The organism is Nonomuraea sp. NPDC049378, assembly GCF_055586745.1.
In genome coordinates, this window is record NZ_JBVJHP010000001.1 from 265,032 (window position 1) to 378,780 (window position 113,749).

Annotated in this window: 102 protein-coding genes; 42 read left to right on the forward strand and 60 right to left on the reverse strand. The window is 72.4% G+C overall.

Translation table 11 applies throughout. From position 1 onward, the window contains the following. Positions 1–300: 300 nt before the first annotated feature. The 7 genes from egtD to ACZ6SA_RS01185 form a co-directional block, all read right to left on the reverse strand. Positions 301–1,281 carry an L-histidine N(alpha)-methyltransferase gene (gene egtD / locus ACZ6SA_RS01155; RefSeq protein WP_465825937.1) on the reverse strand — a complete coding sequence of 327 codons (981 nt, stop codon included), beginning with the start codon at positions 1,279–1,281 and terminating at the stop codon, positions 301–303. Between the two features lie 21 nt (positions 1,282–1,302). After that, positions 1,303–2,010, reverse strand: a complete 708-nt coding sequence (gene egtC / locus ACZ6SA_RS01160; protein WP_347642043.1) for an ergothioneine biosynthesis protein EgtC — start codon at positions 2,008–2,010, stop codon at positions 1,303–1,305. Continuing rightward, positions 2,010–3,305: an ergothioneine biosynthesis protein EgtB gene (egtB, locus tag ACZ6SA_RS01165; protein ID WP_347642042.1), complete on the reverse strand. Its 1,296-nt coding sequence runs from the start codon at positions 3,303–3,305 to the stop codon at positions 2,010–2,012. The genes egtC and egtB overlap by 1 nt, the downstream gene beginning before the upstream one ends. Further along, on the reverse strand, positions 3,302–4,576 hold the full coding sequence (egtA, locus tag ACZ6SA_RS01170; protein ID WP_347642041.1) for an ergothioneine biosynthesis glutamate--cysteine ligase EgtA: 1,275 nt from the start codon (positions 4,574–4,576) through the stop codon (positions 3,302–3,304). The genes egtB and egtA overlap by 4 nt, the downstream gene beginning before the upstream one ends. A gap of 67 nt (positions 4,577–4,643) precedes the next feature. Beyond that, on the reverse strand, positions 4,644–4,883 hold the full coding sequence (locus ACZ6SA_RS01175; protein ID WP_347642040.1) for an anti-sigma factor family protein: 240 nt from the start codon (positions 4,881–4,883) through the stop codon (positions 4,644–4,646). A 41-nt stretch (positions 4,884–4,924) separates the two neighbouring features. Then, positions 4,925–5,575, reverse strand: a complete 651-nt coding sequence (locus ACZ6SA_RS01180; RefSeq protein WP_347642039.1) for an RNA polymerase sigma factor — start codon at positions 5,573–5,575, stop codon at positions 4,925–4,927. 230 nt (positions 5,576–5,805) lie between these two features. Next, positions 5,806–7,698, reverse strand: coding sequence for a glycoside hydrolase family 127 protein (locus ACZ6SA_RS01185; protein WP_465825939.1), 1,893 nt, complete (start codon positions 7,696–7,698; stop codon positions 5,806–5,808). A gap of 138 nt (positions 7,699–7,836) precedes the next feature. Here ACZ6SA_RS01185 and ACZ6SA_RS01190 point away from each other — a divergent pair, with 138 nt between their 5' ends. Genes ACZ6SA_RS01190 through ACZ6SA_RS01200 form a run of 3 tightly spaced genes read left to right on the forward strand, consistent with a single transcriptional unit; the run spans position 7,837 to position 13,429 of the window. Next, positions 7,837–9,555: a glycoside hydrolase family protein gene (locus ACZ6SA_RS01190; protein WP_465825941.1), complete on the forward strand. Its 1,719-nt coding sequence runs from the start codon at positions 7,837–7,839 to the stop codon at positions 9,553–9,555. An 8-nt stretch (positions 9,556–9,563) separates the two neighbouring features. After that, positions 9,564–12,272 (forward strand): alpha-L-rhamnosidase, encoded by a 2,709-nt coding sequence (locus ACZ6SA_RS01195; protein WP_465825942.1) that lies wholly within the window; start codon positions 9,564–9,566, stop codon positions 12,270–12,272. Between the two features lie 11 nt (positions 12,273–12,283). Next, on the forward strand, positions 12,284–13,429 hold the full coding sequence (locus ACZ6SA_RS01200) for a GDSL-type esterase/lipase family protein (protein ID WP_465825944.1): 1,146 nt from the start codon (positions 12,284–12,286) through the stop codon (positions 13,427–13,429). A 129-nt stretch (positions 13,430–13,558) separates the two neighbouring features. On the opposite strand, the gene ACZ6SA_RS01205 is transcribed toward ACZ6SA_RS01200, so the two are convergent. The 3 genes from ACZ6SA_RS01205 to ACZ6SA_RS01215 all read right to left on the reverse strand — a co-directional run bounded on the left by ACZ6SA_RS01205 (position 13,559) and on the right by ACZ6SA_RS01215 (position 16,071). Beyond that, on the reverse strand, positions 13,559–14,026 hold the full coding sequence (locus ACZ6SA_RS01205; protein ID WP_465825946.1) for a hypothetical protein: 468 nt from the start codon (positions 14,024–14,026) through the stop codon (positions 13,559–13,561). A 578-nt stretch (positions 14,027–14,604) separates the two neighbouring features. After that, on the reverse strand, positions 14,605–15,132 hold the full coding sequence (locus ACZ6SA_RS01210) for a hypothetical protein (RefSeq protein ID WP_347642032.1): 528 nt from the start codon (positions 15,130–15,132) through the stop codon (positions 14,605–14,607). Between the two features lie 303 nt (positions 15,133–15,435). After that, entirely contained in the window at positions 15,436–16,071 is a 636-nt protein-coding gene (locus ACZ6SA_RS01215; RefSeq protein WP_465825947.1) for a TetR/AcrR family transcriptional regulator, read from the reverse strand. Between the two features lie 112 nt (positions 16,072–16,183). On the opposite strand from ACZ6SA_RS01215, the gene ACZ6SA_RS01220 reads away from it, so the two are divergent. Continuing rightward, positions 16,184–16,792 carry an NADPH-dependent FMN reductase gene (locus ACZ6SA_RS01220; protein ID WP_443150555.1) on the forward strand — a complete coding sequence of 203 codons (609 nt, stop codon included), beginning with the start codon at positions 16,184–16,186 and terminating at the stop codon, positions 16,790–16,792. A gap of 196 nt (positions 16,793–16,988) precedes the next feature. Next, positions 16,989–17,126 (forward strand): hypothetical protein, encoded by a 138-nt coding sequence (locus ACZ6SA_RS01225; protein WP_465825949.1) that lies wholly within the window; start codon positions 16,989–16,991, stop codon positions 17,124–17,126. Between the two features lie 29 nt (positions 17,127–17,155). On the opposite strand, the gene ACZ6SA_RS01230 is transcribed toward ACZ6SA_RS01225, so the two are convergent. Both ACZ6SA_RS01230 and ACZ6SA_RS01235 read right to left on the reverse strand, forming a co-directional pair. Beyond that, complete coding sequence (locus ACZ6SA_RS01230) at positions 17,156–18,835, reverse strand: acyltransferase (RefSeq protein ID WP_465825951.1); 1,680 nt, start codon at positions 18,833–18,835, stop codon at positions 17,156–17,158. Next, on the reverse strand, positions 18,832–21,822 hold the full coding sequence (locus tag ACZ6SA_RS01235; protein ID WP_465825952.1) for a glycoside hydrolase family 2 TIM barrel-domain containing protein: 2,991 nt from the start codon (positions 21,820–21,822) through the stop codon (positions 18,832–18,834). Before ACZ6SA_RS01235 ends, ACZ6SA_RS01230 begins: the two co-directional genes overlap by 4 nt. A 222-nt stretch (positions 21,823–22,044) precedes the next feature. Here ACZ6SA_RS01235 and ACZ6SA_RS01240 point away from each other — a divergent pair, with 222 nt between their 5' ends. From ACZ6SA_RS01240 to ACZ6SA_RS01260, 5 genes are read left to right on the forward strand one after another with little or no spacing between them, the layout of a single operon-like run. After that, positions 22,045–24,120, forward strand: a complete 2,076-nt coding sequence (locus tag ACZ6SA_RS01240; protein WP_465825954.1) for a beta-galactosidase — start codon at positions 22,045–22,047, stop codon at positions 24,118–24,120. Further along, on the forward strand, positions 24,117–25,628 hold the full coding sequence (locus ACZ6SA_RS01245; protein WP_465825956.1) for an alpha-L-fucosidase: 1,512 nt from the start codon (positions 24,117–24,119) through the stop codon (positions 25,626–25,628). Before ACZ6SA_RS01240 ends, ACZ6SA_RS01245 begins: the two co-directional genes overlap by 4 nt. Positions 25,629–25,643: 15 nt before the next feature. Next, on the forward strand, positions 25,644–28,196 hold the full coding sequence (locus ACZ6SA_RS01250) for a family 78 glycoside hydrolase catalytic domain (protein WP_465825957.1): 2,553 nt from the start codon (positions 25,644–25,646) through the stop codon (positions 28,194–28,196). Between the two features lie 8 nt (positions 28,197–28,204). Continuing rightward, positions 28,205–29,221 (forward strand): glycoside hydrolase family protein, encoded by a 1,017-nt coding sequence (locus tag ACZ6SA_RS01255; RefSeq protein ID WP_465825958.1) that lies wholly within the window; start codon positions 28,205–28,207, stop codon positions 29,219–29,221. Between the two features lie 34 nt (positions 29,222–29,255). Next, the gene (locus tag ACZ6SA_RS01260) at positions 29,256–30,656 is read left to right on the forward strand and encodes a glycoside hydrolase family 28 protein (protein ID WP_347642022.1); all 1,401 of its coding nucleotides are present in this window, start codon (positions 29,256–29,258) and stop codon (positions 30,654–30,656) included. A 35-nt stretch (positions 30,657–30,691) separates the two neighbouring features. On the opposite strand, the gene ACZ6SA_RS01265 is transcribed toward ACZ6SA_RS01260, so the two are convergent. The 3 genes from ACZ6SA_RS01265 to ACZ6SA_RS01275 form a co-directional block, all read right to left on the reverse strand. After that, on the reverse strand, positions 30,692–31,375 hold the full coding sequence (locus tag ACZ6SA_RS01265; protein WP_465825960.1) for a hypothetical protein: 684 nt from the start codon (positions 31,373–31,375) through the stop codon (positions 30,692–30,694). Positions 31,376–31,458: 83 nt separating this feature from the next. Continuing rightward, positions 31,459–32,745, reverse strand: a complete 1,287-nt coding sequence (locus ACZ6SA_RS01270) for an ArsB/NhaD family transporter (protein WP_347642020.1) — start codon at positions 32,743–32,745, stop codon at positions 31,459–31,461. Positions 32,746–32,973: 228 nt separating this feature from the next. Then, the gene (locus tag ACZ6SA_RS01275) at positions 32,974–33,432 is read right to left on the reverse strand and encodes a CBS domain-containing protein (protein ID WP_347642019.1); all 459 of its coding nucleotides are present in this window, start codon (positions 33,430–33,432) and stop codon (positions 32,974–32,976) included. A gap of 290 nt (positions 33,433–33,722) precedes the next feature. Here ACZ6SA_RS01275 and ACZ6SA_RS01280 point away from each other — a divergent pair, with 290 nt between their 5' ends. Then, positions 33,723–34,736: a sensor histidine kinase gene (locus tag ACZ6SA_RS01280; protein ID WP_347642018.1), complete on the forward strand. Its 1,014-nt coding sequence runs from the start codon at positions 33,723–33,725 to the stop codon at positions 34,734–34,736. Then, positions 34,733–35,383: a response regulator transcription factor gene (locus ACZ6SA_RS01285; RefSeq protein WP_347642017.1), complete on the forward strand. Its 651-nt coding sequence runs from the start codon at positions 34,733–34,735 to the stop codon at positions 35,381–35,383. Before ACZ6SA_RS01280 ends, ACZ6SA_RS01285 begins: the two co-directional genes overlap by 4 nt. Before the next feature lie 41 nt (positions 35,384–35,424). On the opposite strand, the gene ACZ6SA_RS01290 is transcribed toward ACZ6SA_RS01285, so the two are convergent. Continuing rightward, the gene (locus ACZ6SA_RS01290; protein WP_465825961.1) at positions 35,425–36,531 is read right to left on the reverse strand and encodes an NAD(P)/FAD-dependent oxidoreductase; all 1,107 of its coding nucleotides are present in this window, start codon (positions 36,529–36,531) and stop codon (positions 35,425–35,427) included. A gap of 101 nt (positions 36,532–36,632) precedes the next feature. On the opposite strand from ACZ6SA_RS01290, the gene ACZ6SA_RS01295 reads away from it, so the two are divergent. After that, complete coding sequence (locus tag ACZ6SA_RS01295) at positions 36,633–36,983, forward strand: winged helix-turn-helix transcriptional regulator (protein ID WP_347642015.1); 351 nt, start codon at positions 36,633–36,635, stop codon at positions 36,981–36,983. Between the two features lie 53 nt (positions 36,984–37,036). Continuing rightward, complete coding sequence (locus tag ACZ6SA_RS01300; protein WP_347643118.1) at positions 37,037–37,588, forward strand: hypothetical protein; 552 nt, start codon at positions 37,037–37,039, stop codon at positions 37,586–37,588. Between the two features lie 19 nt (positions 37,589–37,607). Here ACZ6SA_RS01300 and ACZ6SA_RS01305 read toward each other — a convergent pair whose 3' ends face one another. Beyond that, positions 37,608–38,492, reverse strand: coding sequence for a MurR/RpiR family transcriptional regulator (locus tag ACZ6SA_RS01305; RefSeq protein ID WP_347642014.1), 885 nt, complete (start codon positions 38,490–38,492; stop codon positions 37,608–37,610). A gap of 181 nt (positions 38,493–38,673) precedes the next feature. Between ACZ6SA_RS01305 and ACZ6SA_RS01310 the strand changes: the two genes are divergently transcribed. From ACZ6SA_RS01310 to ACZ6SA_RS01325, 4 genes are read left to right on the forward strand one after another with little or no spacing between them, the layout of a single operon-like run. After that, entirely contained in the window at positions 38,674–40,047 is a 1,374-nt protein-coding gene (locus ACZ6SA_RS01310) for an MFS transporter (RefSeq protein ID WP_347642013.1), read from the forward strand. Then, positions 40,044–40,484, forward strand: a complete 441-nt coding sequence (locus ACZ6SA_RS01315; RefSeq protein ID WP_347642012.1) for a GAF domain-containing protein — start codon at positions 40,044–40,046, stop codon at positions 40,482–40,484. Before ACZ6SA_RS01310 ends, ACZ6SA_RS01315 begins: the two co-directional genes overlap by 4 nt. Then, positions 40,481–41,686, forward strand: coding sequence for a metal-dependent hydrolase family protein (locus tag ACZ6SA_RS01320; RefSeq protein ID WP_465825964.1), 1,206 nt, complete (start codon positions 40,481–40,483; stop codon positions 41,684–41,686). Before ACZ6SA_RS01315 ends, ACZ6SA_RS01320 begins: the two co-directional genes overlap by 4 nt. 38 nt (positions 41,687–41,724) lie before the next feature. After that, positions 41,725–42,516 (forward strand): alpha/beta hydrolase, encoded by a 792-nt coding sequence (locus tag ACZ6SA_RS01325; RefSeq protein ID WP_465826629.1) that lies wholly within the window; start codon positions 41,725–41,727, stop codon positions 42,514–42,516. Between the two features lie 27 nt (positions 42,517–42,543). On the opposite strand, the gene ACZ6SA_RS01330 is transcribed toward ACZ6SA_RS01325, so the two are convergent. Beyond that, complete coding sequence (locus ACZ6SA_RS01330; RefSeq protein ID WP_465825965.1) at positions 42,544–44,544, reverse strand: glycoside hydrolase family 71 protein; 2,001 nt, start codon at positions 44,542–44,544, stop codon at positions 42,544–42,546. A 245-nt stretch (positions 44,545–44,789) separates the two neighbouring features. Between ACZ6SA_RS01330 and ACZ6SA_RS01335 the strand changes: the two genes are divergently transcribed. From ACZ6SA_RS01335 to ACZ6SA_RS01345, 3 genes are all read left to right on the forward strand, one after another. Next, positions 44,790–46,598, forward strand: coding sequence for an ABC transporter ATP-binding protein (locus tag ACZ6SA_RS01335; RefSeq protein WP_347642009.1), 1,809 nt, complete (start codon positions 44,790–44,792; stop codon positions 46,596–46,598). Beyond that, on the forward strand, positions 46,595–48,340 hold the full coding sequence (locus ACZ6SA_RS01340; protein ID WP_465825967.1) for an ABC transporter ATP-binding protein: 1,746 nt from the start codon (positions 46,595–46,597) through the stop codon (positions 48,338–48,340). Before ACZ6SA_RS01335 ends, ACZ6SA_RS01340 begins: the two co-directional genes overlap by 4 nt. Positions 48,341–48,412: 72 nt before the next feature. Then, the gene (locus ACZ6SA_RS01345; RefSeq protein WP_347642007.1) at positions 48,413–49,096 is read left to right on the forward strand and encodes a TetR/AcrR family transcriptional regulator; all 684 of its coding nucleotides are present in this window, start codon (positions 48,413–48,415) and stop codon (positions 49,094–49,096) included. A 50-nt stretch (positions 49,097–49,146) separates the two neighbouring features. On the opposite strand, the gene ACZ6SA_RS01350 is transcribed toward ACZ6SA_RS01345, so the two are convergent. Continuing rightward, the gene (locus ACZ6SA_RS01350; RefSeq protein ID WP_347642006.1) at positions 49,147–49,716 is read right to left on the reverse strand and encodes a TetR/AcrR family transcriptional regulator; all 570 of its coding nucleotides are present in this window, start codon (positions 49,714–49,716) and stop codon (positions 49,147–49,149) included. 69 nt (positions 49,717–49,785) lie between these two features. On the opposite strand from ACZ6SA_RS01350, the gene ACZ6SA_RS01355 reads away from it, so the two are divergent. Further along, the gene (locus ACZ6SA_RS01355; RefSeq protein WP_347642005.1) at positions 49,786–50,247 is read left to right on the forward strand and encodes a DoxX family protein; all 462 of its coding nucleotides are present in this window, start codon (positions 49,786–49,788) and stop codon (positions 50,245–50,247) included. 61 nt (positions 50,248–50,308) lie between these two features. Beyond that, positions 50,309–51,196, forward strand: coding sequence for a VOC family protein (locus ACZ6SA_RS01360; RefSeq protein WP_347642004.1), 888 nt, complete (start codon positions 50,309–50,311; stop codon positions 51,194–51,196). Between the two features lie 168 nt (positions 51,197–51,364). On the opposite strand, the gene ACZ6SA_RS01365 is transcribed toward ACZ6SA_RS01360, so the two are convergent. Together ACZ6SA_RS01365 and ACZ6SA_RS01370 are read right to left on the reverse strand one after the other, a co-directional pair. Continuing rightward, complete coding sequence (locus tag ACZ6SA_RS01365; protein WP_347642003.1) at positions 51,365–52,033, reverse strand: GntR family transcriptional regulator; 669 nt, start codon at positions 52,031–52,033, stop codon at positions 51,365–51,367. Beyond that, positions 52,030–53,277, reverse strand: a complete 1,248-nt coding sequence (locus ACZ6SA_RS01370) for a CaiB/BaiF CoA transferase family protein (protein WP_347642002.1) — start codon at positions 53,275–53,277, stop codon at positions 52,030–52,032. The genes ACZ6SA_RS01365 and ACZ6SA_RS01370 overlap by 4 nt, the downstream gene beginning before the upstream one ends. 143 nt (positions 53,278–53,420) lie before the next feature. On the opposite strand from ACZ6SA_RS01370, the gene ACZ6SA_RS01375 reads away from it, so the two are divergent. After that, complete coding sequence (locus tag ACZ6SA_RS01375) at positions 53,421–54,584, forward strand: acyl-CoA dehydrogenase family protein (RefSeq protein WP_347642001.1); 1,164 nt, start codon at positions 53,421–53,423, stop codon at positions 54,582–54,584. 11 nt (positions 54,585–54,595) lie between these two features. Here the strand turns inward: ACZ6SA_RS01375 and ACZ6SA_RS01380 are convergent, their stop codons facing one another. From ACZ6SA_RS01380 to ACZ6SA_RS01400, 5 genes are all read right to left on the reverse strand, one after another. Further along, positions 54,596–55,663 (reverse strand): C45 family peptidase, encoded by a 1,068-nt coding sequence (locus ACZ6SA_RS01380; RefSeq protein ID WP_347642000.1) that lies wholly within the window; start codon positions 55,661–55,663, stop codon positions 54,596–54,598. A gap of 301 nt (positions 55,664–55,964) precedes the next feature. Next, positions 55,965–56,642: a lytic polysaccharide monooxygenase auxiliary activity family 9 protein gene (locus tag ACZ6SA_RS01385; RefSeq protein ID WP_347641999.1), complete on the reverse strand. Its 678-nt coding sequence runs from the start codon at positions 56,640–56,642 to the stop codon at positions 55,965–55,967. Between the two features lie 295 nt (positions 56,643–56,937). After that, entirely contained in the window at positions 56,938–57,621 is a 684-nt protein-coding gene (locus tag ACZ6SA_RS01390) for a response regulator (RefSeq protein WP_465825969.1), read from the reverse strand. Continuing rightward, positions 57,618–58,736, reverse strand: a complete 1,119-nt coding sequence (locus ACZ6SA_RS01395; RefSeq protein ID WP_347641997.1) for a hypothetical protein — start codon at positions 58,734–58,736, stop codon at positions 57,618–57,620. The genes ACZ6SA_RS01390 and ACZ6SA_RS01395 overlap by 4 nt, the downstream gene beginning before the upstream one ends. After that, positions 58,733–59,887, reverse strand: a complete 1,155-nt coding sequence (locus tag ACZ6SA_RS01400; protein ID WP_347641996.1) for a sensor histidine kinase — start codon at positions 59,885–59,887, stop codon at positions 58,733–58,735. Before ACZ6SA_RS01400 ends, ACZ6SA_RS01395 begins: the two co-directional genes overlap by 4 nt. 306 nt (positions 59,888–60,193) lie before the next feature. Here ACZ6SA_RS01400 and ACZ6SA_RS01405 point away from each other — a divergent pair, with 306 nt between their 5' ends. After that, positions 60,194–61,006: a SpoIIE family protein phosphatase gene (locus ACZ6SA_RS01405; RefSeq protein WP_465825971.1), complete on the forward strand. Its 813-nt coding sequence runs from the start codon at positions 60,194–60,196 to the stop codon at positions 61,004–61,006. A 10-nt stretch (positions 61,007–61,016) separates the two neighbouring features. Here ACZ6SA_RS01405 and ACZ6SA_RS01410 read toward each other — a convergent pair whose 3' ends face one another. Then, positions 61,017–61,460 carry a hypothetical protein gene (locus tag ACZ6SA_RS01410; RefSeq protein WP_465825972.1) on the reverse strand — a complete coding sequence of 148 codons (444 nt, stop codon included), beginning with the start codon at positions 61,458–61,460 and terminating at the stop codon, positions 61,017–61,019. A 314-nt stretch (positions 61,461–61,774) separates the two neighbouring features. Between ACZ6SA_RS01410 and ACZ6SA_RS01415 the strand changes: the two genes are divergently transcribed. Next, entirely contained in the window at positions 61,775–62,767 is a 993-nt protein-coding gene (locus ACZ6SA_RS01415) for an endonuclease/exonuclease/phosphatase family protein (RefSeq protein WP_347641993.1), read from the forward strand. Between the two features lie 107 nt (positions 62,768–62,874). On the opposite strand, the gene ACZ6SA_RS01420 is transcribed toward ACZ6SA_RS01415, so the two are convergent. Next, positions 62,875–63,063, reverse strand: a complete 189-nt coding sequence (locus ACZ6SA_RS01420) for a hypothetical protein (RefSeq protein WP_347641992.1) — start codon at positions 63,061–63,063, stop codon at positions 62,875–62,877. 321 nt (positions 63,064–63,384) lie between these two features. Here ACZ6SA_RS01420 and ACZ6SA_RS01425 point away from each other — a divergent pair, with 321 nt between their 5' ends. The 4 genes from ACZ6SA_RS01425 (at position 63,385) to ACZ6SA_RS01440 (ending at position 67,010) form a co-directional block, all read left to right on the forward strand. Continuing rightward, positions 63,385–64,317, forward strand: a complete 933-nt coding sequence (locus tag ACZ6SA_RS01425) for a helix-turn-helix domain-containing protein (RefSeq protein WP_347641991.1) — start codon at positions 63,385–63,387, stop codon at positions 64,315–64,317. A 301-nt stretch (positions 64,318–64,618) separates the two neighbouring features. Next, a complete protein-coding gene (locus tag ACZ6SA_RS01430) occupies positions 64,619–65,620 on the forward strand; it encodes an ArsR/SmtB family transcription factor (RefSeq protein ID WP_347641990.1) in 1,002 nt (333 codons plus the stop codon). Positions 65,621–65,640: 20 nt separating this feature from the next. Further along, the gene (locus ACZ6SA_RS01435; protein ID WP_347641989.1) at positions 65,641–65,919 is read left to right on the forward strand and encodes a hypothetical protein; all 279 of its coding nucleotides are present in this window, start codon (positions 65,641–65,643) and stop codon (positions 65,917–65,919) included. Next, positions 65,916–67,010, forward strand: coding sequence for a transglycosylase SLT domain-containing protein (locus tag ACZ6SA_RS01440; RefSeq protein ID WP_347641988.1), 1,095 nt, complete (start codon positions 65,916–65,918; stop codon positions 67,008–67,010). The genes ACZ6SA_RS01435 and ACZ6SA_RS01440 overlap by 4 nt, the downstream gene beginning before the upstream one ends. Here the strand turns inward: ACZ6SA_RS01440 and eccB are convergent. Continuing rightward, a complete protein-coding gene (gene eccB, locus ACZ6SA_RS01445) occupies positions 67,004–68,404 on the reverse strand; it encodes a type VII secretion protein EccB (protein WP_465825974.1) in 1,401 nt (466 codons plus the stop codon). The genes ACZ6SA_RS01440 and eccB overlap by 7 nt on opposite strands. A gap of 149 nt (positions 68,405–68,553) precedes the next feature. Here eccB and ACZ6SA_RS01450 point away from each other — a divergent pair, with 149 nt between their 5' ends. After that, positions 68,554–68,871, forward strand: coding sequence for a hypothetical protein (locus ACZ6SA_RS01450; protein WP_347641986.1), 318 nt, complete (start codon positions 68,554–68,556; stop codon positions 68,869–68,871). Then, positions 68,868–69,710, forward strand: a complete 843-nt coding sequence (locus ACZ6SA_RS01455) for a hypothetical protein (protein ID WP_465825976.1) — start codon at positions 68,868–68,870, stop codon at positions 69,708–69,710. The genes ACZ6SA_RS01450 and ACZ6SA_RS01455 overlap by 4 nt, the downstream gene beginning before the upstream one ends. On the opposite strand, the gene eccD is transcribed toward ACZ6SA_RS01455, so the two are convergent. Beyond that, positions 69,707–71,092 carry a type VII secretion integral membrane protein EccD gene (gene eccD, locus ACZ6SA_RS01460; RefSeq protein ID WP_465825978.1) on the reverse strand — a complete coding sequence of 462 codons (1,386 nt, stop codon included), beginning with the start codon at positions 71,090–71,092 and terminating at the stop codon, positions 69,707–69,709. The two genes, ACZ6SA_RS01455 and eccD, sit on opposite strands and share 4 nt — an antisense overlap. A gap of 104 nt (positions 71,093–71,196) precedes the next feature. Between eccD and eccCa the strand changes: the two genes are divergently transcribed. Then, entirely contained in the window at positions 71,197–75,192 is a 3,996-nt protein-coding gene (eccCa, locus tag ACZ6SA_RS01465) for a type VII secretion protein EccCa (RefSeq protein WP_465825980.1), read from the forward strand. 41 nt (positions 75,193–75,233) lie between these two features. On the opposite strand, the gene ACZ6SA_RS01470 is transcribed toward eccCa, so the two are convergent. The 8 genes from ACZ6SA_RS01470 to mycP form a co-directional block, all read right to left on the reverse strand. Beyond that, positions 75,234–75,662 carry a YbaB/EbfC family nucleoid-associated protein gene (locus tag ACZ6SA_RS01470; protein WP_465825981.1) on the reverse strand — a complete coding sequence of 143 codons (429 nt, stop codon included), beginning with the start codon at positions 75,660–75,662 and terminating at the stop codon, positions 75,234–75,236. A gap of 25 nt (positions 75,663–75,687) precedes the next feature. Beyond that, positions 75,688–76,515, reverse strand: a complete 828-nt coding sequence (locus ACZ6SA_RS01475; protein WP_465825983.1) for a hypothetical protein — start codon at positions 76,513–76,515, stop codon at positions 75,688–75,690. Between the two features lie 12 nt (positions 76,516–76,527). Then, positions 76,528–76,887, reverse strand: coding sequence for a hypothetical protein (locus tag ACZ6SA_RS01480; protein WP_465825985.1), 360 nt, complete (start codon positions 76,885–76,887; stop codon positions 76,528–76,530). 4 nt (positions 76,888–76,891) lie between these two features. Next, entirely contained in the window at positions 76,892–78,124 is a 1,233-nt protein-coding gene (locus ACZ6SA_RS01485; protein ID WP_465825986.1) for a hypothetical protein, read from the reverse strand. Positions 78,125–78,134: 10 nt separating this feature from the next. Then, entirely contained in the window at positions 78,135–78,470 is a 336-nt protein-coding gene (locus tag ACZ6SA_RS01490) for a hypothetical protein (protein ID WP_347641978.1), read from the reverse strand. Between the two features lie 6 nt (positions 78,471–78,476). Then, positions 78,477–78,776 (reverse strand): WXG100 family type VII secretion target, encoded by a 300-nt coding sequence (locus ACZ6SA_RS01495; protein WP_347622416.1) that lies wholly within the window; start codon positions 78,774–78,776, stop codon positions 78,477–78,479. A 16-nt stretch (positions 78,777–78,792) separates the two neighbouring features. Beyond that, entirely contained in the window at positions 78,793–79,116 is a 324-nt protein-coding gene (locus tag ACZ6SA_RS01500; RefSeq protein WP_347641977.1) for a WXG100 family type VII secretion target, read from the reverse strand. A 109-nt stretch (positions 79,117–79,225) separates the two neighbouring features. Further along, entirely contained in the window at positions 79,226–80,386 is a 1,161-nt protein-coding gene (gene mycP, locus ACZ6SA_RS01505; protein ID WP_465825989.1) for a type VII secretion-associated serine protease mycosin, read from the reverse strand. A 126-nt stretch (positions 80,387–80,512) separates the two neighbouring features. Here mycP and ACZ6SA_RS01510 point away from each other — a divergent pair, with 126 nt between their 5' ends. The 3 genes from ACZ6SA_RS01510 to ACZ6SA_RS01520 are packed head-to-tail and all read left to right on the forward strand — an operon-like array spanning position 80,513 to position 84,155. Further along, on the forward strand, positions 80,513–81,130 hold the full coding sequence (locus tag ACZ6SA_RS01510) for a hypothetical protein (RefSeq protein ID WP_465825991.1): 618 nt from the start codon (positions 80,513–80,515) through the stop codon (positions 81,128–81,130). 23 nt (positions 81,131–81,153) lie between these two features. Then, on the forward strand, positions 81,154–82,362 hold the full coding sequence (locus tag ACZ6SA_RS01515; protein WP_465825993.1) for a hypothetical protein: 1,209 nt from the start codon (positions 81,154–81,156) through the stop codon (positions 82,360–82,362). Then, positions 82,359–84,155 carry a protein kinase domain-containing protein gene (locus ACZ6SA_RS01520; RefSeq protein ID WP_465825995.1) on the forward strand — a complete coding sequence of 599 codons (1,797 nt, stop codon included), beginning with the start codon at positions 82,359–82,361 and terminating at the stop codon, positions 84,153–84,155. The genes ACZ6SA_RS01515 and ACZ6SA_RS01520 overlap by 4 nt, the downstream gene beginning before the upstream one ends. Positions 84,156–84,182: 27 nt before the next feature. Here the strand turns inward: ACZ6SA_RS01520 and ACZ6SA_RS01525 are convergent, their stop codons facing one another. From ACZ6SA_RS01525 to ACZ6SA_RS01540, 4 genes are all read right to left on the reverse strand, one after another. Continuing rightward, a complete protein-coding gene (locus ACZ6SA_RS01525; RefSeq protein ID WP_465825996.1) occupies positions 84,183–86,390 on the reverse strand; it encodes a transglutaminase TgpA family protein in 2,208 nt (735 codons plus the stop codon). After that, positions 86,378–87,502, reverse strand: coding sequence for a DUF58 domain-containing protein (locus tag ACZ6SA_RS01530; RefSeq protein WP_465825998.1), 1,125 nt, complete (start codon positions 87,500–87,502; stop codon positions 86,378–86,380). The genes ACZ6SA_RS01525 and ACZ6SA_RS01530 overlap by 13 nt, the downstream gene beginning before the upstream one ends. Continuing rightward, positions 87,499–89,670, reverse strand: coding sequence for a hypothetical protein (locus tag ACZ6SA_RS01535; protein ID WP_465826000.1), 2,172 nt, complete (start codon positions 89,668–89,670; stop codon positions 87,499–87,501). The genes ACZ6SA_RS01530 and ACZ6SA_RS01535 overlap by 4 nt, the downstream gene beginning before the upstream one ends. A gap of 106 nt (positions 89,671–89,776) precedes the next feature. Then, on the reverse strand, positions 89,777–90,178 hold the full coding sequence (locus ACZ6SA_RS01540) for a YbaB/EbfC family nucleoid-associated protein (RefSeq protein ID WP_347641969.1): 402 nt from the start codon (positions 90,176–90,178) through the stop codon (positions 89,777–89,779). Between the two features lie 187 nt (positions 90,179–90,365). Here ACZ6SA_RS01540 and ACZ6SA_RS01545 point away from each other — a divergent pair, with 187 nt between their 5' ends. After that, positions 90,366–92,387 (forward strand): LysM peptidoglycan-binding domain-containing protein, encoded by a 2,022-nt coding sequence (locus ACZ6SA_RS01545; protein ID WP_465826002.1) that lies wholly within the window; start codon positions 90,366–90,368, stop codon positions 92,385–92,387. A gap of 154 nt (positions 92,388–92,541) precedes the next feature. Further along, positions 92,542–93,279, forward strand: a complete 738-nt coding sequence (locus ACZ6SA_RS01550; RefSeq protein ID WP_465826003.1) for a hypothetical protein — start codon at positions 92,542–92,544, stop codon at positions 93,277–93,279. A gap of 6 nt (positions 93,280–93,285) precedes the next feature. Here ACZ6SA_RS01550 and ACZ6SA_RS01555 read toward each other — a convergent pair whose 3' ends face one another. The 3 genes from ACZ6SA_RS01555 to ACZ6SA_RS01565 all read right to left on the reverse strand — a co-directional run bounded on the left by ACZ6SA_RS01555 (position 93,286) and on the right by ACZ6SA_RS01565 (position 96,917). Next, positions 93,286–94,488: a type II toxin-antitoxin system HipA family toxin gene (locus tag ACZ6SA_RS01555; RefSeq protein WP_465826005.1), complete on the reverse strand. Its 1,203-nt coding sequence runs from the start codon at positions 94,486–94,488 to the stop codon at positions 93,286–93,288. Then, a complete protein-coding gene (locus ACZ6SA_RS01560) occupies positions 94,481–96,070 on the reverse strand; it encodes a DUF262 domain-containing protein (RefSeq protein WP_465826006.1) in 1,590 nt (529 codons plus the stop codon). Before ACZ6SA_RS01560 ends, ACZ6SA_RS01555 begins: the two co-directional genes overlap by 8 nt. Before the next feature lie 97 nt (positions 96,071–96,167). Further along, positions 96,168–96,917: a class I SAM-dependent methyltransferase gene (locus ACZ6SA_RS01565; RefSeq protein ID WP_465826008.1), complete on the reverse strand. Its 750-nt coding sequence runs from the start codon at positions 96,915–96,917 to the stop codon at positions 96,168–96,170. 150 nt (positions 96,918–97,067) lie between these two features. On the opposite strand from ACZ6SA_RS01565, the gene ACZ6SA_RS01570 reads away from it, so the two are divergent. Beyond that, entirely contained in the window at positions 97,068–98,324 is a 1,257-nt protein-coding gene (locus ACZ6SA_RS01570) for a serine hydrolase domain-containing protein (RefSeq protein WP_465826009.1), read from the forward strand. A 211-nt stretch (positions 98,325–98,535) separates the two neighbouring features. After that, positions 98,536–98,985, forward strand: coding sequence for a hypothetical protein (locus ACZ6SA_RS01575; RefSeq protein WP_465826011.1), 450 nt, complete (start codon positions 98,536–98,538; stop codon positions 98,983–98,985). 57 nt (positions 98,986–99,042) lie between these two features. On the opposite strand, the gene ACZ6SA_RS01580 is transcribed toward ACZ6SA_RS01575, so the two are convergent. The 8 genes from ACZ6SA_RS01580 to ACZ6SA_RS01615 form a co-directional block, all read right to left on the reverse strand. Then, entirely contained in the window at positions 99,043–99,813 is a 771-nt protein-coding gene (locus ACZ6SA_RS01580; protein ID WP_347641963.1) for an alpha/beta fold hydrolase, read from the reverse strand. A 5-nt stretch (positions 99,814–99,818) separates the two neighbouring features. Further along, the gene (locus ACZ6SA_RS01585) at positions 99,819–101,096 is read right to left on the reverse strand and encodes an RNA polymerase sigma factor (RefSeq protein WP_465826014.1); all 1,278 of its coding nucleotides are present in this window, start codon (positions 101,094–101,096) and stop codon (positions 99,819–99,821) included. Further along, positions 101,093–101,425 carry a YciI family protein gene (locus ACZ6SA_RS01590; protein WP_443150499.1) on the reverse strand — a complete coding sequence of 111 codons (333 nt, stop codon included), beginning with the start codon at positions 101,423–101,425 and terminating at the stop codon, positions 101,093–101,095. Before ACZ6SA_RS01590 ends, ACZ6SA_RS01585 begins: the two co-directional genes overlap by 4 nt. A 530-nt stretch (positions 101,426–101,955) precedes the next feature. Continuing rightward, on the reverse strand, positions 101,956–102,414 hold the full coding sequence (locus tag ACZ6SA_RS01595) for a DUF6355 family natural product biosynthesis protein (protein WP_465826016.1): 459 nt from the start codon (positions 102,412–102,414) through the stop codon (positions 101,956–101,958). A gap of 130 nt (positions 102,415–102,544) precedes the next feature. After that, complete coding sequence (locus ACZ6SA_RS01600; RefSeq protein WP_465826017.1) at positions 102,545–102,751, reverse strand: basic helix-loop-helix domain-containing protein; 207 nt, start codon at positions 102,749–102,751, stop codon at positions 102,545–102,547. A gap of 206 nt (positions 102,752–102,957) precedes the next feature. Then, positions 102,958–103,503: an NADPH-dependent FMN reductase gene (locus ACZ6SA_RS01605; protein WP_465826019.1), complete on the reverse strand. Its 546-nt coding sequence runs from the start codon at positions 103,501–103,503 to the stop codon at positions 102,958–102,960. After that, positions 103,500–104,825, reverse strand: coding sequence for an LLM class flavin-dependent oxidoreductase (locus ACZ6SA_RS01610; RefSeq protein ID WP_465826020.1), 1,326 nt, complete (start codon positions 104,823–104,825; stop codon positions 103,500–103,502). Before ACZ6SA_RS01610 ends, ACZ6SA_RS01605 begins: the two co-directional genes overlap by 4 nt. Next, positions 104,822–105,076 (reverse strand): hypothetical protein, encoded by a 255-nt coding sequence (locus ACZ6SA_RS01615; RefSeq protein WP_465826022.1) that lies wholly within the window; start codon positions 105,074–105,076, stop codon positions 104,822–104,824. The genes ACZ6SA_RS01610 and ACZ6SA_RS01615 overlap by 4 nt, the downstream gene beginning before the upstream one ends. 232 nt (positions 105,077–105,308) lie before the next feature. Here ACZ6SA_RS01615 and ACZ6SA_RS01620 point away from each other — a divergent pair, with 232 nt between their 5' ends. Further along, positions 105,309–105,641: a putative quinol monooxygenase gene (locus ACZ6SA_RS01620; RefSeq protein ID WP_443150495.1), complete on the forward strand. Its 333-nt coding sequence runs from the start codon at positions 105,309–105,311 to the stop codon at positions 105,639–105,641. A 138-nt stretch (positions 105,642–105,779) separates the two neighbouring features. Here the strand turns inward: ACZ6SA_RS01620 and ACZ6SA_RS01625 are convergent, their stop codons facing one another. The 5 genes from ACZ6SA_RS01625 to ACZ6SA_RS01645 form a co-directional block, all read right to left on the reverse strand. Beyond that, positions 105,780–107,099: an MFS transporter gene (locus ACZ6SA_RS01625; protein WP_465826023.1), complete on the reverse strand. Its 1,320-nt coding sequence runs from the start codon at positions 107,097–107,099 to the stop codon at positions 105,780–105,782. Positions 107,100–107,209: 110 nt separating this feature from the next. Next, positions 107,210–108,061 carry an SDR family NAD(P)-dependent oxidoreductase gene (locus ACZ6SA_RS01630; protein WP_465826025.1) on the reverse strand — a complete coding sequence of 284 codons (852 nt, stop codon included), beginning with the start codon at positions 108,059–108,061 and terminating at the stop codon, positions 107,210–107,212. A 7-nt stretch (positions 108,062–108,068) separates the two neighbouring features. Next, positions 108,069–109,160, reverse strand: coding sequence for a hypothetical protein (locus ACZ6SA_RS01635; RefSeq protein ID WP_347641953.1), 1,092 nt, complete (start codon positions 109,158–109,160; stop codon positions 108,069–108,071). Further along, complete coding sequence (locus ACZ6SA_RS01640) at positions 109,157–109,696, reverse strand: UGSC family (seleno)protein (RefSeq protein WP_347641952.1); 540 nt, start codon at positions 109,694–109,696, stop codon at positions 109,157–109,159. Before ACZ6SA_RS01640 ends, ACZ6SA_RS01635 begins: the two co-directional genes overlap by 4 nt. A 52-nt stretch (positions 109,697–109,748) precedes the next feature. Beyond that, positions 109,749–109,982 carry a hypothetical protein gene (locus tag ACZ6SA_RS01645; RefSeq protein ID WP_347641951.1) on the reverse strand — a complete coding sequence of 78 codons (234 nt, stop codon included), beginning with the start codon at positions 109,980–109,982 and terminating at the stop codon, positions 109,749–109,751. A gap of 304 nt (positions 109,983–110,286) precedes the next feature. Here ACZ6SA_RS01645 and ACZ6SA_RS01650 point away from each other — a divergent pair, with 304 nt between their 5' ends. Beyond that, positions 110,287–111,141: an IclR family transcriptional regulator gene (locus ACZ6SA_RS01650; RefSeq protein ID WP_465826026.1), complete on the forward strand. Its 855-nt coding sequence runs from the start codon at positions 110,287–110,289 to the stop codon at positions 111,139–111,141. Between the two features lie 108 nt (positions 111,142–111,249). On the opposite strand, the gene ACZ6SA_RS01655 is transcribed toward ACZ6SA_RS01650, so the two are convergent. Then, positions 111,250–112,089 carry an SDR family NAD(P)-dependent oxidoreductase gene (locus ACZ6SA_RS01655; RefSeq protein WP_465826028.1) on the reverse strand — a complete coding sequence of 280 codons (840 nt, stop codon included), beginning with the start codon at positions 112,087–112,089 and terminating at the stop codon, positions 111,250–111,252. 78 nt (positions 112,090–112,167) lie between these two features. Then, positions 112,168–113,457 carry a phenylacetate--CoA ligase family protein gene (locus tag ACZ6SA_RS01660; RefSeq protein ID WP_347641948.1) on the reverse strand — a complete coding sequence of 430 codons (1,290 nt, stop codon included), beginning with the start codon at positions 113,455–113,457 and terminating at the stop codon, positions 112,168–112,170. Between the last annotated feature and the right edge of the window lie 292 nt (positions 113,458–113,749).

The following is a 113,749-nucleotide window of genomic DNA, read 5'->3' on the forward strand; positions in this document are numbered from 1 at the left end:
AAGAGGGGACTAGTTAGTGGTTGTGCCTCCCCCCAATCGCCCCACAGACCGAACCCCCCCCCCCCCCCCCCCCCCCCCTCCTCCCCCTCCTCCCCCCCCCCTCCCCCCCCCCCCCCCCCCTCCCCCCCGCCCCCCCCCCCCCCCCCCCCCCCCCCCCCCCGCCCGCGTTCGAGCCGCAGGTGCCCGACGACCGCGTCGAACACCTGGTCGCTGGGCACGTTGCAGCCGGCCGCGTCGAGGTGGCCGGGCGGCACGACGGATCGTGCCGCCCGCCACGTCTTGCCGATCACGTCTTGCCGATCATGCCTGGGCCAGCACCAGGCCGAAGTCGTCCGCGGGGTCGGTGAACCAGCGGATGACGGTGAAGCCGGCCGCGGTCAGCTCGGCGCGCAGCCCGTCGGGGCGGAACTTGGCGCTGATCTCCGTACGCGTCTCCTCCCCCTCGGCGAAGTCCACGTCGAGGTCGAGCGCCGCGACGTGCACCCGCATGGCCCGGGACGCCCGTAGCCGCATCTCGATCCAGTCGTGCTCCTCGTCGTAGCGGGCGACGTGGTCGAACGCGTCCGGCTCGAAGTCGGCGTCCAGCTCCCGGTTGATGACGTGCAGCACGTTGCGGTTGAAGGCGGCCGTCACGCCGGCCGCGTCGTCGTAGGCGGCGACCAGCCGCTTCCTGTCCTTCACCAGGTCGGCCCCGAGCAGGAACGTGTCCCCGGGACGGAGCGTGCCGCGCAGCTCCTTCATGAAGACCCGGCGGGCGTCGGGTTCGAGGTTGCCGATCGTGCCGCCGAGGAAGGCCACCATGCGCCGGCCGGTGCGGGGCAGCAGCCGCAGGTGGCGTTCGAAGTCGGCGCACACCGCGCGTACGGCGAGCCCGGGGTGGCGTTCGGCCAGCCGCTGCGCCGCCGCGGCGAGCGTGACCGCGTCGACGTCGACCGGCGTGTAGCCGCGCAACGTCCCGGCCTCGGTGAGGGCGTCGAGCAGCAGCACGGTCTTCTCGCTGGTGCCCGATCCCAGCTCGACCAGCGTGTCGGCGCCGCTGGCGGCGGCGAGCTCGGCGGCTCGTGCCCGCAGGATGGCCAGCTCGCGCCGGGTCGGGTAGTACTCGGGCAGCCTGGTGATCTGCGAGAACAGGTCACTGCCTGTCTCGTCGTAGAACCATTTGGGCGGCAGGGACTTCGGCATCGATGTCAGGCCGATCCTGACATCGTTTTCGAGGGAGGAGCGCAGGTAGTCGAGGTCGAGGTGGTTGATCAGACGCACGGTCGAATGGCTGACGGGCACGGTGCCTCCTCAAGGAAAGGGTCACATGGGCTGGACGCGCACGCCTTCCGACGAGGCGAGCAGCAGGCTGCGGTCCGGCACGGCCCGCCAGCCGGGCAGGTCGTCGAGCGGTTCGCTCGCCACGACCACGCCGTCCTGGTGACGGTGGACGAAGAGCGTGTCGCCCCAGGCGGTCGCGGCGATGGACGCGCCGTCGCAGGCGAGCAGGTTCAGGCGGGCGCCGGGGTCCTTCTCCCCGGCGTGGGCGACGACCTCCGCGAGGGCCTCCCCGAGGTCGGGCCCGGCGCGCAGCCGCTGGAAGACGGCGGCGGCGAGCCAGGCGGAGTCGCAGGCGCTCTCGGCGCCGTCCGCGAGCGCCCTGACCGCGTCCCGTTCGACGCGGCCGTTGTGGCTGAGCATCCACCGGCCGTCGGTGAACGGCGCGGTGGCGCTCTCCTCGACCGGCATGCCGACGGTGGCGCACCGTACCGCTCCCAGCAGGCAGCCCGAGCGGGCGACCTGGGCGAGCGCGGGCAAATTGGCGTCGGCCCACATCGGGATGGCGCGCCGGTAGCGGACGGGCTCGGCGCGGGCGGGGTCGTACCAGCCCATGCCGAAGCCGTCGGCGTTGACCGTGCCGTGCCGCTGCCGCCGGGGCGCGTACGACTGGGCGAGCAGGCCGTGCTCGGGCTCCTGGATCAGCGTGGCCAGGGCACGGGGTGCGCCGAGCCAGGCCGCGTGCCGGCACACTAGGGCCGCTCCGCGTCACGGGCGCAGCGGAAGCCGGTGAAGATCTGCCGGCGGATCGGGTAGTCCCAGTTCCTGAACGTGGTGCGGATCGCCGCCGGGTCGGCCGCCCACGAGCCGCCGCGCAGCACGCGGTACTCCTGGCCGAAGAAGACCTCGCTGTACTCCCGGTAGGGGAAGCTGCGGAACCCCGGGTAGCCGTCGAACCACGTGCCGGTCCACTCCCACACGTCGCCGATCATCTGCTCGGTCCCGTACGCGCCGGCGCCGGCCGGGTAGGCGCCGAGCGGGGCGGGCCGGGCGGCGCGGTGGCCGAGGTTGGCCAGGGCGGGGGTGGGCTCGTGGTCGCCCCACGGGTATTTCCGCGCCCGGCCCGCCTCGGGGTCCCAGCCGCAGGCCTTCTCCCACTCGGCCTCGGTGGGCAGCCGCTTGCCGGCCCAGCGGGCGTAGGCGTCGGCCTCGTACCAGGACACGTGCTGCACCGGCTCGTCCATGGGCACGGGCTCGGTGCGGCCGAAGCGGATGCGGTGCCAGGCGCCGCCGTCCCTGGTCCAGAACAGCGGGGCGAAGACGCCTTGCCGCTGCCGCCACTCCCAGCCTTCCCTGGTCCACCAGCGGGGGTCGTGGTAGCCGCCGTCCTCGATGAACGCGGTGTAGGCGCCGTTGCCGACGGGCAGCCGGTCGATCCAGTAGCCGGGCAGGTCGACGCGGTGGGCGGGGCGCTCGTTGTCGTAGGCCCACGGCTGGGTGTCGGTGCCCATGAGGAAGGGGCCGGCGGGCACGTACACCTCGTCCTGTCCGGTGGTGCGGGCCGGCGGCAGGTCCCCGTCGCGTACCACGCCGGGCTCCTTCGACAGTTGCAGCGTGGCCAGCATGGTCTCGTCGTGCTGGTGCTCGTGCTGGATGACCAGGCCGAAGACGAAGCCGTCGCGGCGCAGCGGCGCGGGGTCGTCGAAGTCGACGGCGTCCAGGACGTCGAGGACGCGGCCGCGCACGCCCTCGATGTAGCGGCGGGCCTCCGCCGGTCCGAGGATGGGCAGGCTGGGGCGGTCCTTGCGCGGGGTCTTGAAGGCGTCGTAGATGTCGTCGATCTCGGGCCTGAGCGGGGTGATGCCGCCGGCCTCGCGCAGCACCCACAGCTCCTCGTAGTTGCCGACGTGCGCCAGATCCCACACCAGGGGCGACATCAGCGGTGAGTGCTGGCGTACGAGCAGGTCGTCGTCGGCCTCCGTGTAGGCCAGGGACCGGCTGCGCACCGCGAGCAGATCGTTCGCGATGCGTTCCTTGAAGTCGCTCATCCTCGTCCCTCTTCGGTCAGCCAGGCCGGCAGGCGCCGCCCCGGTTCTCTCACCAGATCCATCAGGTCGGCCGCCGGGGAGCGGCCGGTCGTCACGTACCGGTCGGCGAAGGCCGCCACCTCGCCGATCAGGGCGGGGGTGGCGCCCAGGCGGGGCAGCGCCTCGATGGCGGCTCGGAAGCAGGCGTCCGCGGCGCGGGCGAGCCGGGGGTCGGACAGGCCGCGGCGCGCGGCCGCCGCCCACGTCGCGCGCTCCGGTCCGGCCCCCTGCCGCCACCGGGGTCCCAAGCAGGACTCGACGGCGGCGAGCGCGGCGTCGGCGGCGCGGTCGTCGCTGATCAGGGCGTGGGTGACGGCCACGCACACCGGCCAGTCCGCCGGACGCTGCGCGTCCAGGAAGCGGATCTCCAGCCAGCCCCTGGGCCGCACGGGCGGGAACACCGTGGTGGCGTGGTAGGCCAGGTCCTCGGCGGTGGGCGGGCGCTCGCGCGAGCCCAGCCAGTCGCGGAAGGTCGAGCCGTCGCGGACCGTGCGGCAGCGTTCCTCGCCCTCCCGAACGAGCATGACGCGGGCGTCGAGCAGGTAGCGGGCCCAATCGTCAGCCGGGTCGTCCGCCGGGTCGGCGGACGCGGGTACGGGCGCCGTCCTGGTGGGGTCGAGGTGCTCCCACACGGCCTGGCGGCCCGACATCCATCCGCACGGACGGCCCCGGCTGAGCGGCGAGTTGGCGAAGGCGGCGGTCAGCACCGGGCCGAGCAGGTGTGCCCGCTCCCACCGCGTGCGGGGTTGCTCTCCCAGGTCCAGGTTGACCTGGATGGACGCCGTGCAGCACATCATCAGCGCGCCGTACGGCCGGCCGAGGAACTCCGCCATCGCGTCGTAGCGTGGCTGCTGTAACTGCCGCACCGCCGGGCGCATCGGGTCGAGGCCCACGCCCGCCAGCACCATGCCGTCGCGCGCCAGGGCCTGGCGGGCGGCGGCCACGTCGGCGGTGAGGCCGGCGATCGCGCCGGTCAGCGAGCCGGCCGGGCCGGACAGCTCCAGCTGGCCCCCCGGTTCGAAGGTGACCCGGCTCCCGCCGGGCAGTGGCGGCAGCGCCCGCTCGACCCGGTCCATCGGGACGTGGCGGGTGGCCGACCTGCGGTCGAAGACGAGGAACTCCAGCTCCACGCCCACCCGGTCGTCACCGGTGGAGCGGAAGCACCGGCGCGCGTAGTCTCCGACCTCCGAGGCGTCTCTCAGCGGCGAGCCCTCGGCCGTGAGCCCGATCATCGTCTTGCCCTCGCGTGGCACATAGCTCTATAGAGCCGCCGGCCGCGCGAGCGTTACGGGGGAATTGTCAGGATTGTCGGCGCTGCTTGAAGGCGGACATCAGCCGCTCGCGCGTGCGGCCCGACAGCTTCTCCGGGGGCTGGTCGCCGACCGCCCGGATGGTGACGCGGAACTGGTGGACGTAGCGCCGGCAGTCGTCGCAGCAGGCCGCGTGGGCCTCGAATGCGGCGCGAGCGGGCGGGTCGAGGGCGTCGTCGAGGTAAGCGGTGATGGATTCAACCAGTTCGCCGCACGTGAACCGCTTCACGACGTTAACCGCCTTACCTTCTGCGTATTGAACCGTTTCACCTATTCTGGCTGCTTCACCGACTCGAAGTAACTCTCCAACAACTCGCGAACCGCCGTACGGGCTCGATGCAACAGCACCCGCTGGTTGACGGCGGAGATCTCCAGGATCTCGCACACCTCCTCGGAGGTGCATCCCTCCACGTCGCGCAGCGTGATCACGATGCGCTGCCGCGGGGGCAACGTCGCCAGCGCCTCGCCGATCAGGCCCCGCACCTCCGCGGCGAGCGCCTGCCCTTCGGGCGTCGGCCAGACCGCGGGTGCCTCCTTCCAGCTGCCCGGCAGGGCCGCGTCGATCCCGTTGAACCGGGCGGGATCGACGGCCGGGCCGGCGTCCCGCTCGAAGGCGCTCCACGGCAGTGTACGGCTCTCGCGCACGCTGCGCCTCTTCGCCGTGTTCACGAGGATGCGGTAGACCCAGGTCTTCACGGACGAGCGGCCCTCGAAACCGTCGATGGCGCCGATCACCGCCAGCCACGTGTCCTGCACGACCTCTTCCGCGGAGTCGTCGGTGGAGACGTAGGAGCGGGCCACCCGCAACATGCCCCGCGCCCAGGTGTCGAGCAGTGTCGCGAACATCTCCTCGTCGCCCGCCCGCAGAGCGGAGACGACGACGTCATCCGGGGGCAGCCCGCTGCCCGCGAGGGACCCCACGATCGCTTCCTCCCCGTAGCGTTGGGGACATCATCACATCCCGCCGTCCACCGCTTCCACCGGGGCCGCCTCCGCTCTCGGGCTCTGCGTCGGGCGCACACGGAAGTCATCGCGAACAGCCGCTACGACATACCCGTTTTCCACCTGTGATCACAGATCATGACGTTTCCTTTGCCTGAGCCGGCCGTGCGAGCGAGCGCGTCCGGCAGGACGCGCTCGCGGCACGCGGGTCAGGCCCGGTGCATGGGTGTCCAGACCGTCATCGGCCCGGCGCCGCGGTTGGCCCACGCGTAGTACGGGACGAACGTCAGATCGGCCGGGCCCGCGTGCTCCGGCTCCTGGGGGGCGGCGGCGGTGCGGTAGGGGAAACCGCCGTCGTCCTCCCGGTGCACGTGGGCCCGGCCGCGCGCGGTGACCGGCACCACGTCGGCGGGCAGCCCGGCGACCGCGCTCGCGTCGCGGAGGTCCGCCGCGGCCAGGCACAGGTCGTCGACGATCACCCCCGGGTGGTCGGCCTGCTCCAGGCAGTAGACCAGCGGCCCGCGCTCGACCGCGACCTGGCCGCGGGCGACGTCGAGCCGGGGCACGGCGGCCGTCAGCCGGGGCCGGATCCCGAGGTCGAGCACCACCCGGTCGCCCGGCCGCCACGCCCTGCGCACGCGGTGGTAGCCGCCCGGCTCGGCCGGCCGCCCGTCCATCCCGGCCGCGTCGGCCCAGGCGGGGACGCGGGCCGACAGGGTCCACGGCTGGTCGGGGGTCTCCCTGACCACGATCTCGACGCGGCCGGTCCACGGGTAGCCGGTCTCCACCTCGAGCAGCACGCCGCCGGCGCGCACGGTGCCGGGCGCGTACAGGTGGAGCTGGACGCCGTCGCCGTCGCCGGTGGCCAGGTAGTGGTCGAGGGAGGAGAACAGGCGCATCACGTTCGGCGGGCAGCAGGCGGTGCCGTACCATCCCTGCCGGCCCCGGGCGGGGGCGCGCAGGTCGTCGGGGTCGGCGCCCGCGCGCACGCGCAGCGCGTTGACGTAGAAGAAGTGCTCGCCGTCGAGCGAGACGCCGGGCAGCACGGCGTTGTAGAGGGTGCGCTCGATGAGGTCGGCGAACGCGGCGTCGCCGGTCGCCAGCAACATCCGCCACGACCACTGGATGCTGCCGATCGCCGCGCAGGTCTCGCAGTACGCGGTGTCGGGCGCCAGCTCGTGGTGGCCGCCGAACGCCTCGCCGTACCAGTTGGAGCCGAGACCGCCGGTCAGGTAGGTCTTGGTGGCCACCATGTCGCGCCACTGCCGGTGGAGGGCGGCGAGCAGGTCGAGGTCGGAGGTCTCGACGGCGACGTCGGTCGCCCCCGCGGCGAGGTACATCGCGCGCACCGCGTGCCCCTCGACCGTGGTGGCCTCGGCTACCGGCACGCGGTCCTGCCGGTAGCCGGGGCCGTGGTGGCCCTTCAGCTGGATGAGCGAGCGGCCCCTCGCGGCCACCTGGCGGGCGGCGAGATCGAGGTACGCGGGCACGCCGGTCTCGCGGTGCAGCTCGGCCAGGCCCATCTCGACCTCGGGATGCCCGTCGAGCGCGTCGGCGGGGAGGTCCTTGGCCAGGTGGTCGGCGAAGCGGGCGGCCACCCGGAGCAACGTCTCGTCGCCGGTGGCGCGCCGGCCCGCGACGGCGGCCTGCATGAGGTGGCCCGCGCAGTAGAGCTCATGGCTGGAGGCCAGGTCGGAATAGCGTCGCCGGCCGGTGAGCTGGGTGTGCGTGTGGAGGTAGCCGTCGGCGCACTGCGCGGCGGCGACCAGCTCCGACGCCTGCGCGTACGACCGGGCGAGGCCGTCGTCCTCGCGTCTGCCCCGCTCCCAGGCCAGCGCCTCCAGCCACTTGTAGACGTCGGAGTCGGCGAAGATCTTCCCCCTGTGTTCGGCGGGGTGCTCCCCTCCGCCACCGCGGGCGGCCTGCCGCAGGTTGTCGAAGGCGCCGGACTCGTGCACCCGCTCGCCGCCCAGCGGGATCGTCACCTCGCGGTTGACCCGCTGCCGCGCCCCCCAGAACCCGTCCCGCAGGCGGGCTCCCGTCACGGGCCGCAGGGTCACCGCCGCACCAGCACCTGGCCGCACCACCGGATCAACGCTCATGCCACCATCCTCTCCCAGCGCTACATATCCAACAAGATACGAATATTTATGCACGCCTTGACGCGAGTCAACCGGCGAAGCAGGCTGAATGCGACATCTATGCACAGTTGAATATTTATGTGCGACGAAGGGATGGCCATGCCAGAGATCCCCGACACCGTGCTGCTCGAAGAGCGGGCCGAGCTGGCGATGAACGCGGTGGCCGGACTGCCCGACACCGACCCAGACACGGGCATGGACGGCATTCCGTACTTCAGCGCCGACCTGCTCGCCCGCCCCGCGGCGCTGCGGCACGGCGACTGGGACTACGGCTCCAGCCACGGCCGGCTGCTCGACGCGTGCCTGCTCGCCCGGCACATGACCGGCAAGGACACCTGGCGGGAGGTCGAGGACGGCTTCCGGCGCCGGCTGACGAGCTTCTTCGGCCCCGACGGGCTGAGCTACCGGCGGGCCCGCCCCGAGGCCGGCTGGGCCCCGAACGCCAACCTCATCGACCAGCGGGCCGTGCTCCTGTCGCTCACCACGTGGTACGTCTCCGACGGCGACCCCAGGGCCAAGGAACTGGCCGACCGGCACGTGGCCGCCCTCAAACGGATCGCGATCAAGGAGCGGGACGTCTGGTTCTACCCCGCCTCCGAGTACACCCCCGACGGCTGGCCCTCCCCCAACGCCATCGCGCTGCACCTGGCCCCCGACCCGGCGTCGTTCAGCGGCCGGCTGATCATGCCGCTGCTCCGCTACCACCAGGCGACCGGCAACGAGGACGCGCTGGAGTTGTGCGGCTGGTTCGCCCGGCTGATCGTGCACAAGAGCGGCGTCTACCACGAGGACGGCAGCTTCAACGCCGCCCGCGCCTACCGCAGCGGCCACTTCCACACCCGCCTCGGCACCCTCGAAGGGCTGGCCCGCTACGCCCGCCACACCGGCGACCACGAGCTGACCGCGTTCGTACGCCGCTCCTACGACTGGGCGCTCACCCAGGCCACCAGGTTCGGCTGGACGCCCGGCGACCTCGAAGGCCAGCGCTACGAGCATGAGAGCTGCTCACTGGTCGACCTGATCGGCACCGGCGTCACGCTCGCCCGGTCAGGGCACACCGCCTACTGGGGCGTGGTGGAGCGGTTCCTGCGCAACCACCTCGTCGAGTCCCAGCTGCTCGACCTGAGCTGGGTCGAGTCGGCCCTCGACACCTCGGGCGACGAGCCCGGCTGGGTGACGCACGTGCGGGTGGGCGAGCGGGTGCGCGGCGCCTTCGCCGGGTACGGCGCGCCCAACGACTACGTCTGCGACATCGAGCTGGGCCGCGGGCACACCGCCGACGTGCAGGCCTGCTGCGTCGGCTCCGGCCTGCGCGGGCTGTTCTGGGGGTGGAACTCCATCGTCACCGGCGACGACCGTGACGTGCGGATCAACCTGCTGCTCACCCGGGCCACCGAGCGGGTCACCGTGCTCAGCCACCTCCCCCACGAGGGCCGCGTCGACCTCGACGTGCACCAGGACCTGCGCGAGCTGCGGATGCGGGTGCCCGAATGGGCCGGGTACGCCAAGGTGCGCGTGACCCGCGACGGCGACGGGTTCGGCGGGACCGAGACGGGGGCGTGGGCGCCCGACGGCTACCTGTCCGTCCGCGCGCCCAGGCGGGGCGAGCGGATCACCGTCACGTTCCCCGTACCCGAGTCGACGAGCACGGAAGTCGCCTCCGGCCGGGAGTTCCAGGTGCGCTGGCGCGGCGACGACGTGATCGGCATCAGCCCCGAGGGCACCGCCCGGCCGATGTACAGCGGGCGCAAGATCCACCCCACCGCGCCACGGCGCGACTACACGCTGGCCCGGCCGGCCACGGAATGGGCCTGGTGAGCACCCTGATGAGCACCGTGAACGGATGGACTCTCCCCGCGGTTCCCGCCGGCGCCGCGCTGCACCCGTACGACCTGCGCTGCGAGCACCTCGCCACCCCGCAGGGCATCGCCACCCGCGCGCCCAGGCTGAGCTGGCGGCTGGCATCCGACCGGCGCGGCGACGCGCAGGCCGCGTACCGGATCACGGTCCGCGCCGGCGGCGCTCCCGCCTGGGACAGCGGCTGGATCGACGGCGAGGACACCAGCGCCTGCTACGGAGGCGCGCCACTGGCGTCGTTCGCCCGCTACACCTGGCAGGTCCAGGTCCGCTCCGCGGATGGCGGGACGGCGGCGGCCGAGTCGTGGTTCGGCACCGGCGTGCTGCACCCGGACGAGTGGGCGGCCGCCTGGATCGGCCACGACCCGGAGACCCTGCCGCCGTTCGAACCGCCCGCCGACGACCGTGAGCCCCGCAGCGTACGCACCGGGTCGCTGCCCGCGCCCCGCTACTTCCGGCGCGTCGTCGACCTGTCGCCGGTGACCGCCGTACGCGTCGCGTGCACCGCCCGCGGCCTGTACGAGCTGCGCGTCAACGGCCACCGGGTGGGCGACGGCGAGCTGACCCCCGGCTGGACCGACTACCGCTACCGCGTCCCGTACCAGGTGTACGACGTCACCGACCTGATCGGCGACGGCCCCGCCTGCGTGGGGGCGGTGCTCGCGGACGGCTGGTGGTCGGGCAGCCTCGGCTGGGACGGCCGGCAGCAGGCCCAGCGCTACGGCAGACGTCCCGAACTGCTCGTCCAGCTCGTGGCCGACCACGCCGACGGCTCGCGCACGGTCGTCGGCACCGACGGGAGCTGGCGGGAGAGCACCGGGCCGCTGCGCTACGCCGACCTGCTGATGGGCGAGTGGTACGACGCCCGCCTGGAGCAGCCCGGCTGGGACCTGCCCGGCTTCGACGACTCGTCGTGGGCCCCCGCCCGCGTCGTCGACACCCGCCACGACGTCCTCGTGCCCGCCGCGGCCGAGCCCGTCCGCGTCACCGAGGACCTCGTGCCCGTCGAGACCCGGCGGGACGGTGACGGCCGCACCATCGTCGACCTGGGGCAGAACATCGCCGGCCGGGTGCGGCTGACGCTGCGCGGCGCCCCGGCCGGCACCCGCGTCACGCTGCGCCACGGCGAGACGCTCGACGACGGCGGCGGCCTCTACACCGCCAACCTGCGCTCGGCCGAGGCGACCGACCACTACGTGGCCGCGGGACGGCCGGAGGAGACGTTCGAGCCGCGCTTCACCGTCCACGGCTTCCGGTACGTGGAGGTCACCGGGCACGCCGACGTCGACCTGGTCGGCCGGGCCATGCACTCGGACACGCCGGTCGCCGGCGAGTTCTCCTGCTCCGACGACATGGTGCGGCGGCTCACGAGCAACATCCGGTGGAGCCAGCGGGGCAACTTCGTGTCCGTGCCGACCGACTGCCCGCAGCGGGACGAGCGGCTCGGCTGGACCGCCGACGCGCAGGTGTTCCTGCCCACCGCCTGCTACAACGCCGACGTGGCCGCGTTCTTCACCGGCTGGCTGGCCGACCTGCGCTGCGCGCAGACCGCCGAGGGCGCGGTGCCCGACGTGGTGCCGCACGTGATGACGGAGCGGCACGGCGCCCCCGGCTGGGGCGACGCCGCCACCGTCGTGCCGTGGCACCTCTACCGGGTCTACGGCGACGAGCGGATCCTGCGCGACAGCCTGCCCAGCATGCGCCGGTGGGTCGACCACGTCGAACGCCACAACCCCGGCCTGATCTGGCGCGACCGGGTGGGCAGCCACTACGGCGACTGGCTGCAGGCGGGCGTGCGGACCTCCCGCGACGTGATGGCCACCGCGTACTTCGCGCTGAGCGCCGGCCTCACCGCCCGGGCCGCCTCCGTGCTGGGTCACGCGGACGTCGCCGAACGGTACGCGGGGCTGCGGGCGCGGATCGGGGAGGCGTTCGCAGGCGAGTTCGTCTCCGCCGACGGGCGGGTCTCGGGCGACACGCAGACGGGATACCTGCTCGCGCTCGCGCACGGGCTCGTCCCCGACGAGCTGGTGCCCGCCGCCGTGGGACACCTGGTGGCCGACCTGGAGCGGCGGGGGCGGCGGCTGACCACCGGGTTCGCCGGCGTGGGGCTGCTGGGGCCCGTCCTGTCCGCGTACGGGCACCACGACCTCGCCTACGACCTGCTGCACGACGACCGCTACCCGTCCTGGGGCTACTCGATCAAGCGCGGGGCCACCACGATCTGGGAGCGGTGGGACGGCTGGACGGAGGAGAACGGCTTCGGGCCCGTCGCCATGAACTCCTTCAACCACTACGCGCTCGGCTCGGTGGGCGAGTGGCTGTACAGCGGGGTGGCGGGGATCGGGCAGGAGGAGGACTCGGTGGGATACCGGCGGCCGCTCGTCCGGCCGCTGCCCGGCGGCCGGCTGCGGTGGGCCGCGGCGGCGTACGACACGCCGCTGGGGCGGCTGAGCAGCCGGTGGGAGATCTCCGGCGGCGAGCTGACGCTGGAGGTGCGCGTCCCGCCGGGCGCGCTCGCCACCGTCCACGTGCCCACCACGGACCCGTCGTCGGTCCGCGAGTCCGGCGCGCCGCTTGCCGCCGCGGGCATCGACGTGATCGAGTCGACCGAAGCCGCTTCGGTGTGCCGGGTCGGCTCCGGCCGGTACACGTTCACCGCGTCGTGGGGACGGTGACGCACCGGCCGGTGACCACGTGGGCCGCCGCCGCGGAACGCCTCGGCGGCGGCCTGCGTGACCTGACCGTGCGCAACGTCGTGCGGACCACCGTGGGCGGGAGCGGCCTGCGCGTCCGGCTGACCAACGCCTTCGGGGACCGGCCCGTGACGTTCGGGCACGTCCACGTGGGCGTCCCGCTGGCCGGGGCGGCGCTGGAGCCGGGGTCGAACCGGATGCTGGCGTTCGGCGGGAGCCCCGAGGTGACGGTGGCACCGGGCGCGACGACCCTCAGCGACCCGCTCCCCGTACGGGTGCGCCCGCGCCGCCGCCTCGCCATCAGCCTGCACGTCCGCGGCGAGGCCGGCGTCCTGACCGGGCGCAACCGCGCCACCGCCCCCGCCTACCCGCCGCCCGGCACCGGCATGGAGCGGCCGCCGGAACCCGCCACCGCGCCGGCTTACCGGTCGATCCCCGGTGATCACGCCGCCGACGAGGGCTCGGAGGCGTTCACCGAGGAGGTGGCGGTCTGGCACTGGCTGGACGCGCTGACGGTCACCGCGCCCGCCCCCGTGTCGACCGTGGCGGTGCTGGGAGACTCGATCGCCACCGGTGTCGGCTCCGAGACCGGCCACGGCTGGGTGGACCTCCTCGCCGACCCGGCCGTACGCGGGTCTCCCCCGCTGGCCGTGGTCAACGAGGGCGTCTCCGGCGGCCGCGTGCTGGCGGCGGGCACCGGACGCTCCGCCGAGGCCCGCCTGGCCGCCGAGGTGCTGACCAAGCCGGGCATCGGCACCGTGATCCTGCTGGCCGGGCTCAACGACCTCGGCGCGGGCGCGCGGGCCGAGGACCTCGTCGCCGCGTACGCCCGCATCGCAGCGACAGCCCGCGCCGCCGGGGTCCGCGTGGTCGGCGGCACGCTCACCCCGTTCGCGGGCGCGGAATACCACACCGAGCAGGGGGAACGGGCCCGGCAGCAGGTCAACGCGTACGTCCGGCGCGGGGGCGCGTTCGACGGCGTGGCCGACTTCGACGCCGCCCTCCGCGACCCCGCCGACCCTGCCCGCCTGCTCCCCTGCCACGACTGCGGCGACCACCTCCACCCGAGCGCGGCCGGCCACCGGGCGATGGCCGCCGCCGTCGAGACGGGTGCACCGATCAGGGGCGGGGCCGCCTGACCTGTTCACTCGCCCACCCAGAACCCTCCGGGAGGGTTGTCTAACCTGTTCCCGAATGACGTCGGCGAGGCGTTCCCCAACGTGGAGGCGTCCGCGATACCGACGTGGGGCAGGTGCGGCGCTTGTGGATCAGGGCTGATGTGCCGAGCCCGTCAGCGCCTGCTCGGCGACCGCAGCCGGTCGAGCCGACGTGCTCGTGGTCACCTCCTGCGGCTTGAACAGCAGCGATCCCGGACGATGCCCGATCGGATCGCTGACTACCAGACCTCCTCGCCAGCGTCCGGCCTCGTTCTTGTACCTGTGTTGGAGGTTCTGCAGCCTGCCTCCGAAGTGGTCGCTGGCAGCGAAGAGAGGTATTTCGCGAAGGGCGGGGTAGGGATCGCCGCCAGTGCGCCACTTCTGCGTGAAGATTGAATGGGCCACAGTGCGGTTGGCGTGATGATTTCGTCCATCCGCGATGACGATGCCGACACTGTTCTGCGCCGCCAGTAATTGGGCGAAGTGTGCGCTTATATCTTGGATGGCATAACAGTAGCTCCTTCTGGTCTCATGACCTTTCCTGGCTCTTTGATCCAGATTCTCCCTATAAGGCGGCATCTATGTTCTTCGACTAGGTCCAAGAGTTCCGATCGGAAGCGATGAGCCTGGCGGCGTTTATTCCGCGACTGCGCTCTCGTCATCTGCAGGATCTCGCTGCCCTAAACCTCTATCAAGATGTGGTCCTGGGCACGCCCAGCAGCTAAGCGGCCTGGGAAGTGCAACCGTTTCAGCGCAAGGAAGTCTCGCGTGAGAGCGGGGATCGAGGCGGCATCCACGACAAGCCCGGAGATCACCATGACGGGTGTTGCTGAGCTGTTTCTATCAGGTGCCTCGCAGCCGCCCGCTTCGTCGAGGTAGCAGATCTGCATGGGGCACCATAGCGTTAAGGCCGCCCCATGGGGACGGCCTTAGGATGTGGTGTTCGGAGCCAAGCCCCTAGGCACCTGTAGAGGATTTCTGCCCACAGTTAAGCACGACAATCCGTTGTGGGCAAAGGGACTGACGTTTTGCCTACTTTAGTTCCCTTGGTGCTCATTTGACGTTCCAGACCAGACGCCCCGGGCGGGCGGCGGGAGTGCTCACCCCGGCGGCTGCCAGGCACAGAGCCGCCCGAACGACGGACCCGGCAGCTCCCATCAGGCGGCGGGCATGACGCCGAGGGCGGTCAGGAGCATCGGCACGGCCAGCAGGAGCAGCCCCAGCGCAACGGGCCCGCCCACGACGCCGAGGGCGATGACGCCCTTGCGGATCTCGAAGCGCCGCGAGTAGGAGATCGCCAGGGCGCCGAATCCGATCGCCATCAGCGTGAAGAACAGCACGTAACCGACTCCGGCCAGGGTGATCTGATCGGCCGAGCCCATCAGGCCCAGCGCCATGCCGAACGCCTGAACGACGGCGCCCAGAGCGTAGATGGACAGCAGGGCGAACGCGCTCCACAACACCACGCCCAGAACCGCCGGGGGAAGGATCGTGGGACGGTTGGCGATCGACGACAGCGCCGCACCCGCGCCCACCAGCTTCAGCACGACGACGAGCCAGTTCATCACGAGAAGGCCTGATGCGTACGCGGCGTAGGGGCCGCCGTCGAAACGGCCGGTCAGCTCGAAGATGACGTTGACGACGGCGAATCCGACGCAGCACAAGGCCACCAGCAGGGCGGTCACGACGATACGAGTGCCAGGTCGCACGGGAGCCGCGGCACGATGACGAGAGAACACGGGGGAACCCATGTGACCAGTCGACATGCGTCCTGCACATCGCGTCCTCCCCTGTGAGGGTGAATTGCCGGCCAGGTCTCCCCCTGCGGTGGGAGGGTTGCGTCCACGGGAGTGGTGTACGAGTTCGGCCTGGTCACAGGCGCGAAGCAGATCGAGACCGACGACCCCGACATGTTGCGATCCATGGTGAAGACCATGGCCGAAGCGATCCCAGGTCCGGGCCGGCGGCGTGGGAGGTCTGGCTTCCCGTCATGGCTGGTGTCCGCGGACGAACACGGCCACACCCTCGGCGATCCATGCCGCGCGCTCGGTGGCTGACACGGGCGAGGCCGGCGGGCCCGGGAGGGCCGAGACGAGTCGGGAAAAGTGCACCGCGGCGCGCTCGGCATCGGCGATGCGCAGCAGTCCGGCCTCAGCCCACCCGGCGAAGATCCGGGACAGTTCGGCGCGGACCCGTCCGGCACCGGCCTGCCACCACTCGGCGATGACGTCGGTGCCCAGGTGCCCGGCCTCGGCGCGGACCTGGCCGATCAGGGCCCGGTGCGCGGTGGAGTGCGGGATGCCGGCCAGCCAGTCGCCGGCGTCGTCGAGCCAGTCCAGGGCGAATGCCCGTAGTGCCGACTCGACCTCCTCTGCGGTCTCCACAGGTGAGAGGTGACGGTCGATGAGTGCGATCTCAGCCTCAGCGACCCGGCCTGCCGAATCCACGATCACAGCGGCGAAGACTGCGGGCTTGTCGGCGAAGTGCTTGTAGATCGTGCGCGTCGAGACCCCCGACGCGGTCGCGATCGCATCGATGCTCGCCCGCGCGAAACCGTCGCGAGCGAAGACCTCAAGGCCTCCGGCCATGATCGCCTCGTGCTTCGCCGGCCGCAGCCTGCTCACTGGCTCGCCGGGCGCATCTGCCTCTGGACTCACGATGACTCCTCGTTCTTTCGGGGCCGTTGCACTGCTGTAAAGTCGTCGTTGTACTTTACCATCTGATCGAGGAGAACCCATGCCCCGCATCGCCGTCATCATCGGCAGCACCCGCACCCACCGCCGCGGCAAGGCCGTGGCCGACTGGACCCTGACCACCGCCCGCAAGGCCGCCCCCGAGGGGGTCGAGCTGGAGCTGGTCGACCTGGCCGACTTCGACCTCCCTGTCCTCGACGAGCCCGCCTCGGGCGCCTGGGGCGTCTACGCCCACGACCACACCAAGCGCTGGTCCGAGACTGTCGCCTCCTTCGACGGGTATCTGATCGTCACCCCTGAGTACAACCACGGGGTTCCCGGTCCGTTGAAGAACGCACTGGACTACCTGTACTACGAGTGGAACCACAAGGCGATCGGGTTCGTCAGCTACGGGACCGTCGGCGGCGTGCGCGCCGTGGAGCAGCTGCGCCAGATCGCCGCCGACTTCAAGCTCGCCGACGTCGCCGCCCAGGTCACGCTCAACACCTTCACCGACTTCGACTACACCGGCATCGACATCACCGAACCCACCGTCACCGGCGTCTTCGCCCCGGCAGAGCGCCACGCCGGTGACCTGGCGAAGCTGGTGGAGGAGGTCACCGTGTGGAGCCGGGCCCTGGCTCCGGTGCGCGACGCGACGACCGAGGCCTGACCACACGTCCCAGCGGCGCGGCCGACTCTCATGCACACCACACCCGAAGACGCCGGCGACGAGGAGGGCGGGCGGGAGGCCGACTCGTCGGTGTTCCCGCCGGCCACGCGCTACACGGGCACGTCGTTCAGCTTCCAGCTCTCCGGCATCATCGGGCGGCATCGCGCCCTTCGCCACGACCGCGCTGTTCAACGGGGTGGACTCGTGGCTGCCCGTCGCGTTGTACGGGGGGCTCGCGGCCGTCATCAGCATCGTGTGCGTGATCGCCGACCGCACCCACGACCAGCTGACCTCCGATGCCAGGACGACCGCCACGCTGCCGGGCCGGCAGTGATGCGCGGGACGAGCCGCCGGAATGGCGTGTCAGCGGTTCGGGAGGTGGATCGCCGGTTCGGGGCGGTGGATGCCCCGGGGGCGGTAGCCGAGGGCGCCGGAGAGGCCCAGGTGGTCGGCGAGGAGCCAGATGATGGCGAGCCACATCTCCGTGCCCTGCAGGCCGGGCACGCGGGCCGCGCCGGTGCCGCCGGTGAGGGCGAAGCTGAGGCCCGCGCCGTCCTGCCAGCCGCCCAGCGCGCGGCGCAGGTGCCGCCGGGCCCACGCCTCGCCCTCCTCGCGGCGGTGCGCCGTCTGCCTGCCCGCCAGCCACAGCGGGTGGATGACGTCGAGCACGTTGCAGGCGTTGCCGGTGTCCCCGTGGAAGTAGCGGGGGTCTCGGGCGTGGGCGAGCACGGTGTCGACGGCCCGCTCGGGGTACGGCAGCGGCATCCCGAACTGCGCGTACGTGCCCCTCGTGAGCCGGTAGAAGCCGTTGACCACCATCAGCCAGCCGGCGTCGGAGTCCGGTTCGCCCCACATGCCGTGGCTCTGCCGGCAGCGGGTGAGCAGCCAGCCGTACAGGGTCTCGAGGTCGCCGCGCAGGCCGAAGCCGGCGAGGTTGCGGTAGAGGCCGGTGCCGACGGCGTCCACCACCGAGCCCGATGTCCATGCCTCGCGGTCCCAGTCGAGGGCGTCGAGCGCGGCGGTCAGGTCCTTGCCGGCGAGGTCGTGGACGGCGTGCACGGGGTGCCGGAAGCCGGTGCCGAGCAGGTCGAGCGCGTAGCCGGCGCAGAGCACGTGGTAGGCCGTGACACCCTCCAGCTCCGGGCCGGCGCCTCCCGGGTCCGTCGAGCCGGGAGCGCCGGAGTCCTCCGCCCCCACCCGTTCCGGCGAGCCGGGCGCGCCGATCTCCGGGATCAGGCCGGTGGCGGGGTCCTGGCGGTCGCGCAGGAAGGCGACGATCTCCTCGCGCGCGGGCACCGGCGGCGGGCCGCCGAGGAGCAGGTCGGCGATCTCCACGGCGTCGCACCAGGCGCGTACGGTGGGCGGGGCGTCCGGGCGGTCGACGTACCGCTCGCCCGTCCAGCAGCGGGCCAGCACCGCCTCGGCCTGGTCCCTGGCGCGGTCGGCGAAGGCGGCGAGCAGCCCTTCCAGGTCGTCCCCCTGACGTGTCCCCGTGCGGCGGTCGCGGATGGGGCGGGCCGGGTTGCCGGCGACCATGGCCCAGGCGGGCACGTCCTTGGTGACGACCGCGCCCGCGCCGACGACGGCGTGGTCGCCGATGGTGACGCCGTCGAGGACGACGACGTTGGAGCCGATCCACACGTCGTCGCCGATGGTGATGCCCTTCGAGCTGATCGGCTGGCGGAACACCGGCCGGTCGGGCTCGACGCCGTGGTTGAAGCCGAGCAGGGACGTGTGGGCGCCCACGCGTACGGCGTCGCCGAGCACGACGCGGCCCCGCGCCACGGCGTACGGGTTGAGCGTGCAGTCGTCGCCCATGACGAGGGTGTCGGTGACGTAGGCGTGGGCGGCGATGTAGCTGTGGTCGCCCATGCGCAGGCGGTCGGCGTGCACGGCCGCCAGCGGGGAGACGAAGACCTTCTCCGCGGCCTCGACGGTGATCCTGGCGCGCAGCCCGGCCAGGTGGTCCTCCTGGGCGCGGCGGTCCTCGTCGGTCGCGTGGTCCCAGTACAGCCACGGGCAGAAGTCGAACTTCGACGTCATCGGTAACTCCTTCGCGAGGGCTCTGGGGAGCTCAGCGTCATCGACCAGGTGAAGCGGCGGACCGGCAGCCGGTACCGCTCGGGCAGGGCGGGGCCGCAGGAGGCGCTGCCGAGGCCCTGCTGTCCGTGGTCCAGGTTCAGCCAGACCCGGCCGGAGTCGGCCAGGTCGTGCGGGTGGAGCGCGGCGGCCAGCGCCTCGCTGGTCCACCGGCGGGCGGTGAAGTCGAGGAGCGGCTCGCCGTCCACGCGCACCGCCGGCAGGCCGTCGCCCGACAGTTCCAGCCAGCGGGTCTCGACGTGGTTGCCGTTCTCCTGCGGGAAGACGTACGGGGTCTGAAGGTCGTCGATCGGCCGGGCGAAGCGGCCGACGCGGGCGGCGGCCAGGCTGTCGGCGTACGACTCGCCGGGGCCGCGGCCGAACCACGCGACGTCGGTGTAGCCGCCGGGGAGGGCGAACCTGGCGCCCATGCGCGGCGGGGTGACGGTGAGGTGGCCGTAGGCGGTGTCGTGCCAGTCGCCGACGGGTTCGGCCTCGATCGTCAGGTGGAGCGCGCCGTGGCCCCATCGCCAGGTGTACGTGGTGCGGAAGCCCAGGGTACGGGTGGCCGGGCCGCTGCGGCCGCGCACCACGAGCGTGCGGTCGTCCGGGCGTTCGACGCTCGCGGTGCGGTGCAGGAACCGGTCGAGGCCGACGGCCTCCCAGTCGGCGGCGAGCGCGTTCCTGGGGCCCTGGCCGCGGTCGTTCTCGGTGGGTGCCCGCCACACGTCCAGCACCGGCCCGTCGAGCTCGGCGTCGCCCAGCCCGATCAGCCGCCCGGTCCTCGCGTCGAACGCGGCCCCGCCCAGGGTCACCACCCCGGCCGCGGAGGGGGGAACGCTCGCGGACCGGGCGTGAGGGCGGCGGTGGGAGGCGTTGCCGAGCCGGGCCTGGGTCCAGGCGATGACGTGGCCGGCGGGCGCCCAGCGGGCCGGGGCGGCGAGCGACGCCTCGACGGTGAGCCAGGTCTCGCCCTCCGCGCCCGCCTCCGCGCCCGCCTCCGCGCCCATCTCCACGGCGGGAAGGGGAACGCGCACCGTCTCGCGGGCCGGGCAGTGCGGCACCGAGAGCGTCCCGCCGTCCCGGGGCTCGCCGTCCACCTCCGCGGACCAGCGGAACGACAGGTGGGCCAGGTCGATCAGGTCGTGCTTGTTGGTGACCGCCACCTCGCCCGCGACCGTGTCCACCGCGATCCCCACGGGCGCGATGGCCGCGCGCAGCTCGGCCAGGCCCGGCGAGGGCGTGCGGTCGGGGAACAGCAGCCCGTCCAGGCAGTAGCGGCCGCCGTTCGGCTGGTAGTCGATGTCGCCGCCGTGCCGGTGGCAGGGGCGGCCGTGCTCGTCGGTCCCGGCCAGCCCGTGGTCGATCCACTCCCACACGAACGCGCCGCAGAACCGCTCGTACGACTCCAGGATCGTCTGGTAGTCCGCCAGTGAGCCGGGCCCGTTGCCCATGGCGTGGGCGTACTCGCACAGCAGGAACGGCAGCCCGCGCCGCCGCACGTCGTCGGGCGACTCCGCGCTCACCCCGTCCGGCGTCTCCTCCTTGCGCTGCCCGATCCGCTCCAGGTCGTCGAGTGACGGGTACATCAGGCTGTAGAAGTCGGAGTGGCGGTAGCTCGGGTCGCGCTCGTAGTGCAACGGCCGGGTGGGGTCGCGCTCGCGGATCCAGCGTTCGATGTCGCCGAACGCCGCCCCGCTCCCGCTCTCGTTGCCGAGCGACCAGATGACCACGCTGGGATGGTTCTTGTCGCGCTCGACCATCCGCCGGGCGCGGTCGAGCAGGGCGTCGCGCCACATCGGCTCGGCGGGCGGGTTGCCCTCCCAGCCGGAGTAGATGAAGCCGTGCGTCTCGATGTCGCACTCGTCGACGACCCACAGGCCGTATTCGTCGCACAGCCGCAGGAACTCGGGGTGCGGCGGGTAGTGGGCGGTGCGGACGGCGTTGACGTTGTGCCGCTTCATCAGCTCGATGTCGCGGATCATGGTGGCGCGGTCGAGCGAGCGGCCGCGTACCGGGTCGTGCTCGTGCCGGTTGACGCCGCGGAAGAGCACCGGCCTGCCGTTGACGAGCAGCCGGCCGCCGGCGATCTCGACGGTCCTGAAGCCGACGGGCAGGTCGATCGTCTCGCCGGCGGCGCGCAGGGTGCCGCGGTAGAGGCGGGGGTGTTCGGCGCTCCACGGCTCGACGTGCGCGACCGTGACCTCTTCGCCCGTGGGCACGGCGATGCCGAGCTCGGGGATCTCGACCAGGCCCGGGGCGTCGGCGGTGACCAGGAGCGCTCCGGAGCCGGTGGCGGCGTCGTAGGAGGCCCGGACGGTGAGGTCGTCGACGCCGCCCTCGGGTCTGGCCAGCAGCTCCACGTCGCGGAAGATGCCGGGCAGCCACCACATGTCCTGGTCTTCCAGGTAGCTGCCGGACGACCACCGCTGCACGCGTACGGCGAGCAGGTTGCCGCCGGCCCGCACGAGCCCCGTGACGTCGAACTCGAACGGCAGCCTGCTGCCCTTGGAGTGCCCGAGCAGTTCGCCGTTGAGCCACACCGTGCCGCAGGAGTCGACGCCCTGGAACCGCAGCACGGTCCGGCCTGCGGGCCAATCCGGGGGCCAGTACGGGGGCCAGTACGGGGGCAGGTCGAAGCGGAGCCGGTAGTCGCCGGTCGGGTTGTCGTCGGGCAGGTGGGGCGGGTCGATGGGGAACGGGTAGGCGGTGTTGGTGTAGAGGGGCCGGTCGTGCCCTTCCAGCACCCAGTGCGACGGCACCCTGATCGTGTCCCAGCCGCTGTCGTCGAGCGCCGGGTCGGGCAGCGCGGGCCCCGTTCCGGCGGCGGTGCCCGAGAGGCGGAAGCGCCACAGGCCGTTGAGCGACAGGCGCGGCGCGTCGGAGACGAAGTCCGCGCGCGCCGCCCGCCGCCCGGAACCGGGCCCGGGGTCCTCGTGGAAGTCGACCATCCGAACGTCCCTCCGTGAGACAAAACGTTTTAAGCCTATATGCGGCGTTCCGCCGGCACCATCCCTCTCTTGCCTTCGATGATCTGCCGTCCGGACACGGGCCACAGGAAACGGGACAGCAACGAAGCACCCTTAGGGCATTGACATGAGGGCGTGAATAAATATATCATCTGGTAAATCGTTTTAAGATCGCCATTGGTCCGTCACGACCTCGGGGAGCTCATGACTCCACCGCCCCCCACCCGCAGCCCCGGCATCCGATTCGGCACGGCCTACTATCCCGAATACCTCCGCGCCCCCGATCCCCAGCGCGACCTCGACCTGATGGCCCAGGCGAAGATCGACACCATCCGCGTCGGCGAATCCGTCTGGTCCACCTGGGAGCCCCGCGACGGCGAGTTCGACCTCGACTGGCTGACGCCGGTCCTGGACGCGGCGCACGAGCGCGGCATCGGCGTGCTGCTGGGCACCCCCACGTACGCCATCCCGCCCTGGCTGCAGCGCAAGCACCCCGAGCTGGCCGTCGTGCGCGCCGGCGGGGCCCGCATCCCGTGGGGCGCGCGCCAGGAGGTCGACTTCACCTCGCCGGCCTTCCTGCGCCACGCCGAGCGCGTCATCCGCGCCGTCGTCGGCCGGCACGGCGGCCACCCCGCCGTGATCGGGATCCAGCTCGACAACGAGCCGGGACTGCACCTCATCCACAACGAGCCGGTGTTCGAGCGGTTCACGGCCTGGCTCGCCGAACGGTACGGCGACGCCGGACGGCTGAACGAGGAATGGGGGCTGGCGTACTGGTCGCACCGCCTGGGCGACTGGGCCGAGCTCTGGCGCCCCGACGGCAACACCACCCCTTCGTACGACCTCGCGTGGCGGCGCTTCCAGGCCGAGCTCACCACCCGGTTCATCGCCTGGCAGGCCGAGCTCGTGCGGGAGCTGGTGCCCGGCGACCGCGCGCTCACCACGTGCCTGGCCTACCAGCGGCCGGCCCTGGACGACGTACGGCTGTCCGAGCACCTGACCGTCACCAGCGGGAACGCCTACTACCTGGCGCAGGACGCGCTGACGCGCGACGCCGAGGACCGGCCCGCCGAGATCGGCTGGTTCGCCGCCGGGCCCGACGCGCTGTTCCAGGCGGCCGACCGCATGTACGGCTCCAAGCAGCGCCGCTACTGGGTCACCGAGACGAACGCCTCGTCGATCGCCGGATCCCAGCTCAACGTCACGCCCTACGACGGCCAGCTCCGCCAGGCGGCCTGGGCGCTGGTCGCGCGCGGCGCGGAGATGATCTCGTACTGGCACTGGAACACGCTGCACGACGGCGCCGAGACGTACTGGGGCGGCATCCTCGGGCACGCCATGACGCCGGGCCGGATCTACGACGAGATCGCGGCGCTGGGCGCGGAGCTCGACCGGGCGGGCGACGACCTCGCCGGGCTCACCCCCGACGCCGACGCCGGGTTCCTCCACTCTCCCGACAGCAAGTGGGCGCTGGCGTTCCAGCCGCCGCTCACGCTCGACGGGCGCACCCCCGACCGCGACGCCTACGAGCGGATCGTCGCGGCGTTCTACCAGGGGGCGAGCGACGCGGGGCTGCAGGCGGGCTTCGTGACGCCCGAACAGTTCGGGGCCCGGCGCTTCCCCGTCGTGGTGGCGCCCGCCCTCTACTGCCTGTCCGACGCGACGGCGGAAGCGCTGGCCGCATACGTGCGCGACGGCGGGCACCTGGTGCTGACCTTCCGCACCGGGTACGCCGACGAGGAGGCGCGGGCGCGGGCCGAGGTGGCGCCGGGGCCGCTGCGCGAGCTGGCCGGGGTGCGCTACCTGGAGTACTCGACGCTGCTCGACCCCGTTCCCGTGCGCGGGCTCGGGGAGCAGGGGGTGGCCCGCCATTGGGCGGACGCGCTGGAGCTGGAGGGCGCCGAGGAGCTGGCCCGTTACGAGCACCACCACTTCGGCCGCTGGCCCGCCGTCACCGAGCACCGCGCCGGGCGCGGCACGGTGACCTATGTCGGCACCCTGCCCGGGAGGGAGCCGGCGGCGGCCCTGTTCCGGCGCATCGCCGCGCGGGTCACCGCCGGGGCGTCCCCCGCCCTCATCTCTGCCGGGGCGCAGCCGCAGGTCACCGTGCGCACCGCGGTCAACGCGCGCGGCCGGCGGCTGTGGTTCGCGCACAACTGGTCGGAGCGCGAGCGCGCGGTGACGGTGACCCGGCCGGCCGTCGAGGTCACCGGCCGGCGCCAACCGATAGAACCGGGCCCGCTCCGGCTGGCCCCCTTCGACGTACGGGTGATCACATGAACGGTTTCCTGCCGGACTGGCAGTCGTTGCGCGGCCACAGCGTGCCCGCGTGGTTCGGTGAGGCGAAGTTCGGCATCTGGTCGCACTGGGGCCCGCAGTCCGTGGCCCGCTCCGGCGACTGGTACGCCCGCCACCTCTACGGCATGCAACCCTGGTCGGAGCCGTGGGAACGCGGGCGCGCCGGGCGCCAGCACGCCCACCACCGCGCCCACTTCGGCCCCACCCGTCCCGGCAGGGGCGGCGCCAAGGATCTGTTCCACCGGTGGCGCGCCGAGCGCTTCGACCCGGACGAGCTGATCGACCTGTACGTCTCCAGCGGCGCCCGCTACTTCGTCGCCCTGGCCACCCACTGCGACAACTTCGACCTGTGGGACTCCCGGCAGCACGACTGGACCGCCGCCCGCGTCGGCCCCCGCCGTGACATCGTCGGCGCGTGGGAGCGCGCGGCCCGCGCCGCCGGGCTGCCCTTCGGCCTCAGCTTCCACCACAACTGGACGTGGCGCTGGCTCGACGTGGCGCACGGGAACGACCCCGAGACGGGCGAGCCGTACGACGGGGCGCTGACCAGGGCCGACGGCGCCGGCACCTGGTGGGACGGCCTCGATCCCGCGACCCTCTACCCGCAGCGGCACGACCCGGGAGCCCGGCCGCCCGCGCACGTCGCCGAGCGCTTCTACGCCCGGGTCGGCGAGGCGCTCGACCGCTACCGTCCTGACCTGGTCTATCTCGACGACGGCCGGCTGCCGTTCGACGCGGGCAGCGTGGTGGAGTCGGAGCCGGTCAGCACGGCCGGGCTGGAGCTGCTGGCCCGCTACTACAACACCTGCCCGACCGGCGGCATCGTGACGATCAAGGACGTGCCGGACGCCGACCGCACCGCGGTGGTCATGGACTGTGAGCGCCGCCAGCTCGACGAGGCCCAGCCCCACCCGTGGCAGTTCGACACCAGCGACGGCGAGTGGTTCGACTGCGCCGACGACGGCCCGCTGTTCCATCCGCGCAAGACCCCGCAGCAGATCATCCACACGCTGATCGACGTGGTCAGCAAGAACGGCTGCCTGCTGCTGAACATCCCCCAGCACGCCGACGGCACCGTCGACGCCCGCGCCCGCGCGCTCCTGGCCGAGGTGGGCGGCTGGCTGCGGGTCTGCGGCGAGGGCGTCTACGGCACCACGCCCTGGCTGCGCGCGAGCGAGGGCACGACGGGACTGGGCGAGGTCAAGGGCTACGAGGGCTACAACGAGGCCGAGCGCCCGTACCGGCCGGGCGACATCCGCTTCACCCGCAAGGGCGAGGCCGTGTACGCCACCCTGCTCGCCTGGCCGGACGACCGTACGGCGAGGATCGCCGGCCTGGGCACCGCGGCGGGGTTGCTGGAGCGCCGCCCCGCCGCCGTGGAGCTGCTCGGCCACGGCCCCGTCGGCTGGCGGCTGGCCCCCGACGCCCTCTACGCCGACCTGCCGCCGGAGCCGCCCACCACGGCCGCGTACATGATCAAAGTCACCTGAGGAGCCCCTGTCTTGGTGAGCAACCTGCGAACGTGCGACCTGACCGACCCTCTCGGCATCGAGATCACCCGACCCCCGCTGAGCTGGCAGCTGACCGGCGCCCTCGCGCAGACCGGCTACCACGTGCAGGCGGGCACCGCGGAGGGAGCGGCCGACCTGTGGGACACCGGCGAGGTCGAGTCCGCCGGGCAGCGCGTGACGTACGGCGGCGCCGAACCGCCGAGCCGGGCCGTCGTGCACTGGCGGGTGCGGGTCCGCGACGCCGGCGGCGCGTGGTCCGCGTGGAGCCCCGGCGCGCGCTTCGAGACGGGGCTGCTCGACGCGGACGACTGGACGGCCTCCTGGATCACCCACCCCGGCTGGCACGACCCGGGCAACCCGCGCGCCGGCGAAGGGCTCCCGCTGCCGCTGCTGGCCGGGGAGTTCACCGTGGCGGGGCCGGTCGCGCGGGCCCGGCTGCACGTCGCGGGGCTCGGCGTCTACGTGGCGTCGGTGAACGGCCGGCCGGTGACGGACGCCGTGCTGGAGCCGGCGTACACCGACTTCACCCGGCGGGTGGCGTACGCGACGCACGACGTGACGGCGCTGCTGCGCGAAGGCGCGAACGCGGTCGGGATCGCGCTGGGCCCCGGCATCGCGCACGTGTACCCGCACCAGGACCGCTACATGAAGTTCTACGGCTCCAAGGGCGCGCCGAAGGCGATCGCGCAGCTGGAGGTGGACTACGCCGACGGGTCGTCGCGCACGTTCGGCACCGGGCCTGACTGGCTGGCCACCGAGGGCCCGACCACGCGCTCGCACTGGTTCGGCGGCGAGGACCACGACGCCCGCCTGGCCGTCGCCGGGTGGGACACGCCGGGCGCCGACCGCTCGCGCTGGCAGCCGGTGACCGTGCCGGACGAGCCGGGCGTCTCGCTGCGCGCGCGGGCCTGCCCGCCCATCCGGGTCACGGAGACGCTGCCCGCCGTGGAGAAGCTGGTCGCCAAGGACGGCACGGCGGTGTTCGACGTCGGCACGGTCGTCGCCGGCTGGGCCGAGCTCCGGCTCGACCTCCCGGCCGGGCGCTACCTGCGGCTGCTGCCGGGCGACCAGCTCGACGGCTTCGGCCGCGTGGTCCAGTCGAAGCCCACGACGGGCGCGCCGATCTTCAACACGTACGTCACCACGGACGGCCCGCAGACCTGGCACCCGAGCTTCCGCTACGACGGTTTCCGCTACGTCGAGGTGCAGGGCCTGCCCGAGCACGTCGGACCCGAGGCGGTGGCGGCGCTGGTGCTGCGCGCGGACAACACGCCCACCGGGGTGTTCGAGACGTCCGACCCGCTGGTCAACGACATCCACCGGATCATCGACCGCGCGGTGCGGGGCAACATGTACAGCGTCCTGACCGACTGCCCGCACCGGGAGAAGCTGGGCTGGCTGGAGCAGACCCACCTGCTCTTCGACGTCGTGGCCTACAACTACGACGTGGCCGCCTACTATCGCGAGCTGCTGGTCACGATCGCCGAGGCGCAGACCGGCGACGGGCTGGTGCCGGACATCGCGCCCGAGTACGTCGTGTTCGACGGCCCCTTCAGGGACGACCCCAACTGGGGCGGCGCGATGGTGCGCGTGCCGTGGCAGCTCTACCGCTGGTACGGCGACACGTCGGCGATGGAGCGCCACTACGACGCGATGCGCCGCTACGTGGACTATCTCACCGGGCGGTCGGAGGACGGCATCCTCGGCCACGGGCTCGGCGACTGGCTCGCCCCCGACTCCGGCACGCCCGTGCCGCTGGTGTCGACGTGGGGCTACTGGCAGGCCGCCCGCACGATGGCGCGCGCCGCCGGCGTGCTCGGCCGCGACGACGACGCCGCGCGTTACGGCGCGCTGGCGGAGGGGATCGCGGCCGCGTTCACCCGTGCCTTCTCCGGCGGGTTCGGCAAGGCCACCCAGGCGTCGGAGGTCCTGGCGCTCGACATGGGCGTCGTGCCCGGCGACCTCGTCCCCCAGATGCTCGACCAGGTGAGCGAGGCCGTGCGCGCCGGCGGCATCACGGTCGGCGAGGTCGTGCTGCCCGCGCTGTTCCGGGTGCTGTCCCGGGCCGGACGGCACGACGCGCTGTGGGAGTTCGCCGTCTCCACGAGCAACCCGAGCTACGGCTACCAGGTCAGGCACGGCGCCACGGCGCTCACCGAGGCGTGGGACGGTCCGACGCGCGGGCTGTCGCAGAACCACTACATGCTCGGCGCGATCGACTCCTGGTTCTACCGGGGTCTCGGCGGCATCGGGCAGGCGCTCGGCTCGAACGGCTTCCGCCGGCTGCTGATCGAGCCGGCCACGCCCGGCGACCTGAAGGCGGTGCGGGCGGGCACCGCGACGCCCTACGGGAGGGTCGCGGTGTCGTGGGAGCGGCGCGACGGCGGGTTCGCGCTCGACGTGGAGGTCCCGCCCGGCTCGTCGGCCGAGGTGCGGCTGCCGGACCTCGGCCTGCCCCGGCACATCGCCCCCGAGGGGGCCGTCGCGCTCGGCGGCCGCTCCTACGAGGTGCCCGCCGGACGCTGGACGTTCGGGGCGGGCCGATGAGCGGGCCGATGAGCGGGCCGGGGAGCGGGACGGCGAACGCGTACGACCCGGCGCGCGTGAGGACCCCGTACAAGGCCGGCCGGCTGCTGGTCGAGCCGTCGCGCGAGCCAGGCCGCTTCGACAGCCTCTTCGTGGACTGCCCGTTCGTGTGCTCCGACGGCGGCGAGTACCTGATGACGTACGTCGGCTTCGACGGGACCGGCTACCAGACCGCGCTGAGCCGCTCGCCGGACCTGGAGTCGTGGAGCCCCGGCGAGGTGATCCTGCCGCGCGACCCCGCGCACCCCCACCGGCGCCACAACGCGGCGCTCACGTCGATCGTGCGCGACAACCGGCTGGGCTCCGCCGGCCAGGTGACCTGGCTGGACGGCCGGGCGCTCGCCACCTACCACGCCTACCCGGAGGCCGGCATGGAGGTGGGAGCCGGCGTCATCGGCTTCCTGACCAGCGACGACCTGCGTACCTGGAAGGACACCGGCGCGGTGCTGCGCCCGCAGGACGGCGGCGCCTGGGAGCGCGGCGGCCTGTACAAGTCGTGGCTGCTGCGCCACGACGGCCTCTACTACTGCTTCTACAACGCCAAGAACCGCACCTACGGCGGCTGGCGCGAGCAGATCGGCTACGCCGTCTCCCCCGACCTCGAACGCTGGGAGCGGCCCAGCCCCGAGCCGGTCGTGCCGCACGGCGGCGAGGGAGCCTTCGACGAACGGTTCGCCTCCGACCCGTGCGTGCTGCGCGACGGCGACTGGTGGGTGATGTTCTACTTCGGGCTCTCCTTCGACGGGCACGCCCGCGAGAGCTACGCGGTCTCCCGCGACCTGCGCAGCTGGCACAAGAGCGGCGAGATCCTCGTCGACGTGGGCCCGGCCGGGTCGGTGGACGAGACGTACGCGCACAAACCCGCCGTCGTCTCGCGGGACGGCCGGCCGTACCACTTCTACACGGCGGCGCGGCGCTGCGAGCCGTACCAGGTCGGCGAGCACACGCAGGTGGAGAGGCGGGGCATCTCGATGGCCCGCGGCTAGTGGAAAGACGATGAGAAGCAGACGGAGGACTTCGATGGACCAGTTACGCAGAAGGTTGCTGGCCGGCGCCGTGGGCGGCGTGCTGGCCGCCGGGGTGGCCGGCCGTGCGGACGCCGCCCTGGCCACCGGCGCCGACCCGGCCGCCGCGGCGTGGAGCCGGGTGCCGCGGATCAGACGGCGCATCAAGCCGCCGCGCTTCCCCCGCCGCACCTTTCCGATCACCGACCACGGGGCCGCCGGCGACGGGGACACCACGTGCACCCAGGCCTTCCGTGACGCGATCGCGGCCTGCTCGGCGGCGGGCGGGGGGCGTGTGCTGGTGCCGGCGGGCACGTACCTGACGGGCGCGATCCACCTGGCCGACGACGTCGAGCTGCACCTGGAGGCGGGGGCGACGATCAAATTCAGCCGTGACCCCGCCGACTACCTGCCCGTCGTGCACACCCGGTACGAGGGCATCGAGCTGATGAACTACTCCCCGTTCATCTACGCCCACGGCAGGACCAACGTCGCGATCACCGGCGACGGCGTCATCGACGGCCAGGCAGACGCCGAGCACTGGTGGGACTGGTCGAGCGACCCGCCCCCCACGGAGGGCCCGGACAAGAAGCTGCTCGCGAGCATGGCCGAGGAGGGCGTGCCGGTCGCGGAGCGGGTGTTCGGCGAGGGCCACCACCTGCGGCCGAACCTGATCCAGCTCTACCAGTGCCGCAACGTGCTCATCGAGGGTGTCACCGTCAAGGACTCCCCGATGTGGAACATCCACCCGGTCCTGTGCACGAACGTGACCGTCCGCGACGTCACCGTGGACAGCCCGCACGGCCCGAACAACGACGGTTGCGACCCCGAGTCCTGCGTGGACGTGCTCATCGAGCGGTGCGAGTTCAACACGGGCGACGACTGCGTGGCGATCAAGGCGGGCAAGAACGCCGACGGCCGCCGGGTGGACGCGCCGTCCACGAACGTGCTCGTGGACTCGTGCGTGATGCGCGACGGCAACGGCGGGGTGACCATCGGCAGCGAGACCACCGGCGGGGTGAGCTGGGTGTTCGCGTGGAACTGCACGATGAGCAGCGCCCGCCTGGAGCGGGCGGTGCGCATCAAGACCAACCCCGAGCGCGGCGGGTACGTCAGGGACGTCTACGTCAAGGACATCACCGTGGGCCAGGCGGCCGACGCGGTCATCGAGGTGGCGCTCAACTACGAGAACAAGCACACCGGCCCCTACTTCCCCGACGTCGGCAGGATCGACATCCGGCGGCTGCGGGCCGGGCGGGCGCCCCGGGCGTTCTCCCTCATCGGCAACCCGGGCAACCCGATCAAGGGCTTGCGGGTGACGAACAGCGTGTTCGAGGAGATGGCGGAGGACGACGTGGTGACCGACGTGACGGGCCTGGTGCTGCGGAACGTGTGGGTCAACGGCAGGCGCGTCTAACGACGGGGGCCACATGAGCTGGGGCACGCCCCTGCTCATGTGGCCCTCGGGCCGGTGATTCCCGTGGAGCCCGTCCCGAGGCCAGTGGACGGACCTGCGGACGGACCCGCGGTCAGGCCCGTGGTGGGGCCGCGGCCGAGGAGCAGCACGCCGAGCCAGATGAGCGCCATGCCCACCGCCACCAGCGCCGAGTCGCGGCCCGTCTGGAACGTCGCCACCGCCATCACGGCCACCCCGACGACGGTGACGCCGGCGCCCACGGGGGTGACCCGGCGCAGCGCGGCCAGGATGACGGCCAGCGCCACGAGGGCGGCGTAGAACAGTTGCGCGCCCGCCGAGTAGACCAGCGCCTCGACCCCTGGGTAGCCCTTCACCTGCTCGAGAAGCGCCCGCATGGCCGCTCCGTCCACGGCGGTGAAGCCCGCGAACAGGTCGATGGCCAGCTGGACGACGTTGGCGGCGACGCTGAGCAGGGCCGCCGCCACGGCGACGTCCACCGCCGCGCGCCGCCCGCCCGTCAGGGGCCCGGCCACGCCGCGCAGCGCCGGCGCCATGACGCCGAACATCGCGAAGCCGACCAGCCAGACCGCGTGAGCGGCCGTCCACCAGGGGCCTGGCACGAGGTCGCCGTCGATGGGGCGCATGAGGAGCCAGCCGCCGAGCAGGGCGGCCGGCCCGACGGTGAAGGACGCCTGGGCCAGGCGGTTCGCAGGGTTCATGGGGATCACGATGCCCCTTCGCGCCTGGCCGGCCCATCAGTGATCGTCCCTGATTTCACCCTGGCCCGTCCTCGGGGACGGGCTCAGGTGAAGTAGCGCAGCCAGACGTACAGCCAGGCCATCGCCGTGCTGAGGACGGTGACGACGATCCCGTACCGGGTGAACTGCCAGAAGCTGATCTTGTGTCCGGTGCGGGCGGCGATGCCGATGGCGACCACGTTGGCGCTGGCGGCGACCGCGGTGCCGTTGCCGCCGAAGTCGGCGCCCAGGGCGAACGCCCACCACAGGGCCTGGCCGGTCTGCGGGTCGGGGACCTGCGCGACGACGCCCTCCACGATGGGGGCCATCGTGGCGACGTACGGGATGTTGTCGAAGAACGCGCCCAGCGCGCTGGAGCCGAACAGCAGGGACGTGGCGGCGAGGAAGTAGTTGTCGCCCAGCACGTCCACGGCCCAGGTGCCGATCGCCTCGATCACCCCGGTGTGGCCGAGGCCCGCGACCATGACGAACAGGCCCATGAAGAACACCAGCGTGGGCCACTCGACCTCGCTCAGCGTGTCGTGCACGTTCGAGCGGGACACCAGCAGCATCACTCCGGCTCCCACCAGGGCGACGATCGACGGCTCGATGTGCACCACGGCGTGCAGCCCGAACGCGACGACGACGCCGGCGAGCACGACCAGGCACCGGACGAGCAGCCGCGGGTCGGTGATGGCCCGCCGCTCCTGCAGCGCCATGACCGCGGCGACGTGCTCCTCGTGGTACTGGAACGAGTTGCGGAACAGCACCCGGGTGAACAGCACGAACACCACGAAGATGATCACCACGATGGGCGCCATGTGCATGAGGAAGTCGTTGAAGGTCAGGCCGGCGCGGCTGCCGATGATGATGTTGGGCGGGTCGCCGATGAGCGTCGCCGCGCCGCCGATGTTGGAGGCGAGGACCTCGGCGATGAGGTACGGCTGCGCGGGAATGTTCAGCCGGTTGCACACCACCACGGTGACCGGCGCGACCAGCATGATGGTGGTGACGTTGTCCAGGAAGGGCGAGGCCACCGCGGTGATGATCATCAGCATGACCATCAGCCGGTAGGGCCGGCCGCGCGATCGTTTGGCGGCCCAGATCGCGAGATAGTCGAAGAGCCCTGTCTGCTTGATGATCCCGACGATGACCATCATGCCGAAGAGCAGGAAGATGACGTTCCAGTCGATGCCCTCGTGTTCGGAGAAGAACACCTCGGCGCCGGGGATGAGGCCGGTCACGGCCATCAGCCCGGCGGCGATGAGCACCACCTTGACCTTGTCGACCTTCTCGGTGGCGATGAAGAAGAACGCCACCGTGAAGATCCCGAGCGCGAAGAAGGCGCTCATCCGTCATGCCCTGGCGGCACGGCCTGGTCGCAGGCGAAGGGTGCGGGCGCGGAACATGACGGCGTCAAGGGTTGCCGGCAGAACATGGTGATGGCCTCCGAAGGGAGCGCGGAAAACGAGGCGGAAAAAGCGGGCACGAGAAGGGGCAACGGAAAGGTGAACACGCGGCAGCGGGACGTGGCCGGTGGCACACGCCCGAGGGGGGAGCGGTTCGGTCGGTTCGGGCGGTCAGTCGTCCGGGTCGGAGAGCGCGAGGCTGGTGAGCAGCCGTTCCAGGGTGATGGCCCCGCTGAGCGTGCCGTCGGCGGCGACGACCGCGATGATCGGGCTGCGCAGCCTGGCCATGAGGGCGGCCATCTCGAGCAGCGTCGCGTCCTGTGGCACGGTCGCGGGGACGGCTGGTCGCACCGGCAGGCAGTCACCCACCGTCATATCTCCCAGCTCGCCCCAGAACAGGTCGGCGTGGGCCTCGTCCACCGTCCGGCAGAGCGCGGGATCCTCCTGGTACGCGCCGGGTACCGCGAGCCGCAGAACCTGCGTGCCGGGAAGCACGCTCCAGGGTCGGCCGGCGTCGTCGACGACGATCAGGCCGGGCATCCGCCCCAACGCCATGAGCCGCACGGCTTTCGTCACCGGGTCGCGGACCGTGACGGTCGGCAGGTTCACGGCGATGGTACTGGCTCGCATGGCATCTTCCGGTTCGGGGGCGTGACCGGGCGTTCCCGGTGGGGTCACGGCGTCAATGCCGGGCGTGGTGTGGTGCATGTCGCTGACTCCAATCCGGCTCCACCTCAGTCTTGTGGCCGGGCGCCTCCCGCCACCATCGGGTCTGGCACCCATATGAGCCGGGGTAGAACGTGTAGCAGCGGCCCTGACAATTGGGAGGCGGGCCGGATGGACATTGGCACCCAGGGCAAGCAACCTGACGGGATGGACCACCATGCCGAGCCGAGCCTCGTCAGTGCGAGGCTGGGAAGATGACCGAGCGTACCGACCGGCAGGCGGCCATGGCCGCGCCACGTCCGCCTGCGCAGGCGCTGTTCCGGCGGCTGTTCGTGATCAACGGGCTGGTCTACGCGGTGGGGACACTGGTGCTGGCGGTCTCGCCGGCCACGGTGTCGTCGCCTGTCGTGCTGGCCGAGGTGCCGGTGCTGCTGGTGGGGCTGGCCCTGATGCTGGCCGCCAACGGGCTGCTGCTGCGCCGCAGCCTGGAGCCGCTCGACGCGCTGACGACGCTCATGAAGCGGGTCGACCTGCTGCGCACCGGCGACCGGCTGGCCGGCAGCGGCAACAGCGACCTGGCTCACCTGATCGACACGTTCAACGCGATGCTCGACCGGTTGGAGGCGGAGCGCAGCGCGAGCAGCGCGCACGCGCTGGCCGCCCAGGAGGGCGAGCGCCAGCGCATCGCCCGCGAGTTGCACGACGAGATCGGCCAGAGCCTGACCGTGGTGCTGCTGGGCCTCAAGCGGGTGGTCGACCGCGCCCCCGCCGGGCTCAAGGACGAGCTGCGCGACGTCCAGGAGAGCGTGCGCGCCAGCCTCGACGAGGTGCGCCAGGTCGCCCGCAGGCTGCGCCCCGGCGTGCTGGAGGACCTCGGCCTGCACGCCGCGCTGAGCGCGTTGAGCAGCGACCTCTCGCAGAGGAGCGGCATCAGGGTGATCCGCACGATCGATCCGGATCTGCCCGATCTGGGGGCTGACGTGGAGCTCGTGCTCTACCGGATCGCCCAGGAGAGCCTCACGAACATCGCCAGGCACGCCGGTGCCACCCGCGCCGAGCTCTCCCTGACCACGGACGGTCGCAGGCTGGCCCTGCGCATCACCGACAATGGCCGGGGAGGCGTGTCCCGGGAGGGTGCCGGGATCCGGGGCATGCGCGAGCGTGCCCTGCTCATAGGCGCCCGTCTCGTCATCGACTCCCCGCCAGGCGATGGCACGTGCGTGCGCCTGGTCGTCCCGGACATCGTGAATCGGAGCCTCCACCCGTGAACAAGACCCGGATCCTGCTGGCCGATGACCACTCCCTGGTCCGTCAGGGACTGCGGCTGATCCTCAACGCCGAGCCCGACCTGGAGGTGGTCGCCGAGGCCGCCGACGGCGCCGAAGCGGTCGCCGCGGCCTCGGACGACGCGGTCGACCTGGCCATTCTCGACATCGCGATGCCGCGCATGACGGGCCTGCAGGCGGCCCGCGAGATCTCCAGGCGCGCACCCGGCATCCGCATCCTCATCCTGTCGATGTACGACAACGAGCAGTACTTCTTCGAGGCGCTCAAGGTCGGCGCCTCGGGCTACGTGCTCAAGTCGGCCGCCGACCAGGACCTCCTGGAGGCCTGCCGGGCCACGATGCGCGGCGAGCCGTTCCTCTACCCCGGTGCGGTCACCGCGCTCATCCGCGACTACCTGCAGCGTGACCGCGAGGGCGAGCGCATGCCCGAGAGCATCCTGACGCCCAGGGAGGAGGAGATCGTCAAGCTGATCGCCGAGGGCAATTCGGCGAAGGACATCGCCGAGACGCTGGTCATCAGCGTGAAGACCGTCGACCGGCACCGCGCGAACATCCTGCAGAAGCTCGGCATGCGCGACCGGCTCGACCTGACCCGCTACGCCATCAGGGCCGGCCTCGTCGAGCCGTGAGGCCGGCCGCGCGCGGGGCGGGCGCCGGCGATCGGCGCGTGTCAGGCGGGGCGGGCGTCGAACAGCGCGGCGGCCCGCTCGACCAGCATGCTGCGCCCCTTGATCTCGGAGGCCGTCTCGGGGCCGACGATGCCGTCCTGCCCGGGCAGCTGCCCGGCGCCGCCCTCGGGCCCGAGCGGGACGAGGATCACCGTCGGCTGCTTCTCGTAGGCGGCCGGCTCGCCCTCACCGGTGATCAGCGTACGGAGGTTCGCCGCGAGGAGCTCGCCCTGGGCTCCGGCGAACGCGGCCATGTCGCGGTCGGCGTCGGAGATGTCGCCGATCGCGAAGACCCGGTCGTGGCCCTGGACGCGCAGGTGCTCGTCCACCCGCACCTGTCCCCGCCCGTCAAGGGCGAGCGCGAGTGAGCCGCGCAGGTAGTCCGTGCGCGGCGTCGCGCCGAAGCAGCGGAACCAGATGTCGGCGGTCATCTTGTCCCCCGCCTCCGTGGCGATCGCGACGGGCGCGGCGGTGGCGGGGGCCACGTCCGGGAGCTCGCGCAGCCTGCTTCCGAGCCTGAGCTCGATGCCGAGGGCGTCCAGCTGCCTGCGCAGCTCGTCGCGGAGCTCCTGGCCGAACGGGCCCGGCAGGATGTCGGGTGCCGCGTCGGCGAGGGTCACGTGCTTGCCGGGGAAGAACGCCTTGATCTCCCCGGCGAGTTCGAGACCGGCCGGTCCCGCGCCGATCAGCAGCACCCGCTCCGCGCCGCGCAGGGCCTCGTGCGCGTCGCGCACCCGGGTCTTGGCCGCCTCCGTGTCGGGTTCCTCCATCTTGGCGGGGAACGGGTACGACGAGCCCGTCGCGAGGACCAGGTAGTCGGGCTCAAGGGTGCGGCCCGAGGCGAGCGTCACCCGGCGGCCGTCCGCCGCCACGGCGCGATCACGCAGGTGTCGCCCGTGCGCCAGCAGGCGGCTGTAGGGCATGAAGATCTCGTCCAGCCACTGCGGCTCGACCAGCGCCCGCCATGACGCGACGTTGTGCACGAACGACTCCGACGGGTCGACCAGGGTCACGTCGGCCACGTCGTCGAGCAGCTTGGCCACCTTGTGGCCGCCGTAACCACCGCCGAGGATCACGACGCTCGGGCGCGTGACGGCACTCTCCACCATGACATCTCCTTGCTTGAGAGTTACTATGAATCGAGCTGTCGCTACAGTAAACATACTCGCTAGGAAAATCAAAGCGGCATTGCGTGCGCTAGTTTGGAGGTATGGGGACGGCATCTACGCATGACACGCAGGCGTGCGTCCGCAGCGACGCCGCGCTGACCCGCGCGTTCACTATCCTCGGCAAACGATGGAGCGCCGTCGTGCTCGGCAGCCTGCGCAGCGGCCCCGCCGGGTTCCGCGAGCTCTCACGGGCGATCGACGGCCTCAGCGACTCGGTGCTGTCCGACCGGCTGTCCGAGCTGACCAAGGAGGGCCTGATCGCGCGCAAGGTCGACGAGGGCCCGCCCGTCTCGGTCTCCTACGAGCTGACCGAGTGCGGCAAGGCGCTCATGCCCGCGCTGCACCTGATCTCCGAATGGGCCGAGAAGCACCTGAGCTTCCACGACGGCTAGCCTCCACCTCCGGCGGGTACGGTGACCGGAGAGCCCTCAGAACACGTGTGAGGATGTGGTTCCCCGTGCTCTACCTCTTCGGCTTCGATCGGATCGGCGTGGCCGTGAGCGACATCTACTTCGTCGACCCCAACCCCATGAAAGGCCAGGAGGGAGCCGAGCGCGGCGTGCGCCTGGAGCTGCGCAGGCTCGAATCAGGCGAGCTGCAGGGGTCGATCTACTCCGCCAGGCCCATCACCATCGACCGGCCGATCTGGCGGGTCGACCTGCTGGAGTCGGTCGACGGCACGCCCGGCAGCTTCGACCGCACCCACCACCACCCCGGCACCAGCGGGTGGGAGCCCGGGGAGCGGGTGTTCGACCGGCAACTGTCCGCCGAGCCGCTGAAGTGGCTGGCCGAGCGCCTCGCCGACCTCGGAGACGTCCTCGACCAGGCCGGCGCCGACCGGGACGAGGCGAGCCCCGCGGACGCGGCCGGGTTGCGCGAGCGGGCGCCGGAGATCGTGGAGACGGTCGGCCGGATGCTCGACGGCGTGCGTGCCGGCCGGCTCGGCACCCCGCCCGGCACGGAACCGGCGACCAGCGTCCGCGCCAGCTGGCTGTAGGACGTCACCGCGCGGGCGGTCAGGGATGATCGCCCGCGATGGGGCGGCGGTGCAGGAGGCCGAACCTGCCCCACATGGCCTCCGCCGCCTCGATGGAGGCCCCCGTACGCGCCGGGTCGACGGCGGCGAGCTGGGTCACCAGCGCCTGCGCCACCGCCATCCCGGCCGTCAGCGAGGGGAAGAACGCCTCCCCCTCCGCGGGCACCATCACCACCTCCTCGGCCGCCTCGGCCAGGGCGGGGCTGGCCGCGTCCGTCACCGCGAACACCCGCACGCCGCGCGAGCGCGCCAGGTTCGCCGCCAGGACCGTGCTCTCGTACAGCCGCCAGAAACTGATCGCCACCAGCACGTCCCCGTGCCCGAGAGCGGCGACGGTGTTGGCCAGCTCCGCGTCGCCCAGCGTCACGGCCGTGACGGGATAGCCCGCCAGCCGGGCGTTGTGCGCGAGCGCCAGCCCGACGGCGGCGTAGCTGCCGTCGGCGACGATCGCCGTACGGCGGGCGGCGGCGACGGCCTCGGCGATCGTGAGCAGCACGCCCTCGTCCATGCGCCGGTTGAGCAGCGCGAGGCTGTCGAGGTCGCGGCGGAGCGACCGGGCGCTGGGCGAGCCGTTGCCGCTGTGCTCGGCGGCGACCTGGCCGGCGCTGAGCGAGGACAGGTAGCGGGCGCGCAGCTCCTGCTGGAGCGCGGGCCAGCCGGTGAAGCCGAGCGCCTGCGCCGTGCGCGTCACGGTCGCCACGTTGACCCCGGCCAGCTGGGCCAGCTCGCTGGCCGACCCGAACGACGCCCGGCGTGGTTGCGAGAGCAGCACCTCGAGCACTGCGGCCGCCTTGCCCCGCAGCCCGCGCTCGGACAGGCGCGAGCGCAGCCAGTCCTCGAAGCTGTCCGTAGCGCGCTCTTCCACGTGATCCTCACTTAGCCGGAATCATGCTACGTGCTCACGACGGGCGGGAGCGAGAAGACCAGCTCGGCCAGATTCCGGGCGCCCAGGTCGCTATGCAAAGACTATTGCATTTTTGGCATTTCGCACTATATGTTGCTTCGCGTTCGACCTACTCGGCCACGACCTGGGAGAGGCGTGCCCCATGACCTTGCTGGCCCGGCTGGACCGGCTCCCGCTGAGCCGCCCGCACTACCTGCTCCTCCTGATCGGCGGGCTCGGCTACACCTTCGACGGCATGGACAGCGCCGTGGTCGCGTTCCTGCTGCCGAGCGCTCAGGAGGCCTGGGGACTGTCCAACGGGCAGCTCGGCATCATCGGGTCCGCGACGCCATTCGGCTTCCTCTTCGGCGCGACGGTCGCGGGCCTGCTCGGCGACCGGATCGGCCGCAAGAAGGTGATGATGTATGCCCTTGCCTTCTACGCCGTCTTCTCGGTGATCGCCGCGTTCGCCCCCAACTATGAGGTGTTCCTCGGCGCTCGGGTGCTGGCCGGAGCGGGCGCCGGGGCGGAGAGCGCGATCATCGCGCCGTTCCTGTCCGAGTTCGTGCCCGCCAAGCGGCGCGGGTGGTTCATCGGCGCGCTGGCCGGGTTCTTCTCGTTCGGGTTCGTGATGGCAGCCCTGATCGGGCGGTTCGTCGTGCCGACCGTCGACGAGGGCTGGCGGGTCGCGCAGGTGATCACGGCGGTGCCCATCGTGATGTTGCTGTGGTGGCGGCGCTCGTTGCCCGAGTCACCGCGCTTCCTGCTCCAGCAGGGCCGAGCCGACGAGGCCGAAGCCGTGGTCGCCGACCTGGAGCGCCGCGTCGAGCACGCCACCGGCCACCCGCTCCCGCCGGTGCCCGAGGCCGTCACGGCGCCCGCCGCGGAGACGCCCAAGGTCAACCTGTGGAGCGCGCTCGCGTTCCTGTGGAGCCCGGCCATGGCCAGGCGCACCGGGATCATCTGGCTGGTCTGGTTCGTGATCACGTTCTCGTACTACGGGTTCTTCTCCTGGATCCCCACGCTGCTCGTGCAGCGCGGCATCACGGTGACCAAGAGCTTCGAATTCTCGATCATCATCTACCTGGCGCAGATCCCCGGCTACTTCTCCGCGGCCTGGCTGTCGGAGCGGCTCGACCGCAAGAACACCATCGCGCTCTACCTCTCCGGCTCGGCGGTCAGCGCGTTCTGGTTGTCGCAGATGGACAGCCCCGTCACCATCACGCTCGCCGGCGCGGTGTTGTCGTTCTTCCTCAATGGCACGTACGCGGGCGTCTACTCCTACACTCCCGAAGTGTTCCCCACCTGGATCAGGGCCACGGGCACGGGCCTGTCGAGCGCGTTCGGGCGGGTCGGCAGCATCCTCGCCCCGACGATCATCGGTCTGTCGGCCGCGACCCTGGGCTTCGGCGGCGTGTTCGGCCTGACCACGGCGGTGCTGGCGGCCGGGGTGATCTGCGTGGTCGTGTTCGGACTGGCCACAGCCGGCCGGTCACTGGAAGAACTGACGGAACCTGCCAAGGAGGCGACCCGATGACCGGACTTCCCGAGGTGGAGGAGCGCGTGCGGCGAGAGGTGGGCGTGCGGCTCTTCACGGTGCTCGCCTGGATCCCCGGACGGCGCACGCTGCGCCGCGTCCACAGCAGCCACCCCGAGCAGTACCCGGTGGGAGGCGAGAAGAGCGTGGAGGTCGCCCAGGGCTGGCTGGCCCGGTGCGTCGAGGGCGGGCAGCCGTACCTCGGCGCGGACCGGGCCGCCGTGCGGGAGATCTTCGCCGACCACGAGCTGATCGAGAGCCTGGGGTGCGGGGCGGTCATCAACGTGCCCGTGACCGACGACGGCCGGGTGCTCGGCGTGCTCAACCTGCTCGACGCGGAAGGCCGGTACGACGAGGCGTCGGTGGCCGCCGCCCGGTCGCTCGCGCCCGCGGCCGTGCCCGCCCTGCGCGCGGCCGTCCAGGGAGGCGGCGCATGAGCCTGCTGCTCCGCGACGGCCTGCTGCTCGACGTGACGACCGGCGCGTACACCGAGGCCGACCTGCGCTGCGCCGGCGGCCGCATCGTCGAGACCGGCCGCAGGCTGAGCGCGCCCGACGGCACCCGCGTGCTCGATCTCGCGGGCGCGCACGTCGTGCCCGGCCTCATCGACGCGCACGTGCACGTCACCGCCCTGACCGCCGACCTCGGCGCCATCGGCTCCATGGCCCCGTCGTACGTGGCCGCGCACAGCGCCCGCATCATGAGCGGCATGCTGGACCGCGGCTTCACCACGGTCCGCGACGCGTCCGGCGCGGACTTCGGGCTGGCCGCCGCCCAGGCGGAAGGGCTGATCCGCGGCCCCAGGCTGCTGTTCGGCGGCAAAGGGCTGAGCCAGACCGGAGGCCACGCCGACTTCCGCGGCCCAGGCGAGCACCTGCACGACGACCATCCGTGCTGCGCCGGCCTCGGCCGGGTCGCCGACGGCGTCGACGCGGTGCGCACGGCCGCCCGCGACGAGCTGCGCAAGGGCGCGCACCACATCAAGGTCATGGCCTCCGGCGGCGTGGCCTCCCCCACCGACAGGATCGACTCGACCCAGTACTCGATGGACGAGCTGCGCGCGGCCGTCGAGGAGGCCGAGGCCGCCAACCGGTACGTCGCCGCCCACGCCTACACGGCGCGGGCCGTCAACCGGGCGCTGGAGGCGGGCATCCGCTCCATCGAGCACGGCAACCTGATCGACGACGGCAGTGTCGAGCTGTTCCTGCGGCACGACGCGTTCCTCGTGCCGACGCTGGTGACGTACTGGGCGCTCAAGGAGGAGGGCCGCGCGTTCGGGCTGCCAGAAGCGAGCGTGCGCAAGGTGGACGAGGTGCTCGGCGCGGGGCTGGCCGCGCTGGAGCGCGCCGCCCGCGGCGGCGTGCGCCTGGTCTACGGCACCGATCTGCTGGGCGGCATGCACCGGCACCAGAACCACGAGTTCCGGCTGCGCTGCGAGGTGCAGCAGCCGATCGACGTGCTGCGCTCGGCCACGACGGTCGCGGCCGAGCTGGCCGGCATGGCGGGCGAGATCGGCACGCTGGACGTGGGGGCGCACGCCGACCTGCTGGTGCTCGACGGCGACCCGCTCGGCGACGCCGGCGTGCTGGCCGGCCCGGAGCACATCCGCCACGTCGTGCAGGCGGGCGCGATCGCCTGACCCGGCGCCGGGTGCGTACCGTGGGCAGGGTGACGACGATGGCGCGCACCGCTCTGGTGACCGTCGCGGTGCTGGTCCTGCTCCTCGGGCTGCTCTGGATCTTCCAGCGGCGGCTGATCTACCTGCCGGACGGCACGCGGGTGCCGCCCGCGGGCCAGGTCATCCCCGGGGCGCACGACGTCTCGTTCACGACGGGCGACGGGCTCACGCTCGGAGCCTGGTACGTGCCCGGCGACCACGACGTGACCGTGCTGGTCGCCGGCGGCAACGCGGGCAACCGGCTGCACCGGGCGCCGCTGGCCAGGGCGCTGGCGGCGCGGGGCCTGCCGGTGCTGCTGATGGACTACCGCGGCTACGGCGGCAACCCGGGCACGCCCACGGAGGAGGGCCTGCGCCTCGACGCGCTCGCCGCGCGGGCCTTCCTGGGCGACGCGCGGGTGGTCTACTTCGGTGAGAGCCTGGGCGCGGGGGTGGTGACCCGGCTGGCGCGCGAGCGCCGGCCCGCGGGGCTGGTGCTGCGCTCGCCGTTCACCGACCTGGCCGCGGCCGGCCAGGAGGCCTATCCGTTCCTGCCGGTCAGGGCGCTGCTGCGGGACCGTTTCCCGGTCGCGGAGCACATCGCGGGCGTGCGGGCGCCCGTCGTGGTCGTGTACGGCACGGCCGACACGATCGTGCCACCCCGCCTGAGCAGGGCCGTCGCCGATGCGGCGGCAGGGGACGTCAGGACCGTCGAGGTGCCCGGAGCCGGCCACAACGACCTGGCCCTGCTGTCCGGCCAGGAGCTGATCGGCGCCGTGGTGGACCTGGCCGGACAGGTCCGGCGGCGGTAGTCCTGGCGCGGCAGGACCACCGCGCGCCTAACCGGAGCAGGCGGTGCCGCCACCCGCGTGATAGATCATGTCCTGGTACGTGACGCTCGCCTTGATCGGCGTCCTGCTCGTCAGGGTCTGGACGGTCCCGCCGTCACGCCGGAGCTCGAAGACCGGCGTCGTGCCCGGCACCATCGGCGCCTTGAACGACACCACGCCCGCGCTGGTGACCTCCTTGGTCTTCACGTCGGAGCCCTGCTTGATGACCAGCGTGCCCGGCTCCTTGACGAAGGCCAGCAGTTCCACGTCGTCGACCGGCCCGGGACCCGCCGGGATGGTGAACTTGCCGGCCGTCTGCTTGCTCGTGTCGTAGGGGGCGCTCGCCTTGTGGCTGCGGTGGAAGTAGTAGAGACCGTCGCGGACGATCTCAGGAGCCTTGCCCGTCTTGAACCACGTCGTGTAGTACGTGTTCACGTCGGCGAGCACCTTGCCGCGCACCTTGGACGGCGCCTGCTGCGTCTCGCCGTAGTCGTTCCAGGTGACGAGCTGCACCCAGTCGGCCTTGCCGTCGATCGCGGCCTTCCACGAGCCGCGCAGGGTGCTGCTGTTCTGCGCCTCCCAGTAGTGCAGCTCCTTGGACCTGGTGTCCTCGAACCCGATCGGGGCCATGTATTTCAGGCCGCGCGCGTGGGTGGCCTCGGAGGCGCGACGGAACGCGTCCGTCACCTCGGGCCGGTTCGCCCCCCAGGAGGAGTAGCCGTGGACGTGGTCGTCCCACTCGGTCTTGCCGCTGCCGCTCCAGTAGTTGAACATCATCAGCAGCGACGTCTTCATGCCCTCGGCGGACAGCTCGTCCCGCACCTTCTGCCACCAGGCGGGCGGCTGGCGGTCGCCGTGGTACGGCGCGAGCAGCACGCTGCCGTCGGGCAGCGTGTACAGCGACGGATGCCCTTTGACCAGCAGGACGTCGGAGACCACCTTCGCGACGGAGGCGCCCGACTCGGTCGGGAAGTCCGGGCTCAGCACGATCTTGAAGCCGGGGTCCACGTTCCTGGCCGCGTCCAGCAGCTCCGGCAGGTGGTTCCAGCGCTGGTCGCTGGAGGTGTGGTGCTCGTAGACGAACCCGTCCAGCCCTTGTGCGATCGCCTGGCGTACCTCCATCTCGAAGTCGAGCCGGCGCCAGTGCGACTCCGGCCGCACGGAGCGGGTCACCGGGCGGTCCCTGAGGTAGCCGCCCCTGTCCTTGTAGGCGCCGCCGGAGCCGTCGGGGTCGAGCCAGGAGGCGTACTGGTCCTTCGCGGGGTCCTTGTTGTCGATCGACAGGGGGAAGGGCGGGAAGTAGAACGCGAACGCCTTCTTGGCGGAGGAGCGCAGCGCGGCGACCGAGGGCTTATCGAAGGGCAGCGCGGCGCAGGGCGCGGACGTGCCGGTGGTGTAGGTGACGGTCAGCTTGGGGCCGCGGTCGCCCGTCTCGCGCGAGGAGAACAGGACCGTCGTCGTCTCGTCGGTCCCGGTGAGCGCGAAGGAGTAGACGCCGTTGCCGGTGACGGCGGACGAGACGTCCAGCTCGGCCTTCCGGCCCTCGGTGAAGCCGCTGTGCGAGGCGGTCACGCCGCCGGTCTCCGGACGGTCCTTCCAGACGGTCGCGCTCTCCGTCCAGTCGCCGGTCACCGTGCGGGCGGACACCTTCGTGCCCGTCGTCCTGGCGGAGGTGACCTCAAGGGTGGCCTTGACGTTCGTGGCGTTGCCGGGGATGCCGGAGACCTGGAAACGGGTGAGCGCGAGCCGCTGCGCGGAGGTCTTGCCACCGCAGGTGGCGCCGCACACGGACATCCACGTCGCGGTGCCGAAGCTCTTGGACGGCTCGGCCTGGCTGACGAACATGTCGTCCGTGGCGCGGATGGTGACGGTCTCCGCGGACAACGCGGTCGACGACGTATGCGCGGGTAAGGGGCGCGCGGACGCGGGCGCCGCCGCGACCGTCGCGCCGAGCGAAAGGGCGACGGCGATCACCGCGGTGAATCCCACCCGTCGATGCTGGGTGAACATGACCCTCCTCTGGGGTTCGTGTCACAAGGCGATCGACAAGGTAGGGCGAGAAGTGAACGCCTCGCGGCGAATCCGCGAAATGGAACGCGGCAACCGACCGCAGATCACGCCTGGTCAGCGCATGATCACTAGGCGCTGGACGCCCCACCCCTGACCACCCCGACCATGGTTAGGCGACCCTTGCCTATTCAAGACAGCTTGTAACAAAATAGAGGGCACCCCGCGAACCGCTGGAGGCCCATCCCATGACCATCACCGCCGAGGCGGCCGTCCCCGTGGCGCCCGCGCCGGACGGCGACGACACGCCCGCCCCCGGCCGCGCCGCGCTCATCGCGCTGCTCGCCCCCATCAGGCCACGGCTCATCGCCGCCGCCGCGTTCCAGGTCGTGTACGCGATCGCGGCGCTCGTGCCCTTCGTGTGCGTGGCGGAGCTGGCCCGCGTGCTGCTCAGCCCCGGAGCCGGTGGCCCCGGCCGGGTCTGGCCGATCGCCGCACTCGCCGTCGCGGGCCTGCTGGTCAGATTCGTCTCCTTCGGGGTGGCCGGCGCGATCACCCACTTCGCGGACGCCGACCTGCAGCTCCACCTGCGTCGCCGGATGGCCGCGCACCTGTCGCGGGTGCCGCTGGGCTGGTTCGGCGAGCGCAACTCCGGCCACGTCAAGAAGGTGCTCCAGGACGACGTCAGGGAGATGCACCACCTCGTCGCGCACGCGGCGCTCGACCTGCTCGCGGCCGTGGTGACCCCGCTGGCCGCGCTGGCCTACCTGCTGTACGTCGACTGGCGGCTCACGCTCGTCGTGCTCATCCCGGTGCCGCTGTTCGCCGCCGCGTTCGCGATCATGATGCGCGGCTACGACGAGCAGATGCGGCGCTGGAGCGAGGCGAACAGCCGGATCAGCTCGGCCGTGGTCGAGTTCGTGCAGGGCATCGCCGTGATCAAGACGTTCGGCCAGACCCGGCGTTCCTACCGGCGCTTCGCCGAGGCGGCCGACGACTTCGCCGGCTTCTTCGGTGCCTGGGTGCGCCCCATGCTCCGGCTCAGCGGCCTGTCCATGGCGTTCATCTCGCCGCCCGCCATGCTGCTGGTGTCCGCGGCCGGGGGCGCGCTGTTCGCCGCGAACGGCTGGATCGAGCCGGTCGACGTGCTGCCGTTCGTGCTGGTAGGCGTGGCGCTGACGGCGCCCTTCCTGGCCCTCGACATGGGCTCGATGCGGCTGAGGAGCGCGGCCGAGTCCGCCGGGCGGGTGGCCGCGCTGCTCGACACGCCGCCGCTGCCCGAGCCCGAGACCCCTGTGCGCCCGGTCGGCCACGCGGTCGACTTCCGCGACGTGTCGTTCTCCTACGACGGCACGACGCCTGTGCTGCGCGGGGTGAGCCTCTCGCTGGAGCCCGGCACCGTCACCGCGCTCGTCGGGCCGTCGGGCTCCGGCAAGTCCACGCTGGCCAAGCTGCTGCCCCGCTTCTACGACCCCGACGCGGGGGAGATCACGGTCGGCGGGGCCGGCGTGCGCGCCATCGGCTCCGCCGAGCTGTACCACCATGTCGGCTTCGTCCTGCAGGACGTGCAGCTGCTGCGCACGTCCGTGGCGGACAACATCGCGCTCGGCCGCCCCGACGCGGGCCGCGAGGAGATCGAGCGCATGGCGCGCGCCGCGCAGATCCACGACCGGATCGCGGAGTTGCCGCGCGGCTACGACTCGGTGGTCGGCGAGGACGCCCACCTGTCCGGCGGCGAGGCGCAGCGCGTCGCGATCGCCCGCGCCCTGCTGGCCGACACGCCGATCCTGGTGCTGGACGAGGCCACGGCCTTCGCCGACCCCGAGTCGGAGTCGGCCATCCAGGACGCGCTGTCCACGCTGGTGGCCGGGCGCACGCTGCTGGTCATCGCGCACCGGCTGAGCACGATCACCGGCGCCGACCAGATCGCCGTTCTCGACGGCGGCCGGATCACCGAACGCGGCACCCACGACGAGCTGCTCGCGGCGGGCGGGCTCTACGCCCGGATGTGGGCGGCGCACGTACGCGACGACGAGCGGGATTGGACGGGAAGATGATCGGAGAGCTGGGGGCCGTGCTCGGTCCCGAACACGGCGCGCGCCTGCGCCGCAGCCTGCTCGCGATGGCCGTGTACGGCGTGCTGCAGGGCCTGTCGTTCGCCCTGCTGGTGCCGGTGCTGCGGGCGCTGCTGTCGGGCGAGGCGGTCGGTCCGTGGCTGGCCGCGTTCGCCGCCGTGGTCGCGGCCACCGCCGTCGCCTCCTACGTGCAGGCCCAGTACGGCTACGCGGTCGGCCTGGCCGCCCTGCGCACCCTCTACCACCGGCTCGGCGACCACGTGGCCGGGCTGCCGGTCGGCTGGTTCAGCGCCGACCGCGTGGGGCGGCTCGGGCAGCTCGTCGGCAAGGGCGTCATGGACGTGATGAGCGTGCCCGCCCACCTGCTGCAGGTGGTGGTGAGCGCGGTGGCGGCGCCGGCGACCGTGCTGGTGTGCATGTTCGTCTTCGACTGGCGGCTCGGGCTGGCTGCCCTGCTCACGGCGCCGTTCCTGTGGCTGGCGTTCCGGTGGACGCAGAGCCTGGTGCAGCGGAGCGACACCGCGATGGACGACGCCGGCGCCGAGGGGGCCGACCGGGTGGTGGAGTTCGCCAGGCAGCAGCCCTCGCTGCGGGCGTTCGGGCGCACCGCCGACGGCTACGACCTGCTCGACGACGCGCTGGTGCGGCAGCGCAGCACGCTGCGACGGCTGCTGCGCACCACGCTGCCGGGGCTTGGCACGGTCGCGCTGACCGTACAGCTCGCCTTCACCGCGATCCTGATCGCCGGCTGCGCGCTGGCGCTCGGCGGCGCGGTGGACGTACCGGAGCTGGTCGGGGTGCTGGTGCTGGCCGTGCGGTTCACCGAGCCGCTGCTCGCCGCCGCCGACGTCGGCGGCGAGCTGCGCATGGCGCGCGGCAGCCTGCGCCGCATCAAGGCGGTGCTCGACACCCCGCCGCTGCCGGTCACCGGCCCGGCGACCGGCCCGGCGACCGACTGGGCGCGGGCGGGCGAGCCGTCGATCGAGCTGGACGGCGTCGGCTTCGCCTACGCCGAGCGGCCGGTGCTGCGTGACGTGAGCTTCACCGTCGCCCCCCGCACCGTGACCGCCCTGGTCGGGCCGTCGGGCTCCGGCAAGACCACGCTCACCCGGCTCATCGCCCGCTTCTGGGACGCGGACTCGGGTGTGGTGCGGGTGTCGGGGAACGACGTGCGCGACTACGCGCCGGAGGACCTGATGGCGCAGCTGTCGATCGTGTTCCAGGACGTCTACCTGTTCGAGGGCACCCTGGAGGACAACATCAGGATCGGCCGTCCCGAGGCCACCGGCGAGGAGGTGCGCGAGGCGGGCCGGCTGGCCCGGGTCGACGAGATCGCCGAGCGCCTGCCCGGCGGCTGGCAGGCGAGGATCGGCGAGGCCGGCGCCACGCTGTCGGGCGGCGAGCGGCAGCGGGTGTCCATCGCCCGAGCGATGCTCAAGGACGCCCCGATCGTGCTGCTCGACGAGGCCACCGCCGCGCTCGACCCGGAGAACGAGTCCGCCCTGATCGACGCGCTCGCCACGCTCGCACGCGACCGCACCCTGCTCGTCATCGCGCACCGGCTGACCACGATCGCCGCCGCCGACCAGATCGTCATGCTGGAGGACGGCGCCGTCGTGGAGCGCGGCACCCACCGGGAGCTGCTCGACCTCGACGGCCGGTACGCTGCGTTCTGGACGGAACGAACGCGAGCCCGCGGCTGGCGATTGACCCAGCCGGCATGAGCCCGGCGAGCCGCCCCCGCCGCGACGTGCTCGGGCGAGAGGCGGGCGCGTGAGCGGGGATCGGGGAGCGTGATGGGCGGCGAGCAGGCGGTCCCCGGAGGTCCCGGGCGCGAGTGGCGGGTGCGCGGCCGCCCGCGCGGCCGTCCCCCGCGCATCACCCGGCCCGCCATCGCCGACGCCGCCCTCGCGGTCGGCTTCGACAACCTCACCCTGGCCACCGTCGCCGACCGGCTCCAGGTCGCCCACTCGGCGCTCTACCGCCACGTCGCCGACCGCGAGGAGCTGGTCATGGTGGCGATCGACCGGGCCGTCGCCGCCGCCCCGTGGCCGGAGCCGGCCGGCGAGTGGCGCTCCGACCTGGAGGCGCAGGCCGCCGCGGTCTGGCACGTGCTGGAACGGCATCCGGGGCTGGTCAAGGAGTTCCTCAGGCTCACCCGCTTCCCGGAGGAGGTGATGCGCCGCTTCGGCGCGTCGGTGCGCAGCCTGATCGGCTACGGCTTCACGGCCGAGAACGCCTTCCTCGCCGTCGACACCGTCTTCGACCTGACGATCGACGTGTTCAGCAGGGGCAAGCAGCTCGACGCGCCGGCCGGCGAGAGCGTCGTCCGCGACAGCACGGCCGACGCCTGGGCCGAGGCGGTGGGCGCGGAGCTCGCTCCGCTCATGCGGCAGGCGCTCACGGACCCGGCCGCGACGTGGTTCGACCGCAAGCTGCAACTGGTTCTCGACGGCGTCGCCGCGGGCCTCTCACCCTGAGCCGGGCGAAGAGACCCGGCCCTCTGCTCGCCGGTCCGCAGGCCTGACCGTCATCGCAGGGCGCCGAGGACGAGGCGGATCATTGAACGGGCCAGGGCCTCCGGGTCTCCGTCGGTGCTTTCCGGCAGGGCTCCGCTGAGCCACAGGCTGGTGAAGCCGTGGGCGAGCGACCAAGCGGCGATCGTGGTCATCCGGTCCTGTTCAGGGCCTGGCGACAGTGCGTGGGCGCTGGTGATGAGCACGCCGGCGGCGCGCTCGTGCGCGGACTGGACGCTGGGATCGTCGGCGCGGTAGAGCTCGGGCCGGAACATCACCTCGAAGTAGGGCCGATGGTCGATGGCGAAGCGGACGTAGGCGACGCCGACCTCCCACACGTCGGCGGCGGCGCGTTCAAGAGCGTCGGCGAACAGGGCGAAGCCCTCGGCGGCCACGGCTGTCAGCAGACCTTGCTTGTCGCCGAAGTGGTGGGCGGGGGCGGCGTGTGAGACGCCGGCGCGGCGGGCCAGCTCGCGCAGGCTCCATCCTGCCGGGCCGGATTCGCCGATGGCTTGAAGGGCGGCGTCGATGATGACGCGTTTCAGATTGCCGTGGTGGTAGGCCGGCTGATCGATCTCTCTCACCTCCGCGTTCGGTATGACGCAACTTTATCTTGACATTGACAAGATAGGGAATCCCCTCCAATCTTTCCGATGACAAGATTGGAGGACGGGATGGTTCCGTTCATCGCCCTCACAGGGGGCTTCGTCGTCCTGCGTCTCATCGGTCTGGCCGGCATCGACACACTCGATGCCTGGCAGCCGGCCCTGCGAGGCGCACTCAGCCTGATGTTCGTCTTCACCGGCGTGCCGCACTTCCTGCCCTCATGGCGCCGCGACTTCGTCGCGATGATCCCGGCGGCGATCCCGCGCCCGGCGCTGCTGGTCACCCTCACCGGCGTCCTGGAACTGGCCGGCGCCGCCGGGCTGCTGTTCGCGCCGAGCGCTCCATACGCGGCGATCGGGCTGGCCCTGCTCATGCTCGCCATGTTCCCGGCCAACGTCTCAGCCGCCCGCCGTGGCCTCACCCTGGCCGGAAAGCCGGTGACCCCCCTACCCGCACGTACGGCCCTGCAAGTGCTGTTCGTCGCCGCCGCCGTCGCGGCGGCCGCATGAGGCCACGCGCCCAGCACCGCCGACCTCGCATACCACCACGAATCCATCGAGGACATCGCACATGACCGCCGAACACGCCGCCGACATCGACTACATCGACCACACCGTGCTCATCACCACCGACCTCGCCGCGGCCTCCGCCCGCTATGAGGCGCTCGGCTTCACCCTCAGCCCCGTCTCGCCCCACCACCTGGCCGAACGACCCGGCGGCCCGCTCCTGCCCACCTGCACCGCCAACCGGTGCGCCTACTTCGGGCGATCATTCATCGAACTGCTCGGCATCGTCGACCCGTCCGCCCCCGACCCCTGGGGCGTTCACCAGCTTCGCCAGACCTGCCCCGGCCTTCTCATGACCCTCGGCTCGCGCGACATTCAGGCCACCGCCGAACGGCTACGCGCCACCGGCCTGGTTTCCACCGGGATCCGTGCGCTGGAACGAGAGGTCTCCACCCCCGACGGCCCGCGGACGGTACGCGCCGACAGCGTCCGCATCGATGCCGCCTACACCCCCGAAGGGGCGCTCCAGGCAACACTGCACCGCACCCCTCAGTACGTTCACCAGTCTCACTATCTCGATCATCCCAACGGCGCCGTCGGCCTGCACAGCGTGCTGCTGGTCGTGCCCGACGACGAGGTCGACGACCACGAAGAGCGCTACGCCCGCATCCTGGACGCTGACGTGTGGATCGACGGCCCCAAACACGTGCTCCCGCTACGGCACGGCCGGGTGGAGATCATTCCGCAGTCCTCGCTCGGCGACCATCTCCCCGGCCACGCGGTGCCCGGCCTGCCCCTGCTCGCCGCCCACACTGTGGCCGTCCGCGACCTGACCGCCGCGCGCGAACTCATCGAGCACAACATGATCGCCACCCACACCACCTCCGACGGCTTCCACGTCACCGCCGAAGACGCCTGCGGTGTGCCACTCGCCTTCACTCAGAACCGATAGCCGGGGTGGTCCGGCAATCTGGCCGGCGCGCGACCGCCGCCGGCCGTCACGACCGCCGCGAACCGGGCGTCGGACGACCTGACGGTCGGCGTCCGGAAGCGCCGGCAGGCCGCGGGGAAGCCAAGCGGGCCGCAGGACGCGCCGCCCGCGCGGACGAGGCTCGTGCCGTCAAGGCGCGGCGGGGAGCAGGGACCGCAGCTCGGTGACCGCGTGGTCGCGGTGCACGTCGAGGATGGCGACGGCCTCGTCGGCGGCGCGGCGGTGGAGCGCGTCGAGGGCGGCCCGGTGCTCCTTGACGACCCGCTCGCGGTTGCCCCCGTCGCCGTAGTACATCGACCGGTAGGCGTCCGTCGTGTCCCACAAGGTCCTGATCAGCCGGGCCAGCCGGGGCATGCCCGCGCAGTCGAACAGCGTCATGTGGAACGTCCGGTTGGCCATGGCCATGGCGAGCACGTCGCCCGCCGCGGCGGCCCGCTCGACGTCGCGCTGCGCGGCCTCCAGCCGGTCGAGGTCGGAGTCGGTGAGGAGGGGCACGGCCCGGCGCACGGCCTCCTCCTCCAGCAACTCGCGGATGCGGTAGACCTCGCGCAGGTCGTCGAGCGAGAGCGTCACGACGCAGTAGCCCTTGTGCGCCTGGTGCGTGACCAGCCCCTCGCCTTCGAGCGTCTTGAGCGCCTCGCGCAGCGGCACCCGGCTGACCTGGAGCTCCTCCGCCAACGCGTCCTGCCGGATGGGGGCGCCGGGGCGCAGGCGGCCGGTCGTGATGGCGCGGCGCAGCTCGGCCAGCACGAACTGCTGGGCCGTCGGCGGCCTGCGCCCTGCCCCGTCCGGATTCACGGCCCCAATATCTCACGAACCCAGGCGTCGTCCTGCCCGAGCTCGGGCGGCGGACGGCGGTAGGAGGGCGGGGTGGCGCTGAGGCGTACGGGGGCGGTGACCTGCCCGACCCCGTCGAGCCGTACGGACGGCTCCAGGCCGAGCTCCTCGGCGAGCGCGAACGCGGCGGCCAGGTCGTTGATCGGGCCGCAGGGCACCCCGGCGGCGGTGAGCCGTCCGAACCACTCGTCCGCCGGGCGTTCCCGCAGGGCGTCGTCGAGCGCGGCGACGAGCACGTCGCGGGCGGCGACCCTGCCCGCGTTGGTGGCGTACCGGGCGTCCGTGGCGAGATCCGGCCGGTCGAGCACCGCGCAGAGGGCCTGGAACTGGCGGTCGTTCCCGGCCGCGATCACCAGCGGGCGGTCGGCCGCTTGGAACACCTCGTACGGGACGATGCTGGGATGCCGGTTGCCCATGGCCCTCGGCACCACGCCGGCGGCGGCGTAGGCGGAGGAGTGGTTGGTCAGCGCCGACAGGAGGGAGGAGAGCAACGACACCTCGACCCGCTGCCCCGCCCCTGGTTCCCGCGCGCCGCCCTCGTGCTCGCGGACGTCCGTCTTCGACGTGGCGTCCTCGGGTCGCGTCCCGCCCGCACCCGGCCGGCCGGTTCCGGTGAGGTGGCCGCCTTCGCCGGTGTGGTCGCGGTGGCGGAGCGCGGCGAGGATGCCGAGGGCGGCGTGCAGGCCGGTGATGACGTCCACGAGAGCCACGCCCGCCTTGGTGCCGGGACCGTCCGGCTCTCCCGTGACGCTCATCAAGCCGCCCACGGCCTGCACGATCAGGTCGTACCCGGGCAGCCCCGCCCCGGCGCCGGACCCGAACCCGGTGATCGAGCAGTACACCAGCCCCGGATTGAGCACGCGCAGCGCGTCGTGGCCGAGCCCGAGCCGGTCCATCGTGCCCGGCCTGAAGTTCTCCACCAGTACGTCGGCCCGCGTGGCCAGCGCCCGCGCGACCTCCAGGTCCGCCTCGTCGCCGAGGTCGAGGGCGATCGAGCGCTTGTTGCGGTTGACGCCGAGAAAGTAGGTGGCCTGCCCGCCGGGCGCGTACGGCGGCCCCCAGGCGCGGGTGTCGTCCCCCGTGCCCGGCCGCTCCACCTTGACGACCTCCGCGCCAAGGTCTGCCAGCAGCATCGTGGCGTAGGGCCCGGCCAGCACCCGGCTGAAGTCGGCCACCAGCAGCCCGGACAGCGCCCCGCCGCTCACGCCGGCGCCCCGATGCAGGCGGTCTCGGGGGCCGGCTCGGCGTCCACGAGGCCGGCGGCGGTGAGCGTGAGAACGTCCATGGTCACCGCACCCTAGCCGTGGCATATTGGATTTTCAATATTGGATCCAATATATGGAGAGTCATGATCGCACCCACCGCGCTGTTCGCCCTCGACACGCTGCTGACCGAGGAGGAGCGCGAGATCAGGACCACGGTCAGGCGCGTCTGCGACCGGGAGATCCGGCCGCACGTCGCCCGCTGGTTCGAGGACGGCGAGCTGCCCGCGCGCGAGCTGGCCCGCACGCTCGGCTCGGTCGGCGTGCTCGGCATGCACCTCGACGGCTACGGCTGCGCGGGCATGGGCGCGGTCTCGTACGGGCTGGCCTGCCTGGAACTGGAGGCGGCCGACTCCGGGCTGCGCAGCCTGGTGTCGGTGCAGGGGTCGCTGGCCATGTACGCCATCTGGAAGTACGGCAGCGAGGAGCAGAAGCAGGAGTGGCTGCCCCCGATGGCGGCCGGCGAGCGCATCGGCTGCTTCGGCCTGACCGAGCCCGACTTCGGCTCCGATCCCGGGGGCATGCGCACCACGGCCAAGCGCGAGGGCGGCGACTGGGTGCTGAACGGCACCAAGATGTGGATCACCAACGGCTCGGTGTCGGACGTCGCGGTGGTCTGGGCCCGCACGGACGAGGGCGTCAGGGGTTTCCTGGTCCCCGCGGGCACGCCCGGCTTCACCGTGAACGACGTCAAGCACAAGATCTCGCTGCGCGCCAGCGTGACCAGCGAGCTGGTGCTCGACGGGGTGCGGCTGCCCGGCGCGGCGATGTTGCCGGGCGCCAGGGGCCTGTCCGGGCCGCTGGGCTGCCTCGACGAGGCGCGGTTCGGGATCGTGTTCGGGTCGATGGGGGCGGCGCTCGACTGCCTGGAGACCGCGATCGCGTACGCGGGCGACCGCCAGGTGTTCGCCAGGCCGCTCGCCTCCTACCAGCTCACCCAGGAGAAGCTCGCCGACATGGCGCTGGAGCTGGGCAAGGGCCTGCTGCTCGCGGTGCACCTCGGGCGGCTGAAGGAGGCCGGCACGATCACCCCCGAGCAGGTGAGCGCCGGCAAGCTGAACAACGTGCGCGAGGCCCTGGAGATCGCCAGGAAGTGCCGCACGCTGCTCGGCGCGAGCGGCGTCACCCTGGAATACCCGGTGATCAGGCACTCCGTGAACCTGGAGTCCGTGCTGACCTACGAGGGGACGTCGGAGATCCACACGCTGGTGCTGGGCAAGGCGCTCACGGGGATCGGCGCGTTCAGCTGACGGGCCGCCGATCAGAACGTCTGCCAGGTCGCCTCAGTGACCCGGCAGGGCCCGCCCTGGTGCACTCGAAGGCGCCCGGCCCGCACGTCGAGCCCGACCGTGGCCAGCGTCTCCCACCTCTGGTGGATCGGCTGCGACAGGTCGGGGTGGGCGCACACGGGCGCCTCGTCGGGGCCGTGGCTGAGCAGGGCGAGCGCGCGTTTCGTCAGGTCGTCGCCGCCGAGCTCGCCGGCGTGGTCGCGCAGGTGCCGCAGGCGGGCGTACGTGCCGGGCCGCTCGGTGGCGTGCCGCTCCCCCGCGGCCAGCGCGGGGTCGAGGAAGTGGTTGCAGTGCATCAGGACGCCGCCTGGATCGGGCGGGATGACGGCCACGCCGGCCGGGGAGATCTCGATCGAGCCCGCGCCGCCCGCGGTCACGGCGGTGATGACGGTGGAGGCCGAGACCGTGGCCGAGCGGGCGATGCCGGCGGCCTCCTCGACGGTGGCCGCCTCGTCCAGGATGCGGCGGGCGATCAGGTGCACGGGCACGCCGACCTCGGCGGTGTCGGCGTCGTGGCGCAGGATGTTGAAGTGCACGCCCAGGCCCGCCGTGTTCACCCCGATCTTGGCCAGCGCCCCCGACTCGGTGAACGTGCGCACGACGTGCCCGGGGCGGGGCGCCAGCTCCCACAACATGGGGGCGTCGCGCAGGTGGTCGTGCCAGTCCCAGGTCTGCACCGTACGCGGCGGGAGGCCGGGGCCCGGCAGCACGACGGACGTCGAGCACTCCCCCTCGCCGCTCGCGTGGAGGGCGGCCAGGATCTCGGTCCTGGCGTTGACCACGGCGACCTGCCACGGCTCCAGCCCGGCCCCGGACGCGATCCCGGCGATCTCGTCGGCCAGCCGGGGAGCCCAGGCGGCGCTGCGGTCGAGCGCCTGCTCGCCCCACGCGCGGACCTGCGCGGGGGTGGCGCCGGCGACCCTGAACAGGTCGGTGTAGCCGGCGAGGTTGGCGGCGATGGCCGCGCGGCGGTGGGAGCCGAGTTCCTCGCCCCGGGCTCGGGGTTCACTCTGGCTGGACGTGAAAGTCGGAAATGTCATGACTCGACCCTCAGCCCTGTCCGTCCGTCCTGTCCACCAGCGCCGTCTCGCAGGGCCATCTCCCAGGGCGCGTCTCCCGGCGCTGTCCCTCAGGGCCGTCCCTCAGGGCCGTCCCTCAGGGCTGTCTCTCAGGGCTGTCTCTCAGGGCCGTCCCTCTTGAACACGCTCTGTTCCGTACGCACGCGCGCCCGGAGCGCCACCACCCTGGGCAGCAGCGCGCGGAACCGGTCAGGGCCGGCCGTACGCATCTCGACCAGCCGGTGACGCGCCGGGCGCGGGCTCCCCGGCGCGTGTGCCCGGCTCAGCTGAAGTTGACGTCGCTGCAGATGTAGTACGTCTGGTCCATGTGCGAGGCCTTCCAGATCGTGTAGACCACGTGACGGCCGGTGCGCGAACCCTTGCCGACGCCGTTGATCATGTACGTCTCGGCGGGCGCGTAACGAGAGGTCTCCCGGACGAGCTCCAGGTGGTTCCAGCCCAGCGGCGTGGTGGTGGCGTTGTAGCCCTGACGGGTGATGTAGACCCTGATGTAGTCGGCGCCGTGGCGGGCCTGGTCGTGCAGCCTGATGTCGAAGGTACCGCCCAGGTTGGCCATGGTCCACGCTCCAGGGGTGTCCATGGAGCGGTAGCGGCCGTCCTGCGTCCGGCCGGCGCTGCAGAGCTGGCCGTCAGGGATCGCGGCCTGGTGGTTGCCGCCGACGTTGTCGCGGTACAGCCCGTTCCAGTTCCACATGGCGTTCGTGTTGTCCTGCCAGGCCTGCCAGCACATCGGGTCCTGCTGCTGCATGGCGGGGTTCTGGAAGTCGCTGCCCCAGCGCAGCCAGCAACCGTAGTTGCGGGACGCCGGGTCGATGACCGAGCCGTGCGCGGAGGCCGTACCGGTCATGGGGCCGTACAGGGCGATGGCGCAGATCGTCACCACGGACAGCAGCAGCGCGAGGGCGCGGCGCGCCGAGGGGTGAGGTCGGACTCGGGGCATGGCGGTCTCCGTGTTCCGGTCGGGGGTCCGATGGTTTGGGAGCGCTCCCGCCGGGACGGTATCTGACCGGGGAAGGTCATACAAATAATGGGACATGTCAAGATCTCTCCAGCCTTCACCGCCTTGTCGCGGCGGGCGCGGTGAGCAGCGGAAAGGGCTTTCCCGTCGCAGTGGCGCGGGGTGAAAGTTTCACCTCCCGCCGAGCTCGTTCGCGGGCGGCGCTGGGCGCTCGCCCGCCTTGACCTGGTCCTCGGCCCTGCCGGCCCCCTCCTGCCAGGAGGACCGAGGCCAGGCGTCATCCCCGATCGGGTGGTGTGCGAGCCGCCAGCGACGTGTAGACGGTCACCTCGTCGGGCTGCAGCAGACCGTCCTGGATGGCGCAGATGAGCAGCTTCTCCTTGGTGGGCGCGGGCCGCCCGGCCGCCGCGTACTTGACCCTGGCCCGGTCGATGTACTGCCGCACGGTCCGTTCCTTGATCCCCATCCGTGCCGCCACCGAGGCCTTCGACATCGACTGGAACCAGAACAGCAGCGCCGCCCGCTCCTTGTCGGACAGCTGCGGCCGGTGCGGCCCCTCATCCGTGGCGATGGCCTGGGCCATCGGCGGTGTCATGCTCGGCCGGTCGGCGGCCACCTCCAGGATCGTCTCCAGACACGAGTCACGGGTCGCCCGTCCCTTGCCGATGAAGGCCGAGGCGCCCGCGTCCAGCACCGCGCGCACCGTCTCGGGCTCCTCGTGCTCGGAGAAGACGATGACCCGCTGCCCGCCCGCGCACAACTCCGCGACCCGGTCGATGACCATGGTGCCGTTGAGGTTGAGGTCGAGCAGCAGCACGTCGGCGGGCGTGCCCCGGACCGACTCGATGGTGGGCCCCTGAGCGACCAGCTCCACCTGGCTGTGCGGCCCGAACCACGAGCGCACGCCGTCCACCACGACCTGATGGTCCTCCACCAGCGCGACCGTCACGGGTCCTGTCACGGGGCCTGCCAGATGCTGTTGACCCATACCTCGCCTCCCTGCCGCTGATAGGTGACGACGACCCCGCTGGGCTCTCGCACCGGAGCGGGGTTGACCGGCAGGTCGTCGTTGTCGGCGACGACCGCCACGCTCACCATGGCCGACATCGCGGACACGGTCACCCTGGCCCTCGTCCTGGCCCCGTCCAGGGCCGCGACGGGTGCCCTGAGGAGGTCCTCGCGCACGCCGTCGGGCAGAGCGGGCAGGCGCTCGCCGAACGGCGGCGCCGTCACCAGGACCTGCCGCCGCTCGGCCGCGTCGATGTGCTCGCGCAGCGCCGACACCAGTTCGTCCGGCACCTCCTCGCGCTCCGTGATGAGCCGCCGCAGCCGCATGGCGCCCGCCGTGCAGTCGTCGCGCACCCGTGAATCGCCGGGGTCAGCGCCGTCGGCGAGCTGCTTGAGCATCGACTCCGCCACCTCGCGGATGGCTTCGTAGCGGCGGAGCCGGTCGGCGTGGATGCGCTGCGCGGACTCGCGCCACGCGTCGTCGGCGGCCAGCCGGCGGGCCAGCAGCGCCGCGTCCTCGGCGCGTACGCGCAGGGTGTGGCAGCCCGCCATGTAGCCGAGCTGGAGCGTGACGCTGCCGACGATGACCATCAGGTATTTGGCGAGGGAGACGCGGTCGACCGTGCCCGTGGCGATCATCGCCACCAGCATGATGCCGGCGTTCGCCGACAGGAACGCGATGGCCTCGGCCCGCCAGCGCGGCCGGTTCCACAACAGCATGACGCCGAGCCAGCCCACCGACCCCCATCCCCAGTCGATGGGGCCGATCAGGTCCTGCGGCCGGCAGGCCACGATCACCGCGACGTCCAGGACGAGCACGGCGACGGCCAGCTCGCGGGCCCTGGCCGGGCCGGTGAACGTGCGTAACAGCGACAGGGCGGCGACGACGCCGATCGCGGTGTAGGCGATCCAGGCGGCGGCCGCGAGCAGGGGCCGGCGGAAGGACTCCCAGCCGGTGATGGTGACGGTGAGGTCGTAGCCCGTGTGCCAGACCGCGGCGATCACGATGGCGCCGATCGCGGTGTAGAGCGTGTAGCGGTGCGCCACCTCCTCGATGTCGCCGGTCATGGCCGCCACCACAGGCTCACCCGGGTGCCGCCGGTCCCCGAGCTGATGTCGGCGCCGGCGTTCGGCAGGGAGCGCATCGTGCCGAGGATCGAGCCGCGCACGCCGAACCGGTCGGGCGGCACCCGTTCGACGTCGAAGCCGGCGCCCGTGTCGGCGACCTCCACCCTGATCTCACCGTCGCGGGTGCTGGAGACCAGCTCGGCCTGGCGCACGCCGGCGTGCCGGGCGACGTTCGCCAGCGCCTCGTTGACGGCTCGGGCGAACCGCTCGGCCACCTCTCCCGGCACCGTCTCCGGCGTCAGGCTCCTGCGTACCTCCAGGCTCGTGGCCCGGCCGGCCACCTCGTCGAGCAGGGCGTCGAGAGCGATGGCCGCGGTGCCCGCGTGCGGCCTGTCGCGCAGCCGTTCCAGCGCCGCCAGGTCGGTCTCGGCCTGGCGGCGCAGCGTGTCCGACGGCCGGTCGTAGGTGCCCAGTCCGACCATGGTCAGCGTGTGCAGCGACGTCTCGTGGACGCTGCCGACCTGGCGCAGCTCGTCCTCGCGGCGCAGCCGCTCGACCATGAGCGTGACCTCGGCGCGCGCGCTGCGGCGCAGGAAGGCGTCGGCCGAGGCGGCGGAGCGGCGCAGCAGCGTCATCAGCAGCGCGATGGCCAGGATCTGCATGAGGTGGATCGCCAGGGTGCTCACGACGTTCTGATGCGGCACCGCGAACCGGGCCCCCACCAGGTACGACGCCGCCACGGCCAGCCCGGCCGGCACGGCGATCGCAGGCCGCCAGGCGACGCCGGCGACGACCACGCTCATGGTGACCAGCCCGGAGATCCAGCTCGCGTTCGCGGCGAGCGCGTCCACCGCCACGAGGTGGCGCTGCGCGAGGCAGAGCATGACGGTGACGGCGACATCACCGGCCGCCAGCCAGGGCGGCAGCGGCTTCCTGCGCCAGGCCACCCGCAGGAAGAGAACGGTCCAGAGCAGGTGGACCGCCAGGGCGGGCGCCAGCCACCACACCGAGACGGGCGGCACGGCGCCGAGGACCGCCGCGACGACCGCCACCAGGCCGATCACGGCCCGGGAACCGGCCCCGATGCGCGCGGCGGCCTGCTCCAGTTGCCTGGCCGCCGAGTCGTACCTCGTGGAACCGCGGTGAGACATGCGCCGCCCGCTCGCAGTGAGAGCATAAGACGGATCTCAGATTAACGCACGCCGCAGGGGCGGGCGGGAAGATCGCGCCAGCCGTGGCGGCGGATGGGGAGATGGGTCGCATGGTCGTTTCCTCGGGCCGGCACTGCTGCGGTCGATCACCGTCCTCCCCCGACCCTGATCCGCGGCTCCCCCTGCGGCATGACGGCTGATCGGCCGTCATCCCCACGACGGCCGAACAGCCGTCAGTCGTGTCTCCTTGTACACGCGTGTACTGATGCGCGGGCCGCTGGGAACGCGACAGAGAGAGGGAACCTGATGTTCTTCGTGGTGATCCCCATCCTGGTGGGCTGCGTGTCCGTCATGACGGTGCGCGGCCGCAGGGAAAGCTGGCCGGCCGGCCTGCCGGTGGCGCGGCCGAGGCTGGTGGCGGCGGGCGGCACGTACGACGGCTCGCGCGGCCGGCCGTCGGACGCGTACGTCATCCAGGAACGGCTCATCGCGGCGGCACACGGCACGGGCGACGCGGGCGGCACGGGCGACGCCCACACCGCCGCGGCCCTCGCCCTGGCATCGGTGGTGGCCGCCCGGCCGCAGCGCGCGGGGACTCGGGAGAAGGACCTCGGCGCGTGCGCCCGGGCGGCCCACCGAGCAGCACGCGCCACTGGCCTGCCCCGCGCCACCGGCCCCACCGCATCGGGGTCCACCCCGGCCGGCTCCGGCGGACCGGGTCCGGTCAGCTCGCTGGATCTGGTCGTCCTCGACCAGGATCAGCAACCGCGCCTGCGCTACGCCCACGTCGGCGACGGCGCCATCTGGCACTGTGCGAAGGGTGCGGAGCCGCGCCCGCTCACGACGGCCCACGGTTCCGACGGCGGCCTGACGACGCGCGGGTCCGGCCTGCCGTCGGCGCCCACCCCGGAGACCGGGACGCTGCCCCTGCGCTCAGGCGACCGCGTGGCCATCGTCACGGACGGCGTGACCCGCGCCCTCGGCGCCGCCCGGCTGAAGGCGCTGCTCGCGAGCGGCTCGTCACCTGCCGCCTGCCTGGACCGCCTGTACGACGAGATGTCCGCCCTGGAGCCGGAGGGCGACGCCACGGTGATCATCGCGGACGTGGTCACCGCGTGAGCCCGACGGATCAGTCGCAGTGCCACCGCGAGGGAGGCGAGTACCAGGAGGTTTCGACCCCGTTGATCGGTACGCCGCCTCCCCAGTCGACGCACGTATGGGGCGCCTTCACCTTCCGCGGGCCGGCGTAGTAGGCATAGTTCCCGCGGTCGGTCTTGTAGTCGGAGAAGCCGCCGTCGCTGTTCTGCTTCGCGATGGAGGCCATCATCCACGTCCTGGTTCCCGCGTGCGCGTCCTTCTTCCACGTGATCACGCAATTGGATGTGCCGTTGTACAGCAGGTAGACGGTGGCTACCGCTCCTAAGTCCTCCTTGTCTATGACGTGGTAACTACCACCACCGCATGCCTCGATCGGGGACGACGCCGCATGCGCCGGGCCGCTGACCGCCACGGACCCGGCAAGCAGCGCCGCGGTGGCGAGCGAGAGCGTTGTTCTCCGTCTGCACGTACCCACTGAACTACACCATCCCTTCAGCACATGACCTCATGACGGTCGCCACCGGCACGGAGCGTGATGGGGAAACGCCGGTGGAGGCGGGCGGGCTGCCGGGATCCGGCATCGCTCGCGCGACTCTCCGGAGCCCGATCGTCCTGCCTCGCCTGCGATCACCCAACACGCGGTCACGTTTCCCCGGTGTTAGCAAAGGCGCCCGCCCGCGGCGCCGGGATGCGGCGGCACGCCGATCGTCGGAACCGTCCGCGTCGCGGCGTGCCGTTCCAGCCGTTTAAGGTGCAACCTGTGAAGCGTGTCGGGGACAGGATGGCGAAGTGAGCGCGGCAGTCGGCGTCGACCGGGCCACGACGGATGATCCGCCGCCTTCCCGGAAGAGACGTCGCAGGCGCTGGCTGTCCTGGACGGTCGTCACGCTGCTGGCCGTCTGGGCCGTCATCCGCGCCGGCGGCCTGGAGCAGGGCTCCTTCCTCACCCAGCTCATGACGGTGACGCCCATCGGGGCGGGGCTCGCGGCGCTGACCGCGCTGCTGTCGCTGCTGCGGCGCAACCGCCCTGCCGCGCTCGCCGCCGCCGTGGTGTGCGTGGTGATGGCCTCCATCGTGGCGCCGCGCGCGTTCGCCGCCGAGCAGCCTCCGGCGCAGGGCGCGCCGCTGCGGGTGCTGGCGATCAACCTGTTCACCCGGGCCGACGCCGAGACCGTGGTCGATCTGGTGCGCGAGCACGACGTCGACGTGTTCAGCGCCCTGGAGCTCAGCTACGCCGAGGTGGAGCGGCTGGACGCGGCCGGGCTCGCGCGGCTCCTGCCGCACCGCGTGCTGCAGCCCTCCTTCGGCGCCACCGGCAGCGGCATCTTCTCCAAACATCCGGCGAAGGAGCTGACGGGCCTGTTCACCCCGGTCGGGCACAACATGCCGGCCGCGACCGTGACGCTGCCGGGCGGGGGCACGGTCGAGTTCGTGGCGGTGCATCCCAACCCGCCGCTCGGCCGCAAGACGGAGGAGTGGAACGCCGCCCTGAGCGCCTTTCCCCCGGCCACCTCCTCGACGATCCGGGTGCTGGCCGGCGACTTCAACGCCAGCCTCGACCACCGGGCCATGCGCGACCTGCTCGACCGCGGCTACGTGGACGCCGCCGACCAGGTGGGCAAGGGCCTGGTGCCGACCTGGCCGAGCTTCAGGAAGTTCCCGCCCATCATCTCCATCGACCACATCCTGGCCGACCGGAGGGTGAGCGTGCGCCGGGTGGAGGTCTTCGACGTGCCGGGCACCGACCACCGCGGCGTCTTCGCCGAGTTGCGCCTCCCCTGAACGTCTGCGGGGACGCGGGCAGTCGCCGGGGGACAGGGAGGCAGAGCTCCGGGGACGCGTGGAGGCGCCCGCTCGCCGGCGGGCGGGCGGGCGCCGTCGTGCTGCGGTCAGGCCACGTTCTCTTCCCGCGCCCGCTCGAGGGCTTCGAGGTCGAACGCACCCGCCTTGACGGCCGCGGTGAAGGATTCCCAGTCGCGGCGGGGCACCTCCAGCACCGTGCCCGGGTGGTCGACGTGGATGACCTCCACGTGATCATTGATCCGCTTCGCCGCGACGCGGCCGGCGTCGTACGTCATCTGCAGCACTCCTTTCACTCGTCTGCGGAGATTCCGCCCCGGCCATCCGTTCGCAGGAGGACCGGGGCGGCTGCGGGGAAGCCTTCCATCCGAGTGGTCGCACCGGCCACCGGCGCCGGGTCGAGCGTGGATGGGAAATCCCACTCGCGGGCTTCGATCTTTGGGTCCCGGTGCAAAGATGTCCTCCCCGCCCGGGCCATCGCTCGTGTGCGCGCCCCTGCGCGGGCACGTTGAGCCGAGCAGGCCAGGCGTGCGCCGAGCTCACCCCGGCCGGCCCCGGGGGCCACTCGCGCCGCGCCCGATCGGCATAGGCTTGCCGGTATGCCGTTGGCCGAGCCGTGGGACGAAGACCGCGTCAGGGACGGCGAGCCCTTGTGCGAGCCGGCGGTCGAGGCGCGCGACACCAGCGCGCAGTTCGGGGCCGTGACCGTGGCGAGGCGGAGCTTCGAGCCGCAGCGCCTGTGGCGGGCGGAGGAGCACCCCGAGGAGCCCGAACTGGAGGAGACCTGCCAGCTGCTGGTGCCCCTGGCCGGGTCGCTGCAGGTCATCTGGGCCGACGGCCACGCGACGTCGGGGGTCGGCGACCTGCTGGTGCACGACATGACGCGGGTCCTGGCCGCGCGTTTCCGGGCACCGCGGCAGGGCCCGCGGTTCGAGGCCGCCATGGTGACCGTGCCCCGGTCGCTGGTCTCCCTGCCCACGCACCAGGTGGACGCAATGCTGGGCAGCAGGATGTCGGCCACCGACGGCATCGGCGCCCTGCTGGCGAGCTTCATCACCGGCCTGGCGGAGGACCAAGGCGCCTACCGGCCCGCCGACGGCGCGCGGCTCGGCATGGTGGTGCTCGACCTGGTCTCCGCGCTCCTCGCGCACGCCATCGAGACCAGCCCCGTCGTCCCGCCCTCCAACCGTGAGGCGCTCATCCTGCGTGTCCAGGCGTTCGTCCATGATCACCTGCGCGACCCCGACCTGGGCCCGCGCGCGCTGGCCGCCGAGCACCACATCTCCACCAGCTACCTGCACCGGCTCTTCCAGAAGGAGGGCAGCACGGTCGGCGGCTACATCAGGGCGCAGCGGCTCGACCGCGCCCGGCGCGATCTGGCCGATCCCGCGCTGCGAGAGGTGCCGATCCACAGCATCGCGGCCAGGTGGGGTTTCTCGCACGCCGCCGACTTCAGCCGGGCCTTCCGCCGGGCCTACGGAGTGTCGCCTCGCGACTTCCGGCGCGAGGCGGTCCACACCGCACCGCGCTGACGGGACTCCCGCCTGGAGTCACGTCGGTGCAGGGCTGCGCGCCAGCATGTTTTCGCTGGTCAGGCGGCCATGGGGACTTTTTTAAGTGAGAAGTTAGCGGAGGAGCATACGTTAACCAACCCAATCACGACACGACCCGACACAGAGGACATGTCATGCAGGTGACCCCGAAGCAGACGGACAACCACGCGCCCGTCCGGAGTGTTCGCATCACGTAGGGCTGGATCGCTCGACCTATGGATGTTTCCAGCTTCCTTGAAGCATTGCTCCAGCGATGACTGCGCTGCCTACAGTCCAACCCGTGGGGGCTCACGTAATCAGCACCGAGGCGTGGAGCGAGCTGCGTTTCAGCTCCACGCCACAGATCTCGATCTCCATCGCGCCGAACCTGACCGTACTCGCCATGATCGCCGACGCGCTCGCGGGGCGCCGTCGCGGCCTGCCCGAGCTCTGGCGGAGGGCGATCAGCGCGCGTGTCCGCCCGTACGGGCACGAGGCCGTACGCCCGCTGGCCGCGCCCGGCCGCACGGTCGCGCCCGACAGTCTCGTGGCCAGATCCCCCGTCGACGGGGACGTCACCATGCAGAGCCAGATCAGCGCGCTCCAGGACATCGCGCCGGACGCCCTGCTCAAGGACATGGAGCAGGCGTTCGGGCCGGGGACGCCGCCCGCGCACTGGCGTGCGGCCGCCGAGCAGCCGCGCCGCTGGCTGCGCGGCTACGCCGGCGCCGTGACCGACGTCTGGAACACCACGGAACCCCTGTGGAAGCGGGCCCGCCCGCTGCTGGACCGGGAGATCGAGCGGGTGGGGGTGGCGGCCGTGCGTGGCCGCCCCGAGCTGCTGTTCGGCTCGCTCAGCGACCGCATCGTCTGCACCGAGCGCGGCCTGCTCATCTCCGACCCGGAACCCATCGGGCACGACCTGGGCGACCGCAGGATCGTCCTGGTGCCGACGCTGGCCGGCAAGGACTCCGTGATCGTCAGCCTGGACGACCCCGAGGCGGTGTGGATCGCCTATCCGGTCCGCGGCGCCGACTCGCTGTGGCGCAAGCCGGTCAGGCCGGCGGTGGACGAGCTGTCCGCGCTCGTCGGTCCGATCCGGGCCGACCTGCTCTGCGCGCTCGACCAGCCCATGACCATGTCCATGCTGGCGACGGACATGAAGATCGCCCCCAGCGGCCTCACGTACCACTGCGACCGGCTGCGTGCCGGGCGGTTGATCACGCGGGAACGTCGCGGGCGCGAGATGTGGATCGCCCGCACCCGTCGGGCGGAGGAGCTGCTGGAGCTCTTCCGGCGCTGAGGAAGGGAAGGAGGGCGAGCGTGGTGCTCACGTTCCACCGCGGCGCGCTGGAGGCGTGCGCGGCCGCGGCCAGGTCGGCGTCGGGAGCCTTCGCGGGCATGACGGGCCAGGCGCCGGACGCGGCGGCCTTCGGGAACGTGTCCGGGTCGGCGGCCATGGCGACGGCGGCGGGCGACCTGCTGCGGGTCGCCGAGCAGGCGGCCAGGACCCTGGGCGGCCGCCTGGAGGCGGTCGAGCGCACCCTCGACGGCGTCGAGCGCACGGTGGTCGCCGCCGACGGCGCCGCGGTCCGGCGGTGAGCGCGCTCGACGACGTCAGGGCCGCGCCGGGCGGCGGCGAGCTGGCCGACCTGGCGGCCCGGGTGGCCGGCGCGCCCGAGGCGATCACCGCGGCGGCGCAGGCCTGGCGCGCCGCCGCGGGAACCGGCGGGCGGCACACCGGCGCGCTGCGCACCGCGGTGTCCGACGTGGACCAGGCCTGGCAGGGGTCGGGCGCGGACGCGTTCGCCGGTTACATGGGCAGGCTCGCGGGCTGCGGTGACCGGTTCCGGCAGGCGCTGCAGGACTGCGCGGGCCACCTCGACGCGGCCGCGAGCACGCTGAGCTCCGCCGAGACGCAGGCGCTGGAAATCTGCCAGGGGTACGCCTCCGCCGCCCAGGAGTTGCGCGGCCGTACGCCCAGGCCCGCCGAGGAGCAGGTGGCGCAGAGCATGCGGCCCGCGCTCGGCGAGGCCCGCTCGGCGCTGCAGAAGCTGGTCGCCGACACCGGCAAGGCGCTCGCCGACACCGCCGGGAGGCTCCAGAGCGCGCTCGGCACGATCCCGGACATCGCCAAGGAGCTCCCGGAGCCGGACGCCCAGCCCTTCGCACCCGCGCCGGGCAGAAGGCTCGACTGGTCGCCGGCGGAGGCGGAGTCACGCACGACCGCGCTGGCCGCGTCGACGCCGTCAGGCTCCTCGGGCGGCGCTTCGGGAGGCTTCGGCGGGTACGGCTCCAGCGGACCGCCGCCGGCCGGAGGCGGCCCGGCCCCACAGGGCCAGGTCGCCGGCTGGATCAACCAGGCGATCGCCATTCTCAGGAGGCACGGCTACACCCCGGGGCAGATGAACGCGAACGACATCTGGATGATCATCAAGCATGAGTCGGGCGGGAACCCGCACGCCATCAACAACTGGGACTCCAACGCGGCGAAGGGCACGCCCTCCAAAGGGCTGATGCAGACCATCGACCCGACGTTCGACGCCCACAAGCTGCCGGGACACGGCAACATCTACGACCCGGTCGACAACATCATCGCGGGCGTGCGCTACGCCGTCGACCGCTACGGCTCGGTCTCGAACGTGCCCGGCGTGGTCGGCATGAAGACCGGCAGCGGCTACCGCGGTTACTGATCCTGCTCGATCGCGGGCCTGGCCGCCCGCGCGGGGTCGAGCACGGGGCCCTCGGGGATGAGCTGGAGCACGTTCGCCGGCACGGGGGCGGCCTGGCTCGCGTCGTATCCGAGCTTGCCCAGCACGTCGGCGCCCGGCACGGCGTAGCGGCGGCCGTCGGCGGTGACCAGGTAGTAGGCCTGGACCGCCTTGAGCTGGCCGTCGCCGGGCAGGACGCCGGCCAGCACGGCCTTGCCGGGCGGCAGGCGTACGAGGTCGGTGGCGTCACCGTGCGGCTCGGGCAGCGTGGCGCCGGTGGTGAGGCGGGCGCGGGTGGATCCGGTTCCCGTGTCGGCGTAGACGGCGCAGAGCGGGCTGGCCGGGTCGTAGGCGGTCATGCGCGGCATGACGGGAGGCAGGCCGTCGGCGGGGATCGCGGTCCGCGAGCGGCGCGCGGCGTTGGCGGTGGCCGCGTCGACGGCGATCTCCTTCACCGCGCCGCCGCCGTAGGCCTGCCTGCTGTCGGGGTCGCTGAGCAGGAGCGTGGCCTGGCCCTGGGTGACGGGGGCGAGGCCGTCGGACAGCATGACGTACCAGCGGGCCTCGCCGCCGGCCACGCCGTCCGCGCGGAACACCTGGCCCACGGCGGCGGCCTTGCCCCCGGGGCCGGTGACCGGCCTGCCGCGGCCGCTGATGGCCGGCGCGGCCAGGTCAGGCCCCTCCGGCAGGGCGTTGAGCCAGGCGACCGGCACCGGGGCCGGCGTGGTGGAGGTGAGCCCGCGGGCGATGCCGCCCGCCACGCGCATGCGGGTGCCGCGCCAGACGGCCCACTGCCGGCCGCCCACGTCGACGAGGAGCGCGTCACCCTCCGCGACCGGCGTGCCGCCGACCTTACGGCCGGCGACCAGCGTCACGTACGGTTTGCTCCCGGTCGGCTCGGCGCGCTCCTGCACGCAGACCGCCCAGGGGCCCTTGGCCAGGTTGGCGGGGCCGGGCAGGGAGTCGGGGGCGCCGGGAATGCCGATGGGCGCGCCGCGCTCGTACCCGGCCAGGGCCTCGCGTGCCACGACCCGCTCCTTGATCTGCGCCGAGGCGAGCACGAGGCGGGCCGAGGCGTAGTTGGCGACGGGGATGAGCCTGCGCTGGTCGTGGCTGTAGACGTATCGGGCGCCCGTCTCGCGCTCGATGACGAGGGTCCCCGGCTCCTCGATCGACTTCGTGCCGCCGGGGCGCAGCAGGCCGAAGACGGCGAAGCCGACGCACAGCAGGACCGCCACCATGATCCCGGCCAGGAACCCGATGTTCTGCCGGCGCAGCGGCCACTCGGGCTGGTTGGGCTGGGCGCGCAGCAGGGCGAGGCCGATGCGCTGGATGGTGAGGCGGTACGCCTGGTAAAGGTCGCGCTGGTTGTGCACTAACGCCCCTTACTTCCCACTAGTCCTCACCAAACCCAATTTATAGGGATAAAAGATGCGAAGCCGCACGGTATCGCAGAAGCGAACAATGCCGGACCATTTCGTGACGTCCCCGCCACATCCGCCGACGGCGGCACAGGATAATGAACGTGAATCAGCACACCGTCTTCATCACTCCCGACGCGATCGGCGAAGTCCGGCGCGACCTCAGGGAGGACCTGCTGCCGCTCTTCGCGGAGATCCGCCAGATCCTCGAGGAGAACAGGGCGCTGGACCTCCCCGGCTGGGGGGCGCTGGGCGAGTGGACGGCCGGCGCCCTCTACCGCTCGCTCATCGACGCGTTCGTCCGTGACACGGAAGCGGCGCTCGGCGTGCTGAGGACGTGGGAGGGCGAGCACCTGCGCTTCGCCGAGGACAACTGGCGGGCCGCCGAGGAACTCGCCGTCCGGCGGGCGAGCCGGCCGTGACCCGCAGGGTCGCCGGCCTGGCCAGGGACGGCTCCCCGCTGCGCCCCTCGCGCAAGGAACCGCCCGACCCCGAGACCGTGCGGGCCGTCCTGCGCAGGTCCGCCCGGCTGGAGCCGTCCGTCCTCATCGGCCTGCTGGCCACCGCCCCGGCCGTGGCGAACGTGCCGGCCATCTGGACGGCCGCCGCCAACCTCCAGACGGGCGTGGGCGGCCGGCTCGACAAGGGCGCCAACAACGCGCTCACCGGCGTGATCAACGCCTCGGGGCGGAAGTGGATCGCCGAGGACCAGAAGGCGTTCGCCGACGCGGCCGCCGTGCTGCGGACGCACCTCGACGCCTTCCGCACCAACGTGCAGTGGGTGGCCGGGCACGTCGACGACATCGGCGACGGTTTCCTCGTCTACTGGGGAGCGGCGCTCAAGATCGCGCAGGAGACGTACCTGCGGCTGGCCGCGCTGCAGGTGCTCGCCCTGGCCCCGCAGACCCGGGTGGCGGCCAGGATCGCGACGCGCAGGACGGGCGCCCAGGCGAGCGCCGCGCTGGCCGCGTCGACCGGGCAGCTCCAGCGTTTCCTCGGCTCGCTCGGGCTCAAGGACGTGCTGAGCGGTGTCGCGGCGGGGATCGGCGGCTCGGCCGCCGTGCAGCTCGCGTTCATGCGGCCGGACGGCGGCGCGGCGATCGACTTCACCGAGGCGGCGATCGACACGGCGAAGGCGGGCACGTTCACCCGGCCCGAGCAGGGCGAGCCGCTGCCGGAGGCCACGCGGTCCTTCGACTGGCGGGTCAGGACGCCCGGCGGCGACATGAGCCTGGACGACGTGGCCGGCGACAGGAACTAGCCGACCAGGCCGCGGATGGTCTCGTACAGGTCGAGCACGGCCAGCGCCAGCGGGATCAGCGCGATCATCAGCAGGATGTCGGCGATGTCGCCCACCCGGCCCCAGAACGGGGACGGCTTCCCGGACGTGAGCCACAGCGCCGTGCCCGCCACGCCCAGGGCGAGCACCACCAGCCCGGGGACGATCCCGTAGCGCACCACCTCGTCCGCCGCCCCGAACACGGCTCCCGAGGCGGCCAGCGCCACGCCGAGCAGGGCCGTGGTCAGCAGCCGGATCCGCTGGCCGCGGCCCTCGAAGACGCGGGCCCGCATGACCATCGACGTCGGCAACACCACGCTCAGCGCGATCGCGGCCCAGGAGCCGTCAAGGACCAGCAGCACCTGGGCGCCGAGCACGACGAGCGCCACTCCGCCGAGCAGCCCGCCGCAGAACCGGTCGGCGGCCACCGTCTTGTCGATCACCAGCTCGCCGTCCAGGTCACCGCCCTCGCGCCGCAGCTCCTCCGCCGTCGTCGGCAGGGCGGGCAGCGGCATGCCCGCCAGCCGGAACGACAGGGACGGGATCGCCGTCGTCAGCCCCACCACGAGCGCGGCCAGCACCGCAGCCACCCCGGCCGCGGCCAGGTCGAGGCCCATGACCAGCCCCGAGGCGAGCAGCCCGCAGAGCGCGGCGGCGGCCACGCCCAGGAACGCCGGCAGACCGTCGGCGACGGCGAATCCGGTCGCCGTGGCCAGCATCAGCACCACGCCGGAGGCGGACAGCAGGTTGGCGGGCTGGAGGATGGCGCCGTCCGTGGCCGGTCCGAGCAGCCCGGCGACGAACCCGTACGGGAGGGCCGCGTAGCCGATGACCGCGCCCGACCGCGCGTCGCCGAGTGCCCGCGACAGCGCCGCCGCGACCATCAGCAGGACCAGCGCGACGACCCCCGCCACCAGGGCCGCGGGCGCCCAGGGCGGTCCGGTCGCGAGCAGCGCGGCGGCGCCCGTGCCGAGCAGGGCGGCGGCGGCGCGCAGCCCGTAGGACCTGGTGGTGGCCGGCTGCCAGCGGCCGGTGCGCTCCAGCACGCCCGTCGCCACGGCGTCGGCCACGTCGTCGAAGACGATCTCCGGCAGCTCGTGCCCGCGCGGGCGCAGGTGCAGCAGCTCGCCGTCGCGTACGACCAGCTCGGACAGCGTGGCGTTCAGGTCGAACGGCGGGCCGCCGAGCCGCTGGAGCACCCAGCCGCCATGGGCCAGGCCCGCCTCGGCGAGCCCCTCCCCCGCGATGCGCAGGAGGGTGGGCAGCAGGTTGCCGAGCGGCATGTCAGGCGGCAGGCCCAGGTCCAGGAATCCGCGCGGGGTCACGACGGTGACCCGGCACAGGTCGGTTCCGGTGGCACTCACCCGGACGAGTTTATGGATCGGACATCGCACGCGGCGCTTTAAAAGCATCGAGGAATTTTGAAATATCGCATATAACGCTTTGTCAGCGGCTTTTATGGGCTCTGATGAGTGGCAGCCTGATCGTGGTCCGCAGACCCGAGCGGCGCACGCCGCCCGAGCCTCCTGGCGGCGAGGTGCTGCTTGAATCGCCCCCCGAAATCCCGGAAACCGTCACCGGCGGCGGGCTGACGCAACTGCTCACGTACCTGCCCATGATCGCGGGGGCCGGGGCGATGGCGCTGATGGTCACCGGCGGCGGCACCGGAAGCCCGATCATGATGGTGTCCAGCGGCCTGTTCGCGGTCTCCATGATCGGCATGACCGTGGGCCAGATGATGCGCAACGCCGGTGAGCGCAAGAACCAGCTCAACGGCCAGCGCCGCGACTACTACCGCTACCTGGAGCAGGTCAGGAAGCGGGTCCGCGGCGCCGCCGCGCAGCAGCACCGGGCCATGACCTGGAACCACCCCGACCCCGCGGCGCTCTGGTCGCTGGTGATGACCAGCCGGTTGTGGGAGCGGCGGCCCCGCGACGACGACTTCGCCCAGATCAGGATCGCCACCTCGGCGCAGCGGCTGGCGCTGCCGATGATCCCGCCGGAGACCAAGCCGATCGAGGACCTCGACCCGATGACGGCGGGAGCGCTGCGCCGCTTCGTGCGCACGCACGCCACCGTGCCGGGGCTGCCCGTCGCGCTGGCGCTGCACTCGTTCGCCAGGATCACGATCAGCGGGGATCCGGATGCCGGGCGCGACCTCGTCCGCGCCGCGCTGGCGCAGGCCGCCGCCCTGCACTCGCCAGAAGAGCTGCGGATCTCGGTGTGCGCCGGAGGGGAACGGGCCACCGAATGGGAGCCGGTCAAGTGGCTGCCGCACGCCCTGCACCCGACCGAGGAGGACGGCGCCGGCCCGGTACGGCTGGTCGTGCGCGACCTCGGCGAGCTGGACGCCCTGCTGGGGTTCGAGCTGAAGGACCGGCCCCGGTTCAGCAAGGGGCTCGCGCCGGACGCGCTGCCCTACCACGTCGTGGTGGTGGACGGCGGCACGGTGCCCGCGGGCAGCCAGCTCGCCCTGGACGTCATCGAGGGCGTCACCGTCATCGACCTCGGCGGGGCGGCCCCGCAGGCGCCCGCGCAGCTCACCCTGCACCTCGAGGTCGGCCGCGACGAGGTGGTCAGGGTCGTCGAGGACGAGCTCGGCAAGGAGCTCCGGTCAGGGCTCGGCCGGCCCGACCGGATGGCGCGGCCCGCGTTCGCCGCCCTGGTCAGGCAGCTCGCGCCGATGCGCGCGGGCTCCGCCGGCAAGGAGGAGCAGCAGGACGTGTTCGCCACGAACACGACCCTCACCGACCTGCTCAGGATCGGCGACGCGCGGCGGTTGTCGCCCGCGTCCACCTGGCAGCCCCGGCCGGTCAGGAACAGGCTGCGGGTCCCGATCGGGCTCGGCGCCGACGGGCGGCCGGTCGAGCTCGACATCAAGGAGGCCGCCCAGGGCGGCATGGGACCGCACGGGCTGGTGGTCGGCGCGACCGGCTCGGGCAAGTCGGAGCTGCTGCGCACGCTGGTGCTGGCGCTGGCGACCACGCACTCGTCCGAGACGCTGAACTTCGTGCTCGTCGACTTCAAGGGCGGCGCCACCTTCCTCGGCCTCGACGCGCTGCCGCACGTCTCGGCCGTCATCACCAACCTGGAGGACGAGCTGCCCCTGGTCGACCGCATGCACGACGCGCTCCACGGCGAGATGGTGCGCCGCCAGGAGCTGCTGCGCGCGGCCGGCAACCACGCCTCCCTGCGCGACTACGAGCAGGCCCGCGAGCAGGGCGCCGACCTGCGGCCGCTGCCGACGTTGTTCATCGTGCTGGACGAGTTCAGCGAGCTGCTGACGGCCAAACCGGAGTTCGTCGAGCTGTTCGTGATGATCGGCCGGCTCGGCCGGTCGCTGGGCGTGCACCTGCTGCTGGCCTCGCAGCGGCTGGAGGCGGGGCGGCTGCGCGGGCTGGACACGCACCTGTCGTACCGGATCGGGTTGCGCACCTTCTCGGCGGCCGAGAGCCGGGCCGTGCTCGGGGTGGCGGACGCGTACTCGCTGCCGCCCGAGCCGGGCAACGCCTACCTCATGTTCGAGACCACCGGCATGACGCGGTTCAAGGCCGCGTACGTGTCGGGGCCGCACCGGGCGGACGCGGCGCGCAGGCAGACCGTGTCGGCACGCTCCGGCCACCGCGGGAAGATCGTCTGGTACGGCCCCGAGCGGGTGCCCATGCCGCCGGTGGCCGAGACGCCCCCGCCCGAGGACGACGCGGAGAGGCAGGGCAAACAGGACAGCCTGCTGGACATCGTGGTCGGGCGGCTGACCGGCCAGGGGCCCGCGGCGCACCGGATCTGGCTGCCGCCGCTCAAGGAGCCCGCCTCGCTCGACCGGCTGCTGCCGCCCATCCAGGCCACCCCCGGGCACGGGCTCACCGCGGCGGGCACCGGGCAGGAGCGGCCCGGGCGGCTGCACGCCGTGGCCGGCATCGTGGACAGCCCGTTCGACCAGCGGCGGGACCCGTACTGGCTGGATCTGTCGGGGGCGGCGGGCAACGTCGCCGTCGTCGGCGCGCCGCAGACCGGCAAGAGCACGCTGCTGCGCACGCTGATCACCTCGCTCGCGCTCACGCACACGCCCAAGGAGGTGCAGTTCTACTGCCTGGACTTCGGCGGCGGCACGCTGTCGGCGCTGTCCGGGCTGCCGCACGTGGGCGGCGTCGCCACCCGGCTCGACGCCGACGCGGTGCGCAGGACGGTGGCCGAGATGAGGACGCTGCTCGACCGCCGCGAGCAGCTGTTCGTGGAGCGCGGGATCGACTCCATGGCCACCTACCGGCGGATGGTCGCCTCGGGCGCCTACGAGGGTGACGGCTGGGGGGACGTTTTCCTCGTGGTGGACGGCTGGGCGATCGTGCGCCAGGAGTACGAGCAGCTCGAACCCGACCTCGCCGACCTGGTCACCCGCGGTCTCGGCTTCGGCATCCACGTCGCCGGCACCGCCAACCGGTGGATGGAGTTCCGCGCCTCCGTCCGCGACCTGCTCGGCACCCGGCTGGAGCTGCGGCTCGGCGACACGTTCGACTCCGAGATCGACCGCAAGGCGGCCGCCAACGTGCCCGAGCGGGCTCCGGGGCGCGGGCTCACCCGCGAGGCGCTGCACTTCCTCGCCGCGCTGCCGCGCATCGACGGCCGCTCCACCGTGGACGACCTGGCCGACGGGGTGAGCGGCCTCGTCGAGGCCGCGGCGGCCGCCTGGCACGACCACCCGGCCCCGCCCGTGCGCCTGCTGCCCTCCCTGCTGCCCGCGCACACGCTCCCGCGCGGCACCGGAGACCCGGCCGCGGACGGAGCCCGCGTGCCGATCGGGATCGACGAGGCCGCCCTGGCGCCGGTGTCGCTGGACTTCGGCGCCGACCCGCACTTCGTGGTGTTCGGCGACGCCGAGAGCGGCAAGACCAACCTGCTGCGCCTGATCGCCGGCGGCCTCGCGAGCACGCACACCCCCATGCGGGCGCGGTTCGTCGTCATCGACTACCGGCGCACGCTCCTCGACGCCACCGACACCGAGCACCGCATCGGCTACGCCGCCTCCAGCACCGCCGCCGCCACCCTGCTGAAAGGCGTGCAGGAGGTGCTGCAGACGCGCCTGCCGCCGCCGGACCTCACCTCGGAGCAGCTGCGGACGCGCAGCTGGTGGACCGGGCAGGACCTGTACGTGATCGTGGACGACTACGACCTCGTGGCCACCTCCAGCAACCCGCTCACCGTGCTCGGCGACCTGCTGCCCCAGGCCAGGGACATCGGCCTGCACGTGGTGCTGGCACGGGCCATGGGCGGGGCGGGACGCAGCATGCTCGACCCGGTCGTGCGGCGGCTGAAGGAGATGAACTCGCCGGCCGTGCTGCTGTCGGGGCCCAGGGACGAGGGCCAGCTGTTCGGCAACGTACGGCCGCGCAAGCTCCCGGTGGGGCGCGGCCTCTACGTGGACCGGCGGTCGGGCGAGAAACTCATCCAGACCGCCTACCTGGGCTGAGGGATCCCCTGAGGGCTCGCAGGCTCGGTGTGCGCTGGGGCTCAGCCGTCGAGATCGCGCTGGATGCGGGCCAGCTCGGCCGTCGCCTGGTCCATGGCGGCCTCGTACGCCTCCCGCGCCTCCCTCATGCGCAGGTCGGCGGGGTTGGCCTCGGCGGCCAGGTCGAGCGGGCCCTCCCCCAGGACGTCGCCGAGCAGCTCGGCCGATCTGGCCTCCATGTCGGCCAGCGCCTCGGCGATCAGGGCCAGGATCGTCTCGGAGAGCCGCTGCGAGCCCCACCGCATGGCGCGCGGGTCGATGTCGAGGCCCGTGACGCCCTGCGCGGAGCACTCGACCGTCACCAGCTTGGCCTGGTCGCGCGCGACGCCCTTGACGGCGAGCACCTGCTGGTAGAGCTCGTCCATCTCGGCGGCGGGCCGCTGCGCCTCCGCCACCAGCCGGTCGATGGCCTCCTCGTCGAACGCCGCCATCACCCCGTCATCCTTTCCCGTGCCATCACGCGCTCTCCGCGGGCCCGGTCTGATCCTCAGTCCCGGATCCGGGCAGACCCGCGCTCCCCGTAGATCCAGGCAGACCCGTCCCCGTGGAGCCGGGCAGACCCGCGGTTTCCGCGGATCCGGGCAGGCCCGTGGTCGCCTGCGGCGAGGTCTCCAGCCGGGTGTCGCTGAGCCGGCCCGCGACCGCCGACTGCCCCATCGTCCCGGCGGTCACCGCGACCGTGCCGCCCACCAGCGCCTGCTTGGCCGGAGACATCCCCGCCAGCTTCTGCGCCACCTTGCCGAGCACGCCCTTGCCGCCCTCGGCGAACGTTCTCGCCCTGGCCGCGATCGTCGCGGCCTGGTGGTCCGCCCTGCGGCCGAACCCGGTGGCGGCCACCTCGGCGGCCACCCTGGTGAACGGGTTCACCGTGGCGACCCTGTGCATCACGCCGGCCGCGAGGATGCCCGCGCCGGTGGCGAAGACGGCCTTGCCGAGGACGTCGTACACGTTGGCGGTGACGCGCAGGGTGTCGGCCGTCGCCCTCGGCGAGGCGACCTTCTGGGCGGCGTCGTCGGAGTAGGCCAGCACGGTGTTCTTGTACAGCTCGGCGCTGCGGGCGGACCACTCGACGCCGCGGGTGGAGGAGTCCACCACGCCGGGGTGCCGCTCCAGCGCCGCGGCCAGCCGCTCCCAGCCGTCGGCCGCCGCCTGCTGCTGGGCGGTGTCGCCGTACATGAGGGGCAGGATCAGCGTGGCGTGGCGGGCGCGGTTCCAGCCCAGGAGCGTCGAGCCGGTCATCGCCATGGCCGAGCCCTCGATGACCGACCACGGTTGTTCAAGCACGGGGTCTCGCTTTCACGCCTGGGTGCCGGGCTGGGTCTGGGATCGCGGGCCGGCCGGCATGCCGGCGGCCAGCCGGGCGGCGCTCGCGTCGCCGCCCGTGTAGCCGTTGGCCGTGCCGTACGCCTTGTCGTGGATGTCGGCCACCTGGTCGCGCTTGGCCGACAGGTATCCGCGCGCGGCCGCCTTGACGTCGTCCAGGGCCTGCCCGAGCGACCCGCCGAGCAGCCCGAAGGCGCCGTACGCCCCGGAGGTGAGCTCGACCCGCCCGATGGCCCGGCTCATCTCCTCCAGGTCGTGCATGGGCGCGGCGGCCATGTTCCGGCCCATCGCGCGGATCGACTCCACCTGGGCCGCGACCGAGTCCTGGCTCATGCTCTCACCCCACCACCGGAGGGCCGCCGTCGATCGCCGGCCGGAAGAAGTCGTCGTCGCCCTTCGGCGCGAGCGAGCGGCGGCCGGCCCGCCCGTCCTGCGGGACCGCTCCGCCCATGGGCATGAACGGCACTCCGCCGCCCGCCGTGACGCCCGCCTCGCCTCCGGCCACGGGTGCCCGGATCGCCGGCGGCGTGGCGCCCACGACCGGCACGGTGCCCGGCCGCACGGAGGGACCGGTCTCGGCCGCGACGCTCCCGGTCCGCGCCGGGTCCCCGGTGGCGGACGGGTCGTGGCCCGTGGCAGGGGACGGCCCGCCGCCGCGCCTGAGCGCGGGCACGGAGGCCGTGACGGGCGGGGGCGTGCCGAACGCGGGCGGGTGTCCCGCCTGGCGTCCGTCCTGGCGGGCGACCGCCGGAGCCGCCGTGCCCGGCCGCGCGGCGCCCGCCCCGGCCGCCGTCGTGGTGGGGGCGGCGTACGGCGCGCCCGCGTTCGCCGGCGGCCCCCCACCGGGGCTGCCCGGCACCGGCCCGCCGCCCGGGTGGCCCCCCGGCGAACCTGCGGGCGCGGGCCGGGAGCCCGGCGTCGCGGCCAGGTCGGTGGCGGCCCGCCCCGCGCCCTCGTACGGCGGGACCCCGTGGTCACCGCTCCGCAACGGCGTCGCCACCTGCTGGGAAGGCGGCAGGTACGGCGCCGGCGAAGCCAGTTCGGCGTCCCAGGGCAGCCGCTCCGGCAGAGCCGTGTGCGCCTGGTGGTAGGCGCCGTTCAGCTTCGTCATGAACTCCCGCGCGTCGGCGTCGGGATCGTTGGCCGGCATCGACTGCCCCGCCCCCATGCCACTGGCCTCCACCCAGTACGTGCGCTGCTCCGTGGCCTGGTCGAAACGTTCCTTGGCCGAGACCAGCTCGCGGCTCACCAGATCGAGCGAGGGCGGCACGCCGTCGACGCCGTCCCGCAGCGCCTGCAGGTACGTCTGGAGCCGCTTCATCCGGGCGAGCATGGCCCTGGCCGACTCCCCTCCCCAGCTGCCGTCGGCCACCAGGCGGGCCGCGCTGTCTCCCAGCGTCGTGATCGTGGTGGTGAGCAGCTCGGAGGCCGCCCTGTAGGCGTCCGCGACGGGCCCGAACTCCTCCGGCCTGGTCCCCATGACCATCCGCCGGATCTCCTCGCGCCCGCCGTACCCGTGGACGTTCCCGCCCTGGAGGCAGCCGTTCCTGATCGGCTTCGGTTCCGGCAACGCGTTTCCTCTATTCCTTGCCCGGCGCCGCGCCGGCCCGCTGGTCGGCGTCCAGCACGGTGCCGGCGGTCTCCGCCAGGTCGTCGACGACCCGCTGGACCTGCTCCATGACGAAGTCGAGCGAGTCGCAGGTGGCCACCCTGGCCCGGACCACCGTGCCGGCGTACCCCTGGGCGATGTCCCAGTCGCCGGGAGCCGCCGGGGAGAGATCGGGCACCTGGTGCTTGGCCGCCTCCAGCCGGGGCAGCAGCTCCCTGGTCAGTTTGCCGGCCACGTCGAGGAGCACCTCAGGCTTGCACCTCACCGTGTCACCCGCGGTGGCCGGGTCGATGAGCGGCTCGTCCACCGTGGCTCAGGTGCCCCAGCGGCGCATGTTGGCGTGCTCGGCGTCCCGCATGATCTGCGTCGCGTCCTGCAGCGCGGGACTGAAACGCTGCATGGTGTCTCCCATGGACACCACCGCGCTGTTCCACTCGCTCTTGGCCGCCAGGTAGACGTCCTTGGCGGCGCCGTCCCAGGTCTCCAGGATCTTCAGGTCGCTTTCCAGGTCGGTCAGCTCGCCGGTCAGGTTCGCGTAGGCCCGGCCCAGCTCCGCCGCGATCTCATCCATCTCGTCGAAGTTCGCGAGGATGATCTCTCCGCCACCGGTCATGGTGATTCTCCGTTCGTCAGACTTGGCCGGCGCTCAGCGCGGCCTTGAGCCGGGCTGCGACGTCGCTCGCGTTGGTGTTGGCCTCGTCGTACTGGATGCCCGAGCCTTTCAGGTTCTCCGCGATCGTGTGCAGCGCGTCGATGACCCTCTTGAACTGCGGGTTCCACTCGTTGAGCACCTGCGTGAAAACGGTCGCCGACTGGCCCTGCCAGGCGCCGCCGAGCGTCGCCGGGATCTGGGTGAGCCGGTTGTGGATCTGCATGATGTTCTGGTGGGCGATCAGCGCGCGTTCTGCGGCGCTGTGCTGGCTGCCCGCCTCATAACGTGTGGGCTCTGGCACGTGCACCTCTCGGTCTCGTGGCCCGGAAATCGACCGGGTTCCCGTACTTTCCGATCAACGTAAGTTGGGGCGGACGAGGCGGGCCACCCTTTCAACTTTCCTGTAAGTGTCACTGTGCTCCCCGCGCGTTCCCCGCGCGCCAGCCCCGGCGACGGGCTCTGGGCAGCATCAGCGCCAGGAAGACCACCAGCGTGGTGGCGCCGAGCGCGCTCGCGGCGATCCCGATGGCGATGGCCTGCTTGCGGGCGTCCGGCACCGGCGCTCTCGCCAGCACGATCGGCGGCGCGGCGGCCCTTTCCCCGGTGGGCGGGGTCACCGAGGTGACCGCCAGCAGCGGGTTGATCAGGCCGGCTCCGGTGCCCGCCGCGCCTCCGCCCTCGGCCGTGCGCTCCAGCCTGCGCTTGATCTGCCAGTGGTCGAGTTCGGGGTGCCTGGCTCTGACCAGCGCGACCACGCCGGACACGAACGGGGCGGCGAAGCTGGTGCCGTCCAGTTCCGTACGGTAGCCGCCGCCGGTCCAGGCGCTGGTGATCCCGGCTCCCGGGGCGGTGACCGAGATGCGGGTCACGCCGTTGGAGAACTCCGACTTCGCGCCGTCGGGCGAGGCCGAGCCGACCGCGATCACTCCGGGATACTCCGCCGGGTACGCCGCCGCGACGGCGCCGTCGTCCTGCTTGACGTTGCCCGCGGCCGCCACGATCACCGCGTCCTTGGCCTGCGCGTACGTCACGGCCGCCTTCAGGTCCGGGTGGTCCTGGGCCTGCACGGACACGTTGATCACGTCGGCGCCGAGGTCGGCGGCCCGCCGGATGCCCCTGGCCAGCCTCGCCACGTCGCCGGAGCGTCCCTCCGTCTGCTTGATCGACAGGATTCTCGCGTCGGGCGCGACCCCCATCACGGGCACGCCGCGCGAGGTGAGGTCACGTCCGGCGATGATCCCGGCGACGGCCGTGCCGTGGCCGACGCAGTCGCGCCTGTCGGTGCCGGTGAGATCCTCCTGCCGGACGACCACTCCGGACAGCTGGGGGTGCGTGGCGTCCACGCCGCTGTCGACCACGGCCACCGTCACGCCTTCGCCCCTGGTGAGCCGCCACACCCGCTCGAACCGCAGCCGCTGCTGCGGCCACGGCTCGCCGGTGACCTCCGCCACGCCTGGCTCGGGTTCGCAGCGCACGACGGGAGTGGTCGCGGGGGTGGGGGCGGGTGAGGGGGTGGGGCTGAGGGCGAGTGCCAGGCCGATGGCCGTGGCGCCGGTCCAGGGAAATGGCACAGTACGGAGTCTGGCGATATTTCCGTTTTGTGGTCACTCTCTTACAAATATCTTGAAATAAGGCCTTGCCAGGTCGGGCCCGGGATAGGCAGGTGTCGGCAGGTTCGTCGACGTGGAGAGTGAACAGTGGGGACACCTCAGGCCGAGGGCGGCGACGCGCACGGCGACCCCAGGGCGGGCCTGGGCCTGTCGGCCGAGCAGCGTGACGTGCACAGCTACACCTCCCCCAAAACCGGGCTCACCACGGAGTGGACCGAGGGCCCCGGCAACGTCGAGGAGGCGTACGCCGACCACATCCACTTCCGCCGCAACGGCGACTACCCCGCCGAGCCGCCCGCCCCTCCGGCCCAGCAGGAGTACGCCGACCTGCTCGCCCGCAACCGCATCGACCCGGGCACGGCGAAGGACGAGCTCTTCATCGAGGTCGGCGCCTACGAGGACCCCGCCTCCGGGAGGACGCTGCCGACCTCCCCGGTGGAACAGCTCCGGCGCGACCTCGAACGCCTGCAGGGCGAGACGGGCGGGCAGAGCCTCAAGGTGCGCCTCACCCTCGCCGCGCTCAGCGAGCGCGACCTCGGCGCCTGGCAGGCCGCCGCCGACTTCAAGGCGACCACCGACAGGGCTCAGCTCACGCTGGGCTCGGCCGTCGACCGCGTCTACTCGGTGTACGCCGCCGTGCTGCAGGCGCTCGACGAGACCGTCAAGACCGCCAAGAACGCCGACCAGGCCGCCACCGGCGGCTGATCCCGCGCAGCGACGAGGGGACGATGACCGACTACTACGTCGAACCGCTCAAGGACACCAGGGCGCCGCAGATCGAGGACACGATGCCCGTCGGCGGCGACGGCAACGGCGACGCGGAGAGCAGCGACGGTGTCTCCGCGCTCATCCAGAGCACCGAGCCGGACCGGGTCGCCGAGGCGGGCCGGCAGTACAAGGCGATCGCCGACATGTGCGAGGAGTCCGTGGAACTGCTGCACAAGCAGGCCGGGTCCATCGCGGAGACGCTCGGCGGCGAGACCCTGGAGCAGGTCTTCAAGACCGTCGGCGAGCTGCAGAAGGACCTCGCGCGCATCGCCTTCGCCGCCCGGTCCGTCGGCGAGCCCCTCCGCTGGTACGGCGAGGAGGTGCTCCCCTGGTTCCACGACAACGTGCCGAGGACGGGGGGCGTCGGGCTCGACGACTCGGTCGGCGACTTCTTCGGCACCGACACCAACGCCCACGCCCTCGCCCGGCACCACCTGCGGCAGCTCAACCGCTTCATGGGCGAGGCGTACAACGCCATGGGCGACTACGTCGAGCAGCGGTCCAGGGCGCCGCAGACCGGCATGACCGGCGAGTACGGCCCGTTCGGCCAGCAGCCGGGCCTGGGGTCGATCGGGGGTCCGTACTCGGGTCTGGGCTCGCCGTACGAGTCGGCCGGTCTCGGCGGCACGCCCGGGCTGGGCGGCCCGGACGTCCCCGGCCTCGACGACCCGTCCCTGCGGGACCCGTCACTCAAGGACCCGTCCCTGCAGGACCCGTCACAGCAGGACCCGTCGCTCAAGGACCCGTCGCTGCAGGACCCGTCGCTGCAGGACCCGTCGCTGCAGGACGCCGCCCGGAACCCCGACCTCAGGACGCCGGACCTGAAGACCCCCGAGATCAGGTCGCCGGACCTGCCCCAGACCCCCTCCCCGACGGACCTGTCCGCGGTCCCGCAGACCTCGCCCCAGAACCTCGGGAGCATCCCCGCCACGGGGCCGAGCGCGCCCTCCGGCAGCGCCCCCGCCACGCAGCTCGGGAGCACGACGGCGCCGCCCCCGGCCGGCGGGCGGGCCGGGGCGGCCGGCATGCCGATGGGCATGATCCCGCCCATGATGGGCGGCGCCGGGCAGGGCGGCCAGGGGCGGGACCGGGAACGCGCCACGTTCCCGCTGGTGGAGGACGAGGCCTTCGAGACCGATGACATGGGCGGCCCGTCCGTGATCGCATGACGGTGATCACCGAGCGCGTCCGCGGCTACCGGCTGCTGGAGCGGGCCGGCCAGGACGGCCCCTGGGCCGTGCACCTGGCGCGGCCCGCGGCGGCCGGGGCCGACGTGCTGGTCAGGACGCTCGCCTGCCATCGGGTGGACAGGCGGGCGCTCAAGCGGATCGTCCGCGGATTCGGCTTCCCCGAGGCGCTGGCCGCCCACGCGGGCGTCATCCCGGTGCTGGAGGTCGGGGCGACCGGGGACGGGCGGCCGTACCTCGTGACGCCCGTGCACGAGGGTCTCACGCTGGCGGAGCGGCCCGGACGGAGCCTGCCGATGCCGCCCGCCCAGGCGGCGGGGCTGCTGCGGTCGGTGGCGGGCGCGCTCGCGGCCACCCACGCGGTGGGCGGCGTGCACGGGCGCGTCAAGCAGGAGAACGTCATCGTGGCACCCGGCGGGGTGGCACTCACGGGGTTCGCCATGTCCGCGCTGATGTCCATCGTGGAGCTGCCCGACGGGACCGTGCCCTCGGTGCACGCTTCGCCGGAGGAGCTCGAGGGCCGCGCGCCTTCCCCCGCGTCCGACGTGTACGCGCTCGGGTCGATGGTGTACGAGCTGCTCGCGGGGCGGCCCGCGTTCCCGCTGGACGGGCCGGCGAGCACGGCCAAGTTCACGCTCGGGGTGCTGACGGAGAGCCCTGCGCCGCTTCCCGCCGGGGTGCCGCGCGAGCTGGCCGGCCTCCTGGCCAGGGCGATGTCCAAGGACCCCGCCGCCCGCCCGGCCGTCACGGACCTGGCCGCCTTCACCGTCGGCGCCAGGGGACGAGCGCCCGCGTCCGCCCCGGCCCCCGGCCCTCCGCCCGCGCCCGCCGGAGGTGCCGGGGCGCCGCTCAGCGGGGGCCCGTCCGGTCCGGGGCTGGACCTGCCGCTGCCCCGCCGCCCCGCCGACCGGCCGTACGCCGTGGCGGCGGATGGTGAGGAGGACCCGGAGAGGTTCGAGCGCTCGGCCCCCCGCGAGCTGGTCTGGACGGTGGACCACGACCGCTCGCAGGTGAGGCCGCCCGCCGGTCCTCAGCCTTTCCTGCCGCCGCCTCCCGACGTCCCCTCGGAGGAGGCGCCACCGCAGGAGCAGCCCGCCGGCAGGAGGGCTCCGCTGTTCGTGGCGGGCGCGTCGGCGCTGGCCGTGCTCGTGGGCGTGGGCAGCGTGGCCCTGGCCATGAGCGGCGGCTCCGGCACCGAGGTGCAGCAGCGGCAGCGCGTGGCCGCCACCGCCCCCGGCGACCCGGACCCCGTCACCCCGCCTCGGGCCGACCGGCAACCGTCGGCCGTCCCGCAGACCTCCCATCCGGACTCGCAGCCGGACGCACAGCCGGGCCGGACCTCGCAGCCGGAGGAGTCGCGCGCGCGGTCACGCCCGGCGACGTCGCCGCCCGCCGACCGGCCGGTCACCGACCCGAAGGACGTCGCCGGGTACCGTCCGAAAAGCCTCAAGGTGGTCGCCGACAACGGCACCACGGTGACGCTGGCCTGGAGGGCGGTGCGCAAGAGCGGCTACCCCACGGTCGTGCAGCAGGCCCCTGGCGATCGCCTGATGTCGGCGACCGGCGACGCCGGCACGTACACCGTCGGCGGCCTCGACCCGGCCACCGGCTACTGCTTCAAGGTCGGCGCCGTGGTCGCCCTCGGCCAGCCCTCGTCCGTCGCCTGGTCGCCGGCGCTGTGCATCCGCGGGGCCACGGAGGCGGACCCGCGCGGGCATGACGACGAGACCCAGCCTCCCATCGTGCTCCCCCCGGCCACCCCGCCCCCATCCTGACGGCGCTCCACCGCCCCGCCGGCAGCCTCAGCCGAGCAGGGATCGGGGAGACAGGCGGCGGGCGAGCCGGCCCGGCAGCCAGGGCCGCTTCCTGACCAGCCGGTCGACCTCCGCGCAGTGCCGCCAGGCCAGGTCGGCGTCGGCTTCGTCCACGGGCGCGTCACCGAACGTCGCGAGGTTCGCCAGGTCGGCGAGCGCCGTCAGCGGCTCCCGCGCCGGCTCCCCCAGCACGGACTCGGCCCGTACGGCCACCTCGCGCGCCGTCAACGCGCCGGAGCGCGGGATCCCGGCTCCGCGCAGCCGGAACACGGTTTCCCGCCACGCGCCCGTCACCCGGGCCGCGGGTGAGGAGCCGCGGCGGCGGCGCATCCGCCGCACGGGCGGCACGACGGCGACGGCCAGCAGGTACGCCAGTGCCACGCCTGCCGCCACCGCCACCCAGACGAGCGGCCCGGCCGGGGAGTCCCGTTCCGCGGGCTCCGGGGTCGGCGCCGGGGTGGGCCGTCCGGCCGCCGTCGGGGTCGGCTCGGGTTCCGAGGCGTCGCTGTTGATCGCCTGCTCGATCTCCTTGGCCTGCTTCGGCGTGCCCTCCGCCACGTCGCCGCCCCCGCCCGAGCGCGTACGCGAGGGCGTCGGGTAGAACGGCACCCATCCGATCCCCTCGAACCCGACCTCGGCCCAGGCGAGCACGTCCCCGCCGCGCACCTGCCGCACGCCGCCCCCGGCGGCCCTGCCGGGGCGGAAGCCGACGACGATCCTGCTGGGCAGGCCGATCGAGCGGGCCAGCAGCGCGAACGACGCGGCGAACTGCTCGGTCGTCCCCCTGCGCGACTCGGTCAGGAAGAACTCGATGGCCCGGTAACCGTGCCCGGGCGGCGCGGTGACGTCGTTCTCGGCGTGCTCGCGCAGGTAGGTCGCCAGCCGCGCGGCCTGCTGGGCCGGGCCGCGCGCCCCGGCCGTGGCGCGGCGGGCGATCTCGGCGAACCGTGCGCGCTGCGGCGGCGTGCTTCCGCCGGGGCCGTCCGGCAGGCTGACCAGGGCGGGGTCAGCGAGCGGGGTCACGTTCCGCAGCTCGCCGGAGACGTAGCGGCGGACCCCCGACGTCACCTCGTACGTCATGCCCTCCCCCGCCTGCGCGCTGGCCAGCATGCCGGTGGCCGGGTCGACCACGATGCCGGCCCCCTTGGCCAGCAGGGGACGGTCGGCCGCGGGCAACCACGGGCCGGGGAGCCGCTGCAGGGTGAGCCGCTGGCGTACGGTGTCGCGGGCGCCGTCCTGGCCGGGCACGCGCCCGCCCGTGGGGACGAACCCGGCGTTCGACGCCCAGGTGACGCCGTCGAACGTGTCGAGGACGGCCAGCCGCAGGTTGGCGTCGGAGTCGGTGCTGACGGTGAACAGCTCGCGCTGGGGGTGCTGCAGCCACGCCGACACCTGGTCGAGGGCGCTCACGCCGGAGATCGGGCGCGGCGGGGGCTGTTCGACGAGCCGGCGCACGTCGAACGGGCGATCCGCCATGGGCAGGACGGGCGCCGTCACGACGGCGGCCGGCACCAGGCAGGCCACCAGCAGCACGCCCACCGCGCAGGTCCACGCCGGCCGGCCCGCCCTGACCAGCGCGAGCAGCAGCGCGACCCCGGCGAACACGGCCGCGTACGGCACCACGGAGCCGGTCCCCGCGACGCCGAGCACGACGGCGACGGCGAGCACGGGCAGCGCGGCCACGGCGGGCAGCAGGACGGCCCCGGACCGCAGCGCGAGCTCGCACCCTGCCGTCGTGCCCGCCCACACCAGGAAGCTGACCAGCACGATCGCCGGGCTGTCCGGGGCGGCGGGAAGGATGGTGGTCAGCAGCCAGCCGGTCGCGTCGCGCACGCCGAGCAGCGCGGCCCGCGCACCGGCCGGGCCGGGCACGACCCCGAGCCACGCCTCCGCCCGGTAGAGCGTCGCCGACACGGCCACCAGCCAGGCCAGCACGTTCACCGGGATCGTGCCCCACAGCGGCAACCGCCCGGACAGCAGCAGCGACAGCATGCACGGCGCCACGGCGGCCAGGGCGACGACGGGGAGCAGCGCGGCCGGCGGGAACACCCCGTCGAACGCCAGCCCGGCCGTCGCCACGAGCAGCGCCACGACGACCGCCGACCCCGCCCTGCGCGCGGGCGATCCGGCGACCGCCGGGGCCGGTGCCGCGTCGGGGGCGGAGGACGTCCGTGGCGGGGTGGTCAGCGTGGCCATGCGGCCGCCAGCTCGTCGAGGTCGCCGGCTTCGAGGACGGTCACCCCCGCCGCGGCCGGCGGCCCGCCGTCGCGCGGATCCCCGACGCGGACGAACACCACCCGGTCGAAGCGCCGCCGCACCGCCGCCGCGTCGGCCAGCGCCGCGTACGTGCCGCTGACCAGCACCAGCGCCCCGCCGGAGCCGGCGCGGCGCAGGGCCTGCACGGGCGGCTCGGCCCGCGGCTCGCGCTCCACCAGCGCGAGCCGGTCGAGCACCTCCTCCGCCTCTCCGGGGGAGCCCTTGGCGTGCAGCAGCTCGCCCGCCCCCGTGAACAGGCGCACGGGGAAACGGTCGCGGGTCACCGCGCACGCCACCGACGCCGCGATGTCGACGGCCAGCTCGAACTCGTCGTCCCCCTCGTACGCGGAGTGCCGGGTGTCGAGGACGGTCACGGCGCTGGGCAGGTTGACGTCGTTCAGTTCCTTGACCATGAGCACGCCGGTGCGGGCCGTGGAGCGCCAGTGCACGTGGCGCAGGTCGTCGCCGACCACATAGTCGCGCAGCCCGTTGAAGCCGGCCGCGCCGTTCGGCGCCGACCGGGAGGCCAGGCCGTCCAGGTGGCGCCGCCGCCCCGAGGCCGGCGGCCGGAGCGGCACCGTACGCGGCCGGACGAGCAGCAGGTCGGGGCGCCCGTACGCGACGGAGCGGCGGGCCAGGCCGAACGGGTCGGTGCGGTCCAGGCGCAGGGGCCCGACGGGGGTCTCGCCGCGCCGCCGGGTGGGCAGCCGGTACGACACCGTCCGCGCCGTGTCGCGGGCCAGCGCGGGCACCTCCACGGCCACCGCCGTGCCCCGGCAGGTGTCGCGGGCCACCAGCCCCGCGTGCCGCCACCGGCCGGTGTTGCGTACGTGCAGGATCGCCACGGCCGGCTCGCCGCGCGCCACCTTCGCCGGGGTCACCTCCCGCCGCACGTCGAGGCCGGCGCCCCTGAGCGTCCACAGCGCGCCCGCGCCCACGGCGGCGATCCCGGCCACCGCCAGGACCGCCGCCTGGGCGTACCCGAACGGCGCCCCCACGGCGTAGACCAGCGCCGAGGCGGCGGCCAGGCCCCAGCCCGCCCTCGTGATCACTCGCACTCCCAGAGCGGGGCGGCGGGGAAGCCCCCCTTCGGGGTGTCCATCAGCACGTCGTTCAGCCAGCCGCTGCCCCTGCTGGACTCGACCTTGTTCCAGACGTTGCTGCTCATGCCGGTGTCGGTGTCGGTGTAGGAGGCGCCTCTCTGCTGGCAGACGACGGTCATGGTGATGTACTCGCCCTTGGGGATGCGCCCCGCCTCGCCGCCCGGGCCCGGTCCCGGCCGGATGAGCGTGTTCCTGTGGTCGTTGTTGGCGTTGCGGAACTGGGCGGGCGGCGGCCGCAGGTCGGCGGTCGCCTCCGCGCGTTCCTGGCTCTCGCCCGCTTCGTTCCTCGCCCGCAGCGTCCACGTGTAGGACTGGCCGTTCTTGAGCCCGGTGACCTCGGCGCCGGTGCCGCCGGGCTCGGCCGGATGGTCGCCGGGGCCTTCCAGCGTGTACGTGACGCCGCCGTCCCTGGCGTTCTCCGGAGCCGACCAGGTCAGGTCGGCGCCGTGGTTCTTGCCCTTGGCGGTGAAGCCGGCCGGCCTGCCGGGCGCGACGCAGGGACGTACGGGGATCGACGGCTCGGACACCGCCTCGCCGCCGTCGTACTCGGCGGCGACCCTGAACGTGTACTCCTGGTCGCACCGGCCGCCGGTGATGCGGAATTGGAAGGGGCCGTCCGGCCCGGCCTCGGCCGGGGTGACGTCCGCGCCGGGAGGCGCCCCCTTCAGCGAGTAGCCGGTGACCTCGCCCTGGCCGGAGGGCGTGAAGACGACCTCCATCCAGCCGGGCCCCGAGTCGGCCGTGACCGACCTCGGAGGGTCGGGGGTGCGCGTCGGGGTCGGCGTGGGCGTCGGGGTCGGCGTCGCGGTGGTCTCGGTGGGGGTCGGCCTGGAGGTCGGGGTCGAGGTCGGGGTCGGGGTGGCGGTGACGGTCACGGTCGCCTGCGCCGTCCCCGACCTGGTCGGAACCGACGTCGGCGTGCCCGTGGGCTGCTCGGCCGACCGGGTCGGCTGCGCCGCCGTGGGCGTGTAGGTGGGGATCGGCAGGGGCGTGGGCGTGTCCTTCTGGCCGAGCGCCTCGTCGTACTTGCCGACCCGGCGGCCGCTGCCGTCCTTCTCGATGACCAGGGCGGTCTCGCTGAACTGGTCGTTCACCCAGAGCAGCCCGTCCTTGACGAACACCTCCAGCGGCCCCGCCTTGCCCGTGACGACCTTCTCCGGCTCGAACTTCTTGGCCACGGTGTCGTACACGATGAGCCGGCCCGTGCTCTCGTCCGGGATGTAGATCCGCCGGCCGAGCGCCTGCGGCGGGCCGAGCTTGCCGCCCTTCACCGCGACGGTCGTGAGGGCGCCGCTGGAGGTGTTCACCAGGACGAGCGCGCCCTGCGCGGGCGCGAGGACGGGCACGATGTCGCTCTCGGCGACGGCGGGCACCAGCAGGCCGGCGGTGCCCGCGTCGGCGACGGTGCTGGGCAGGCTGACCTGGAGCCGGGTGCCGGTGGAGCCGATCACCATGGCGGAGGCGGCGGCGGAGTTGGTGACCAGCGGCACGCCGTTCGCGATCGTCAGCGTGAGCGGGTCACCCGGCTCGCCGACCTTCACGGCCTTGCCCTTCTGGGCGCCGTCGACCTGGACGAGTGTGCCCTCCTCGGGGACGGGCACCCAGAGCGTGCCGTTCCTGTCGATGCCCGCCTGCCCGAGCGGCGGCTCGAGGCTGATCGGCGTGCCGATCGTGGCCACGGTGAGCGGGTCGAGCTGCTGGACGGTGCCGCCGCGCGGGTCGACGGCGTACGCCTTGCCGGCCGCCATCACGACCTCCGTCCCGGCGGCGCTCAGCTTGCCGGTCTGGGCGACCTCCAGTTGGGTGGAGTCGACGCGGCTGACCTTGCCCGTGGTCTCGTCGACGACGAGCACGTTGTCGCCGTCCTGCACCACCTTGAGCGCGTCGCCCTCGGCGGAGGCGAGGTCGACCCGGCCGTCCACCTGCCCGGACAGGCCGTTGGCGTGCACGACCTCGCCGTTGAGCGCGCTGGCCAGCCAGGCCCCCACGTCGGAGAGCTCCGGCCGGGCGCTCGACACGCCCGTGCCCAGGAACAGGCCGGCACCCACCAGCACGGCGACGAGCGCCGACGCGACGACTCCCGCCGCGCGCCGCCCTGCCGCGCTACGCCACCTCATGGCCACTTGTTCACATCCCGCGAGATTCCGCACATACGTGTCCGCGGACACACTAGGGGCGGGCTCGTACCGTGTTCCGTCCCTTCAAACAACCTGGAAATGTCGCTCAGCGCGCGTCGCGCTGCCGGTCCTCCAGCGCGCGGAGCTGCTCCTCCATCGACGCCTCGTACGACTCCAGCAGATCGTTGAAATGCTCGTCGGGGAGGTCGGAGCCGAGCGTGCCCGCCATGACCGCCTCCACCTTCCGCGCCACGTCGTCCTGGGCCTCCTGCGCGGCCCGCAACATCGCCTCGGCCAGCCGCCGGCTGTCCATGCGCATGGCGCGCGGCGCCAGCTCGACCTCCGTCAGGCGGCCCGAGGCGCCGACCGTCACGCGCACCTGGCCGTCCGCCGCCGCGCCGTGGCCGACCGCCACGTCGATCTCGCTCCTCAGCTCCTCGACGCGGGCCAGCATCTCCTCCGCCCGCGCGGTGATGCGTTCCAGGTCCTCGGGGTCGAAGTCGTTCACCGTACCTCCCGGCTCTCTGCGGGGAGAGTACGGCGGGCGGACTCCACTTCGGAAAAAGTTGAAGAGTGCAAGAAGTCGTTGCATTTATATCCACATCAATGGAACATTTCCCCGGAGTGGCCGGCAGGGAAAACGCCTCACCGAGCGGCGTGCGCGCACCTGCTCCAGGCGTCGGAGAGGTGTTCGTGTGAGTCAAGGGTTCGTGTCCGTCGGCCCCGGCGGTCTCGACGAGCTCGGCAAGGCGGGAAAGGCGTGCGCCGACACGGCCGCCGCGCTGTCCGGGATTCTCCGCGACTTCCAGGCCGGCGCCGCCCCTGACGTGGACACGTACGACCTCATCGAGGAAGGCGCCGCCGAGTTCGCGAAGGGCTACGAGGCGTTCTTCAACGGCCTGTCGTCAGCCCTGTGGCAGCGCGAGACGATCATGCGGCAGCTCGGGGAGGGGCTGCGGGCGGGCGCCGTCTCCTACGACGCGGCCGACAGCGGCCAGGCTGGGGCGCCGCCGGTGGTCCAGGCCGTCGAGCCGCCGTCGCCCGGCACGGTGTCGATCATCTGGAACGCCACCCTGGACATGCTCGGGATGGGCGGCGCGTACGAGGAGCGGCTCGCCCAGATGCGCGAGAGCTGCCTGGCCACCGCAGAAAGCCTCAGGAGCATCCACGACACGCACGTCTCCGCGATCGAGGCGCACGTGCAACGGGCGGACTGGCGCGGCGACGCCGCCGACGCCTTCCGCGAGACCTGGCGCACCCGCGTGAACCCGCCCGAGGGGAACGCGGAGACGCCGAGCCTCGCGGCCCTGGCCGCGCGCGGCGACGAGGCGGCCGCGATCGTCGACAACGCGATCAAGGCCACCCAGGAGACCAAGAAGTACGTCACCCTGCTCATGGCCAGTCTCGGCGTGGCCGTCGGGGCCGGCGCGGCGCTGAGCCTGGGCGCGAGGGCCATCAACAGGCTGGCGGCGCGGCAGGCCCTCGGCAGGGTGGCGCTCCTGCTGTCCGGCCGCCACGCCAAGCTCGGCGCCATGCTCGTCCGCGTCGCCGAGAAACTGGCCTTCCGCTCGGGCACGAAGCTCCTGGGCGCCAAGGAGGCGGGGCGCGCGGCGCTGTCGGCGTACGTGAAGAACTCGGCGCTCGTGGCGGGCACCAACTACGTCAACTCCAGCCTGGCGAACACCCTCAGAGGGAAAGAGGACCCGTGGGGGGTGAACGTCAAGATGGCCGGCACCCTGGCGGGCCTGTCGGTCCTCGGCGGAGGGGTCGGCTTCGTGAAGGGCCTCGCCCCCGTGGCTCGGCTGGCGCAGAACCACCCGATGGCGTTCGCCGTCGGGCTCGAAGGGGCGCTCAACGCGGGCGCCAGCACCGGCCTCAGCCTGCTGTACGACGGCAAGCCGCTGGGGGCGGCGCTGAAGGACGGCCTGACCGTCGGCGCCGTGAGTGCGATCTTCGGCGGCGGCTACGCGCGTCTCCTGCGCGACAGGACCGGCCTGCGGCACCACGCCTTCCACAAGGCGGACAAGTGGGATCTCAAGCTGTCGGCGGCGGACCCGTCGAAGCCGCTGACGCCGATGAACGCGCGCTTCACCCCGCGCCACCTCTTCTCCTGGATGGACCCCGCCAAGCACGGGTACGTGCCGGTCGTGGGGAGAGGCGCGGGCGACCCCGCGACCGTCTGGGCGCCGAAGAACAGCGTGTCGGCCAGGGCGCGGGAGTTCCAGCTGTGGAATCCCCAGCCGGCGCTGAACAAGATCAGCACCTGGCCCAGGGCCGTGCAGGCGCCCGCGCAGGGGCTGCTGAACTTCAGCTCCAAGCCGGTCAGCGCCTTCCTCGACGGCTCGCCGTTCGTGAAGGGCCGCCTGCTGGGCCTCCTGCCCGGAACGATCTCCTACAGCCTGGTGCCGCGCGGCCAGGTCGACACGCCGGCACTGTCCGTCCCCGAGCACGACGACTGGACGTCCGGTGCTCCCGCCCCGCAGCCGGAGCAGGCCGTCCCCGAGACGCCGCCCACGCTGGGCGGCGGGGAGCGCGTCGTGGCGCCCGGCGACACGCTGGGACACATCGCCGTGGACGAGTACGGCGACCCCCGGCACGCGCGGACCGTCTACGAGGCCAACGACGACATCGACGGCATCACCCCTGATCACATCGAACCCGGATGGCGGCTGGACATCCCCGAGATCCCCACCGGCGAGAGGCCTTCCGGACCGTAGGAGCACGCTGATCCGGATCGAGCCGCAAACGCTGCTGACCGCCGGCGCGCTCTGCCACGAGGCCGTGCCCCGTCGGCGCCACCACCCCGCTTTGACAATTAGCCGTTTCTTGAAGTGATACCTCCCGTCAGGGATGGCCGCTAGCCTCGGCCGAATGTTCTCCGCTATCAGGAAGTCCGCGATGGCCGTGGTGGCGCTGGCCATGGTGTTCGTCGCCGGCGCCGCACCCGCGAACGCCGCCGGTCTGGGCACGTACGGCGATTTCTCCCGCATGTTCGACAAGAGCGCCGGCCAGTTCTGGTCGGGCTCGTGGCGCAACCAGTGGGCATGGGAGCCGAAGGGCGGCAACGTCTCGCACATCAGGTGGGGCGACCCGGCCAAGTGGCCGCCGGCCAACTACGAGAAGTTCGAGCGCGTCGGCGACTGGGTGAAGCTCGACGGCTACGGCAACAACGAAGGCATGCTCAAGCAGCGCGTCACCAGGGAGCAGATCGGCGACGTCAACTGCAAGAACATGAAGCCGCTGCTGTCGCTCGACGGCAAGCAGCACTATGTGAAGTGGACCATCCAGCCGGAGGCGTACTGCCTCGAGGCCTGGGGGAAGATCCTCATCCCCGGCGGCACCGACGTGGACTTCTACCACAAGCAGGTGTGGTTCCCGCCGTCCGGCCCCACCTGCGCCAACAAGTACTTCGCGGGCCGGACCTGCATCAAGCAGTTCGAGATCTGGAAGGACAACAACCGGGGCAACGGCGACGTCGGCGGGCCCCTGGAACTGCGCCACCAGCGGGACAACATGTTCGCCAAGGGCATGGGGCCGGCGTTCATCATCCACAACTACTTCCCGAACAACGGCTGGCAGGCCGAGCTGCGCCAGGCCTGGACCTACTGACCCACCTCATCGCCTCGCCTCTGCGATCAGGGGAAGCGACCCCAGCCGCTTCTGCACATGATCGGCGACGAAAGGGGGTACAGACTTTTCGGCCCTGACGTGCGGCCACGTCTCGACGAGCGTGGCCGCGGTGTCTTTGACGACACTCGTGACCCAGTCGGCGTCGAGACCTGCGCGCCGGGCCAGGTTCCGAAAATTGTCCAAAGTGATGAGCTTGGCCACTTTGCCGCCGTTCACCGCGAAGGCGAGCTCTTCGGCGCGGAACTCGTCATAGGAGGACACGGAGACGAAGTCGTAGGCCGGGGAGAGCCGGGGAGTGATGCCGTCCGGATATCGAAGCGTCCAGTTCTTCAGATGAGCGTCGAGGTTCCCCATGACCACGATCGCGGTCAGCCTGCGCACATATTCGCCCAAGTCCTGCGGGCAGACCGCGCCGATGAACTTGGCCAGCCCGGCGTACGTCGCTCTGTCGTACTTGGAAGCCACGGCGACCTCCCTGATCTGCGCGAAGTCCTCCTGATGAACGCGGCCCGCGGCCGGGCGATCGAACCGCCGCACCGCGAAGGCACTCTCCTCAGGATGGATCAGCCCATCCGGCAGACCGATGAGTTCTGCTCCGTTCACCAGCCTGATTTCCGGCACCTCGATGCCGACCAGCTTCGCCCACTTCAGCATGGAGTACTCGTTGGCGGGAACCTCGGGAAAACGTCGATCGGGAAGCTTGACGATCCAATCACCGCCCTGTCCCGACATGGGAAGGACCAGCCCTTTCCCTTCCCAGCGCATGGAGAACTTCGCCTGCACCCCGGCCAGCGAGAAACAAACCTTTCCTGTGCCGTCGTCACGTGACAGGGCAGCCGGTTCCGGGATGGCGGGCACGTCGGATTCGGGCACGACACGTACGTTGCCGGGCAGATCCTCCCCCAGGAACATCAGCACCTGAAAGTCATGCGGATGAGCTCGGCCGAGTTCGCGTCCGATCAGGCTGCGCAGCCCGCTGCCCGGCTCCGGCAGCAGATTGGCGAACCACTCCGGCACGGAGCCGCTCGCCATCCGGCGTTTGCCCGGATTCGCCTCGAAGGCCTGCCCGAGGACGGGATGCGCAGGAGCTCTGTCCTCGTAGTCGAACCAGGTGTTGCCATCGCGATAGCCGAGGGTGCCCACCCGGCGATCCCCGAGAAACACCCCGGCCGTCGCCGTGTCACTCATGGTCCTCATCCTCATCGAACAGCGCGGTCACATCCGGCCCGTCCGGAAAACCGAACAGTGCACGGCTCTGGACATGGCGGTAGATGGCCTCCTCGACCTCGTTGGCACGTCTGACCATGAAGCTGATCTGTTGCCCGCCGCGCAGCAGCGCGAGAGAGCCCTCGTCCAGGCAATGGCTGGCCAACACGCGCTCGTCGAGGTCCTGGCTCAGGAGCAACTCCGCGACGTCGCCGACGTCGTGCGGCTGGATGAGCCGGTTGGCCAGCCCACTGTCCAGAGCCCTTCTGCCGCCAAGGATGGGAACAAGTGGTTCGCCGCTTTCGAGCAATCGCGCGGCGTCGATCGGTTCGCCGAGACGGTCGGGAGAGAGGTGCCTGGGGGTCAGAGACAGCAGACCGAGGATGTTGACCTTCGCCTGCGCGCGATTGAGGCGAGTCTGCGCGATGTCGGGTCTCCACGGCGACACCGCCGGGAGGAGCTCGAGCAGCCGTTGAGCGCTTGAGAGCGGGTCGGTGTGCACGGCCGCCGCGCCCCGCCGCAGCCCCACCGTGTTGCCCTGAGGCGCCACTCCGAGAACCGCGCCGCGCCAGATCCAGCGACAAAGCAGATCCGCTGTCCTGCCTCCTGGCAGACCGAATGTCGCCATGAACCTGGCCAGCACCGGGATGTAGAGGGCGTAAGGAACGAGCTTGGCATGGGGAATGCCAGCCTCATCGCGCAGGAAGTCAATGACGTGGCCCAACGCCATTTCCGTACGGGCAAAAGCGTTGCGCCGATCGTCCTCGTCGGCGAACTCGTCGCGAAAATCCCGATCCACCTTCGCACTGCGGATGGCCAGCAGGCTCTGCAGGAGGATCTGCTCGGAGATCTCCCCGAAGCCGAACGTCCGAACACTGCTGCTCAGCGTTCGCAAGTCGCCCGGCTGCTGCTCTCCCGTGATCGAATGCAGTGCGTTGAAGACCTCCGCGCTCTTCAACGGCCTGCCGAAGGTGTTCATGCGGTCGAAGATGTCGCGCAGAACTCGATCATCCTCACCGGTGACGATGTACAGAGGGATCTTGTAATCGCGTACGGCCGCCACCACCTGGTCCGCCAGCGCGATCTGCTCATTGCTCAGGTGCGGCCGAGCACGGATCCACGCGTTCGTCCCAGCCGTGTCGAGAACGAGAGACATGGGCAAGTGAAAGTTCCTCGGCCGACGCCGGCGTGGCAGTGATACGAACGTTTGGCGAGCGAGGTCGAAATATATGCGAAAACGCGGGTCGACAGTTTCTTCGGTGGCGGTCAGCGCTCCGACCAGACTGGTGATCCGCTGCTGGCCGTCGACCACCCAGTACGCATCTCCGGCCGCCTCGGCCTCGATCTGAAGATGACCGATGAACACTTTTCCCGCCTCCGCGGGACGCTGCCATACCAGCACGTTACCGATGGGATATTTCCGGAAAATGCTGTCGAACAACTGGGTGACGTCGTTACGCTCCCACCGATAAGAGCGTTGGAACGAAGGCACCCGTATCCGGCCATCGAGCGTGAGCTCCACCAGATCGCCCAGTGAAATGCTATCGACCTTGGGTCGAGTCACTGCAGCCACCCTGGCCTCCCCTCGCGCCGACCACTTTAGTGGTTCCGCCGGAGGCCAGGCCTGCGCGCCCGCTGGGTAGCCTGTCCGGCGGGAACGGTCAGCCTGTGTGGCGGGCGACCAGTGCGAAGCGGCGTGCGGTCGCCCGTAGCGGGCGGCCGCGCTCCATGTCCTCGTGCAGGGCGCGCAGCCGGTCACCGTAGCGGTGCACGTCGAATCCGGGCACCTGCCACGAGACGATGCGCAGGAACAACACGAGCGCGCCCACGTCGCCGATCGTGACCGGGGAGCCGGCCTCCTGCCGCCAGGTGACGTCGAGCCCCGCGTCGGCCAGCCCCGCGCCGGCGGTGGCGAGGTCCCAGTGCGCGTCCTCGTGCGGGGGCCCGCCCAGCGCGGCGTTGATCTCCACCAGGTCGCGGCCCCCGACCTGCTGGGTGACAAACGTGCCTCCGGGGGCCAGCAGGCGGCGGACCTCGTGCGGGTCGTACGCCTCGTGCCGGTTGACGATCAGTTCGAACGCCCCGGTGGGGAGCGGCAGCGCCCCCTCTCCGCCGGCCGCGACCACCTCGACGCCCAGCGGTTGCAGGCGGCGGCGGGCGACCGGCACGTTCGGCGGGTGGCCTTCTGTCGCCACCGTGCGCGGGGGCAGCGGAGCCAGCGACGCCAGCAGTTCGCCGCCTCCGGTGCCCAGGTCGAGCAGCGAAGCCGTGCCGGGCAGCCGCTCGCGCACCATGCCCGCGTAGTCCCACGGCAGGTCGCCCGCCGTCGTCATGCGGCCGTCGAACACGGCGAAGTCCCAGCCCTCGAACGGCGTGGCCAGCGCATCCTGGATCAGCTCGTCGTACCCCATGCCGCGATCATGCCCGCTCTTCCGTCTCGCCCCGGGTCAGGGCCGATGTCATGACGCCGGGATGACGCGTGTCATATCGAGGCGGTGACTCCCCTGACTGCCGGCCACCTGCCCGGATCCACCAAGATATTGCTCATGATCTCCCCTCGTATGCGACACACCAGGCGGCTGACCGCCGCAGCCGCGCTGCTCACCACGGCGACCCTTGTGGCGGCTCCGGGTACGGCCGCGGCCGCTCAGGATCCCGCGCTCGACCGGCAGGCGCTGCAGCAGTCGCTGGACGCCGCACACAAGGCGGGGATGTACGGCATGCTCTCGACGGTCCGCGACGGGAACCGTACGTGGCAGGGCGCCACCGGCGTCGCCGACGTGACCACCAAGCGGCCGATGAACCCGAGGATGACGCACCGGGTCGGCAGCATCTCCAAGACCTTCGCCTCCGTGGCCGTGCTGCGGCAGGTGGAGCGCGGCACCATCGAGCTGGACGCCCCCATCGGCCGCTACCTGCCCGGCCTCGTCCCCGGCGAGCGCGGCGAGCAGATCACCGTGCGGATGTTGCTCAACCACACCAGCCACATCGCCGACTACCTCGCCCCGGCGTTCCCGTCGCTGCTGGAGGGCAGGACCGACAGCCTGGACGAGCACCGTTTCCGCTCGATCAAGCCGGCGGAGCTGGTGCGGATGGGCCTGGAGGGCACACCGACGGGTGAGCCCGGCGCGACGCCGGGCTCCTACTCCAACACCAACTACGTGCTCATCGGGCTGCTGCTGGAGAAGGTGACCGGCGAGAGCGCCGAGCGCCACATCACGCGCAACGTGATCCGCAAGGCGGGCCTGCGGCACACGTCCTACCCGCGCACGCCGCGCATCCCCGGGGCCCACTCGAAGGCGTACGAGTCGTGGTACGGGCTGATCGACCCGCCGCGCGACTACAGCGTCTACGACATGTCCTATGTGCGCACCGCCGGTGACGTGGTGTCCACGATGGACGACCTCAACCGGTTCTACCGTGAGCTGCTGCGCGGGCGGCTGATCGGCGCGGAGCAACTGGCCGAGATGCAGAAGACGGTGCCCGTGAGCGTGGGCGGCGGATACCTGATCTACGGCCTCGGCCTCTACGCCGCCGACCTGCCGTGCGGCCGGTTCTGGGGGCACGACGGAGCCGTCTTCGGCATGGGCGCCCAGTCGCTGTCCAGCCCGGACGGCAACCGCCAGATCTCGTTCGGCATGAACCTCATGAAGTACCAGAAGATCGGCGATGACGGCCAGCTGGAGCCCAGTGAGATCGACACCGCGATGGCGAACCACCTGCTCTTCGCGCTGTGCGGGAAGGGCGGCGCGACCGCGAAGTCGGAGAAGAAGCCGTTCGTGCCGCTTCCCACGAGCCGGATGGCCGTCAAGCGCTGACCGCCCGCCGCCGCGTCCCGCAGCCTGATCGCCGCCGTGGCCGGCGGCGATCAGGCGGGGGTGGGCCACGGCCAGGCCCACGCAAGGTGCTTCATTTGTGGATTTGTCCACACACGCTTCATGTGTGGATTTGTCCACAGATGATCGCGGCGAGTCTCCGTAATGTCCCTGGTGCCGGGAACGACCGGCACACGACACGGGGAGGAACCCAATGCGTAAGACCCTTGCGATCGCGACCCTGGCCGGCTCGATGGCCGTCACCGGCATCGCTCTCACGCCCGCCGCCCAGGCGGCCACGCAGTCCACCTCGTCGACGGCCGTGTCGACGGCTGTGTCGACCACGGTGTCGACCACTGGCGCCTCCTACGGCGGCAGCTGGGGCAAGTTCTTCTCCAGCGACCACAAGGCGTACACGTTCGGGAAGACCTGGAAGCGGCACGGCAAGGTCCACACGAAGTGGTACGGCGTCGACAAGCGCGGCGGCAAGAAGGCCTGGGTCTGGTTCGAGGTCTACCAGAACGGCCACTGGAAGAAGTTCAACAAGGCCTGGGACGGCAAGGTCGCCGGCAGCTGGAGCGGGCGGGGCATCAAGCAGGCCTACACGTTCACCTGCTGGGCGGGCAAGTTCGACAACTGCGGCCGCAAGTACCGCATCTACTAGACACTGCCACAGCGCGATCACCGAGGCCCGGCGGCCACCCGCCGGGCCTCGACCATGTCAGGAGAGGAAGGACCGGAGGTGCGGGGCCAGCACCTCCCACGAGACGTTGTGGTCCTGACCCTGCAGCACCGTGTGCCGGGGGGACGGCAGGAGGTCCACCAGCGCCTCGGCCGCGGCCAGGCTCCACGCGCCGGTCCCGGAACCGGTCAGGATCAGGGCAGGCGCCTTGACATCGGCCAGCTCGGCCGGCGGGCGGCCGTCACCCATGATCGCGGCGTCGTAGGCGAGGGTCGGGGCGATCGCCTCCATCGACGCCCACATGGGCGCCTGCCGCATCTGGCCGATCATGCCCGGCGGCATGCCCACGGAGCTCAGGAAGAGCGCCATGGCGTCCCCGCGACGGCCGTCGGCCAGGCAGGCGGCCAGCTCGGCGGCGTACGCGCGGGCCCGCTCGGGGGCACCGGCGTCGAGCTGGAACGGCGGCTCCCACAACGCGAGCCGGGTGATCGGCACCCCCTCGGCCGCCGCGCGCAGCGCCAGCACCGCGCCGGAGGAGTTGCCGAACACGGCCGCGGAGCCGCCCGTCGCGGCTATCACCGCGGCGAGGTCCTCGATCTCGCGCCGCACGTCGTACGGCGGGGTGTCGCCGCTGTCGCCCCGCCCACGCCGGTCGTAACTGATCACCGTGTGCCCGTCCGCCAGCAGCTCGGCCAGCGGCGCGTGGACGCCCCTGGCGCAGGAGGCGCCGCTCACCAGGACGACCGGGCTGCCCGAGCCCAGCAGGTCGAAAACGATCTCGGTTCCGTCGGCGGAACGTGTGGAGGTCATGGTCACTACCCCTTCCGGTGGTCCGTTTCGCCCTCCCCACGAACGGCGGGCGCCCCGGCGGACACCTCGCCGGAAGAAATCCCGGCGAGACGCCGGGCGAGGTAGCGGCGTTCCGGCTCGGTCGGGGCCAGCGGCAGGGCCTCGCGGTAGGCGGCGGCCGCCTCGGCACGGCGGCCCTGGCGGCGCAGGAGGTCGGCGCGGGCGGCGGGCAGCAGGTGGTAGCCGCCCAGCTCGGGCGCGAGCGCCTCGACGAGGGCCAGCCCGCGCGCCGGATCGGCCATCCCCACGGCGACCGCCCGGTTCAGCCGGACGGCAGGGGACGGCACGAGCGCCTCCAGCCGCCCGTAGAGCGCCGCGATCTCGGCCCACGGCGTGCGTCCGAAGGAGTCGGCGCTCGCGTGGCAGGCGGCGATCGCGGCCTGGATCTGGTACGGCCCCGCCCGGCCCTGGCGCAGCACGCGCTCCAGCATGGTGACCGCCTCGCCGATGCGCTCGTGTTGCCACAGGGAGCGGTCCTGCTCTTCGAGCGGCACCAGTTCGCCCGCGTCGAGCCGGGCCGGGCGCCGGGCGTCGTGCAGCTCCATCAGGGCCAGCAGGCCGGCCGCCTCCGGCTCGCCGGGCAGCAGCGAGACGAGCATCCGCCCCAGCCTGATCGCCTCGTCGGACAGGCTCCGCCGGATCAGGTCGTCACCGGCGCTGGCCGCGTACCCCTCGTTGAACAGCAGGTAGAGCACGCCCAGCACCGTGGTGAGCCGGCCGGGCAGCTCCGCCGCGTCCGGGACCCGGAAGGGGATGCCCGAGTCGCGGATCCTGGCCTTGGCCCGGGTGAGCCGCTTGGACATCGTGGCCTCGGGGACCAGGAAGGCGCGGGCGATCTCGGCCGTGGTCAGCCCGGCCAGGGTGCGCAGCGTCAGCGCCACCCGCGACTCGAACGGCAGGGCGGGGTGGCAGCTGGTGAACATGAGCCGCAGCCGGTCGTCGCCGTACGCCTCCTCGCCGTCCCCCGGCCGCGCGGGCCCGGTCACGGCCAGCTCGCGCAGCTTGGCCGCGCCCACGGCGGCCCTGCGGAGACGGTCGATCGCCCGGTTGCGGGCGGTGGTGGTGAGCCAGGCGCCGGGCGCGGCCGGCACACCGTCGGCCGGCCACCGCTGGAGCGCCTGGGTGAAGGCGTCCTGAGCGCACTCTTCCGCCAGGTCCCAGTCGCCGGTCATCCGGATGAGCGTCGCGATGATCTGCCCCGACTCCTCCCGGAACAGCGCGTCGGCCGTCTCCCGGACGTTCACGGCAGCAGCGCCCGCACCTCGATCGTGCCGTGCCGCGCGACGGGATGGGCCATGGCCGCTTCGAGCGCCTGCTCCCGGGTGGCGCACTCGATCAGGCTGAACCCGGCCACGACCTCCCTGGCCTCGACGAACGGACCGTCTGTGAGCAGGACCTCGCCGTCACGCGCCCGGACCGTGGTGGCCCCGGCCGGCGCCTCCAGACCACCGGTCTGCACCAACCGGTCCCCCTGGGCCTCGGCCCACGCCTTGCAGTCGGGCAGGAAGCCGGGATCGGCCAGCATCGCCTCGTGGGCCTGCTGATCTCCGCAGATGAGCAACAGGAACTTCATGCTCAGAGCCTAGGCCCCCGGTCGCGGCGGCCGTTGACGATCATGCACGGGATGGGATGTGCCGGATCGAACACCCCGCGATGGTGGGCGTGCACCATGTCGTCGCGTTCACCCGCCGGGACGTGGTCGCGGAAGGCCACCCATTCCTCGGGGAACAGCCGCGCCGCCCCCCGATAGTGTGCGCAGCATGGCCCCGGTTTCATGAACCGCCAAGCCGCTACCGCGGCGGAGAGGCCATGCGAAAAGTCTACGATCACGGCACCGGGCGCTACCCAGATCGACGAGCTGACGGCTACACGTGCCCGGTTACGTGAGGCGGCATGGAGCTTAACCCAGATGGGCTCGAACTCACCGGCTGCTGTAGACGGATCTTCGAGAAAAAGAGGGATCGGAAAAACCACCAAGCGATTCAGATAATTGGCAGGGCGGCCAGCAATGGAGCAGGCCGCCTTGCCGATTATCGCTCACTTGCATGAATGGCTAAGTAGGCGCAGCGAGACTTCGAGCTGGGCCTGAGTGGGTAGGCTTTGTCAACACCCGCCGATGTCCTTCGCACCGCGTATGTCGCCGATGCCTGTCCCACTTTGACCCAGAAGGGTTACCGACTTAGGCGGAGTGCACCTCGTGCTGTCGTCCATCCAGACAACATCCACGCTGATTTTTATCTTGTAGATTGTACAGTTCCGCCAATAGGCGTACGGCCCTCCCGGGCTGTATTCGGTGAAATATCCGCATCCGCTGGGCGGAGTATCGGCACTCGCGGTACCTGTAGCGGTTACACCAGCGCCGATCACCAGCGCCGAAAGCATGACAGCCTTTGGAATGAGCGTTGTTAAGCGCGCCTTCATTTCTTCTCCATCCCCTTCCTTGGCTTGACCCTGTGAATGAATCTCGGATGATGTCAGCCCAATCGATGCCTCGGGCTTCTGTGCTCGCGCATAGATGCCGCGCCTCGCTGGCCATGAGTAATCATCCACGATCACTGTCATAAGTTCGTCATAACCGTGACACGACGAGAGGGGATGGGATGGATATGAGTTCAGAACCTTCACTTGGGTCAGACTCGCAGTCTGAGCCGTTCGAGTTCAGCTGCTTCTCTTTCTTTTGCGCTGCCGCCTTTCAGGTTCCGAAGTTCCTGGAAGAATTGTCCGTCTCGAACGCCAGTTCTCGCGCCTCCGCGTTCATCCATTCCAGATAATCGTCGCTACCTGAAGCAATTCCAGTACGTGCCAGAGCAGCGCCCTCGTCGACGCCCGGCACGGTGGCCAGAACCCGCGTGTAACCCCTCACAACCCAGTCCCTCTTGAGGCGAAAGGCGCTGATCACTAAACCCTACGGTAGAGACATCGGGGTAGTGGACGCGCTACGTCGAGCGTCCCCGTCTCGTAGGGCTCCACCGGTGGATAGAACGTCCTTTGACCCATGGGCTCCCAGACATACCACCCGGCCCGGGGGCCGCGTATGTCGTACGCCGTGGTACCGGACCCCGGCGCACGCCGGCCGCCCCGGTCGGAGACGGGGCGGCCGGACGCTCAGGGGTGGGCGGCGAAGCGGCCGACATCCTTGCGCGCGGACTTGAGGGCCCCGGCGACCTGGGGCGCGACCCGGTCCGCCCAGGGCGCCAGCACCTCGCCCAGAGCCGGGATCTGCGATTCGAGCACCGCCAGCCCCGGGCTGGGCACGGCGGCGCCCAGCTCCACGAGCAGCGGCCGCAGGTGCACCTCGACCGCCAGCGCGTGCCGGGGGTCGCCCATGACGAGCAGCGGCAGCGCCACCGTGCCCGCCAGCGCGTCCGGCGGCAGGCGGTCGAGGAAGGACTTCAGCAGCCCGGTGTACGTGCCCTTGTAGGTGGGGCTGGCCACCACCAGCACCTCCGCCTCGGTCACCAGCTCCAGCGCCACCTCCACCCCGGCGTGCGAGCCGGGCGCGAGCAGGTGGGGCCCGAGCGCGGACAGGTCGACCACCTCGTGACGCCCCTCGCCGCCGAGCCCGCGGGAGATCGTCCCCGCGGCCTCGGTGGCCACGGCGAGGGTCCTGGAACCCGCCCGGGGATTGCCCACCAGCGCGACGACGCTCATGGGGCCACCGCCGCCGCGCGCCGCGCGTGCGGGGACGGGGGTCTGGCCAGGCCGTAGTTCTCGCGTAGCGTGCGGCCTTCGTACTCGTGCCTGAACAGGCCCCTGACCCGCAGTTCCGGCACGACGTGGTCGACGAAGTCGGACAGGCCGCCGGGCAGGATCGGCGGCATGATGTTGAACCCGTCGGCCGCGCCGGCGAAGAACCATTCCTGCAGCTCGTCGGCGATCTGCTCCGGCGTGCCCGCCACGACGCGGTGGCCGCGCCCGCCGGCCAGGCGGCCGATCAGCTGCCTGACCGTGAGGTGGTCGCGCCTGGCCAGGTCGACGACGAGCCGGCGGCGGCTCTGCGCCCCCTCGTTCTCCGCCGGCACGTCGGGCAGCGGCCCGTCCAGCGTCTCCTCGGTGAGGTCGAGCCCGGTCATCCGGGACAGCTGCCGCAGCCCGTACGCCGGGATGATCAGATCTTCCAGCTCCTTCTCCAGCCGCAGCGCCTCGCGCTCGGTGGAGCCGATGATCGGCGAGATCCCGGGCAGGACGAGCAGGTCCTCGTGCCGCCTGCCGTGGGCGGCCAGGCGCCGTTTGAGGCCGGTGTAGAAGTCCTGGGCCCCCCTGAGCGTCTGCTGCGCGGTGAAGACGGCCTCGGCGTGGCGGGCGGCGAACTCCGTGCCGTCCTCCGACGACCCGGCCTGGACCAGGAGCGGATGGCCCTGCGGGGGGCGCGAGGTGTTGAGCGGGCCGTTGACCGCGAAGTGCTCGCCCACGTGCTCGATCGGGTGGATCTTGCGGGTGTCGGCGTAGTGGCCGCCCGTGCGGTCGCGCAGGACGGCGTCGTCCTCCCAGCTGTCCCACAACTTCCTGGCGACCTGCAGGAACTCGTCGGCCCTGGCGTAGCGGTCGGCGTGGGAGGGGCGCTCGACACCGAAGTTGCGGGCCTCCGGCTCGCCGGCGGAGGTGACGATGTTCCAGCCGGCCCGGCCGCCGCTGATGTGGTCGAGCGAGGCGAACTTGCGGGCCACGTGGAAGGGCTCGTTGTACGTCGTCGACACGGTGGCGATGAGACCGATGTGGGAGGTGACGGAGGCCAGGGCCGACAGCAGCGTGAGAGGTTCGAGCCGGTCGAGCGCGTTGTGCCGGATGTTGCCCAGGGCCAGGCCGTCGGCGAGGAAGAGGGAGTCGAGCGTGCCGCGCTCGGCGATCGTGGCGAGCTCCTGGTAGTGGCGGACGTCGGTGAGTCTGGCCGGCTCGGTGCGCGGGTGCCGCCAGGCGGCCTCGTGGTGGCCGACGCCCATGAGGAAGGCGTTGAGGTGCAGCTTGCGGGTCACGTGGTCCTCCGCCCGTCCTGCTCGTCGGGCTCGGCGAGCTCGGCGAGCTCGGCGAGCTCGGCGAGGTCCACGACGGCGGCGAGCTCGGCCTCGTCGTCGGGCAGGTCGTACCAGTGGACGTCGCCGGGAAGCCGGAGGGTGTCCTCGGTCTGGTGGGCCATGGGTGCTCGCGCCTTTCGTTGCTGTGGCCGCGTCGCGCGGCGGGTGCCGGCGTCCGGCGGGCACCCCTGGGCGGTTCTGCGAGTGATCACGATGGTTCCTCTGGAGAGAAGAGAGGTGGGGCGGTGGTACGTGATCAGCGACACTGCGCGCTGGCGACGTGGCAGAAGTCCACGTGCGGGCGGCGGGTCAGATGAAGGCCCTGGCTCATGCCACGAAGGTACGAGCCCGCACCCCTAAAGTCAATATTCCCTACTTGATATTAGGGAAATACGGGAGCCGATAGGCTCGGCCCGTGGCGCCGCCGACCGTTGGAGCAGTCAAATGATCTTCATCACCGCCAAGTTCCGCGTCCTGCCCGAACACGCCGACCGCTGGCCGGAGATCACCGCGGAGTTCACCGAGGCGACCCGCGCCGAGCCCGGCTGCCTGTGGTTCGACTGGTCACGCAGCCTCGACGACCCCACCGAATACGTCCTGGTCGAGGCCTTCCGCGACGACCAGGCCGGCGCGGACCACGTGGGCTCGGCCCACTTCCGGCAGGCCCGGCAGACACTGCCGCCCCACCTCGCCGAGACCCCGCGCATCGTCAACACCACCGTCCCGCAGGACGACTGGTCGGAGCTGGGCGAGATGGCCGTGCCCTCCCGCGACTGACCCGGGCGCGCAGCCCCGGCATGCGGGCGCGCGTCCGGCCTCCTGCTTCCCGCCGCGGATCCGCACCGGGCACGAACGTACGCCGCGCGGGAGGAGGCCCGGCGCCCCTCGCCCCCGCGCGGCGCGATGGTGCCCGGTTCAGAGCTCGGGCGCCACAACCGGGGCGGCGACCTTCTCGAGCTTCCGCACCGAAGCGGTGTACCTGATGCCGACCACGGCCACCAGGCTCACCGCGCCCAGCACGGTCAGGAACACGGCGACCGGCATGGACGAGCCGTACGCGGCGTACAGCGCGGGGAAGGCCGGGGTGACGGCGCCGGCCACGGTGCCGCCGGCCGCGTACGCGATGGAGATGCCGCTGTAGCGGACCCTGAGGTCGAACATCTCGCTGAACAGGCCGCCCTGCGCGCCGGCCATGATGCCCTGCACCACCGCGGCCACCAGGAACGCGATCAGCGCGGGAACGGTCTCGCCGGTGTTGACCATCGCGAACATCGGGACCGGCCACACCACCGCCGTGATCGCGCCGACGATGTAGAGCCGCTTGGCGCCGAAGCGGTCGGACAACATCGCCGACACGATGATCGCGATGATCCACACCGAGGTCGAGGCCAGGATCAGGGTGAGCAGCGTGTTGCGCTCGAAGCCGGCCACCTGGGTCCCGTAGGTGAGCATGTACACGGTGACCGCGTAGCCCACCGCGGGCGGCGCGATCGCGGCCAGGCCGCCCAGGATGAGGTTGCGCGGGTGGTGGCGCAGCAGCTCGGCGAAGGGCACCTTGCTGATCTTCCGCTCCTGCTTCGCCCTGGCGAACTCGGGCGTCTCCGACAGGCGGAGCCGTACGACGAAGCCGACGATGACCAGCACCGCGCTCAGCAGGAACGGGATGCGCCAGCCGTAGGAGAAGAACGCCTCGTCGTCCATGCCGGAGACGGCCAGGAACGCCAGATTCGAGGTCAGCACGCCGATCGGCACCCCGAACTGGGCGAAGCTGCCGTAGACGGCGCGACGCCCCGGTGCGGCGTTCTCGGTGGAGATGAGCAGCGCGCCGCCCCACTCGCCGGACACGCCGAAGCTCTGGACGAGACGGAGGGAGACCAGCAGCAGCGGCGCTCCGATGCCGATGGCCGCGTACGTGGGAAGCGTCCCGATGAGGAAGGTCGAACCGCCGGTCAGGATCAGCGTGAGGACGAGCATCGACTTGCGGCCGATCCTGTCGCCGAAGTGACCGATGACCGCGGCCCCCAGCGGCCTGACCAGGAATCCGGCGGCGAACGCCGACAACGACGCGAGCGTGGCGGCCTCGGGCGACGCGTCCGGGAAGAACAACCGGGGGAACACCAGTGCGGCGGCGGTGCCGAAGATGAAGTAGTCGTACCACTCGATCGACGTGCCGATGAAGCTGGCGGCGAAGAGCCCTCTGGTGGATGGAGGCTTGGACGTGCCGTTGTTCGTCATGGGTGGCACTCCTCAGAGCGGGGGTGGGGTGTCGGCGGTTTGCGGAGTTGTAGGGACCGTATTTCGCCCGGCGCCGTAGATCGTGGGTCATCTGCGGCACCCGGCCTACGTCATCTGTCGCGGTCGCGGCCGTCCGGGGCAGCGACGGGCGGCGGCCGCCGTGGCGGCCCGCCGTCGACGTCGAGGATGTGCCCGGAGATCCACCGGGCCCGATCGCTGAGCAGGAACAGCGCGGCCTGGGCGACGTCCCAGGCGGTGCCCTCGGTCATGAGCGCGGTGCTCTCGCGCCGCCCCGCGCGTGCCTCCTCGGGCATGTTGGCGGCGGCGAACGACCCCCAGATCATGCCGACCCGCACGCCGTTGACCCGGATGCCCCGAGGGCCCAGCGTGGCCGCCGCGCCCTCGATCAGGTTCTCCAGCCCCGCCTTGGCCAGGGAGTAGACCATGCCGGGCCCGCGCGCCCGCACGGTCACCGAGGAGATGTTCACGATCGACCCGCCGCGCGGCAGCACGGGGACGGCGTGCCGGGTGACCTGCCAGGCCGAGGTGAGGTTGACCGCCATCAGCTCGGCGAACCGGTCAGGGGTGACCTCGAACAGCCCGGCGGGGTCGCCCGAGGCCACGTTGTTCACCACGGCGTCGAGCCCGCCGAGGCGAGCGGCCGCCGCGGCGACCGCGGCGGCGCACGCCCGGTCGTCGGTCACGTCCGCGACCACGGGGACCGCCTCGCCGCCGTCCTCGCCGATCAGCTTCACGGTACGGCCGGCGGCCGCCGCGTCCCGGTCGAGCACCGCGACGCGCGCGCCGTGCGCGGCGAGCACCCGGGCGATGGCGTGGCCGACGCCCGGCAGCGCGCCGTTCTGCCCGGCCCCGGTGACCAGGGCGGCCCGGCCGGCCATCCACCGCGCACCGGCCCCGGCGAACGGATCAGCCAGCGGGTCGGCCGGCGGGTCGTCGGACATGAGCTCCTCACGCCTCCGGGGTCGTCGCGACGTCGCGTGGCGGCTCGACCCTGGCCGAGATGCCGGACCAGTTGGAGAACACCCGGACCACCATGGAGATCCCGGCGTTGCGGGCCCCCGCCACGACGATCGGCAGGTTCTTGGGCGCGCCGTCGGCGAAGTACCGGTGGAACGCGCCGGGATCGCCGTCGTCGCTCTGGCGCCGGACGTTCCCGTGCACGTGGTTCTTGCCGGCCCTGGCCAGGTCGGCCTCGGACCGCCCGCACCGCTCGATCAGCCAGTCGCGCACGCCGGCCTTGCTCATTCCGGCCGCGGCCAGCAGCTGCGCGTGCTCGGGACAGAACACCACGCCGGCGCTGGCGTGGCGGAAGATCCAGCTACCGGTACGCGAGATCGTGTCGGCGAAGTCGCCGAGCAGCGCCTCGGGGTCGTCGGTGTGCCGGTTGTCGACGAACTCGCTGGTCCTGAGCAGGGTCGTGGAGACGGCGCCGACGCCGGCGGCCACCCCGCCGTCCACCGAGAGCGGCTCCCACGGGCTCTCCTCCTCGTTCTCGGCGATGCACATCGCCCACCGCCCCGGGATGCCCTGGGTCGCCTGCTCCAGCACGTGCGGCACCACGCCGAGCGCGTTGCGGACGATCAGCCCGATCGCCCTGGCCACGGTGGCGTTGGCGCGGAAGCCGGGGCCGAACACGCCGCCGGCGCCGTTGAAGCCGAGACGCCGGCGTGCCGGGCCGTTGACCACGATCAGCGGCGCGGGGCCACTGGTGCTCTGCCAGCCGCCGCCCACGGTGGAGCGTTCGGCCATCAGCGCGTCCCAGGCGGCCAGCACCACCGGGAAGTATTCGGGCCGGCAGCCCGCCATCACCGCGTTGACGGCGGCCAGCTCGACCGAGACCTCCCGCTTGAGGTGGTCGAGCCGGCCGATGACCTCGTCGGCGGGCCGGGACGTGGTGGCGAGGAACGTGTCGACCAGCTCGCGCGTCGCCGGCACGACGGGCAGGCCGTCGGTCCAGCCCTGGTCGTACATGTACTCGATGGACGTGTACGCGCCGTCCAGGGCGTCGGTGACCTGCCCTTCGAGGGTGCCGCCGGTCATCGGGCGGGCTCGCGGACCCGGTTCGCCACGCCGGCGAGCAGTTCCGTGGCGCGCTCGGCGACCTGCTCGGCGTTCAGCACGGCCACCGGATGCGGCGTCAGCAGGATCTCGAAGTTCTCGTCGCCGTGCACGCCGGCCATCGCGCGCGCCGTCACCTCGAAGGCGTCGCTGACGATCACCGCGGCGGGGATGCCCGCCCGCTCGAACGCGATGCCGTCCGCCGCGGCCGACGCGCTGCACGAACCGCAGTCGCCGACGCCGGTGATCACCACGTCGCTGACCGCGGCGATCTCCCTGAGCATCGGCTCGTCCACCGGGAAGGCGACATGCGGCTTGGTGCGCTGGATCGTCACCACCGCGCCGTACCGGTCACGGAGCAGGTCGCCGAGCCCGGCCAGCAGCTGCGCGGCGTTCCGCTTGGTGTTGGTCAGCAATCCGACGCGGGCGCCGGCCAGGCTGGGCACCCGCCTGGCGGCCACCGCCGCGTGCGCGGGCCGTACGGACAGGCCGGTCGGGTCAAGGATTCGGTCGAACATCCCTCAGACACCTCTTCTCATCAGCTCAGCGCCTCGCCACCCGCTCGGCCCATCACGCCGGTGCGACGTCGCCGGGGTAGGACAGCCGGATGCCGTCGGGTCCCACGCCGAGGATCGGCGCCAGCATGCTCACCATCATGTTCTTGGGGACCAGGCAGTCGGGGCAGCTGCCGGCTCCGGCGGTGATCCGCACGTCGAAGGCGGAGCCGGCCTCCTCGACGCTCAACTGGTAGCCGTCGACGGCCAGGGTGGACCGGATCTGCTCCAGACGTGTTTCGTCGCGCATCTTCGCCTCACTCGTGATCGGGGCCGCCGGTACGTCCTGCGGGGGTGACCGGGTGCGACTACGACCCTGCTCAGAGCAATGTAGACCGTGGCATTACAGAAGAAATCTCGACTTTCATGACACGGAAGGGCTAGTGGTATTTCGTCCGTATGCCCTGATGGCCTTCCGCACGGGAAACCCCTTTTCCGTCCAGCGGAAGGGATTTTCGACCAGTTTGGGCTACTATCGAAAGGCTGTCCGTTTATGTAGCCTGGGTAACGCCCACGTAACTAGGTCAAGAATTAACGGACAGGCAGGTGAATTGGTGACTGTCCTGGCAGACAAGTCTCTCGAACCCCATCGCCTGACATCGGCCCAGCGCGTGCTCTCCATCCTCGGCGTCTTCGACACCGAGAACCTGGCGCTGTCCCTCAGCGACATCAGCCGCAGAACCGGACTCACGCTCAGCACCACCCACCGGCTGCTCAACGAACTACGCCGCTGGGGCGCGCTGTCCCGGCACAGCGACGGAAAGTACAGCATCGGCCTGCGCATCCTGGAGCTAGGCACCCTGGCGCCGCAGGGCGGCCAGCTGCGCGAGATCGCGCTTCCGTACCTGCACGACCTGCAGCACGCCACCCGGGGCAACATCCACCTCGGCGTGCCGGAAGGGCACGACGTCATCTACGTCGAGTCGCTGCGCGCCCGCGACACCGTCCCGGTGCCGAGCAGGCTGGGCGGGCGCTGGCCCATGCACGCGACCGGCACCGGGCTGGTGCTGCTCGCCCACTCCTCCCAGGAGTTCCAGGAGGAGGTGCTCGCCTCCAAGCTGCGCCGCTACACCGAGCACACGCTCACCGACCCCGACGCGCTGCGGCACTTCCTGGCCGAGGTCCGCACGTCGGGCGTCGCCATCGTGCAGAGCCAGCTCACCCACGACGCGATGGCCGTCGCGGTGCCCATCCGCGGCCCTCGCGACCGCGTCGTGGCCGCGGTCGGCATCACCGTGCCGCTCGGCTCGCCGTCCCCGCACTCCCTGGTGCCCGCGCTCGCCGCGACCTCCCGCAGTATCTCCCGCGCCCTCGGAGCGCCCTCGGCCGTCACCGGCGCCGGGGTGCCGCGCCAGACCGCGCACTGGCAGGCGCGCGAGGTCAAGTACTCCGGCTCCGCGGGACGCTGAGGGCCCGCAACCCCCGGGAAACCCGGTCGAGAGCCCGCGCCCGCGGGAAACACGGACGCGCCGGGAGCGGCCCGCTCCCCTGATGCGGGCCGTTCCCGGCGCGTCCGGTCACTCCCCCATCGGGACGGAGGTGACCGGCTCGACCGGGTAGCGGTGCGGAGGACCGCCCTCGACCGGCAGGATGTGCCCGGAGATCCACCGGGCCCGGTCGCTCAGCAGGAACAGCGCGGCGTGCGCGATGTCCCAGGAGGTGCCCTCGGTCTTCAGCGCGGTGCCCTCGCGGCGCTGCTCGCGCATCTCCTGGGTCATGGAGCCCTTCGCGGCGAACGCCCCGTAGATCGCGCCGACCGCGATGCAGTTGACGCGGATGCCCTGCGGCCCGAGCGTGGTCGCCGCCCCCTCGGTCAGGTTCTCCAGGCCGGCCTTGGCCACGCAGTAGATCAGGCCGGGCCCGCGCCTGCGCGCCCCGACCGACGAGATGTTCACGATCGAACTGCCGCGCGGCAGCACCGGGACGGCATGCCGGGTGATCGACCACGCGGACTTGAGGTTGATGTCCATCAACCGGTCGTAGTGCTCGGGGGTGGTGTCGAACAGCCCGCTGCGGTCGCCGGCCGCGACGTTGTTGACCACCGTGTCGAGCGCGCCCAGGCGGTCGGCCACCTCGGCCACGGCCCCGGCGCAGGCCCGGTCGTCGGTCACGTCGGCGACCACGGAGATCGCCTCACCGCCCTCCCCCACGATCAGCTTCACCGTGCGCTCGGCGGCCTCCTCGTTCCTGTCGAGCACCGCGACGCGGGCGCCGTGCCTGGCCAGCACCCGGCAGATGGCGTACCCGACGCCCGGATAGGAGGTGTTCTGGCCGCCCCCGGTGACGAGCGCGGTGCGCCCGGTCATCCACCGGGGACCCGCGCCGGCGAAGGGATCGATCATCGGGTCGTCTGACATTTCCTGCTCCTGTCCTGGTGTGCCTGACCGGCCCGGCGGGGGTGGCCGGGCCGTGCGCCCGCGGTCGCCGGCGGTCCGTCAGCCGCAGACCCGGGTCAGGCGGGACTTCATCTCCGTACGCTCCAGCGAGCCGGGCGGGACGAGGACGACCGTGGCCCGCACCGTCAGCCGGGCCCGGATCAGCTCCTCGATCTCCTGCCGCAGCCGCTCCTGGTCACCGGGCTCCTCGCCGAGCTCGACGTCGACCCGCAGCGGCGGCTCCACGCGCGGTCCCGGGCCGGGAAGGACGACCTGCACCACGCCGTTCGTCCGGGGATGCAGGGTCTGCGCCAGATCGCGGATCGCCGTGGGGAACACGTTCACCCCCAGCACGATCAGCATGTCGTCGGTACGGCCCACACACCGGATGAGCGGCGCGCCGTCGCCGGCGAGCCCGGTCACCAGCACGCGGTCCCGGGTGCGGAACCGGACGAGCGGGCAGCACTCGCGGTCGACCGAGGTGTAGACGAGCTCGCCCGTCGCGCCCGGCTCGGGGTCGATCGGCTCGCCGGTGTCCGGGTCGATGAGCTCCACCACCACGTGCCGGCCGCCGGTGAACCGCATGCCGCCGGCGCCCGGAGGCTCGGCGAACAACACCGGCGCCATGTCCGCGTTGCCCAGGCCCTCGGTGACGCGCGCGCCCCACTCCCGCTCCATGCGCTGCTGGAACGCGGGCTCGCCGCCCCCTGGCTCGCCCCCCACGAAGATCTTGGTGATGCCGAACTCCTTGGGGTCGCGCCCCAGCTTGCGTACGTGCTCGGCCAGGTAGCGCACGTAGGAGGGGGTGGCGTGCAGCGCGGTGACGCCCAGGGACTCCAGCGCCTGGACCGCCTTGTCCGACGCCCCGGTGCCGATCGGGACCATCGTGCAGCCGATGTGCTCCAGCGCGTCCCTGATCGGCAGCCCGCCCACGAACAGCGTCAGCCCGGAGCCGTGCAGCACGACGTCCTCGCGCCGCGCGCCCATGGTCGTGAACGCCCGCGCCACCATCTCGGTCCACGTCCCGGCGTCACGCCGGGTCACCCCCACCCAGCTCGGCTTGCCGGTGGTGCCGGTGGAGGCGTGGACGCGGATCACGTCGACCATGTCGACGCCCGCGTGCCGGCCGAGCGGGGGCGAGTCCGCCTGGGAGTCGCGCAGGAGTTGCTTGTCCGTGAAGGGCAGCTTGCGCAGATCGTCGAGGGAGACCAGCGCCGACGGATCGACCCCGTGCCCGGCGAACAGGTCGGCGTAGAACGGAGAGCGCGCGGGCAGCCCGGCGAGCTGCGCGCGGAGCATCGCGGTGACGGTCTCTCGGTCCTCTGCCGCGACGAAGCCGGGTTTGATCACTGATGGTCCTTCCGGGAGGTGGGAGTGCCGGTGCTCGGATACTGGCGGCGGAGTCACGCACGGACGGCCGCGGCGCATGAGTCGTAGTCGAGGCGATGCCTCTGAGCAATGGCCAGCGGTGCTCCACTATGCCCAGCGGGCCGGCCGGCGGGCCACCTGACTTTCGCGTCGCGGAAAGCAAATGCGCGGCCGTGAACAGTGTTCATGAATGCTTTCCGCGACGTGAAATCCTCGTCGCGTTTCCCTGCCGGCGCCGCCATCCTGACAGCGAAACCCACCAGGAGGAAGGCCC

Bases quoted from the DNA above. Each gene is read 5' to 3' on its own strand.
- ACZ6SA_RS01535 (WP_465826000.1), bottom strand. From the start codon at position 89,670: ATGAGGTGGCGTAGCGCGGCAGGGCGGCGCGCGGCGGGAGTCGTCGCG.
- ACZ6SA_RS01320 (WP_465825964.1), top strand. From the start codon at position 40,481: ATGAGCCTGCTGCTCCGCGACGGCCTGCTGCTCGACGTGACGACCGGC.
- ACZ6SA_RS01645 (WP_347641951.1), bottom strand. From the start codon at position 109,982: ATGCGCGACGAAACACGTCTGGAGCAGATCCGGTCCACCCTGGCCGTC.
- ACZ6SA_RS01590 (WP_443150499.1), bottom strand. From the start codon at position 101,425: ATGAAGTTCCTGTTGCTCATCTGCGGAGATCAGCAGGCCCACGAGGCG.
- ACZ6SA_RS01575 (WP_465826011.1), top strand. From the start codon at position 98,536: ATGCGTAAGACCCTTGCGATCGCGACCCTGGCCGGCTCGATGGCCGTC.
- ACZ6SA_RS01295 (WP_347642015.1), top strand. From the start codon at position 36,633: ATGGGGACGGCATCTACGCATGACACGCAGGCGTGCGTCCGCAGCGAC.
- ACZ6SA_RS01395 (WP_347641997.1), bottom strand. From the start codon at position 58,736: ATGACCGGCGACATCGAGGAGGTGGCGCACCGCTACACGCTCTACACC.
- ACZ6SA_RS01195 (WP_465825942.1), top strand. From the start codon at position 9,564: ATGAGCACCGTGAACGGATGGACTCTCCCCGCGGTTCCCGCCGGCGCC.
- ACZ6SA_RS01495 (WP_347622416.1), bottom strand. From the start codon at position 78,776: ATGACCGGTGGCGGAGAGATCATCCTCGCGAACTTCGACGAGATGGAT.
- ACZ6SA_RS01570 (WP_465826009.1), top strand. From the start codon at position 97,068: ATGCGACACACCAGGCGGCTGACCGCCGCAGCCGCGCTGCTCACCACG.
- ACZ6SA_RS01385 (WP_347641999.1), bottom strand. From the start codon at position 56,642: ATGCCCCGAGTCCGACCTCACCCCTCGGCGCGCCGCGCCCTCGCGCTG.
- ACZ6SA_RS01470 (WP_465825981.1), bottom strand. From the start codon at position 75,662: ATGGCGGCGTTCGACGAGGAGGCCATCGACCGGCTGGTGGCGGAGGCG.
- ACZ6SA_RS01480 (WP_465825985.1), bottom strand. From the start codon at position 76,887: ATGAGCCAGGACTCGGTCGCGGCCCAGGTGGAGTCGATCCGCGCGATG.
- ACZ6SA_RS01515 (WP_465825993.1), top strand. From the start codon at position 81,154: ATGACCGACTACTACGTCGAACCGCTCAAGGACACCAGGGCGCCGCAG.
- ACZ6SA_RS01255 (WP_465825958.1), top strand. From the start codon at position 28,205: ATGAGCGGGCCGGGGAGCGGGACGGCGAACGCGTACGACCCGGCGCGC.
- ACZ6SA_RS01265 (WP_465825960.1), bottom strand. From the start codon at position 31,375: ATGAACCCTGCGAACCGCCTGGCCCAGGCGTCCTTCACCGTCGGGCCG.
- ACZ6SA_RS01260 (WP_347642022.1), top strand. From the start codon at position 29,256: ATGGACCAGTTACGCAGAAGGTTGCTGGCCGGCGCCGTGGGCGGCGTG.
- ACZ6SA_RS01580 (WP_347641963.1), bottom strand. From the start codon at position 99,813: ATGACCTCCACACGTTCCGCCGACGGAACCGAGATCGTTTTCGACCTG.
- ACZ6SA_RS01240 (WP_465825954.1), top strand. From the start codon at position 22,045: ATGACTCCACCGCCCCCCACCCGCAGCCCCGGCATCCGATTCGGCACG.
- egtB (WP_347642042.1), bottom strand. From the start codon at position 3,305: ATGAGCGACTTCAAGGAACGCATCGCGAACGATCTGCTCGCGGTGCGC.
- egtA (WP_347642041.1), bottom strand. From the start codon at position 4,576: ATGATCGGGCTCACGGCCGAGGGCTCGCCGCTGAGAGACGCCTCGGAG.
- ACZ6SA_RS01605 (WP_465826019.1), bottom strand. From the start codon at position 103,503: ATGAGCGTCGTCGCGCTGGTGGGCAATCCCCGGGCGGGTTCCAGGACC.
- ACZ6SA_RS01345 (WP_347642007.1), top strand. From the start codon at position 48,413: ATGGGCGGCGAGCAGGCGGTCCCCGGAGGTCCCGGGCGCGAGTGGCGG.
- ACZ6SA_RS01375 (WP_347642001.1), top strand. From the start codon at position 53,421: ATGATCGCACCCACCGCGCTGTTCGCCCTCGACACGCTGCTGACCGAG.
- ACZ6SA_RS01360 (WP_347642004.1), top strand. From the start codon at position 50,309: ATGACCGCCGAACACGCCGCCGACATCGACTACATCGACCACACCGTG.
- eccCa (WP_465825980.1), top strand. From the start codon at position 71,197: ATGAGTGGCAGCCTGATCGTGGTCCGCAGACCCGAGCGGCGCACGCCG.
- ACZ6SA_RS01220 (WP_443150555.1), top strand. From the start codon at position 16,184: ATGCCCCGCATCGCCGTCATCATCGGCAGCACCCGCACCCACCGCCGC.
- ACZ6SA_RS01420 (WP_347641992.1), bottom strand. From the start codon at position 63,063: ATGACGTACGACGCCGGCCGCGTCGCGGCGAAGCGGATCAATGATCAC.
- ACZ6SA_RS01205 (WP_465825946.1), bottom strand. From the start codon at position 14,026: ATGCCGCCTTATAGGGAGAATCTGGATCAAAGAGCCAGGAAAGGTCAT.
- ACZ6SA_RS01630 (WP_465826025.1), bottom strand. From the start codon at position 108,061: ATGTCCGACGACCCGCCGGCCGACCCGCTGGCTGATCCGTTCGCCGGG.
- ACZ6SA_RS01310 (WP_347642013.1), top strand. From the start codon at position 38,674: ATGACCTTGCTGGCCCGGCTGGACCGGCTCCCGCTGAGCCGCCCGCAC.
- ACZ6SA_RS01340 (WP_465825967.1), top strand. From the start codon at position 46,595: ATGATCGGAGAGCTGGGGGCCGTGCTCGGTCCCGAACACGGCGCGCGC.
- ACZ6SA_RS01245 (WP_465825956.1), top strand. From the start codon at position 24,117: ATGAACGGTTTCCTGCCGGACTGGCAGTCGTTGCGCGGCCACAGCGTG.
- ACZ6SA_RS01640 (WP_347641952.1), bottom strand. From the start codon at position 109,696: ATGTTCGACCGAATCCTTGACCCGACCGGCCTGTCCGTACGGCCCGCG.
- ACZ6SA_RS01405 (WP_465825971.1), top strand. From the start codon at position 60,194: ATGTTCTTCGTGGTGATCCCCATCCTGGTGGGCTGCGTGTCCGTCATG.
- ACZ6SA_RS01625 (WP_465826023.1), bottom strand. From the start codon at position 107,099: ATGACGAACAACGGCACGTCCAAGCCTCCATCCACCAGAGGGCTCTTC.
- ACZ6SA_RS01400 (WP_347641996.1), bottom strand. From the start codon at position 59,887: ATGTCTCACCGCGGTTCCACGAGGTACGACTCGGCGGCCAGGCAACTG.
- ACZ6SA_RS01635 (WP_347641953.1), bottom strand. From the start codon at position 109,160: ATGACCGGCGGCACCCTCGAAGGGCAGGTCACCGACGCCCTGGACGGC.
- ACZ6SA_RS01190 (WP_465825941.1), top strand. From the start codon at position 7,837: ATGCCAGAGATCCCCGACACCGTGCTGCTCGAAGAGCGGGCCGAGCTG.
- ACZ6SA_RS01335 (WP_347642009.1), top strand. From the start codon at position 44,790: ATGACCATCACCGCCGAGGCGGCCGTCCCCGTGGCGCCCGCGCCGGAC.
- ACZ6SA_RS01620 (WP_443150495.1), top strand. From the start codon at position 105,309: ATGATCTTCATCACCGCCAAGTTCCGCGTCCTGCCCGAACACGCCGAC.
- ACZ6SA_RS01355 (WP_347642005.1), top strand. From the start codon at position 49,786: ATGACAAGATTGGAGGACGGGATGGTTCCGTTCATCGCCCTCACAGGG.
- ACZ6SA_RS01380 (WP_347642000.1), bottom strand. From the start codon at position 55,663: ATGACATTTCCGACTTTCACGTCCAGCCAGAGTGAACCCCGAGCCCGG.
- ACZ6SA_RS01330 (WP_465825965.1), bottom strand. From the start codon at position 44,544: ATGTTCACCCAGCATCGACGGGTGGGATTCACCGCGGTGATCGCCGTC.
- ACZ6SA_RS01300 (WP_347643118.1), top strand. From the start codon at position 37,037: ATGTGGTTCCCCGTGCTCTACCTCTTCGGCTTCGATCGGATCGGCGTG.
- ACZ6SA_RS01235 (WP_465825952.1), bottom strand. From the start codon at position 21,822: ATGGTCGACTTCCACGAGGACCCCGGGCCCGGTTCCGGGCGGCGGGCG.
- ACZ6SA_RS01525 (WP_465825996.1), bottom strand. From the start codon at position 86,390: ATGGCCACGCTGACCACCCCGCCACGGACGTCCTCCGCCCCCGACGCG.
- ACZ6SA_RS01230 (WP_465825951.1), bottom strand. From the start codon at position 18,835: ATGACGTCGAAGTTCGACTTCTGCCCGTGGCTGTACTGGGACCACGCG.
- ACZ6SA_RS01520 (WP_465825995.1), top strand. From the start codon at position 82,359: ATGACGGTGATCACCGAGCGCGTCCGCGGCTACCGGCTGCTGGAGCGG.
- ACZ6SA_RS01280 (WP_347642018.1), top strand. From the start codon at position 33,723: ATGACCGAGCGTACCGACCGGCAGGCGGCCATGGCCGCGCCACGTCCG.
- ACZ6SA_RS01290 (WP_465825961.1), bottom strand. From the start codon at position 36,531: ATGGTGGAGAGTGCCGTCACGCGCCCGAGCGTCGTGATCCTCGGCGGT.
- ACZ6SA_RS01185 (WP_465825939.1), bottom strand. From the start codon at position 7,698: ATGAGCGTTGATCCGGTGGTGCGGCCAGGTGCTGGTGCGGCGGTGACC.
- ACZ6SA_RS01550 (WP_465826003.1), top strand. From the start codon at position 92,542: ATGTTCTCCGCTATCAGGAAGTCCGCGATGGCCGTGGTGGCGCTGGCC.
- ACZ6SA_RS01565 (WP_465826008.1), bottom strand. From the start codon at position 96,917: ATGGGGTACGACGAGCTGATCCAGGATGCGCTGGCCACGCCGTTCGAG.
- ACZ6SA_RS01425 (WP_347641991.1), top strand. From the start codon at position 63,385: ATGCCGTTGGCCGAGCCGTGGGACGAAGACCGCGTCAGGGACGGCGAG.
- ACZ6SA_RS01595 (WP_465826016.1), bottom strand. From the start codon at position 102,414: ATGACAGTGATCGTGGATGATTACTCATGGCCAGCGAGGCGCGGCATC.
- ACZ6SA_RS01275 (WP_347642019.1), bottom strand. From the start codon at position 33,432: ATGCGAGCCAGTACCATCGCCGTGAACCTGCCGACCGTCACGGTCCGC.
- ACZ6SA_RS01315 (WP_347642012.1), top strand. From the start codon at position 40,044: ATGACCGGACTTCCCGAGGTGGAGGAGCGCGTGCGGCGAGAGGTGGGC.
- ACZ6SA_RS01325 (WP_465826629.1), top strand. From the start codon at position 41,725: ATGGCGCGCACCGCTCTGGTGACCGTCGCGGTGCTGGTCCTGCTCCTC.
- ACZ6SA_RS01270 (WP_347642020.1), bottom strand. From the start codon at position 32,745: ATGAGCGCCTTCTTCGCGCTCGGGATCTTCACGGTGGCGTTCTTCTTC.
- ACZ6SA_RS01555 (WP_465826005.1), bottom strand. From the start codon at position 94,488: ATGAGTGACACGGCGACGGCCGGGGTGTTTCTCGGGGATCGCCGGGTG.
- ACZ6SA_RS01655 (WP_465826028.1), bottom strand. From the start codon at position 112,089: ATGTCAGACGACCCGATGATCGATCCCTTCGCCGGCGCGGGTCCCCGG.